Annotated in this window: 98 protein-coding genes and 1 pseudogene (1 of these 99 cut by a window edge); 60 read left to right on the forward strand and 39 right to left on the reverse strand. The window is 35.4% G+C overall.

Annotated features, from left to right (window positions below):
- Positions 1-42: 42 nt before the first annotated feature.
- The 10 genes from ACS604_RS01075 (at position 43) to ACS604_RS01120 (ending at position 12,544) form a co-directional block, all read left to right on the forward strand.
- On the forward strand, positions 43-762 hold the full coding sequence (locus ACS604_RS01075) for a response regulator transcription factor (protein ID WP_174759746.1): 720 nt from the start codon (positions 43-45) through the stop codon (positions 760-762).
- Between the two features lie 91 nt (positions 763-853).
- Positions 854-2,314 (forward strand): indoleacetamide hydrolase, encoded by a 1,461-nt coding sequence (gene iaaH, locus ACS604_RS01080; protein WP_474769539.1) that lies wholly within the window; start codon positions 854-856, stop codon positions 2,312-2,314.
- A 695-nt stretch (positions 2,315-3,009) separates the two neighbouring features.
- Positions 3,010-4,071, forward strand: a complete 1,062-nt coding sequence (locus ACS604_RS01085; protein WP_474769540.1) for an HlyD family secretion protein — start codon at positions 3,010-3,012, stop codon at positions 4,069-4,071.
- A 24-nt stretch (positions 4,072-4,095) separates the two neighbouring features.
- A complete protein-coding gene (locus tag ACS604_RS01090; protein WP_474769541.1) occupies positions 4,096-5,643 on the forward strand; it encodes a DHA2 family efflux MFS transporter permease subunit in 1,548 nt (515 codons plus the stop codon).
- Positions 5,644-5,831: 188 nt separating this feature from the next.
- The gene (locus ACS604_RS01095) at positions 5,832-6,620 is read left to right on the forward strand and encodes a hypothetical protein (protein ID WP_474770333.1); all 789 of its coding nucleotides are present in this window, start codon (positions 5,832-5,834) and stop codon (positions 6,618-6,620) included.
- Positions 6,617-8,203 (forward strand): GH3 family acyl-acid amido synthetase, encoded by a 1,587-nt coding sequence (locus ACS604_RS01100; RefSeq protein ID WP_474769542.1) that lies wholly within the window; start codon positions 6,617-6,619, stop codon positions 8,201-8,203. The genes ACS604_RS01095 and ACS604_RS01100 overlap by 4 nt, the downstream gene beginning before the upstream one ends.
- Entirely contained in the window at positions 8,200-9,528 is a 1,329-nt protein-coding gene (locus ACS604_RS01105) for a TolC family protein (RefSeq protein ID WP_474769543.1), read from the forward strand. The genes ACS604_RS01100 and ACS604_RS01105 overlap by 4 nt, the downstream gene beginning before the upstream one ends.
- Complete coding sequence (locus ACS604_RS01110; protein ID WP_474769544.1) at positions 9,521-10,684, forward strand: hypothetical protein; 1,164 nt, start codon at positions 9,521-9,523, stop codon at positions 10,682-10,684. The genes ACS604_RS01105 and ACS604_RS01110 overlap by 8 nt, the downstream gene beginning before the upstream one ends.
- A 232-nt stretch (positions 10,685-10,916) precedes the next feature.
- Complete coding sequence (locus ACS604_RS01115) at positions 10,917-11,888, forward strand: 5'/3'-nucleotidase SurE (protein ID WP_474769545.1); 972 nt, start codon at positions 10,917-10,919, stop codon at positions 11,886-11,888.
- Between the two features lie 11 nt (positions 11,889-11,899).
- Complete coding sequence (locus ACS604_RS01120) at positions 11,900-12,544, forward strand: hypothetical protein (RefSeq protein WP_474769546.1); 645 nt, start codon at positions 11,900-11,902, stop codon at positions 12,542-12,544.
- 34 nt (positions 12,545-12,578) lie between these two features.
- On the opposite strand, the gene ACS604_RS01125 is transcribed toward ACS604_RS01120, so the two are convergent.
- Positions 12,579-13,019 (reverse strand): HD domain-containing protein, encoded by a 441-nt coding sequence (locus ACS604_RS01125; RefSeq protein ID WP_474769547.1) that lies wholly within the window; start codon positions 13,017-13,019, stop codon positions 12,579-12,581.
- An 808-nt stretch (positions 13,020-13,827) separates the two neighbouring features.
- On the opposite strand from ACS604_RS01125, the gene ACS604_RS01130 reads away from it, so the two are divergent.
- Positions 13,828-14,382, forward strand: coding sequence for a TetR/AcrR family transcriptional regulator (locus ACS604_RS01130; RefSeq protein ID WP_474769548.1), 555 nt, complete (start codon positions 13,828-13,830; stop codon positions 14,380-14,382).
- Positions 14,383-14,503: 121 nt separating this feature from the next.
- Complete coding sequence (locus ACS604_RS01135) at positions 14,504-15,445, forward strand: Tle-like phospholipase domain-containing protein (protein WP_474769549.1); 942 nt, start codon at positions 14,504-14,506, stop codon at positions 15,443-15,445.
- 145 nt (positions 15,446-15,590) lie between these two features.
- On the opposite strand, the gene ACS604_RS01140 is transcribed toward ACS604_RS01135, so the two are convergent.
- Positions 15,591-16,406: a hypothetical protein gene (locus tag ACS604_RS01140; RefSeq protein WP_474769550.1), complete on the reverse strand. Its 816-nt coding sequence runs from the start codon at positions 16,404-16,406 to the stop codon at positions 15,591-15,593.
- 239 nt (positions 16,407-16,645) lie between these two features.
- A complete protein-coding gene (locus ACS604_RS01145) occupies positions 16,646-17,236 on the reverse strand; it encodes a hypothetical protein (protein ID WP_474769551.1) in 591 nt (196 codons plus the stop codon).
- Positions 17,237-17,380: 144 nt separating this feature from the next.
- Here ACS604_RS01145 and ACS604_RS01150 point away from each other — a divergent pair, with 144 nt between their 5' ends.
- Both ACS604_RS01150 and ACS604_RS01155 read left to right on the forward strand, forming a co-directional pair.
- Positions 17,381-18,277 (forward strand): DUF6387 family protein, encoded by an 897-nt coding sequence (locus ACS604_RS01150; protein WP_474769552.1) that lies wholly within the window; start codon positions 17,381-17,383, stop codon positions 18,275-18,277.
- Between the two features lie 122 nt (positions 18,278-18,399).
- Complete coding sequence (locus ACS604_RS01155) at positions 18,400-18,888, forward strand: phage antirepressor KilAC domain-containing protein (protein ID WP_474769553.1); 489 nt, start codon at positions 18,400-18,402, stop codon at positions 18,886-18,888.
- Positions 18,889-19,144: 256 nt separating this feature from the next.
- On the opposite strand, the gene ACS604_RS01160 is transcribed toward ACS604_RS01155, so the two are convergent.
- Both ACS604_RS01160 and ACS604_RS01165 read right to left on the reverse strand, forming a co-directional pair.
- Complete coding sequence (locus tag ACS604_RS01160; RefSeq protein ID WP_474769554.1) at positions 19,145-19,846, reverse strand: hypothetical protein; 702 nt, start codon at positions 19,844-19,846, stop codon at positions 19,145-19,147.
- A complete protein-coding gene (locus ACS604_RS01165; protein WP_474769555.1) occupies positions 19,843-20,682 on the reverse strand; it encodes a PAAR domain-containing protein in 840 nt (279 codons plus the stop codon). Before ACS604_RS01165 ends, ACS604_RS01160 begins: the two co-directional genes overlap by 4 nt.
- Before the next feature lie 207 nt (positions 20,683-20,889).
- Here ACS604_RS01165 and ACS604_RS01170 point away from each other — a divergent pair, with 207 nt between their 5' ends.
- On the forward strand, positions 20,890-21,477 hold the full coding sequence (locus ACS604_RS01170; protein ID WP_474769556.1) for a hypothetical protein: 588 nt from the start codon (positions 20,890-20,892) through the stop codon (positions 21,475-21,477).
- A gap of 108 nt (positions 21,478-21,585) precedes the next feature.
- Here ACS604_RS01170 and adeT1 read toward each other — a convergent pair whose 3' ends face one another.
- Complete coding sequence (adeT1, locus tag ACS604_RS01175) at positions 21,586-22,581, reverse strand: putative multidrug efflux protein AdeT1 (protein ID WP_474769557.1); 996 nt, start codon at positions 22,579-22,581, stop codon at positions 21,586-21,588.
- Positions 22,582-22,785: 204 nt separating this feature from the next.
- Between adeT1 and ACS604_RS01180 the strand changes: the two genes are divergently transcribed.
- The 5 genes from ACS604_RS01180 (at position 22,786) to ACS604_RS01200 (ending at position 27,182) form a co-directional block, all read left to right on the forward strand.
- The gene (locus ACS604_RS01180; protein ID WP_474769558.1) at positions 22,786-22,998 is read left to right on the forward strand and encodes a hypothetical protein; all 213 of its coding nucleotides are present in this window, start codon (positions 22,786-22,788) and stop codon (positions 22,996-22,998) included.
- Complete coding sequence (locus ACS604_RS01185) at positions 22,999-23,688, forward strand: AraC family transcriptional regulator (RefSeq protein WP_474770335.1); 690 nt, start codon at positions 22,999-23,001, stop codon at positions 23,686-23,688.
- 153 nt (positions 23,689-23,841) lie between these two features.
- Positions 23,842-24,756 (forward strand): alpha/beta hydrolase, encoded by a 915-nt coding sequence (locus tag ACS604_RS01190; RefSeq protein ID WP_474769559.1) that lies wholly within the window; start codon positions 23,842-23,844, stop codon positions 24,754-24,756.
- Between the two features lie 176 nt (positions 24,757-24,932).
- Positions 24,933-26,081 (forward strand): NADH-dependent flavin oxidoreductase, encoded by a 1,149-nt coding sequence (locus ACS604_RS01195; RefSeq protein ID WP_474769560.1) that lies wholly within the window; start codon positions 24,933-24,935, stop codon positions 26,079-26,081.
- Between the two features lie 186 nt (positions 26,082-26,267).
- Positions 26,268-27,182: an AraC family transcriptional regulator gene (locus tag ACS604_RS01200; RefSeq protein WP_474769561.1), complete on the forward strand. Its 915-nt coding sequence runs from the start codon at positions 26,268-26,270 to the stop codon at positions 27,180-27,182.
- Positions 27,183-27,473: 291 nt separating this feature from the next.
- On the opposite strand, the gene ACS604_RS01205 is transcribed toward ACS604_RS01200, so the two are convergent.
- Complete coding sequence (locus ACS604_RS01205) at positions 27,474-28,841, reverse strand: NAD(P)/FAD-dependent oxidoreductase (protein WP_474769562.1); 1,368 nt, start codon at positions 28,839-28,841, stop codon at positions 27,474-27,476.
- Positions 28,842-28,919: 78 nt separating this feature from the next.
- Positions 28,920-29,675, reverse strand: coding sequence for a hypothetical protein (locus ACS604_RS01210; protein ID WP_474769563.1), 756 nt, complete (start codon positions 29,673-29,675; stop codon positions 28,920-28,922).
- Positions 29,676-29,756: 81 nt separating this feature from the next.
- Here ACS604_RS01210 and ACS604_RS01215 point away from each other — a divergent pair, with 81 nt between their 5' ends.
- A complete protein-coding gene (locus tag ACS604_RS01215; RefSeq protein ID WP_474769564.1) occupies positions 29,757-30,353 on the forward strand; it encodes a TetR/AcrR family transcriptional regulator in 597 nt (198 codons plus the stop codon).
- 103 nt (positions 30,354-30,456) lie between these two features.
- Here the strand turns inward: ACS604_RS01215 and adeC are convergent, their stop codons facing one another.
- The 3 genes from adeC to ACS604_RS01230 form a co-directional block, all read right to left on the reverse strand.
- Entirely contained in the window at positions 30,457-31,851 is a 1,395-nt protein-coding gene (gene adeC, locus ACS604_RS01220; RefSeq protein ID WP_474769565.1) for an AdeC/AdeK/OprM family multidrug efflux complex outer membrane factor, read from the reverse strand.
- Positions 31,852-31,930: 79 nt separating this feature from the next.
- The gene (locus ACS604_RS01225) at positions 31,931-35,041 is read right to left on the reverse strand and encodes an AdeB/AdeJ family multidrug efflux RND transporter permease subunit (RefSeq protein WP_474769566.1); all 3,111 of its coding nucleotides are present in this window, start codon (positions 35,039-35,041) and stop codon (positions 31,931-31,933) included.
- On the reverse strand, positions 35,041-36,186 hold the full coding sequence (locus ACS604_RS01230; protein WP_474769567.1) for an efflux RND transporter periplasmic adaptor subunit: 1,146 nt from the start codon (positions 36,184-36,186) through the stop codon (positions 35,041-35,043). The genes ACS604_RS01225 and ACS604_RS01230 overlap by 1 nt, the downstream gene beginning before the upstream one ends.
- Positions 36,187-36,332: 146 nt before the next feature.
- On the opposite strand from ACS604_RS01230, the gene adeR reads away from it, so the two are divergent.
- Together adeR and adeS are read left to right on the forward strand one after the other, a co-directional pair.
- Positions 36,333-37,061, forward strand: a complete 729-nt coding sequence (adeR, locus tag ACS604_RS01235) for an efflux system response regulator transcription factor AdeR (protein ID WP_151962842.1) — start codon at positions 36,333-36,335, stop codon at positions 37,059-37,061.
- A gap of 48 nt (positions 37,062-37,109) precedes the next feature.
- Entirely contained in the window at positions 37,110-38,180 is a 1,071-nt protein-coding gene (gene adeS, locus ACS604_RS01240) for a two-component sensor histidine kinase AdeS (RefSeq protein WP_474769569.1), read from the forward strand.
- Positions 38,181-38,265: 85 nt separating this feature from the next.
- On the opposite strand, the gene ACS604_RS01245 is transcribed toward adeS, so the two are convergent.
- The 3 genes from ACS604_RS01245 to ACS604_RS01255 form a co-directional block, all read right to left on the reverse strand.
- Positions 38,266-39,141 (reverse strand): phytanoyl-CoA dioxygenase family protein, encoded by an 876-nt coding sequence (locus tag ACS604_RS01245; RefSeq protein WP_107879905.1) that lies wholly within the window; start codon positions 39,139-39,141, stop codon positions 38,266-38,268.
- A gap of 46 nt (positions 39,142-39,187) precedes the next feature.
- Positions 39,188-40,111, reverse strand: coding sequence for an alpha/beta hydrolase (locus ACS604_RS01250; RefSeq protein ID WP_474769571.1), 924 nt, complete (start codon positions 40,109-40,111; stop codon positions 39,188-39,190).
- A 72-nt stretch (positions 40,112-40,183) separates the two neighbouring features.
- The gene (locus tag ACS604_RS01255) at positions 40,184-41,719 is read right to left on the reverse strand and encodes a flavin-containing monooxygenase (protein ID WP_474769573.1); all 1,536 of its coding nucleotides are present in this window, start codon (positions 41,717-41,719) and stop codon (positions 40,184-40,186) included.
- A 418-nt stretch (positions 41,720-42,137) separates the two neighbouring features.
- On the opposite strand from ACS604_RS01255, the gene ACS604_RS01260 reads away from it, so the two are divergent.
- The 4 genes from ACS604_RS01260 to ACS604_RS01275 all read left to right on the forward strand — a co-directional run bounded on the left by ACS604_RS01260 (position 42,138) and on the right by ACS604_RS01275 (position 47,023).
- Positions 42,138-42,743: a TetR/AcrR family transcriptional regulator gene (locus ACS604_RS01260; RefSeq protein WP_151962838.1), complete on the forward strand. Its 606-nt coding sequence runs from the start codon at positions 42,138-42,140 to the stop codon at positions 42,741-42,743.
- Between the two features lie 351 nt (positions 42,744-43,094).
- On the forward strand, positions 43,095-44,333 hold the full coding sequence (locus ACS604_RS01265) for an outer membrane protein transport protein (RefSeq protein WP_474770336.1): 1,239 nt from the start codon (positions 43,095-43,097) through the stop codon (positions 44,331-44,333).
- Positions 44,334-44,973: 640 nt separating this feature from the next.
- Complete coding sequence (locus tag ACS604_RS01270; protein WP_474769574.1) at positions 44,974-45,528, forward strand: TetR/AcrR family transcriptional regulator; 555 nt, start codon at positions 44,974-44,976, stop codon at positions 45,526-45,528.
- A 190-nt stretch (positions 45,529-45,718) separates the two neighbouring features.
- Entirely contained in the window at positions 45,719-47,023 is a 1,305-nt protein-coding gene (locus ACS604_RS01275) for an MFS transporter (protein WP_443273981.1), read from the forward strand.
- A 119-nt stretch (positions 47,024-47,142) separates the two neighbouring features.
- On the opposite strand, the gene ACS604_RS01280 is transcribed toward ACS604_RS01275, so the two are convergent.
- The 3 genes from ACS604_RS01280 to ACS604_RS01290 all read right to left on the reverse strand — a co-directional run bounded on the left by ACS604_RS01280 (position 47,143) and on the right by ACS604_RS01290 (position 51,859).
- Positions 47,143-49,404, reverse strand: coding sequence for an ATP-binding cassette domain-containing protein (locus ACS604_RS01280; protein WP_474769575.1), 2,262 nt, complete (start codon positions 49,402-49,404; stop codon positions 47,143-47,145).
- A gap of 199 nt (positions 49,405-49,603) precedes the next feature.
- Positions 49,604-49,840 carry a VF530 family protein gene (locus ACS604_RS01285; RefSeq protein ID WP_003651786.1) on the reverse strand — a complete coding sequence of 79 codons (237 nt, stop codon included), beginning with the start codon at positions 49,838-49,840 and terminating at the stop codon, positions 49,604-49,606.
- A 918-nt stretch (positions 49,841-50,758) separates the two neighbouring features.
- Positions 50,759-51,859 carry an MFS transporter gene (locus tag ACS604_RS01290; RefSeq protein ID WP_464848812.1) on the reverse strand — a complete coding sequence of 367 codons (1,101 nt, stop codon included), beginning with the start codon at positions 51,857-51,859 and terminating at the stop codon, positions 50,759-50,761.
- 281 nt (positions 51,860-52,140) lie between these two features.
- Between ACS604_RS01290 and ACS604_RS01295 the strand changes: the two genes are divergently transcribed.
- The 6 genes from ACS604_RS01295 (at position 52,141) to ACS604_RS01320 (ending at position 59,781) form a co-directional block, all read left to right on the forward strand.
- A complete protein-coding gene (locus ACS604_RS01295; protein WP_474769579.1) occupies positions 52,141-53,070 on the forward strand; it encodes a VOC family protein in 930 nt (309 codons plus the stop codon).
- The gene (locus tag ACS604_RS01300) at positions 53,070-53,429 is read left to right on the forward strand and encodes a Rieske (2Fe-2S) protein (RefSeq protein ID WP_474769581.1); all 360 of its coding nucleotides are present in this window, start codon (positions 53,070-53,072) and stop codon (positions 53,427-53,429) included. The genes ACS604_RS01295 and ACS604_RS01300 overlap by 1 nt, the downstream gene beginning before the upstream one ends.
- Before the next feature lie 46 nt (positions 53,430-53,475).
- Complete coding sequence (locus ACS604_RS01305) at positions 53,476-54,600, forward strand: alpha/beta hydrolase family protein (protein ID WP_474769582.1); 1,125 nt, start codon at positions 53,476-53,478, stop codon at positions 54,598-54,600.
- A 14-nt stretch (positions 54,601-54,614) separates the two neighbouring features.
- On the forward strand, positions 54,615-55,757 hold the full coding sequence (locus ACS604_RS01310; RefSeq protein WP_474769584.1) for an FAD-dependent oxidoreductase: 1,143 nt from the start codon (positions 54,615-54,617) through the stop codon (positions 55,755-55,757).
- Positions 55,758-55,827: 70 nt separating this feature from the next.
- On the forward strand, positions 55,828-56,805 hold the full coding sequence (locus ACS604_RS01315; protein ID WP_474769585.1) for a fumarylacetoacetate hydrolase family protein: 978 nt from the start codon (positions 55,828-55,830) through the stop codon (positions 56,803-56,805).
- Positions 56,806-56,925: 120 nt separating this feature from the next.
- The gene (locus ACS604_RS01320) at positions 56,926-59,781 is read left to right on the forward strand and encodes a glycoside hydrolase family 2 TIM barrel-domain containing protein (protein ID WP_474769587.1); all 2,856 of its coding nucleotides are present in this window, start codon (positions 56,926-56,928) and stop codon (positions 59,779-59,781) included.
- Between the two features lie 47 nt (positions 59,782-59,828).
- Here ACS604_RS01320 and ACS604_RS01325 read toward each other — a convergent pair whose 3' ends face one another.
- From ACS604_RS01325 to ACS604_RS01335, 3 genes are all read right to left on the reverse strand, one after another.
- On the reverse strand, positions 59,829-60,266 hold the full coding sequence (locus ACS604_RS01325) for a MarR family winged helix-turn-helix transcriptional regulator (protein ID WP_208753226.1): 438 nt from the start codon (positions 60,264-60,266) through the stop codon (positions 59,829-59,831).
- Between the two features lie 112 nt (positions 60,267-60,378).
- Positions 60,379-61,164: a cyclase family protein gene (locus tag ACS604_RS01330; RefSeq protein ID WP_208753227.1), complete on the reverse strand. Its 786-nt coding sequence runs from the start codon at positions 61,162-61,164 to the stop codon at positions 60,379-60,381.
- Between the two features lie 32 nt (positions 61,165-61,196).
- Positions 61,197-62,126 carry a SphA family protein gene (locus ACS604_RS01335; RefSeq protein WP_474769590.1) on the reverse strand — a complete coding sequence of 310 codons (930 nt, stop codon included), beginning with the start codon at positions 62,124-62,126 and terminating at the stop codon, positions 61,197-61,199.
- Positions 62,127-62,581: 455 nt separating this feature from the next.
- Between ACS604_RS01335 and ACS604_RS01340 the strand changes: the two genes are divergently transcribed.
- Positions 62,582-66,793, forward strand: a complete 4,212-nt coding sequence (locus ACS604_RS01340) for an NACHT domain-containing protein (protein ID WP_474769592.1) — start codon at positions 62,582-62,584, stop codon at positions 66,791-66,793.
- A 152-nt stretch (positions 66,794-66,945) separates the two neighbouring features.
- Positions 66,946-68,196 (forward strand): DNA repair protein RecN, encoded by a 1,251-nt coding sequence (locus ACS604_RS01345; protein WP_208753230.1) that lies wholly within the window; start codon positions 66,946-66,948, stop codon positions 68,194-68,196.
- A gap of 146 nt (positions 68,197-68,342) precedes the next feature.
- On the opposite strand, the gene ACS604_RS01350 is transcribed toward ACS604_RS01345, so the two are convergent.
- From ACS604_RS01350 to ACS604_RS01360, 3 genes are all read right to left on the reverse strand, one after another.
- Entirely contained in the window at positions 68,343-68,942 is a 600-nt protein-coding gene (locus tag ACS604_RS01350; protein ID WP_474769593.1) for an alpha/beta hydrolase, read from the reverse strand.
- Between the two features lie 57 nt (positions 68,943-68,999).
- A complete protein-coding gene (locus ACS604_RS01355; RefSeq protein WP_464848821.1) occupies positions 69,000-69,413 on the reverse strand; it encodes a DoxX family protein in 414 nt (137 codons plus the stop codon).
- Between the two features lie 103 nt (positions 69,414-69,516).
- Positions 69,517-70,425, reverse strand: coding sequence for a LysR family transcriptional regulator (locus ACS604_RS01360; protein ID WP_228715380.1), 909 nt, complete (start codon positions 70,423-70,425; stop codon positions 69,517-69,519).
- 283 nt (positions 70,426-70,708) lie between these two features.
- Here ACS604_RS01360 and ACS604_RS01365 point away from each other — a divergent pair, with 283 nt between their 5' ends.
- The 14 genes from ACS604_RS01365 to ACS604_RS01430 all read left to right on the forward strand — a co-directional run bounded on the left by ACS604_RS01365 (position 70,709) and on the right by ACS604_RS01430 (position 84,427).
- Complete coding sequence (locus tag ACS604_RS01365; RefSeq protein WP_272329315.1) at positions 70,709-71,482, forward strand: acetoin reductase; 774 nt, start codon at positions 70,709-70,711, stop codon at positions 71,480-71,482.
- 51 nt (positions 71,483-71,533) lie between these two features.
- The gene (locus tag ACS604_RS01370) at positions 71,534-72,313 is read left to right on the forward strand and encodes a (S)-acetoin forming diacetyl reductase (protein WP_045432181.1); all 780 of its coding nucleotides are present in this window, start codon (positions 71,534-71,536) and stop codon (positions 72,311-72,313) included.
- Positions 72,314-72,349: 36 nt separating this feature from the next.
- The gene (locus tag ACS604_RS01375) at positions 72,350-73,462 is read left to right on the forward strand and encodes an NADH:flavin oxidoreductase/NADH oxidase (RefSeq protein WP_474769595.1); all 1,113 of its coding nucleotides are present in this window, start codon (positions 72,350-72,352) and stop codon (positions 73,460-73,462) included.
- A 172-nt stretch (positions 73,463-73,634) separates the two neighbouring features.
- Positions 73,635-74,756, forward strand: coding sequence for a glycerol dehydrogenase (locus ACS604_RS01380; protein ID WP_474769596.1), 1,122 nt, complete (start codon positions 73,635-73,637; stop codon positions 74,754-74,756).
- Between the two features lie 101 nt (positions 74,757-74,857).
- The gene (locus tag ACS604_RS01385) at positions 74,858-76,033 is read left to right on the forward strand and encodes a maltoporin (RefSeq protein ID WP_272329320.1); all 1,176 of its coding nucleotides are present in this window, start codon (positions 74,858-74,860) and stop codon (positions 76,031-76,033) included.
- A gap of 250 nt (positions 76,034-76,283) precedes the next feature.
- Complete coding sequence (locus tag ACS604_RS01390; protein ID WP_474769597.1) at positions 76,284-77,912, forward strand: flavin-containing monooxygenase; 1,629 nt, start codon at positions 76,284-76,286, stop codon at positions 77,910-77,912.
- A gap of 71 nt (positions 77,913-77,983) precedes the next feature.
- Positions 77,984-79,414 (forward strand): NAD-dependent succinate-semialdehyde dehydrogenase, encoded by a 1,431-nt coding sequence (locus ACS604_RS01395; RefSeq protein ID WP_208753238.1) that lies wholly within the window; start codon positions 77,984-77,986, stop codon positions 79,412-79,414.
- Positions 79,415-79,478: 64 nt separating this feature from the next.
- Complete coding sequence (locus ACS604_RS01400) at positions 79,479-80,381, forward strand: helix-turn-helix transcriptional regulator (RefSeq protein WP_208753239.1); 903 nt, start codon at positions 79,479-79,481, stop codon at positions 80,379-80,381.
- A 30-nt stretch (positions 80,382-80,411) separates the two neighbouring features.
- On the forward strand, positions 80,412-80,957 hold the full coding sequence (locus ACS604_RS01405) for an RBBP9/YdeN family alpha/beta hydrolase (RefSeq protein WP_208753240.1): 546 nt from the start codon (positions 80,412-80,414) through the stop codon (positions 80,955-80,957).
- Positions 80,958-81,090: 133 nt separating this feature from the next.
- Positions 81,091-81,288, forward strand: coding sequence for a tautomerase family protein (locus tag ACS604_RS01410; protein ID WP_208753241.1), 198 nt, complete (start codon positions 81,091-81,093; stop codon positions 81,286-81,288).
- Positions 81,289-81,349: 61 nt separating this feature from the next.
- Positions 81,350-81,703, forward strand: a complete 354-nt coding sequence (locus ACS604_RS01415; RefSeq protein ID WP_474769600.1) for a hypothetical protein — start codon at positions 81,350-81,352, stop codon at positions 81,701-81,703.
- 14 nt (positions 81,704-81,717) lie between these two features.
- A complete protein-coding gene (gene grxB / locus ACS604_RS01420) occupies positions 81,718-82,371 on the forward strand; it encodes a glutaredoxin 2 (protein WP_474769602.1) in 654 nt (217 codons plus the stop codon).
- Between the two features lie 22 nt (positions 82,372-82,393).
- Entirely contained in the window at positions 82,394-83,392 is a 999-nt protein-coding gene (locus ACS604_RS01425) for an alpha/beta fold hydrolase (RefSeq protein ID WP_474769604.1), read from the forward strand.
- 111 nt (positions 83,393-83,503) lie between these two features.
- Positions 83,504-84,427 carry a LysR family transcriptional regulator gene (locus ACS604_RS01430; protein WP_474769605.1) on the forward strand — a complete coding sequence of 308 codons (924 nt, stop codon included), beginning with the start codon at positions 83,504-83,506 and terminating at the stop codon, positions 84,425-84,427.
- Between the two features lie 113 nt (positions 84,428-84,540).
- Here the strand turns inward: ACS604_RS01430 and ACS604_RS01435 are convergent, their stop codons facing one another.
- From ACS604_RS01435 to ACS604_RS01445, 3 genes are all read right to left on the reverse strand, one after another.
- A complete protein-coding gene (locus tag ACS604_RS01435) occupies positions 84,541-85,332 on the reverse strand; it encodes a MipA/OmpV family protein (RefSeq protein WP_272329334.1) in 792 nt (263 codons plus the stop codon).
- Positions 85,333-85,354: 22 nt separating this feature from the next.
- Positions 85,355-86,038: a TetR/AcrR family transcriptional regulator gene (locus tag ACS604_RS01440; RefSeq protein WP_474769607.1), complete on the reverse strand. Its 684-nt coding sequence runs from the start codon at positions 86,036-86,038 to the stop codon at positions 85,355-85,357.
- Positions 86,039-86,191: 153 nt separating this feature from the next.
- Entirely contained in the window at positions 86,192-87,088 is an 897-nt protein-coding gene (locus ACS604_RS01445; protein WP_474769609.1) for a LysR family transcriptional regulator, read from the reverse strand.
- A gap of 139 nt (positions 87,089-87,227) precedes the next feature.
- Here ACS604_RS01445 and ACS604_RS01450 point away from each other — a divergent pair, with 139 nt between their 5' ends.
- Complete coding sequence (locus tag ACS604_RS01450; RefSeq protein ID WP_474769610.1) at positions 87,228-88,220, forward strand: TIGR03571 family LLM class oxidoreductase; 993 nt, start codon at positions 87,228-87,230, stop codon at positions 88,218-88,220.
- A gap of 338 nt (positions 88,221-88,558) precedes the next feature.
- On the opposite strand, the pseudogene fghA reads toward ACS604_RS01450, so the two are convergent.
- From fghA to ACS604_RS01485, 7 genes and pseudogenes are all read right to left on the reverse strand, one after another.
- Positions 88,559-89,382 (reverse strand): annotated as a pseudogene (fghA, locus tag ACS604_RS01455) (S-formylglutathione hydrolase).
- Positions 89,383-89,754: 372 nt separating this feature from the next.
- Positions 89,755-90,864: an S-(hydroxymethyl)glutathione dehydrogenase/class III alcohol dehydrogenase gene (locus ACS604_RS01460; protein ID WP_208753249.1), complete on the reverse strand. Its 1,110-nt coding sequence runs from the start codon at positions 90,862-90,864 to the stop codon at positions 89,755-89,757.
- A 21-nt stretch (positions 90,865-90,885) separates the two neighbouring features.
- Positions 90,886-91,161, reverse strand: coding sequence for a metal/formaldehyde-sensitive transcriptional repressor (locus ACS604_RS01465; protein WP_208753250.1), 276 nt, complete (start codon positions 91,159-91,161; stop codon positions 90,886-90,888).
- Positions 91,162-91,696: 535 nt separating this feature from the next.
- On the reverse strand, positions 91,697-92,659 hold the full coding sequence (locus ACS604_RS01470; protein ID WP_474769612.1) for a formylglycine-generating enzyme family protein: 963 nt from the start codon (positions 92,657-92,659) through the stop codon (positions 91,697-91,699).
- A gap of 3 nt (positions 92,660-92,662) precedes the next feature.
- A complete protein-coding gene (locus ACS604_RS01475) occupies positions 92,663-94,297 on the reverse strand; it encodes an arylsulfatase (RefSeq protein WP_208753252.1) in 1,635 nt (544 codons plus the stop codon).
- A gap of 76 nt (positions 94,298-94,373) precedes the next feature.
- Positions 94,374-95,465, reverse strand: coding sequence for an NAD(P)-dependent alcohol dehydrogenase (locus ACS604_RS01480; RefSeq protein WP_474769614.1), 1,092 nt, complete (start codon positions 95,463-95,465; stop codon positions 94,374-94,376).
- Positions 95,466-95,534: 69 nt separating this feature from the next.
- Positions 95,535-96,983 (reverse strand): aldehyde dehydrogenase family protein, encoded by a 1,449-nt coding sequence (locus ACS604_RS01485; RefSeq protein ID WP_474769615.1) that lies wholly within the window; start codon positions 96,981-96,983, stop codon positions 95,535-95,537.
- 167 nt (positions 96,984-97,150) lie between these two features.
- Here ACS604_RS01485 and ACS604_RS01490 point away from each other — a divergent pair, with 167 nt between their 5' ends.
- From ACS604_RS01490 to ACS604_RS01515, 6 genes are all read left to right on the forward strand, one after another.
- Positions 97,151-98,047, forward strand: a complete 897-nt coding sequence (locus ACS604_RS01490; RefSeq protein WP_474769617.1) for a LysR family transcriptional regulator — start codon at positions 97,151-97,153, stop codon at positions 98,045-98,047.
- Positions 98,048-98,245: 198 nt separating this feature from the next.
- Positions 98,246-99,535, forward strand: coding sequence for a salicylate 1-monooxygenase (salA, locus tag ACS604_RS01495; protein ID WP_474769618.1), 1,290 nt, complete (start codon positions 98,246-98,248; stop codon positions 99,533-99,535).
- A gap of 47 nt (positions 99,536-99,582) precedes the next feature.
- Positions 99,583-100,935 (forward strand): aromatic acid/H+ symport family MFS transporter, encoded by a 1,353-nt coding sequence (locus tag ACS604_RS01500; protein ID WP_474769620.1) that lies wholly within the window; start codon positions 99,583-99,585, stop codon positions 100,933-100,935.
- 53 nt (positions 100,936-100,988) lie between these two features.
- Positions 100,989-101,879: a LysR family transcriptional regulator gene (locus ACS604_RS01505; RefSeq protein WP_474770338.1), complete on the forward strand. Its 891-nt coding sequence runs from the start codon at positions 100,989-100,991 to the stop codon at positions 101,877-101,879.
- Positions 101,880-102,093: 214 nt separating this feature from the next.
- A complete protein-coding gene (locus ACS604_RS01510; RefSeq protein ID WP_474769621.1) occupies positions 102,094-103,863 on the forward strand; it encodes a tannase/feruloyl esterase family alpha/beta hydrolase in 1,770 nt (589 codons plus the stop codon).
- A gap of 696 nt (positions 103,864-104,559) precedes the next feature.
- Positions 104,560-104,739 (forward strand): hypothetical protein, encoded by a 180-nt coding sequence (locus ACS604_RS01515; protein ID WP_464848845.1) that lies wholly within the window; start codon positions 104,560-104,562, stop codon positions 104,737-104,739.
- Between the two features lie 146 nt (positions 104,740-104,885).
- Here ACS604_RS01515 and ACS604_RS01520 read toward each other — a convergent pair whose 3' ends face one another.
- From ACS604_RS01520 to ACS604_RS01545, 6 genes are all read right to left on the reverse strand, one after another.
- Entirely contained in the window at positions 104,886-105,080 is a 195-nt protein-coding gene (locus tag ACS604_RS01520) for a type II toxin-antitoxin system Phd/YefM family antitoxin (protein ID WP_474770340.1), read from the reverse strand.
- 270 nt (positions 105,081-105,350) lie between these two features.
- The gene (locus tag ACS604_RS01525; RefSeq protein ID WP_474769622.1) at positions 105,351-105,827 is read right to left on the reverse strand and encodes a GNAT family protein; all 477 of its coding nucleotides are present in this window, start codon (positions 105,825-105,827) and stop codon (positions 105,351-105,353) included.
- A gap of 23 nt (positions 105,828-105,850) precedes the next feature.
- Complete coding sequence (locus tag ACS604_RS01530) at positions 105,851-106,288, reverse strand: hypothetical protein (protein WP_130120680.1); 438 nt, start codon at positions 106,286-106,288, stop codon at positions 105,851-105,853.
- A gap of 1 nt (position 106,289) precedes the next feature.
- Positions 106,290-108,650: a hypothetical protein gene (locus tag ACS604_RS01535; RefSeq protein WP_474769624.1), complete on the reverse strand. Its 2,361-nt coding sequence runs from the start codon at positions 108,648-108,650 to the stop codon at positions 106,290-106,292.
- The gene (locus tag ACS604_RS01540) at positions 108,650-110,236 is read right to left on the reverse strand and encodes a site-specific integrase (protein WP_474769626.1); all 1,587 of its coding nucleotides are present in this window, start codon (positions 110,234-110,236) and stop codon (positions 108,650-108,652) included. The genes ACS604_RS01535 and ACS604_RS01540 overlap by 1 nt, the downstream gene beginning before the upstream one ends.
- A complete protein-coding gene (locus ACS604_RS01545; protein ID WP_474769628.1) occupies positions 110,233-111,579 on the reverse strand; it encodes a site-specific integrase in 1,347 nt (448 codons plus the stop codon). Before ACS604_RS01545 ends, ACS604_RS01540 begins: the two co-directional genes overlap by 4 nt.
- Positions 111,580-112,659: 1,080 nt before the next feature.
- Here ACS604_RS01545 and ACS604_RS01550 point away from each other — a divergent pair.
- The 4 genes from ACS604_RS01550 to ACS604_RS01565 form a co-directional block, all read left to right on the forward strand.
- Positions 112,660-112,950, forward strand: a complete 291-nt coding sequence (locus ACS604_RS01550) for a hypothetical protein (protein ID WP_049836651.1) — start codon at positions 112,660-112,662, stop codon at positions 112,948-112,950.
- 494 nt (positions 112,951-113,444) lie between these two features.
- Positions 113,445-113,978, forward strand: a complete 534-nt coding sequence (locus ACS604_RS01555; protein WP_000731817.1) for a fimbrial protein — start codon at positions 113,445-113,447, stop codon at positions 113,976-113,978.
- Between the two features lie 87 nt (positions 113,979-114,065).
- A complete protein-coding gene (locus ACS604_RS01560) occupies positions 114,066-114,800 on the forward strand; it encodes a fimbrial biogenesis chaperone (RefSeq protein WP_004792379.1) in 735 nt (244 codons plus the stop codon).
- 58 nt (positions 114,801-114,858) lie between these two features.
- Positions 114,859-115,343, forward strand: partial view of a fimbria/pilus outer membrane usher protein gene (locus ACS604_RS01565; protein WP_474769633.1) — the start only. Its footprint extends 2,071 nt past the window's final position; 485 of the gene's 2,556 nt are visible here — the first part of the coding sequence; it begins with the start codon at positions 114,859-114,861; its stop codon lies beyond the right edge, outside the window.

The raw sequence follows: 115,343 nt of genomic DNA on the forward strand, positions 1-115,343 counted from the left end.
GATCTTCTTAAAATTCAATGGATTTCGTTAAATAGGTAAACGATGACCGTATTTTTAGAAAAGGATTTCAGCCCGTCTGAGTTTACATTGTTTTCTGAAATATTATGGAAACTTGGTTCAGGAAAAGGGCAATATAATCTACGTGAAAATATCATTGCAGATGTTGCTACCTTATTACGGGCTGATTTTGCCGCGTCTTATATTTGGGATTCAACGCATAACTTATCGACAAAAGGGGTGATATGGAAAATCGACCCAAAAGCGATGGAGGATTATGAGTGTATTTGGCAATTTAATGACCCTATTACTGCACAGCTTCATAAACTCCAGAAACCGACATTTGTAAACGAGGTCATGCATCTCGCAAACCTGAAAAAAACAGACTATTACAATGAGTTTTTAAAAACCTATGGTTTGTATCACGGTATAAATATTTATTTTGTCCGAAATGGTATGGATATTGGTGATTTACGCATTTGGCGTGCACAAGACGCTGAAATGTTTGGTGAACGTGAAAAAAGAATCTTAAATCTGCTTGAACCTTATTTTACCCAAGCCTTACCACTAGATTTATCAACACAATATGGTCTGACTCCACGTGAACAAGAAGTGGTTCATTTGGTCTCTAAAGGTTTAAGTGATAAGGAGGTGGCAAGTTTACTTGGTATTGGTTTTACCACATTAAGAACCCACCTGAATAATTCTATGAGAAAAATAGGCTGCAATAATCGCACTGAAATGGCTTTACTCATTCAACATTAAAGCAAAGCAATCATCAATATTGAGGATACGAATTATCAAGCCATTTGTAGTAAGTTCTTAAGATCACAACTTAAATGGATTTTAAGTCACCATGTCAAATGCAGTTGAAAAAAATAATTGGATTGAATTACAGGATTTAGCAAATGCTTCAGTAGATGTCATCACTCAATTGATTTATGAGAGAAAAGTATCTTGTGAAGAACTCGTGCATCACTACTTTGCTGCTATTGAAAATCAAGAGTCTTTAAATGCTTTTATTAGCACAGATAAAGCTTCAGCAATTCAACAAGCTCAATATTGGGATGAATATCTACTGAGTGGAAAACCATGTCCAGCTTTAATGGGCATTTTAATTGCGGTTAAAGATAATATTCATGTTGCTGGTTTCTCAAATAGTGCAGGCACATCAGCTTTAGCTGATTTTAAGCCTAAAAGCTCCGCCCCGATTATTCAAAAGCTCATTGAGCACGGCGCGATCATTGTTGGTAAAACCAATATGCATGAATTGGCCTTTGGGGTAACAGGTTATAATACTGCCATGCACATTGAAGGCGTTGTCGGTACACGAAATGCCGTAAACTCATTACACATTGCTGGCGGGTCTTCTTCTGGTAGTGCTGTGGCTGTTGCCGCTGGAATGGTTCCAATTGCGATTGGTACAGATACGGGTGCTTCGATTCGTTTGCCAAGTGCCTTAAATGGTTGTATCGGCTTTCGTCCAACGGTAGGAAGATATTCACAAGACAGTATTACCCCAATTTCACATACTCGGGATACGGCTGGCCCGAGTGCACACACAGTATCTGACATTATTTTAATTGATCAGCTTATTACTCAAGAACCAAAGAAAGAACCATTACAGCCTTATCAAATTAGGCTCGGTATCAATCCATATTTTTGGAATAATTTAGACGAAGATGTTCGTAAGCAGGCGCATATTGCGCTTGAGCTTTTAAAAGAGGCAGGAGTTGAAATTATTAATGTCGATATGCCGAATTTAGAACAACTCAATCACGCTATTTCATTTCCCGTTGTCATCTATGAAGGCAAATATGACCTTATTGAATATTTAAAACATCATCATGAAAATTTGACTATTGAGACTGTAGTTGATCAGATCTCAAGCCCAGATGTTCAGGCAATTTTTAAACAGAATATCCTTCCTCAATTAATTCAAGATCAGACAGCACAACTTGTTCCTGTTTTACCTTTCTATGAAAAGGCCATCAGTGAAGCTCGGCCTCAATTGCTTGAACTCTACCAAAACACATTTAAAGCGCATAACTTACATGCTTTATTACTTCCGACATCACCTATTGTTGCGCCACTCGCAAACGAACAAGCCAATTCAATTGAAAATTTTCAGACACTCATTCGAAATACAGATCCCGGCAGTAATATCGGATTACCGGGGCTGAGTTTACCCATTGGAAAGGGAGCGAAATCGAAACTACCCGTTGGATTAGAAATTGATGGTTTACCTCATCAAGATAGTGAAATACTTGCGATTGGGATGACTTTAGAAGAAATATTTAAGGTTTTAAATAAGTAAAAAATAAACTGATAATTCTCTATTTTTTAAATAAAAAAGAGTTAAAAGTAACTCTTTTTTAGATTAATTTTGTTTTGAATAGTACTTGGTTTCTTCAAAATAAGTTGGATTTAGTCTGAAAATTTTTACTGTATTCCACTTAATGTGGTTAATTATAAATATATTAAAAATACATATTTAATAAGCTATGCTTTAATATTGTTGATAAATCAGCATATTTATATTTTATACTTCTATAAATATTATAAAAATTCTCGAAGAATTTCTTTAAATTACATATTGCTCTAATTAAATCAACACAAGTCATACAAAGAAAACGCTAGTTTTTAATATTAGTGCAATAAATTTTTCTATCAATTAATTACTTTTGTATAAACAATAATATATATAAGTTATTGATTTTATTTATTTAGATTAATTTTTGAAGAAGGTTTTTATAATTAGATTTTTTAGAAAATATAAAATTACATAATTTTTAAACATATTTTTTATAGCATGCCGTGTATTGGCGTAAATAGAAAAAATATATGTCAAAAGGGTCAATGATATTTAATGGATTTAAGAACCATAATTTGCACCAAATTTTACGCTGTCACGATTCATTGAATAAACCAAGTGAAAAGTTACGTAAAAAAGACGCTAATAGTTTATTGGTGTAAATAAAAAATCGAATATTACAAATAAACGGAATGAATATGGATAACGTAGCTCAGCTAGAAACTGATACTAATTTCCAAAGTCGAAAAAAGATAACTTGGGGTGTTTTTAGTGTCCTGCTGTTATTTTTAGTCGCAGGCATTATATATTATTTTTTTGTATACCGATTTTATCAATCTACTGATAATGCTTATGTACAAGCTGATGTTACTTGGGTGATGCCAAAGATTTCAGGCGAAGTGATTGAGTTATTAATTAACGATAATCAGGTGGTAAAAAAAGGGGAAACTTTAGCTGTATTAGATCATCGCGATTACCAAGCTCGCTATGATCAGGCCCGTTCTGTGGTCAGCTTAAAAGAAGCAGCGCTTGGCGTACAACAACAAAATGAAAAGTCTGCTCGGTCTTCAATTACGGAAGCAAATAGTGGTGTAGTGGCAGCGCAAGCAGATTTATCCCGCCTAAAAAAAGATTTTGAACGTTATCAAGATTTATTAAAAGATGGCGTGATTACTCGTCAAAATTTTGAAGGTATTCAGTCTCAATATTTAACAGCTCAAGCGCAACTCAGCAAGGCACAAGCCGCCGTCAATGCAGCAGAAGCTCAGTTGGGGAGCTTACAAGCCAGTCGAGCGCAGCTTTTAGCAGATATTCAAAGTGCTCATGCAAACTTAAACCTATATCAGCTTGATCTGGCTTCCTCAAAAGTAGTCAGTCCTGTAGACGGCAAAATCGGTAGTCTTGCAATCCAGAAAGGCTCACGTGTTTCTCCGCAAACTCGATTAATGGCGATCATTCCTGAAAATAGTTTGTATGTACAAGCAAATTTCAAAGAAACTCAAATTGAAAAAATGCATATTGGTCAGAAAGTTGAACTCAAACTTGATGCCTATCCAAGCCTAACCTATAGCGGAAAAATTGAGAGTTTTTCACCAGCATCAGGTGCAACTTTTTCACTCATGCCACCAGACAATGCCACTGGTAACTTTAACAAAGTTGTACAACGCATTCCTGTACGTATTGCCATAGATTCAAGCCCGCATATTGATTTGATAAAACCTGGAATGTCGGTCAGTGCCACCGTTGACCTAAGAACTTAATAATAAAATTTTAGGTAATAAGAAATGAATAAGCACGTTGAAGCCGAGTGGATGTTTCCCGCAAAGACGGCATGGGCAATTTTCGCGGCCATGATTTTTGGCAACTTTATGGCGATTCTTGATATTCAGATTGTGGCGAGTTCTTTAAACGAAGTTCAAGCTGGAATGAGTGCAAGTCGTTACGAAGTCACTTGGGTGCAAACGGTTTATTTAATTGCCGAGATTATTGCAATTCCAATGTCGAGTATTGTCTCGCGGGTGCTTTCAACACGGGTGTATTACACCATCTGTGCAATTGGTTTTACGGTCAGTTCTTTACTTTGTGCGTTGGCATGGAACTTAGAAAGTTTATTGGTTTTTCGTGGCATTCAAGGTTTTATGGGCGGTGGCATGATTCCGACCTCCATGACTGCATTGTATTTACTTTTCCCTGAAGCAAAACGTTCTTTGCCTTTGGTGATGTTTGGAATGATCAGTACTTTGGGTCCGGCCATTGGCCCAACCATTGGCGGCTGGTTAACCAATAACTTCTCATGGCACTGGATGTTCCTGATTAATATTATTCCGGGCATTATCATTGCTACGGTCATCTACTCGGGTCCAAATATCGACCGCGCGAACTATTCACTCATCAAAAGCATGGACTGGTTTAGCCTCGTTGGTATGGCGATGTTTTTGGGTGGGCTTGAATATTTCCTTGATGAAGGCGCACGTCATGATTGGCTTGCAGACACAGGTGTTCGTATTGCTTTCATGATCTGCGTTGTGGGCGGCATGATTTTCTTCTCTAGAAGTTTTACCCAGCCTAAACCTTTGCTCGATTTATCCGTATTTAAAAACAAAAACTTTACCTTAAGTGCTATCACAACTTTTGTGATTGGCATGGCGCTCTATGGCTTGGGTTACATGATTCCCGTGTTTCTTGGGCAAGTCCGTGAAATGAACAGTAGCCAAATTGGTCACGTCATGATGGTGACAGGCATTGTCATGTTCTGCTTTGCGCCGTTCCTCGCATGGCTGATTCCAAATTTTGATACCCGAAAAACCGTATTTGTTGGAATGATTTTGGCGGGATTTGGTGTTTGGCTCAATTCACACCTCAGCATTCATAGTGATTATGACTTTATGTTTTGGCCGCAAATTTACCGTGGTATTGGTCTCATGATCTGCCTGATTGTGGTTTCTCATTTAGCCATGAGCACTTTGCCACTCAGCAAAGTAGCCGATGCCAGCGGTATTTATAACCTGATGCGTAATATCGGCGGCGCGGTTGGGCTAGCACTGATTAACTCATCATTAGATTGGCTAACTGCACTACATGTCACCCAGATTAATCAGTCGATGACACCGCAAAACTGGATCTTTACAGAACGACTCGACCAACTCACGGCGCAATATCAGGAAGTTGGCTCAAATGCACAGCAAATCGCACTCAGCGTGATTTATCGTGACATTCATTTTCAGGCACTGACATCTAGTTTTAATGACTTATTACGCATGCTCGCAATCATCATGTTTGTGACTGCATTTTTAACCATCTTTATGGATCGGGGGAAGAAAATGAACATGTAGCGATTTAGAAATAAAGAGCAGCTTTCAAAGAATGAAAAACAATAGGGCATATCAAAACGTATCCCTTCATAGAAAAAGAACATTGAGATGAGTTTTCTAAAATCGGTTGATGAGATCGGGGAACTCGCAAATTAGAGGTGGAAGGTTAAAGGATTATGATTAATACAACGTATAAACTAATTTCAAAATTGAACCTGAAAAACACGACTTATGGTCAATATTTTGAAAAAGAGCAAATCGATACTGAGCGATTAAAAGTGATGTATTCCATTTACGAACAGTATTATGAAAATACGAGATTTTCTATTTTCGTAGATGATTTCCAAAATAAAAGTGGTGCAATCTTAATTTTTGATTCACAAACAAATGAGATTGTGGGCTTCTCTACCGTTGTGGTGCAGCATTTCTACTTAAACGGTAAGGACTACACCGTATTATTTAGTGGTGATACGGTCATTTTGAAGAAGTTTTGGGGTACGCGTAGTCTGCAAAGTACTATGCTCAAACTCATGATCAAGTTAAGAGTGAAATATCCATTTAACGAACTCTATTGGCTTCTGATTTCTAAAGGCTATAAAACTTACCTGCTACTTGCCAATAACTACTATGTGTATTACCCAAATATTAAAGATGAAAACCAGCATCTTTCGGAAGTCGTCGAACACTACTGTGAGAAATTTTTTGGCGAATATTATGACAAAGATGCAGGCCTGTTAAATTTTGGAGATGACTATCAACCATTAAAAGGTGAGGTCGCACCCATTACTGCCGAAATGAGAGAAAAGAACCCAAATATTCATTTCTTTGAGCAGATGAATCCAACATGGAAAGCAGGCACAGAACTACCGTGTATTGGTCGGTTAGGCTGGAAAGATATTGCCCGTTTTCCAGTGAAGCTCATTACTAAACCTACAAGTAAGGGAAAATTTGAGGCCTGTGTAACCTCTAAAACAAAACGTAGAGAGGCCATCCAATGAAATCTAATGAATGGCTGACACTTGGCTCACATTTAATTTTAAAAAAATGGTGTGATGCATCTGACCGTAATTTTCAAAAACAGTTTAATGCTTTAGAAGCGACACAACGTCAAATCTTGCATTCGATTTTACAGACCTCTACGTTTGCGAAAGATAAAAAAGTTCAAAACTATGAGCAGTTTGTAAAAGCATTTCCTGCGACACGTTATGGCGCATGGCGTGAAGACATTCAACGTTACCGTGAACAAAAACTTTCACTCTCTAGCAGTAAACTGGTTCGTTTCCAGCCGACCAGTGGTTCGAGTGAACAAATCAAGTTTATTCCATACACCAAGTTGTTTTTAGATGAGCTTGACCATGCGATTGCACCGTGGATGGCGAGTCTATACCGTAAATGCCCACAGTTGAGTTCGGGCACACATTATTGGTCGGTGTCATGGTTGCCTGAAAGTCAGCGTGAAGTTTTAAAAGATAAAAACTTAAATGATGATAGTGCGCTACTCGGTGTAGGTAAGCGAATTTTGTCTAAGTTTACTCAAGCGGTTCCAAGTAACGTGGCCTTTGCGGCCAACGCGGATGATGCACTGTTTGCCACCATTTGTTATTTGGTCGCAAACCGTAACTTAGCCATGATTTCGGTGTGGAGCCCAACGTTTGCGCTGCAATTGCTCGAACGTTTAGAGTTGCTACAACAAGACGTGATTGAAGTTTTACAAAGTGGTTTATGGGGCAACCGTCAGGCTTCCTTAAAAGAAGTCACTGCACCGCATAGCCCTGAAAGTGCTCAAGCCTTAATTGCGAGTTCAAACGGTGAACAAATCGACTTTAAAAAGCTCTGGCCAAAGTTAAGTTTAGTGTCGAGTTGGGATACCGCAGGTTCAAAAGCTTGGGCCGAAAAATTACAAGAGAAGTTACCCAGTGTGCAGTTTGAAGGAAAAGGTCTATGGGCGACTGAAGGTGTAGTGACTATTCCCTATAACGACCAATATCCACTCGCATACCAAAGTCATTTCTATGAATTTGAATATTTAGAAGGTGATAAACAAGGACAAATCATTCCTTCATGGCAGCTTAAAGAGGGTGATGTGGTCAGCCCACTGATTACTTCGGGTAATGGTTTGCTGCGTTACTGTCTGGATGATTGTTTACGGGTGACTGGCTTTATAGAACAAATCCCGTGTTTTGAGTTCCAAGGCCGCCGTTTTGGCGTAGATCTGGTCGGTGAAAAACTTGCGCCTGAAACCGCTCAGCAGTTGTTATCTCAGTTAAATGAAACCGAATCAAAAGCGATTTCTTTACTTGCGATTGATACCCAGCAAGAGGTCAAACCATTTTATTGTGTGCTTTTTGAAGGTGAAATTCACCATAGCATTAGCAACGAATATATCGACAGTATTTTGCGTCAAAACTTCCACTACGAGCTTGCGCGAAATTTGGGACAGCTTGACCAGCCTCAAATTCGCCAAACCAATAATGGCTGGAATGCCTACAAAAAACTGGTCATGTTTGATGGCATTATCGAAGGCAATATCAAACCTGAGCCACTCAAAAAAGTCACCCTCAATAGTTTGGAACAACTATGAAAGGGATGAAGCCATTTAACACTCGGTTTTTAACACTTCGACACGCCTTGTATCTAGGCGTGTTGGTTGTATCGAATGTACAAGCCATGACTTTAGATGAGGCTTTGTCAGCCAGTTTAAGACATGAAAGTCAGCTTGAAGTCAGTCGTTTAAGCGTAAACCAATCCTCCGCAATGCTTGAGCAAGCCAAGCAACGTGATGGACTCAAAGTCAATTTAGTCGGGCAACTGGACTATGAAAGAATAGATACGCCTTCACACGTTTTGTTTCCAACCGAAGGAAACCGTAAAGGTCGAAGTTTACAATTGCAGGCAGATTATCCGATTTATACCTCTGGACGACATCGTTTAGGAATTGATGTTGCCGAAAGTCAGCTCTCTGCACAAAACCAAGGTTTGTCAGATCAGAGATCGGAAACCATTTTAAACACCGTGATGGTTTATACCGACGTATTAAAAAAGAAAGCCATTTTAGAACTTAGACAGAAGACTATGGCAAATCTACAACGGTCTTTATATGAGTCAAAGCGCCGTTTTGACGTGGGCATGATTACCCGTGCGGACTTGGCTCAGGTTTTGGCGCAAGTCGCACAAGGACAAGCCGATATTACACAGGCCCAATCTAACTTGACCGTAAGCGAAGCACAGTTTTATCAAGTGACAGGTGTAACGCCTGACAACCTTGTTGCGATTAAACAACTGCCAGTTATTCCCGCTAACCTAGATGAAATTTTGGCGCAAACTAAGAACCATCCGGCTCTAATGCGTAGCAAATACGAAAAGCAGGCTGCCGAGAAACAATATGCTTTAACTAAACGCGAACTCTGGCCAACGGTCATGCTCACCAGCCGTGCCGGAAAACAAGATGAAGCAAGCTATATTGGTTCGGAAAGTAATAACTATATGGTTGGGGTGCAGCTCAATGTACCGCTCTATGACGATGGTTTAAATCGGGCCAATGTAAAAAAAGCACAGGCCGATATAGATTTGGCTAACCAAAAAACGCGAAGTCTTGAACTCGATTTAAATAAGCGTACACGTACGACCTATGCGCAGCTTCAAACCATTCGACAAAATAAAGAAGCATTGGCAAATGCCATAGAGGCTGCGTCTATTGCCTTTGTCTACACGCGTAAAGAGTTTGATGTTGGCACCAAAACCACGTTTGATTTGCTCAATACCGAACAAAAGTTACTCGATGCAGAAACTCAGAAAACTGTGAATGACCAAGACGAAGTGGTGTTTGTTTATCAGCTACTCGACCAAATGGGACGTTTAAATAACTTAGTTCCTGTACAGACCGCACAACAGGTGAATAATGAATAAAATAAATCCACCACTTGCTGACAATACGCTGATTACCAGAGAAGCAACTTTGGCAGATGATCAGGCTTTAAGAGATTTAATCGCCGTACCCATGACCACCAAAGGTATACAAATTAGCTTTCAGCGTGAACCCAGTTATTTTAAGGCGTCCGACATTGTCTATCGGCATAAACTGCATGTTGTGATTGAAGATACCGAAAGCCAAAAGAAAGTGGCTTGTTATAGCAATGGTTACCGTCCGTGCTATGTCGATCGAACCATTCAAAATTTAAGATATGCGGGAGATTTACGGGTAGATCACAGCTATCGGGGTAAATCATTGGTGAAGGTATTAGGTAAGCATGTAAAACAGACCATGCATGAACCGAACTATAGCCAAATGATTATTTTTGATGATAACCACGCCGCGCGCGCTGCCATTCAAACGGGTAAAACGGGAATGCCTGATTATTATGATGAAGGGCTCATTGAGACATTAAGCCTGACCGACACTGGCGCAAAACGAAAAGTCACGGCTTTTTTAAAGCAGACTTCTCAGCAGAGTGACATTCAACAGATCCGTACTTGTGTCGCTGAAACTGAATATGTGGAAGCCATGAATCAGTTTATTAGCGACATGGCAGAGTTTTATAATTTTATTCCCGCCTATAACTTTGAAGAACTGGCTCAAGGTCATCGGTACTTTTCAGGAATAAAACTCTCAGACTTTTCACTTTATTTTAAAGGTGAAAAACTGGTGGGCATGTTTGGCTTGTGGGATCAGCATAGTATTAAGCAAACTAAAATCTTGCATTACAGTACAGTCATTGGAATTTTTAGACCTGTTTATAACTTGTTGACACCAATTACTAAGGGCATGCGTTTGCCTAAACTCGGTGACTCTATTCAATACCATGTGTTACATACGCTTATGTGCCATCCAGAAGATTTAGCTTTACATCATAAAATGCTTGAAGATGCCTATAACAAGTCAAAACAGCAGGGTGTTGGTGTGGTGAGTTTTACGCTTTCCCATAAAGACCCGCGCTATCAGCTAAACCAGTTTTATAAAGGTGAACGCTTAACAGGTATGCATGGTTTTATTAGTTATGAGGGCGACCCACGACCACATTTTGATAAAAACTTGATTCCATACTTAGAAGTTGGGCGTATTTAATTTAAAGCTTGAAGTGATACTTTGAATGAAGCCCACGAAAGTGGGTTTTGTCATTTTGAATACGAGCGTTGAAGTTGAACATCACTTTATAAAAGAAAATATAGCAATAATTTATAATATAATTATTTAATTTTTAATGGAAAATTATTTTAATTTTTATTGATGCGTAGTCACTAAACGTACATATAGCGCAACTACTATACAAATCGAAATTTAAGAACATGGTAGTTAAGTGATGAAAAAAAGTTTATTGGGCAGTCTGATTCTATCTTTGTGTACAACTCCAGCTTTTGCGTTAAATATTTTATTGGTTAACGATGACGGTCTAACCAGCAATGTCAAAGCACTCTATGATGAATTAAAAGCAAATGGTCATAACGTGCTTGTGTCTGTACCTTGTTCACCACAAAGTGGTCGTGGTGGCGCAATTGTCATGTATAGCTCAACGACGATTACCGCAGATAACGATAAGCAAATTGCGGCTGAAAATGGTTGTCACAATGGTGCAGCACCAATCGGCGCACCTGCTGCTGGAACTTTTACCAAAGCGGGTTATACCAATGGTGACTGGAACTACACGCATGGCACACCAGTGATGGCAACAGTTTATGGACTGGATGTGGTTGCGCCAAAGCGTTGGGGTAAAGCGCCAGACTTAGTTTTATCTGGCCCGAATGAAGGACAAAATGTCGGAAAAGTCGTTGTGCACTCTGGCACCATTGGCAATGTACAGTTTTCGGCAGGACGTGGCATTCCGTCTATTGCCTTAAGTGCCGATACAAACACGGTAGATGATAAAACTCTAAACAACCCTAACTCTGCGATTGTGGCAAAACAAACTGTAGTGTTATTAAAAGAATTACAAGCTAAGGCAGGTAAAGGGCAATTGTTGCCAAAAGGCATCACGCTTAATGTTAATTTTCCTAAAAATTTAACAACCAGCACACCTTTTGCTTTTTCAAAAATTGGGACGTATGACTTATATAAATTGAAGTTCCAAGTGACTAAAGACAACAAAGACAACAATCAATTTGGCTTAGGAATTGATGCGGCACCATCTGCTCCAACCGCAGCTCAAATGTCGGATGAAAGCGCCGTAATGCAAAGCAAAATTGCTGTGACTGCAATGCAAGTTGCTTACGACCAGCGACCAGCAGCTCAAGAATGGCTCAAAATTCGTTTAAAAAGCCTATTTAACAAGTAAGGGGAAAGACCATGAAACGTTGTTTGTTGGTTTTACTTCTTGGGCTTGGATTGGCGGCTTGTAATGACAATGACCATGATGACCAAGTCTCGACTGAAAAACCTGCCTTAGCTCCGAGTTTAGATGTCGGTACTTATATTATTAGTACCGAAACTGATGAAGAATTACCAATGGCGGGTAAATATTATTCTGGTGCAGATGGTTCTAAATTATTGGTTTTAGATGATGACGAAAACCGTGCCAAAATTGTGATGAGTTATGACGTAAAAACCAAAGCTTGGCAGAGCAATCAGTCTAATCAAGCGATGACTGTTGAATTAGCACATTATGAAAAAATTGATGATCAGAAAATTACGCTGAATCAATTGGCTGGTACATACGATTTATCTTTTCCAGATGGAACAACGGTAAATGCGGAAGTTAATGCACAAGGACAGATTGTCTCGAAAGACCCAAATTGTGTGTTTACGGGTGTTATTACTGAAAGTGCATTAGCGGACACAGCAAACTATCAACTTACCGATAACAAGTGTGATGCGCTAAAAAATAACTCGAAAGGTTATGTTGTGGTAGATGAAGACTTAGAACCTATGAGCTTTAGACTCGTATCTGACACAGTTGCATCAAAAGACATTTGGGCATTTGCACAATCTTAAAAATAAAAGGCAACGGATTCATTTCGTTGTCTTTTTACTCCAATCTATCTTGCGCCGTTGAAACAATTAACATGGTTTGAAGGTAATAATCTACACGTGAGTGATTATTGTCCTTATGCGAGTTATGCGCATTAAAGGCTGCATCATGAAGTTTCACAACTCGAGCGATCGGATTCGAACTACAACGAATTAAATATTCTTCGCGTGTTTTAGTTTCCCGTTTAGTTAATGCATCAACAGCATCACGGACTTCTTTTCCGAACAAACTTTCGATTTTGTCTAGCGTAAGAGGTGTGTCTTCAACGCTATCGTGTAGAAGGGCTGTAACAATATAGACTTCTGAAAATTGATGCTCAATTAATGAATTGACCACACCTTTAATGTGGTAATCAAAGTAATCATGAGGACCATACTTTTGACCTTGATGCGATTCTTTTGATAATTTCTCTGCTAATTCAACTTTATTTTGAGTCATTTTTTGCTCTTATCACTTTAAGTATATGACACGATCTAATTGGTGAGATTGGGCGTTTAAATACAATTTTATACTGAATAGCCCCCCATACAAATACTTCTTAATAAGAGTAATCACCCATTTTTATTTATTCATTCTTAGTTGAGAGGAGCCAATTTAAAACTTAACTTTCTAAAATTTTAAACTTTAACTTAATGATATAAAACTAGATTGTAAATATTACTTAAGAATTTCCTTAATTATCTAATTAAATGAAAAATAATAACTATTTAAATAATTTCTAGCCAATTTCACATTGACACTTCAAATATTGGAGATTACCATTTGCGGGCTGGCCTACATTGCCAGTCGGTTGTCGCAGACCGTTTTAAGACCACATCAGGATTATTTCTTCTGAGGAATAGTTTTGTGTGAGCATCTCCTCGTTCCCTCCCGTTGCGGTAGGACGGGAGAGGGACACCCTCGGGTGTGCTGGAGTCTTAACCAGTCTGCGAACCCTCTTCCGTTCTGCCACCATAAATCTTATGCTCTGGCAGAACTCCCTATATAAGGAGTTGGCTTTGCACATTCATCATTTCTTGGCAGCCATTGCCAAAAGCTATAACAACACAGCTTAAAACACTTAACGAAGCTTGATCGCCATAAGGCTATTTCAGGCTTTAGCTCGTTATTACTTAAAACTTAGACAATTAAAACTTGAGATGTGCTGGGCACAGTCTTTACGGCTTTGCTATGCCTTTTTTTCTCCCAAAGGCAGCGGTTTTTATATCTCATTTATATACAACAATAATTTTATAACGGTAAAAATATGCCACATTCAGACCTTCCATTTCGTGCTTTAAGCGTACTTCATTCGGCAAGATATTTATTTAACAAATACGGCTTTCACAATGTCGGTGTAGATCGAATTATTGAGGCGGCAAAAATCCCTAAAGCTACATTTTATAACTACTTTCACTCAAAAGAACGCCTCATTGAAATGAGTCTAACCTTTCAAAAAGATGGCCTTAAACACGAGGTCATGTCGATTATCAATGTTCAAAAAGAATTAACCTTAGTTGAAAAACTCCGCAAAATTTATTACTTACATGCCGATTTAGATGGGCTTTACCATTTGCCGTTTAAAGCGATTTTTGAAATTGCTAAAACACATCCCAAGGCTTATCAGACCGTAGTTGATTATCGAAATTGGCTGATTAATGAAATCTATAATTTACTTTTAAAAAGCAATGAAAATGCTTCAAAACAAGATGCACACATGTTTTTGTTTGTGATTGATGGGGCAATGGTTCAGCTTTTAGATCCGAACAAACCAGATGAACGAAAGAGATTACTTGAGTATTTTTTGTTGGGGTTTGGGTGAGGTGCAAATAATAAATGATGTTTCTCACTATGAATTATTTTTCTTGATTAAACTTTAATTAATTAATACATAGGTCTAAGATTTATTTAATAAAGACATAAAACAAAAAGGAGAGAAAATAATGCTAAAAACTATACTTTTAATGGCTACTGTTACTATCTTGGGTGGTTGTTCGATTTTTGCCCACGAAGCTCCAGGTGCATATTGGTGCAATGAACCTTTTTTAAAAGAGGATTCTAGACAGTTTGGAGATGATGAGTTAGCGGCTGCAAGGCAAGGCTACATGTATGTAACAGCAGCAGCCTTAGCTTTACAAGGAAACGAGAATGAGGATAAAGATCATTGGATAGGCATCCCTAGTAGATTAAAACCTATTCAGCCTGATCCATTTTTGGGTACCGATGGCTTCCAAGCAAGAGCATTTTTGCTATATGACAAAAATCATCCCGCTCAAATTGAAGCTTTAGTGATTGCTTATACAGGTTCACAATCAAATGATATTTGGGAAGACTGGATTAAAGCAGATTTTCTGAAGGATCAATCTCAATATAATCAAGCACGAGAACTACTTAAAGACCTATCGGTTAAATATCCAGATGTTCATAAAATAATTGTTACTGGTTTTTCTTTAGGAGGAGCCCTTGCAGCACATGTTGCTTTACATAAAGATACCTCTAGTTTAGTTTCAGAGGTATGGACATTTAATCCAAGTGGCCGTATTTATGATTTACGTTCTAAAGCCGAAAAGAAAACTATGGCTAATTCAACTTTAAGAGATCCAAGATTCTGGTTAGTTGCAAACTATCTTGAGGCTGTAAGATATACAAGAAGTTTAACAGCTCATTATTTTTTTGGTTCTGACTGGATTCCTGCTCCAAAATCACAGTTTGTTAATCGAGTAGAATTATATAAAACTAATCCTGTTCAAGGACATTTTAGATACATTCTCTTTCGTGACTTATTGTGGGCAGGTGAGTTAGATGCGCGTATAAATAAACTTGATGAAAATGAGCCTTTGGAAATTTTAAGGAATACTCACTTTAGTTCGTGCAGAATAAAATAAAGGTTGCTAATCGAATTTCTCTATAAATTTATAGTTTTGCTATGCATTCTGTTTTCAGGATGCATAGCTCATACGTTCAATAATAATGTAAATATCTCAATCTGCGTAAAACACTTTAAAAAGTGCTGTATGATCAGATAAATATCTATTTTAAAAGACCGTTTGTAGCTTCAAATATATGGCGGTTTTGAATTGCTTTCATATTCTGATTTTGAAATGATTCATCATAAGTCACTGTAGTTAATAGTAAATCTTTATCCTTGCCTATAAACATATTTCCTACGTTTTTGGCACTCTCTTCATCTTTAGTTAAACGTATGTGGACAACTAAACCATCAAAATAATATCTTATAATAGGATATGACTTCTCAATGTCTTCGTCAAAAATAGGCTTAACAATTAATTCATCAATGAATGGAGTTTGATTGTGGATTTTTCCTTTTGTTGATAACTGTACCAGTGTGATTGGAAAATAAAAGTACTGTCCAGCCTCTCGATTTATCAACATTTCTTTTAATATTCTTAACTCGTCTTCAGGTAAACAAATTTCATTGAACCCAGCTCTTTTTGAAACACATGAGCGCCATAGTAGACTTAAAATAAATAATCTTAAAGTTTTATGGTCTACTTCCTCAAGTTTTCGTATTCCATGGATATCACTTATTTTATCCATTAGATTTTCAGGTAATTCACTATCATTCCAACTACTCCAAATTAATTTGTGTTTTCGTAATTCTTTTATTGCTGCAGTATCAAACTCGGTAAGTATATCTTCCCCATGTTTGGTTACTATTTCAGAATCATACCAACTTGAAGTGGCTTTTTTTGCCCTTAAACCTTCGCCTATTTCTTTCATAATCCCTCCTTTTATTTCTGGCTTTGTTAAGGCTTGAGGGATTAAGTGCGATTTAATAAACTGGCCATATTCACCAGTTAACTTGCAGATGCCAAATTTTTTCATATTTCTAAGCCCAATTATTAGTTTTAAGTAGGTTGTAAATAATTAAATACATCAAACTAGGGCGTTTTAAAATAAGTATTTTTGATAATACTACTATGAAAGATGCTTGGGCTGATTCAGGCGGTGCATGGGATCACCAAAAAGATAAGTGCCGGGTTGCTTCTAATGATCCGAGAAATAAGGAATAGATCGGACAAAGGTTGTTAGTTAAAAAACATAAAAATATTCGGAAGTATAAATTAAATTTTATTTATATCCATGTAATCACTTATTTTATTGTATATAGCTGAAGTGGAATTTACAGCCGCCCTAATAATTTCTTTACCAACAAGAAAATCAACTTCTCCACTCATAATCAATTCTCTGTAACTCAATACTGTCTTAAAAGATCCCTGTATTTCTTCTTGAAACACTAGAAACTCCTTACTTTTTGTAAGCTTATGAAGCATGTTCACTGAGAGGTAAGCAGCATAATATACTGATTGTAATTCTTCGAATTCATTGACTGTTATTTCTTCTTTATGAGATAGATGAAGGTTAATTGTTATATATCTTTGTAAAGTTTTAATAGACTCTATTGCTTGATCACGTATCAATTTTTTATGTTCTTGTTCACGCCAATCAGTAAACAACAAGTAGGCTACAATGGGAGTATAGATAGTTGCTGACCATGAGAGTAATCCTGTCAAAACTGATGACCAATCAGAAGGTTTATCAAATAAGTTTAAGCTAACTAATGATTGGAATATCAGATATATAAAGATACATACAATAAGAATAATTCCATAAAGAACTATCATTTCACATATTAGATCCACTTTTGTTTTCATTTTTTTTCTAGAGGTATTTAAAAATAGAGTGTAAGTAAGCCGTGATTTTTAAATAATACAGAACCTTACTTGTAATTTCCACCCCCACAAATGCTTCAAGTTGGGGTATATTTAAGTAATAACTTATAAGTTGGAGACTATTTTTTGAGAAAATTAATAAAAAGTACGGATGATTTGCCAAAAATATTTGACATAAATAAATACCCAGATATGGACAAGTTATCTGCTTTTGAATGGTTTTTTTTAATACAGACAAGATTTCTACTGCATAATATTTTAGACACTGGTCTCGCTAGTTGGATTGGAACAGATAAGCTAACAGATATTGAAGAGCAGGAAGCAATGTCTTTAATAATTTTATCTCATTTGGATAATCCTATGAGTTTAGATTTAAGTTTGAAATATAAAAAACATAATAATGATATTATAGATTTAGAAATTTCAAGTTCTGATCATTACTACTTTATGTATAAGCATTTACCTGTAAATGAGTTATATGAAGATGAGTTTGAAAGTATTCAAAGAATAGTTGAAAATAGTGGGATAAAATTAAAATGGCTGACGGACGATAAACCATTTTATCCAGTCATGGATATATTAAAATCCCATTTTAAATTTAATATAAAACAATATGATTATCCAATTACTATAAACCCTTATTATCCTGATCATGTTATATTCGATGAGTTTAAAAAAATATTGGCGCAAATCAGAGAAAAGCTTGGATTTAATGAAAAAAATAAATCTTTATCTAAAAAAGATTTGCTAAATTGGGCATCTTACAAACTACTGCCTTATATGGATTTAAAAATTCTTGAATTAGCCGAAAATATTAAAATAACAAATGCTGTAATTTGTTCTGTTTTATACCACAAAGGTGAATATGGAGAGGATACATTGAGAAAAAGTGTTGAACCGATAAGAAAAAGAATATTAGAACAAATGGTATTTGATGGTGCAGATGATGTTACTGAGCTTAGCTATATAGATGCTCTAAGTTATTTGGCCTATGAAGATATCAAAAATATGGAAAAATTTTGAATTAAAGCTTTCCGGAAAATTTTAAATATTTACTTTATCGGAATTTATGAAGTTATTTACTATCCTTTAAAGCTCTAAAAAACAATCGCATACTAGCCTCATCCACACGATGAGGCTTTTTTATGAGTATTAGTGCTGCATTCAATCTAAAAGTCATCCGTACTTTTGACGCGGTAGCAACAGAGCAAATTCAACCGACCGATCCAATGCAATTACTAGCAGATCCAAATATTTTACGTAATGCTTTACTGACCTATTCAGAAAAAGTGATTGAACTGGAGCATAAAGTTGAAGTTATGCAACCTACAGTTGAAGCCTTTGACCGTATTGCTACAGCAGAGGGAAGTTTGTGCCTAACTGATGCTGCTAAAGTTTTACAACAAGAACCACATAAATTTAATAAGTGGCTTCACATGAATGACTGGATTTACAAACGTCATGGCAGCAAACATTGGGTTGCCTATCAAGAGAAAATTAAAGCGGGATATTTAGAACATAAAGTAAAGGATATCCAGCTGCCTGATGGGACGCTCAAAATCACAGAGCAGGTGAGAGTAACACCAAAGGGTTTAACCAAGCTTTCAAAGCTTCTAGGAAACAATAATGCATAATTTAGGCAATAAAAAAGCCCTTCAGAGAATTCTTGGCGGAATCAAAGGGCTTTGGATTGCTAACAAGGAGTATTAACACTGAACAGTATCGTATAAGGGTTTGGGAAAAATCAAGTCTACGATGCCAGTTATGTTGCTGAAGGTCATGGTTTACTAACGAAATATATAGCCAGTTTAGAGTGCTTTAGTCAGATGTTTCTATTTAAGTTAAAGCAATTTAAAAAGCCCTGAATATTCGGGGCTTTTCACTTAAGTTTTACTTTAATGATTCTGGTACATAATTTGGTGAATCAGTACCATAAAATGACTCAATATCTTCATCATACAAAGACTTATATCTATCTTTTGATGCGACATCCTTAGTTTCATCAATAAATTTCTGTATTTTAGCTTTATAGTCAGTGTGACCAGCTTTATACATTTCAGTTAAATATACAAATTCGGCGTCTCTGTACTGGGGATCATTTTTGCTAGATGATTTACTCAATTCGGTTTGTATGAGTTGAGCAGAAGCTTCGTGACACTGTTGAATTTTTACTTTGGTCTCATTTAATTTTTCAAGCAATGTACATCTAAACATTATCCGTTGAGGCAAGGGGTTCTCTTTGATCTGTTGCTCATTTAACTCATAAGCTTCTTTGTACATACCAGACAGCATATAAATATTCATCAATGCCATTTCTCTTTGTTTTTTGGCAGTAACTTTTTTAATTTCAGGTATTAAAGGTGCTAAATTTTGTTTTATCTTTTCATCTTCACCAGAAATCACAACTTCATTTGTGATTGTTTCATATCTATCTAAAATTGCTTTATCACTTGCGGATAGTTCAGTTTTTACGTTTTGAGAACTGCTTTTCGCAGTAGTATCTACCTTTGTTTGTTCATTTGATGCCTTGCTACAAGCAGTAATTCCAAATACAGAAATGAGAACAATAGTACTGATTAATTTTCTATTCATGATTTACGTCTTGATGCTGAATTTAAAGTAAAAGAGAAGCGAGTGTGAGGTGGGTTTGGTCGAACAGTACCACCATCAAATTTTGCGGTGTAACCCATAGTTAAAGTTGCTTCTATAGTTGATAAATCAGGTTTAGGTAGAGTTACCTTACACTGACCTACAGGCTCCTTAGAGTTTTCTGTTGACCAAATGCCTTTTCCCTTTTCCAAACGTGTTTTTCCTAAACTCTGATTGTTATGCACAAGATCAAGTGTTGCGTATGGAAAAATTGTAGCATCACCGCTTAATGTTGGAGGAAGCATAGAAACTGTCACGAAAAATTCTTGCCCTTTTAGAATATAAGTAACTATGAAAGTACATACACCTGAAACAGCCTGACTAATTGCCCCAAAAATATTTTTCTTATCCTCATCGTACGGGAAAATACCATTTGTAAATTTTACATATTTTGTTGTGTTTTGCTCGATGTAGTAGTTCTCATATTCATCTTTAACAAAACTGTCTGTGGCTGGTTGTTTCTGTGAAATTGGAGTTGATGATGATTTTGAAGCTGATGATGCCGCACCACCACCATTGTCCTGAACAACCAAGTTTTGTTGAGGCAGTAATTTGCATCCACAAGAGAGTGAATCATTTACTCGAGCAGCAGCTTTCCCAAAGATTTGCATGCACGGATCGCCAGATACAATAGTTGCAACAACTTTATGAGTTGGGCAAGTTGCTTTGTCGCCAACACAGGCAACGGGAATTCCGTCAATAAGGAACATACTATTCCCTGAGATTACTTGACCACCGCCAGTAGTAGGACAGCCTATAGTTATATATGGTGTCGCCAAAACTATTCCTTCTTATTTTAGTGAAGTGCCAGAATGATAGCAAAGAGGGGTAGACAGTGCTGTATAGTTTTATTAAACCGCTATAAAATTCTGCTTGGTGATTTTATAATACATAGCAATAACGATAGTTTAAGCACTGTACTAATAAGTAAGATTCAATAAGTACAGTGGTTTTATTAAACAATAAACATAGAAATTGAGTATTGGATGCCAAATCAATTTGAAACACATACTTCAGATGTGGGAACTACGATTCATTTAAAAATGAATGGTGAGAATTTAGAAAATTTAATAATTTGGGACCGTGTAATAGTAACTACATATGACATTTTTTTTGTATTTATTGCTTTTGAAGCATATACAAAAAATGAAGGGATTCAAACATTTATTGTACTACTATTATTTTTATTATTTCTTTTCTACAAGCACTATGAATATAGAAAAAATAAACAATGGTCTAAGAATGCCGAGGAAACATTTTTTATTTCCAAAAATAATCTTCGTATTTCTAAAGAATGCCTTGGGAAAAATTTGTTAACAAAAGATATTAATACTCAAAAGATTATTGAAATTGTCTACAGACCTTGGAGTGGTGGAGCGTATCCACCTTTTTTGCCAGAGTTCCATCAAGGTGCTATTCACTTAATTGGTTATGATGATGGTTGTTCATTTGGTATTAATCTTAACAAAGAAGAAGCAGAGGCATTTATTACTGAACTACGTTCTTTAATTATGCAATACCAAGAACCTCGTCATTTTATTTTCGCACCACATATTCACTTGGCAAAAGATTGAATAGTAAATAAGTGAGTTTTCTTACTATTGAAAAGCAATAAATTCTATTGGTACATGTTTACTCAACCATACACTATATTCAAAAGTATAAATTGGGCAATTTTTTATTTACTCATCGTTTAACGCACATTCAAAATTACTTGGGTTTTCTTTACATCTTACTTTCTTCAAAAAATTCATCATTTTAGGGTCATAAATGCCTGCCTTGGTTAGCTGTATACGAGCCTCGCGCATCATTTTCATATAATTCAATTGTTCATTTTTAGGAATATCCATCCAATATTTTGAAGGAATATCACTTTCATATTTAGCAATAATGCCAAACGTTCTATTTAATTGGCTGGCTACCCAAGTCCGCGACTTTTGCCCAAAACCTGCTGGAAACTGGTCTTTACGAATAATGAAATTTGCCGAAATTTGAGTTAAAGGAAAACGAATGATTGCTCCTTTCTCACCTAAACCTTTGTGTAGTTCAAAAGGCTTAAATGCAACAATAGGAGCAGGGACAATATCAATTTCATGGTTATTAAATTTCGCACCAGCATTGGTGACATCTACCGATACAGCCTGACCACCAACATGTTGAACAAGCTTGGGTTGAGCTTCATCATATTTAAATACCCCAATCTTTTTACCCGCAGCCTTAGCGAGTGTATTTATGCTTCTATCATTAACAAATAAATATGCAGGGCCAATTGTACCTAAACCTGCAATTTCGTAAGGGCCTACCACCATGTTTTTTGCGGCCATTGGTGAAGACAACAGCTTATAGGCATTGATTGCCGTTTTCATATTTGTTAATGCGCCAACCGCATCTAAAGATCCTGTGTATTTATTAAATTGACGGCCACGTAAGCCACTAATAATAGCACCATCACATTTGCCGACTTTTAAGTCTTCAGCCGCAACACGTTCATCAACATATGCTTTTAAAGATATATCAGCTCCCCAATTTTTGGCTTCAAGTGCATAGTCTTTGGCTAAAGCGAAAGCGTCTCCCGATTTACCAATTGGGTCAAAAACACAGACTTCTTGTTGCTTGGCATAAATAGTTGTTGTTAAACATGTGCTTGCAATAAGTAAAATAGTTTTAAAACGATCCATATTTAATTATCCATTATTTAAATTATAAAAATTATTTTATAAATCTTGGTTCGATTAGATATGGCATTTCTATAGAAATTTTAAGGGAAAAAGTCAAAAGATAGTTTGGGGTACAGCGGTAGTCATAAACATTTTAACATTGACTAATCATTAGAGAGATCTATAGTTTTAAACAATAGTTGGGATAATTGGGTTTGAAATAAGATGGCTGTAATGAATGAGCTGAATCCAGTCATAGAGAAGACTAAATCCTTAGCTCGAAAAGTGGATGGTCTTGTTCAAGATGAAGATTTTCAAACAGAAATCTCTGGTTTATCTTTACATAGACGGACGAACAAACAGTCAATACATTGTATTTATGATTTAGGTCTTGGCGTCATTTTGCAAGGAGAAAAGCAAGTTCTGATTGGAAATTAGATTTTTACTTATAGCCGTGGGCAAACCATGTTAACGACCATTGATTTGCCAGCAGTAAGTCGATTAACTCAAGCCTCATACTCAGAGCCTTTTCTTGGAATGATGCTTAAATTAGATATCGGAATGATCACAGAAATAGCTGGCAGCATGGAAAACATTCATGTTACTGAAAATATTCCATCTTTTTCGATTGAAGAAATGGATATAGGACTGATTGAGGCCTTAGATCGTTTAGTCGATTTAGTGGAAGATCCTTCTATGATTTCTCAAATAGCGCCACTCATAAAGCATGAAATTATTGTGAGATTATTATTAGGCAAACATGGTGACTACCTAAGAAACTTAATCAAAGTAAGTGTAGCTGAAAAGAATATTTTTAAAGTCATTTCATGGTTAAGAAATAATTTTCTAAATGATGTTCGTGTTGACGAGATAGCTGAACAAGCAAACATGACATCGGCAACGTTTAGAAACCATTTTCGAGAAATCACGAGAATGACTCCGTTACAATATCAAAAGCAGTTAAGATTGCAGGAGGCTCGAAAGTTGATGTTAATGCAATCTATTGAAGTAAGAAGAGTTGCTGAATCAGTCGGTTACGAAAGTCAGTCTCAATTTACAAGGGAATATGTGCGTCTCTTCGGTATTACTCCTCAAAAAGATCTAAAAGAAAATACTATAAGCAAGTAAAGAGTAAGCTTTAAAAACATATGTTTTGATAATGAAAGCTCGAAATAGGCAAACAATATTTAAAATTAGGCAAATTGAATAAGCGACTTAACCCTAGACTGAATTCATCAAGCAAGTGTGCTTATTTATTACCGATATTAATGAGGTGAAAAGATGGAATCAGTAAAAATAAAAAATACCTATTGGGATATTGCTGCCGATTTGTATTTTCCACCAGATTTTGATTCAACAAAAAAATATCCAGCAATTATTAGTGCACACCCAATCGGAAGCTGTAAAGAGCAAACTTCTGGTAATGTTTATGGTCAAGCTTTGGCAAAAGCGGGCTTTGTAGTCATTGCTTTTGATGCGAGTTTCCAAGGTGAGAGCGGCGGCGAACCTCGCTATATTGAAGATCCAACATTACGTGTTGCAGACTTTAGCCTGGTGGTCGATTATCTTGTGACTTTGACTTATGTTGATGAAAATCGCATTGGAGTACTTGGTATTTGTGGCGGTGGCGGCTATTCAATTAATGCCGCAATGACTGAAAGACGTATTAAAGCTGTAGGTACAATTACTGGTGCAAACTACGGTCGTGTTATGCGTGAAGCCAGCGCAGGCAATCCAATTGCATTTTTAGAAGCAATTGCGGCTCAAAGAACAGCAGAAGCTCGTGGTACAGAACTTCGAGTAGATCAAGGTTTATATCCTACTGTCGAAGCTGCAAAAGCAGACAATGCTGATATTGATCCACTAGAAGCGACTGAATACTACCGTACAGCGCGTGGTGAAAAACCCAATGGTGTAAATAAAACTTTATTTTCTCGAAATGCTGTTGCTGTGGGTTGGGATGCGTTCCATTTAGCTGAACTATTATTAACTCAACCTTTAATGATTATTGTCGGTAGTAAACCGGGTGGTTTCGGTGCTTACCGTGATGGTTTTGAAATTATTAACCGTGCAGCTTCTAAAAATAAAGAATTAGTTGTTGTCGATGGTTGGTCACATTACGACTTATATGACAAACCTGAACCAGTAAAAGTTGCTTTAGATAAGCTCATTCCTTTTTATCAAAACAATCTTTAATTGAATTAAAAAATCGAGGCAATAGTCCCGATTTTTTTACGCCGTTAATCAATTAAAGGTCTCTTAATCAAGATGTATCTCAGCAGAATAGGCAAACAACTTTTTAGTTTAGGCAATTTGCATTAATCCTCTCAATTTATACTTTTTCTTAGAAAATATTTTTATGAGATGAATTCATGACAATTGAATATTCTAAATTATTTGAGTCTTTTGCTTTAACGCCAGACATTGAATTGCGTAACCGAATCATTATGGCGCCCATGACAACATGGTCAGCCAATCCTGATGGAACTGTATCAGAGCAAGAGTTACGCTACATTCGACATCGAGTAAGTGGTGTTGGTTTAGTCATTACAGGCTGTACCCATGTACAAGAAAATGGGATTGGCTTTACCAATGAGTTTGCTGCATTTGATGATCGCTTTATACCGAGTCTAAAACAATTAGCTCAAGCTGCAAAAAGTGGCGGAGCGCCAGCAATATTGCAAATTTTCCATGCAGGCAATAAAGCGATACCTGATTTAATTCCAAATGCAGATGTGGTTAGCGCGAGTGTTTTAAAGACACCTACAGGTTCTTTTGTTGATAGCCAGATGATGAGCCGTGCTTTATCACACGATGAAGTTTTAGAAGTTATTCATGCTTTTGGCGAAACAACGCGTAGAGCGATAGAAGCTGGGTTTGATGGCATTGAATTACATGGAGCACATGGATTCTTAATTCAAAATTTCTTCTCGCCGTTGTTTAATCAACGTGAAGATGAATGGGGTGGTTCTTTAGAGAAGCGTATGCGTTTTCCTTTAGAAATTGTAAAAGAAGTAAAACGTGTAATTAAACAATATGCCAAAAGGCCATTTGCTTTGGGTTATCGCATCTCTGTTGAAGAATACGATGAAAATGGATTGCGAATTAGCGACAGTTTGCAGCTTATTAATCGTTTAATTGACTCTAATATCGATTATTTGCATGTTTCATTAACTGATATTTTAAATAGCAAACCTGTCGATAATGTTGATGAAAAACTTACCGTTCAAACTGTCATAGATCATGTGAATTATAGAATTCCTTTAATCTCGGCTGGAAAAATTCGAACACCGCATCAAGCACTCCAGGCATTAGGACTTGGATTGCCTTTAGTCGCAATTGGTAAAGCACTGGTTATAAATCCAGACTGGGTTACATTGGTAGCAAATCATCAGGCCGATCAGATTTCCACAGAATTAGAGCTTGAAAAAGATGCTGAATTACACATTCCAGATCATTTATGGGATGAAATCAAGATAAGAAAGGGATGGTTCCCTATACGTCAACGAGAGCAGGTTTAATCCTGCTCTAAGTTTAGAAACTATGGGTTGGCCATAAACATACACAAGATATCATTCCATCAATAGAGTGTTACCTAATAATTATAATAGTTTGATTTTTTAATTATTTTAACTAAACAATTATTTACTGCATTGATTACAGATGATAAAAATTATTGCAGTTATTGATTGGATTTAAATGTCTTTATGTCTGCCTCTGTTGCCCAAAGAAGCAAAAATATAGATCAGCTTATTCAAAAGGTTTCACATTTTGCCGAAGTTGAAGGTGAGCATGAGTCTATTATTTCGGGGCTTTCTTTTCATAGTCGAATAAGTCCAACTGAGAGTACACATTGTATTTATAGCCTAGGACTAGGGCTTGTTTTACAAGGACAAAAAGAAGTTATTATCGGCGATAAGATTTATCAATGTCGGCAAGGTCAAAGTATGTTGACCACTATTGATTTGCCCGTCACATCTCATGTTGTAGAAGCATCTTTCAAAAAACCATTTTTAGCTCTTTTACTACTATTAGATCTCAAAATGGTAAATGAGGTTGTTGCAGATTTACCTGTAAAAGATTTACCAACTTTTTCTGATGATACACATGAATCTTTTACAGTTGAGTTAGCAGATATACCGCTTATGGATGCTGTGTTCAGATTGGTAAAGTTGATAGATGAACCAGTTATGATTCCACATCTAGCTGATTTAATTAAAAAAGAAATTGTTATAAGACTTTTAAATAGTTCTCAAGGCGTTTATTTACGTCAACTGGTGAAATCTGGCTCGGTCAATCAAAAAATTCATCAAATCGTGAGCTGGCTAAAAAACAATTTTGCTCAACCCATTCGCATGGATGATTTAGCTGAAAAAGCTTTTATGAGTCCATCAACTTTCAGGCAGCATTTTCGTGAAGTAACAGGAATGAGCCCGTTGCAATATCAAAAGCAACTTCGCTTACAAGAAGCTCGTCATTTAATGCTTAATCAAAATCTAGATGTAGGAAGGGCGGCGAGTTTGGTAGGCTACGAAAGTGCATCGCAATTTAGCCGTGAATACTCTCGGTTGTTTGGAGAATCTCCGCAACGTGATATTCAACGTATGAAGCAGAATACATAAATTATTTCTATCTATCATTCTAAATATGAAAGGCATTTCATCTTCGTGCTTGTTAGAAGTAAAAATTATAAAAAGATCATGATTGAACTAGCCAATTTCTTAGCGAGTTCAATTACTATACTGAAAATCAGTTTTCAATCATTTGATTTTAAAAGGATCTTCAATTGCTAGGGTGCCTACATTATCCCAGAAGTTTTGTAGTACAATCTTTAGAGGTCTTAAGATAAAACTAAAAATGGACTACACACATATAGTCCACTGATTATTTACAGCACTAAAAAATGCTTAGCTCTATGAATCCTTTTTAGCTGCAAGCGCTTTGCGGTCAGTTAGACGATCATAGAATGCTGCTGCTTTGAAACCTGTTTTAAATACACACCACTGGAGTGGTTCGGGTAGCGTAGAAGGGGTCTTGTGGTATAAGTTGTTCAGAATAGGGTTTACTACTCCTTTGATTTTCTCGGCAAGAAGTTGTCCCATGAGCGACTGAGTCGCAAGCCCATGTCCCGTACAGCCAGCTGCATAGATAATATTTTGATGTGGCCCAGTTGATCCAACCACAGGCAAAAAGTCATAAGCCACACTAACGTAACCACTCCAGCAGTGCTTAATACCAAGACCTTTCAAGGTTGGGTGACGTTCACGTAATGTCTGTGCTAGTAAAGCATAGGCATCATGATCTGGTATGTTCGGAGTTTTTGAACCGTAAACATAATTCAACTTCTTAACGGTCAACACCATTGTGTTGTGTGCAGTCAGACGATGACTTTCCATCATGAGGTGCGGTGTAATAATACCTTCTCGGCCAGGCCAGCCCAGAGACTCCAATTGCTTTGGAGTTAATTGTTGAGTTTCAATTGCCGACACCCGTATCGGAGCAACTTTATCACGTAGCATTCCCAACTGAGGTGTGAAAGCATTTGTGGTTAACACCATGATGGGTGCGCTGGCACTACCGCGAGCGGTTTTGCAGTTAATGATTGGTCCTTCGCTATAAGAGAGCAATGGTGTTTTTTCATAAATCTTAACACCTGCCTGAATGGCTGCACGGCGTAAACCACTCACGTATTTACCGGGGTTTAGCGTGCCGCCGCGTTGTTCGCTACCAAACAGAAAAGCTGGTGGAATCCCGCGAGCACGCATTTCGGCTTGATCTACAAAGCGAGTACGGGATCCTAGCTCCTCACCAACTCTCATACTGCGGCGTAACCATTTTTCCTGCGAAGGATCTATAACAGCCCGTATAATTCCAGAAGGATTGTAATCACAATCGATGCCTAACTCGACCAGACGCTTTTCAACATAGGTCACGCCCTCATCGTAGAAATTGACAAACTGTTTTGCACGTTCAACGCCGAGGCGCTTGGCGAACACTTCGAATTCAATTCCCATACTACCAAGCAGATAGCCAGCATTACGACCGCTGGCACCGAAACCACCGAACTCTTGCTCAAGTACGATGACTTTTGCACCACGAGCCGTGAGTTCAAGAGCTGTCGACAATCCAGCAAAACCAGCACCAACCACAATGACATCTGCGCTGACCGAACCAACTAACTCAGGTTGAAGGTCGCTAGGCTGTTCTATCCAGCCACCTAAAAGACGAAATGGCATAGATTCAGTGTGGCCACTCATCACTTGTTCATTTGAATAATTCATTCGCTATCCTTCTGTATAACTTCTCAGTGCTAGAGCACCGGCTTTAATCTTTTTTAAAAGCAATGCTCTTAGTACGTTTTACTGGCGGGCTGGAATAAAAGATTGAATGGAAACTTTCTGTGAGCGCTCAAGGGCATCATAGGCGTAATACAACTGAATGATGGCATAGCCCCATGTTACGAAAGCCCAAGTCATGAAAATCATATGGGTATCGTCGCCAGGGATCGGAAAAAAGTCATATACAACTGCTACTGCTAAACTCACCACAGCGGTTATTGTGGTGGCCAATGCATGAAAAATCTCTCCGGCACGTGCTAAGCAAATAATGAAATAGAACAGATAAATCACAAGGATGATCCACATGGTGACGTAAAAATATGGACGTATTTCTTGAAAAAAATCTGCTAGAAAAACCACAAAAGTGCCAGCAAATGAAAATGCGAAGAGCAGAATTTCTTTAAGGGTAGATGGTTTGTAATTATGGGTCAGCGCCATTAGACCAAGTACAGCAATAATCGGCATACCGAAACTACGCGAGAATGAATCGAGAAACATGGTAATTGAAAAATTAATATTTGAACTTGTCAGCATATAAGAGACAAAGTTTGTCGCAGAGAAAGCAACGATCCAACACTCTAAACCAAGCAGGATATTCTTTTTCTTTAGGAATTTAGCGCCGTATATCCAGCCAATAAGTGCTAATACAATACAGGCAACCAGTCCAAAGATATTTACAATTTCCAAAATGGCGGCATGTGTCATTTCACTATTCGTTAAGATTTTTGATGTAGTAGCTTCCGTTTGGCTACCTGCATCAAGGCCAAGAATTTTCATAATATGACTTCCTTATAATTAATTGACTGTCATGTCAGTAAAATAATATGCTATGATGAATTAGTAAACAATTTTTTATTTATGATGATGATGGAAAATAAAATAGGAAGGCCGAGTAAAGCCCAAGAAAGGTCTTATGAAATTCTTCAAGCTGCTGTTTCAGTTGTGGCGAGAGAAGGGCTAGAAGGAATTACTTTTGCCAAAGTAGCGGAAGCTTCAGGCATGCAACGTACTCTCGTACATCATTATTTTTCGTCACGTTCAGATTTAATGAATGCTTTCATTGAACATTACATTTCGAAAATGGGCACTGAGATTATTCATCGTTTTAGTGGGAAACCATTGAGCGAGCGAATCATCATGATGTTCACACCCGAAGTGTATCGGACTCAAGATGATTTAATAGTTTGGTTTGAGTTAGTGGCTCAAAGCGCGAGAAATCCGTTTATCCAGCAGATGCTCCATACACTTTGGACAAAGCATTGGCTTCCAGATTTTGAAAATCAATTGGCACAAGAATATCCAAAAGTGACCCCAGAGGCGATTAGCTCAGCGACCTATGTCATTGTTTGTTTATTTGAAGCTTATTGGGCGTTTAGTATTCAAGGTGTCACTGATCAACAGAGACAAAAGCAAATGGAGCAAACGGTATTAATGATTTTAAATGGGTTAAGCTAATTATCCAATTCACAGTACCTATTTCTTATCTTTTAGAAAAAACATAAAATTTAAAGGCTAATGTCGATGCAGATTAGCCTTTAAAATATTTCTGAAAGATGGGTTATTTATTTAACCCGCCACCCAAGGCTTTATAGAGTTCAATTTGATTATTTAATTTGGTTTGTTCGAGAACCAATAGACCTTGTTGAGCTGCATATGCAGAACGCTGAGCATCTAACACAGTCAAATAACTATCAATTCCAGCTCTAAAACGGGCTGTAGAAAGTTTATAAGTGGTATCGGTTGCAGATACTAAACGGCGCTGGGCGTTTAAACGCTCTTCAATATGAGCATGGGCAGCCAAGGCATCGTTAACTTCACGGAAAGAAGACTGAATCGCTTTTTCGTATTCAGAAAGCGCAATTTTTTGGTCGATCTCTGAAACCTTAATATTGGCTTTACGTGTTCCCCAATCAAAAATAGGCAGGTCTATGCTAGGACCAACTGACCATGCGAAGCCGCCAGATTTAAATAAATCTTTCAGTTCAGTCGATGCATATCCAGCTGAACCCGTAAGTGTGATGGTCGGAAACATGCGGGCTTTTGCCGCACCAATGTTGGCACCAGCTGCACGAAGTTGATATTCAGCGACTTTCAGGTCTGGACGGTTTTGTAGTAAATCGCTACTTAAGCCTGTTGAAAAATTCTTCTCTTGAGTAATTGTTTTAACTGACTGAGTTGGAAGCAGGTTTGATGGAACCGCTTGTCCAGCCAAAAGATTTAACAAGTTTTGCGCTTGTGAAACTTGAGTTTTGTAGTTTGCGACATCATTACGTGCTGTTTCGACAGAAATCTGGGCTTGGCGTAAAGGTATTTCGCTATCAATCCCGACATTAAAGCGCTTTTGATTCAGATTGTACGAATCAAGTTGAGCTTTTAAGGTTTGCTGCGCAAGATTTAAATTTGCTGTAGCAAAAGAATAATTTAACCACGCTTGTGCAACTTGGCTCACCAAACTAATTTGAGTTGAGTCTTTAGCACTCTGTGTTGCAAGGTAATTATTTAATGCTGCATCTTTAAGACTTTGAACACGTCCCCAAAAATCCAGTTCATACGCCGTTACACCCAAACCAACCTGAAACGTAGAGTAAGGATTGTTAGGGTTTACCGAAGGGTTAACTTGCCTAATGGCATTTGCTGTCGCACCAATGGTCGGAAGTTGGTCGTATTTAGTAATTTGGTATTGCTGCTGGGCACGCTCAATATTTAACGCTGCTGTACGTAAATCGCGATTATTATTCAAGCTTATTTCAATGACTTCCAATAATCGTGGATCGGAAAAAAAGGCTTTATATCCTTGTTCAGCAATTGAAGGGCCAGCATAGGTTTCAGCGAAATTTTGAGGAATATTAGATTTAACCGCAGGTTGTGGCGGCTGCATGCTTATACATGCAGTTAAAGTAAATGAGAGTGTGGAAATCATAAATCCACGAGATAAGACAGCCGATTTAGACATGCTTTTCTCCAAATAATAGAATAAATTTAGGCATAAGAGGAGCAAGGGAAATTGATTAATTTCCCTTGCTTTATTTCATTTAAGATTTAATTTTCTGTTTGGAAGAAAACAGTTTTTCGGCTGCACCTAGTACAAAGATGAAGAATACCGGTACAAAGAAAATTGCTAGGATGGTTGCTGAAATCATGCCGCCAAACACACCAGTCCCGAGTGCATGTTGTGTTTCAGAACTTGCACCAGATGCAATCACTAAAGGCACCACACCACAAGTAAAGGCAAGGGAAGTCATCAGAATAGGGCGTAAGCGGAGTTTGGCTGCGGCAACAGTAGCTTCAACTAAACTCATTCCTTCTTCTTTGAGCATCTTGGCGAATTCAACAATCAAAATCGCATTCTTGGCGGAAAGACCGATAATCGTAATCAGGCCAATTTTGAAAAAGACATCATTCATCAGCCCTTTGGTCATAATAGCAATGATCGCTCCAAAAATACCTAATGGCACAACCAACATAACCGATAGCGGAATTGACCAACTTTCATAAAGGGCTGCGAGTACGAGGAATACCACTAACATCGACAAACCAAGCAAGAATGCCATTTGTGATTCTGATTGTTTCTCTTGAAGAGAAATACCAGTCCATTCATAGCCAATCCCTTTTGGTAATTTTGCGATGAGTTGTTCCATTTCACGCATTGCATCACCAGATGAAGTATCGAAGTTAGGAATACCCGCAATACTCAAAGATGGTCGTCCGTTATAGCGATTGTATTGTTGCGGTGCTTTGTTCCATTGAGGTGTCACAACTTCCGATAAAGAAACCAGCTGGCCACTTGCACCCATCACTTTAAGATTCAAAATATCTTGCAATTTCATACGTGATTTTGCTTCAACTTGCACAATCACTTGCTGCATACGACCTTGGTTTGGAAAGTCATTGATATACATTGAACCCATTGACGTTGAGATGATGTCTGACACGTCGGCAAATTTAACGCCAAGTGCATTCAATTTATCTCGGTCAATTTTTAAAGAAATATTGTCTCCTTGAGGTAGGCCTTCATTCCAAACCATATAAAACTTTTTGTTTTTGGCTGCCATTGCCATTAATTGATCTTGGGCAGCAAGTAATGCAGGCATACCTAAGTTGGCCCGATCTTGTAGTCGAAGGCTAAAGCCAGAGAATGTACCTAACTCATCAATGGCTGGAGGTAGAACGGCCATAGATGAACCTTCTTTACTATGAGCCATTGTTTCATTAATTGAGTTAGTCATCTCAGATGCTGACGATTTTCTTTCTTTGAAATCTTTTAGTGTTGTAAAGGCAACGGCAACATTCTGACCTGAACCACCGAAACCCCAACCTAAAATTGACGTATTACTTTTAACATCCGGATTGTCTTGTATGCTTGCTTCAAACTCTTTCACTACATTTTTAGTTCGCTCAGTAGAAGCATCAGATGGAAGTTGGAACGTTGTTAAGAACCAACCTTGATCTTCTTCAGGCATAAATGCTGTTGGCCAAAACTTCATTCCAGCAAAAGTCGCAACTGTAATAATGACAAACAGCACCATCATTGGAATGGTATGTTTGATGACCTTAAAGAGAATGATTTCATACTTTTTAGTAAGGTTATCAAAGGTACGGTCAAACCAAGCAAAGAATCCTTTTTTCTGATGATGTTCATCAATTGGCTTAAGAATTGTCGCGCAGAGTGCAGGGGTTAAAATTAATGCTAACAGCGCCGAGAACAAGATTGACACCGACATGGTCAGCGTAAATTGCTTGTAAATAATCCCAACTGAGCCACTTGCAAACGCCATTGGTAAAAATACGGCTGCAAGTACCAAGGTAATACCAATAATTGGACTGGTGATTTCCTTCATTGCTTTAGAAGTCGCTTCTTTAGGTGGTAAGCCTTCAGTCACCATAATCCTTTCGACATTCTCTACGACTACAATGGCATCATCGACGATAATACCGATCGCGAGCACCATACCAAACATGGTGAGCACGTTAATCGAGAACCCTGCAAGCAACATCACCGAGAATGTTCCTAGCAATGCAATAGGGGCAACAATTGCCGGAATGAGCGTATAACGAACATTATGAAGAAACAGATACATCACAATGAAAACCAAAACCATGGCTTCAATTAGCGTGTGAATTACCTTTTCAATAGAAATTTTGACAAATGGAGCAGTATCGTAAGGAATACTAAATTGCATACCTTCCGGTAAATTGACTTTTAACTCCTCAATTTTGGCTCTGACACCTTCAGCCGTTTTTACAGCATTTGCGCCAGGGCTAAGCTGGATTGCTGCCGCCGTTGCCGGTTTACCATTTTCTAAAATAGCGAAGTTATATGCTTGTGAACCAATTTCAACATTAGCTACATCAGAAAGTCTAATGACACTACCGTTGATCTTACTTTTTAAGCTGATATTTCTGAATTGTTCAACGTCATTTAATTGTCCTTGCGCAGACAAAGGAACCGTGATGAGCTGTCCTTTCTCAGCAGGTAAGTCACCTAAACGGCCTGGAGCGATTTCGACATTATTTTCACGAATTGCCGCATTTACGTCACTAATTGAAAGACCATATGAAACTAACTTGTTTGGATCTACCCAAATACGCATGGCCTTTTCGGCGCCAAATGATTGGACTTTACCAACGCCTTCAACACGTTTTAATTCTTCAACTACATTTCGGACAAGGTAATCGCTCAGATCAACTTCCGAATATTGTCCATTCGGTGAGTTGATTCCGACCAACATTAAGAAACCTGAAGACGAAGCCTCCACTTGTAAACCTTGTTGACGAACAATTTGTGGAAGACGGGCTTCAACAGCTTTAATTTTATTCTGCACATCAACTTGAGCCATATCGACATCTGTACCCGGTTTAAAGGTAGCCGATATTTGAGCCATGCCCGAGGTGTCTGTTGTTGCGCTGTAATAAAGTAAATTTTTAACGCCGGATAGCTCTCTTTCAATCAGAGTCACAACACTATCGTTAATTGTTTTGGGTGTTGCACCTGGGTAGACAGCACTAATGGTGACTTGTGGAGGTGCAACACTAGGGAAGCGTGCTATAGGGAGTTTGGGAATACTGAGTAATCCAAACAAAATAATGAAAATTGCAATTACCCATGCAAATACGGGGCGACGAATGAAAAATTGTGACATCATCATTGAGCTCCTTGAGTAATGGGTGCTTTCCACTTACTTATTTCAAGCTTTTGATTCGGTTGAATTCTATCAATTCCTTCAACGATGACTTTGTCACCTACTTTGAGTCCTTTATTCACTAAGTAGAACTGTTCATATTGTTGTCCAAGTTCGATCGGACGGATGTCTGCCAAACCTTTAGCATTAATGACATAAACCTGTGGGTCACCATTGTTATTACGCTGGATTGCTTGAGAAGGCACAAGAAGGGCTTGAGGGACGGATGCTCGGTCAATATTGACACGCACGTACATTCCAGGAAGTAGTTTTCGTTCCGGGTTGTTCACTACAATACGAATCGTGACATCGCCTGTTTCCGGATCTACATTAATATCTTCAAACAGCATTTTTGCGCTGACGTTGTAGAATTGACCATGGCTATTAGCAATACGAACGGTTTTATCGCTATTGGCAGATAATTCGCCGTTTTGTAATGCAGTTTGTAAGCGCTCGTATTCACCAATAGATTGCTTTACATCAACATAAACTTTGTCAATCTGTTGTATGGTCGCCAAATTCTTCGTATCACCTTGGCTGACTAAAGCACCTTCAGTCACAAATGATTGCCCAATACGACCAGAGATTGGCGCACGTACTGTTGCGTATTGCAGATTCAGGTTTTGACGGGTGAGTAGAGCTTTCATTTGTGCGACATCAGCTAAAGCTTGGCGATATTCAGCCTGAGCATTACTGACTTCTTGTTTACTAATTGCATTACTTGGTAACAGTTGTTCATAGCGTTCCAACTGGACCTTTAAACGTGTAACCTCAGCTTCGGCTTTATTGAGAGAAGCCTTGTTGCTATTTACATCAGCCTGAAAAGTCTCAGCATTAATTTTGTATAAGGCTTGCCCAGCTTTTACTTCACTACCTTGAGTAAATAATACTTTTTCGATAATACCGCCGACTTGCGGACGAATTTCAGCAGTACGGAAGGCTTGAACACGAGCTGGGAGGTTCTCGCTAAAATTAACGGATTGTGGCTGGAGACTTAATACACTGACTTTCGCCGGTGGAACTTCTGGTTGTTTAGCCTCTTCGGAACTACAACCTTGGATGACTAGCCCAATAGATAAAAATAATGGAAGTAAAAGATGCTTTTGCATACTGTCCAAACCTAGGGAGTTTTTGATGTTGTTATTATTTTGGGTAAGTGTGTAATCAAGATCTTTGAAATGTGGAAAAAGTGTGGAGATCAGCACATAAATAAGCGTATTATGACGTTTGTCTGAAATTTTTCGATGATTTACCTATGTTCGAAGCTTCATTTTCTTTTGATTGCCGTGATAAACAAATTCTTGTTGTAGAAGATGAATATGATATAGGAGACATTATTGAACAATATTTAAAACGTGAAGGCATGCGAGTTATTCGGGCAATGAACGGTAAGCAGGCAATCGAAATTCATGCATCACAACCCATTGATTTGATTTTACTTGATATTAAATTACCTGAACTCAATGGTTGGGAAGTGCTCAGTAAAATTCGTCAAAAAGCACAAACACCTGTCATTATGCTGACTGCATTAGATCAGGATATTGATAAGGTGATGGCCTTACGAATCGGTGCAGATGATTTTGTGGTTAAGCCTTTCAATCCGAATGAAGTGGTTGCACGTGTGCAGGCTGTTTTAAGAAGAACCCATCAGAACAAACAAGCTGCTGTCAAAAATCTGTTTTATAAAAATATTGAAATCAATACCGAGATTCATAGTGTCTATATCAATCAGCTAGATAAGAAAATCTTACTCAACCTGACGTTAACTGAATATAAAATACTACTCTTAATGATTAATCAGCCCCATAGGGTATTTACTCGAGGTGAGTTAATGACTCAATGCTTGCCCGATAGTGATGCTTTAGAAAGAACGGTTGATAGCCATGTCAGTAAGTTAAGAAAAAAACTAGAAGAGCACGGGCTTGAACACATGCTTATTAATGTCCGCGGTGTCGGATATAGATTAGATCATCCCCAACAATAATAGGATTAGATAGAAAAAATCCAACATGCTAAAAGTTGAGAAAAGACAATGAAAAATAAATTAGGGATTAATAAGCAATTTTTTATTGCTTTTAGTATGGTAAATTTAAGTATCACTTTATTGTCTGTATTTCTAGGCTATGTTGTTTATAACTATGCAATTGATCATGGCTGGATTTCATTAAGTTCCCTGCAAGGAGACTTTACAGATTTCCATCTGGTTGACTGGATTTGGCTAGGTACAGTCATTTTATGTGGTTCAATTATTTCTTTAATTATTGGGATGCAGTTAGCAAAAAGATTTATTGTGCCCATTAATTCATTGGCAGATGCCGCGAATAAAATTAGTGAGGGTGATTTGTCTGCCCGAGCAAATGATCAAAAAGTCCACTCCACAGAGATTTATACATTAATTTTAAATTTTAATGATATGGCTCAAAAGCTTGAAAGTTCTGTACACAATGCACAAGTATGGAATGCTGCTATTGCCCATGAATTAAGAACACCAATCACAATTCTGCAAGGTAGATTACAAGGGATTGTAGATGGAGTTTTTAAAGCTGAGCCTGAACTCATCCGAAGTTTGTTGAATCAAGTAGAGGGACTATCGCATCTTGTAGAAGACTTGAGAACATTGAGCTTATTTGAAAATAAACAGCTTAAGTTAAATATTGAGTCAGTTGATTTTTTGAGATGCGTTGAAAAAGTAATACGGATGTTTGATGAAAAACTTAGACAATCAAATTTTACTATAACTTATGATATTGCTAATGAGTTGGTATCTTGCGATGCAAGACGTATGGAGCAAGTCTTAATCGCATTGATTGATAATGCAATTAGATACTCTAATCCTGGAGTTTTAAAAATTAAGTCTTCAGTTGAACAAGGACAATGGATTTTAGAAATAGTCGATGAAGGTCCGGGTATTCCAGTTGAATATCAAAAAGAATTATTCAATCCTTTTTATAGAGTGGAGCAGTCCAGAAATAAAGCTTTAGGAGGAACAGGGTTAGGTTTGGCAGTTGTGCAAGCCATTGTTTTAGCTCACTCAGGCACCATTCGATATGAAAATCGCAGTCCAAATAGTGCTTTTATTATTCAAGTAAAAACAATTGCTTAATATAAGATATTTATAGTTTTCAATAAAAGAAAGAAACCTCTATGAATAGAAATTTCTTTCTTTTGGCTATCTTAGATATTAAGTGTTATATGATTCCAGTCGTTTTAAAATCCTGAACATTTAACATATCGATTGGGCTCATCATCTTACCTTCATGTTCGACAAATCCAACAAATGTTGTACTCATATTCCAGCCGAGCAATCCTCTTAGCTCATCTGGAAAGCTTTTAATTATTTCGGTTGATAGAGATAAATAATGGTTTTCTTCCTGTCGTAGAAAGCCAAGATCATAAGACATGGTCAATCCTATACGAGGCGCATGGCTTACATTAGCTCCGCCACCATGATAGGTAGAGCCAATCCATATTAAAGCATCTCCAGCTTTCATTTCAGCCGCGATCGTTTCGTCTTCTTTAGGTACTCTTTGATCATCCCACAAATGGCTGGCAGGGATGACGCGTGTAGCACCATTTTCTTCAGTAAAATCAGTGACGGCAAACATAATTTGTACCCTAGCTTCACGACCATAACCCGGATGTTGCCACATCCATACAGTATCGTCACGATGTAAAGGTTGTGCTTTTTGACCTGGCCAAATTTGAATCGCTTGAGTCACACCAACCTGAATGTCTGGATATAATTCAATTCTATTTTCACCACTCCAAGCCTGTAGTGGGGTTTGGAGAATCGCTTTTGCTGTATCTAAAAATACTGGATTCATTGCCACCAATGGCATTTGTGGTAAGCGCGCAAATAAGCGGCTCATTCGGCGGGTCTTTGTACCTGCAAAATATTCATCTTCGCCGTCTGGAATCAACTCTAATTGCTGAGATAATGTTTGATAAATATCTTGGGTATTTTCATCATTTAAAAAATTTTCAATGATGACACCACCATCTCTTTTAATAATCGAAACGATTTCATCGATTTGTGTATCTTTGCTTAATTTAACGAGTGACATAAGATTTCCTTATCCTTTCTGATTAAGAATATTTCAAATAAATTTATTAGCTTTTAGGCATATTTGTTTTAGGGGCAAATAACTGCTTTAAAAATTCAATTTGGTCATTTAGTATCTTGCCGTGCCAAGATTCCGTATAGAAATCAAAATGATCAATTGGATATTCCAGTAGTTTAGAAGGCCCTTGAATTAGGCTTGCCGTTTTTCGAGCTGGGTCAGGTGGGGCAATTTGGTCATTCGAACCGACTTGAATCAAAGTAGGGCACTTAACATTTTTGGCAAAAGTAACTGGACGGTTGTATGAGACTTCTAGAGCTGCACGAGCACAGACTTCATTACGCCAAGTTGGACCCGCCATTGCGGTATAGCTTTCTTCAGCACCTGGGGTACTAATCATGGCAGCAGTACCAGGTTGCCCAACAATTGGAATAAGATGCGGAGGGCGTTGCGCTATGGCATGAATTAAATCCTTTATGCCATGACCTATAGCCGTTGTTATTTGCTTTATCCCTCCATATTGGAAAACTTGTTTTAAAGCTGCTAAACCATCTGTAGCAGGGTTCATGGAGATAACCGCTGATATTTTAGGGTCTTGTGCAGCAACTACAACGACATGACCACCCGAATACGAAGTACCCCATAGTACAATCCGATCTTGATCAACGAATGGTAAACTTCGTGCAGCTGCGATCGCTGCATGATAATCCTCACGTTGGTTAATATAGGATACATGTTGTCTAGGTAAGCCTGCTGACTCGCCAAATCCACGATAATCAAATACGAATGTATCAAAACCTGCTTGGCTGAACGGCTCGGCAAAATCTAACAATCCTGTATCTTTTGTACCACCAAAGCCTGTTGCCATAATAATGCAAGGTCGACCTTCAGAGGTCATGAACTCTTCTGAAGTTGAAGGGATATACCATGCAGAACAGGTAACTCCTTTGCTTATAAATTTAATATTTTCCATCATATTTTCCCTAATTGATCTTTCTCTCTTACTCGTACTTTAGATAAGAGATGAAAATGTAAATCGCCGTTGTTAAGCTTGGATTTTTATTTGTGCTGTCAGAGGTTCTTCTGTGATGACGTGGAGTTTTTTCTTGATTTGAGGATTTGAAAACAGCAACTCTTTATCAAAAACAGAACCTTTATGGAGTCGTTCAAGATCGAATTTATAATCTTGTTTTACAATCCATGGGCCTTGTGTACCTGCCATTGGAAATTGTGCAATGCTTCGTTGGATGTAGCCTGAGTTCAAATCTACAAATGGAATACGTTTCATGTTTTTATCACTAATTACAGGCGTGAATGTTCCGTACTTATTTTCATCCATGTAATCCAGTAATCTACAAAAGTGTTTCCAGACCAAATCAACTTTTAAAGTCCATGCAAGATTGGTATAGCCAAATGCAAAGGCGAAGTTAGGAACATCAGAGAGCATCATTGACTTGAAAATAGTGGTCTCTGGGTAATTAATTTTTTTCCCATCCACAATTAATTGAGTCTTACTAAATGCGACTGCGTTTAGACCTGTTGCGGTCACAATAATATCGGCTTCTAATGTTTTACCCGATTTAAGCAAAATACCATCTTTGGTAAAACGCTCAATATGATCGGTTACTACAGAAGCTTTTCCAGCAGAAATTGCTTTAAACATATCTCCGTCTGGTACAACACATAAGCGTTCATCCCATGGATTGTATTTGGGAGAAAAATGAGTGGCGACATCAAAGTCTTTTGGGAGGTTTCGTTGTACATCTGAGATTAAAAAGCGACGCATGAGTTTCGGAAAACGACGACTTAAATTGTAGACACCTCGAGTCAAGGCAATATTTTTACGGCGGATAAGATCGAAAGCACGTTGTGGTGAGAAAACACGATTGAGCGCGTTCGCGATTGAATCTGTACTTGGGGCAGCCATGACATAACTTGGCGATCTTTGAAGCATCGTGATGTGCTCAACATCCTGAGCCATCGCTGGAATTAAGGTAACCGCTGTAGCACCACTACCAATGACCACGACTTTTTTGCCAGAATAATTTAGGTTCTCTGGCCATTGTTGAGGGTGGATGATTTGCCCTTGAAATTCCTCGGTTCCTTTAAACTCAGGTGTATAACCTGCGTTATAGTCATAATAACCATTACCCATGAGTAAGAAACGCGAACGGAAAGTGGTTAAACTTTTTTGATCTTTACGTTTTACTTTAACTGTCCAAACGCCTTCTTGCGATGAGAATTCGGCACTTGTCATATAGTGACCAAATCGAATATGAGATTCAATCTCGTTTTCAGTGATCGTTTCTTTTAAATAATCACAGATCATTTGAGCACTGCCAAAAACCCTTTTATTGGTCCAAGGCTTAAAGCCAAATGCAAAAGATTGCATGTCTGAATCTGAGCGAATACCTGGATAACGGAACAGGCTCCATGTACCTCCAATTTCATCACGGCCTTCTAGCATAGTGAATGTTGTATTCGGTCTATATTTTTTTAAATGGTAGGCTGCACTAATACCTGAGATTCCTGCACCGATAATTAAAACATCAGTAATAGTATTTTGATCTGATGTACTCATATCTTTTTCCTCTTCACACAATTTTAATAAATTGAGCATCAGTTAGATTATCTAAGATGATGATTTTTATAATCTTCATCTTCCCTGATGAACAAAGTCCTTGATCCAATCCACTTTCACTTCGATTTAAATCTAAGTGAGGTTTAGGTATGTGTGAATATTATTAAGCTAATAATTACACACTGTCAATGACTGCGTGTAATTATTGCTTGCAACATAGATAGACTAATTAATATAATCTTGTGGAGGAAAAATTTTTTAATTTAAGGTTTTGATTTTTATAAATTATATTTTGTTTTTAATTAAGTGATTTCTTCTTGTATTACGTCATTAGCATATGTGATAAGAGGGGGTAAAGACTTGTCGAAAGAATTTTTAATACCTACAATGACGCCATGCTAAAAGGAAATAGGACAATATGACAACCTCTCGCCGTAGACCTAAACATGATCCAAAAGAATCTGAGCGAGAAATATTAGAAGCTGCTGAACAGTTTTTAAATGAGCATCATTTTCGTGACCTCAATATTGATGAGGTCATGCGACGTACAGGTTTAAAACGTCCGGCTTTTTATGTCCATTTCCGTGATAAACACGATCTTACGCTCCGTCTTGTTGAGAATATCGCTAGAGAATTGTTCAATATCACAGAACGGTGGTTGGCAGGAAATAATCTTCAAGACGATCTGGAGCGTGCCTTAGTCGACTCTATAAATGTCTATATAGAACATGGTCGTTTATTAAGGGCCTTTGTCGAAGCGGCAAGTGGAGATGAACGTGTTGATAGCGTCTATCGAACTATAATTCAAGACTTTATCAAGGCCGCTGCTCAACATATAAGAGCAGAACAGCAAGCAGGAAATATTAAACAAGATTTAGATGTCGACGAAACAGCGAAAGCGCTGATCTGGTTGGAAGAGCGTTATCTTTCAGAAGCATTCGGGCGCTCATCTCCTGTAGAACCTGAAGTCGTTATCCGTGTACTTCGAAATATTTGGACTTCAACACTTTACGTGAACAAATAAAAATTCCACCTATAAGTTTAATCGATTTTAGATTTAAAAATATTTTACTTATCAGCTGATTATATTGAAAATTATAAACAAAGATAACAGACCCTTATTAATTACACAGAGTCATTGACATAGTGTAATTAATTTTGTAGCTTGTATTTTGTTCATCAAAATTACTCGCAGTAATTGAAGTGAATGAATAAATTGCTAGGTAATTAGTGATTTAAAAAAATTATAATTTAAGGATAAATAATGGAAAAATCTCTAAACAAGGATTGTGCTGAGTTAAGATTGCACTTGGAAATCGTAAAAAATACTTTCGGAAACGACCCGAATAAATATTTCTTTAGCCGAAAATTTCAGATGAAATCTGGGTTAATGATATTTAGCGTAATTGGTATTTGTTTTAGTAGTTATAGTCACGCTTCAGCACTTGACCAGTCAGGGCAGTCAATACTGCCATTTTTAGAGGCTGGTAATTATGCAGAAGCAAATGCTTTCGCTGTTGATCCTTCTGTTTCTGGCGTAGTTCATGATCGTCCGGATCTTGTTCGACCTAACCAGAGTCGTGATACAGGAAATATTGGGCAAGACAATCAATTTTATACTGCTGCATTAAAGCTACAACTTACAGACCAATTCAGTTTTGGTTTACTTTACGATCAGCCTTTTGCTGCAAAAACAGCTTATCCACTTCTTCCTAATAATAGTTATTCAGATGATGCCAGCCGTGAAGGTACTTCTGTAAATGTAAAAAGCCAAAATTTAAGTTTTATTTTGGGTTATTCACCTATTAAAAACTTTCAAGTTTATGGCGGACCTGTCTATCAAACTGTAGAAGGTGATGTCTCTTTCAGAGGAATGGCATATACCGAAGCTTTTAATGGATACAATGCTAAATTTAAAGAAAAGGGAGAATTGGGTTGGCTCGTAGGAGGAAGTTATCAAATTCCGGAAGTTGCGCTTAAAGCGGCTGTAACTTACCGTTCAAAAATTAAATATGATTTTCAAGTAGATGAAAACATCTTTGGTGAGCCATTACAATATACTGCGCCAGCAAAGACAAAAGTCGAAACGCCTCAATCAGTAAATATAGATTTTCAAACAGGTATTGCTGAAAAGACGCTTGCTTATATGAGTCTGAGATGGGTGAATTGGAAAAAATTTAATATTCGTCCAGTGCAATACGATGCTCTTACAGCAAACTATATGGATACATTAACTAGTGGAGCATACAAACAAGGCATTGATTTGGATTCTTACCAGAAAGATCAATATACAGTGACTCTGGGACTGGGACGTCAGTTAACTGAACGGTGGAGCATTGCATCTGATATGGGGTGGGACTCAGGTACGGGTAATCCTGCTTCAACGCTTGGACCAATGAAAGGCTATTGGTCTTTTGGTCTTGGTGCTCAATTTAACCCAATGCCTAACTATTTTATTGCTGCTGGCGTAAAATATTTCTGGTTAGGAAATACTAAAGCTGAAGGTGGTGGCTATTATTTACCAATCGAAGGTATAAAAGAGTTTTCAGAGCAGGCTGAGTTTAAAAATAATCACGCAATTGCATATGCGTTAAAATTTGGATATCGGTTTTAAATTGGGAAGAGTAGTTAAATTCAACTACTCTTATTCTCAAGCTTTAATTAATCTTTACTTAAGAATATCCTTAATTATGTAATTAAATGAAAAACAATAATTAATTAAATAATTTCTAGCCAATTTCACATTGACACCTTAATTTTTGAAGATTACCATTTGCCTGCTGGCCACATTGCCAGTCGGTCGTCGCAGACCGCATAATAACTCCCGCATCAGAGCCATTCCTTCTGAGGAACAGCCTTGTGTGGTGAACTACTCGTTCCCTCCCGTAGCGGTAGGACGGGAGAGGGACACCTACGGGTGTGCTAGTTTGAGTTATTACTAGTCTGCGAACCCTCTTCCGTTCTGCCACCATAATTTAAAATGTCTGGCAGAACTCCCTATAGAAGGAGTTGGCTTTGCACATTCATTATTTCTTGGCAGTTCTTGCCAAAAGCTATAACGACACAACTTAAAAATTTAAAGCAGCTTGATCACCCAAAGATTTTCAGGCTTTAAGTCATTACGGCTCAAAAAAACTTGCATCAACAATAAAACTTGAGATGTGCCAGGCACAGTCTTACGGCTTTGCTATGCCTTTTTTTCTCCCCAAAAAATATCTCATTTAGAAACAACAAGAATTTATAACGGTAAAACTATGTCAAATTTAGAAATCTCTTCCAAAAAATTACAGGTTATTCGTACCGCGATACACTTATTTACCACCCATGGTTTTCACACAGCGGGAATAGACCTGATTGTGAAAGAGTCCGAAATAACCAAAAGCACTTTTTATCATTATTTTCAGTCCAAAGAGCACCTGATTGAAATGTGTATCGCCTTTCAAAAGAGACTCCTTAAAGAACAAGTGCTGTCAATTATTTATTCAAACCGATACTACACTTCAAGCGATAAACTCAAAGAAATTGTGCGTTTACATGTCTGCTTTAATAGCCTGTACCACTTATTACTCAAAGCCATATTTGAAATTAAACTCGTTTATTCGCAAGGTTACCGTATGGCGATTGAATATCGAAAATGGCTACTTCATGAGATTTTTGATCTGATTTTTAGTCTAGAAACTTGTGCAATAAAACCCGATGTCAACATGGTGTTAAACCTAATCGATGGCTTGATGATGCAATTTCTAAGTTCCAATAGTTTGGAAGAAAGAGATGTCATGCTAGAGCTATTTTTTAAAACAAGCCCTTGAATATAAAAAATAATTTAAAAAGATGCTGTGACGAGTAAACCAGAAGTGCCGTGCGATAAATCAAAAAATAATCTTTTGACTTTGTGGGGAGAATATTGTTATTTTATTTTTTACGTTATTCATAAATTAATTACGAATAACGTAATTAAAATGAAAATAATTGAAAGCGCAACATGGAGAAGGGATGACCATGAAAGAAGTTGCATTAAGTGATTTGATCAATCAGCAGAAAGTTGGACGCTATCAGAAATTTATTTTGTTTACCTGTTTATTGCTGATGATTATGGATGGATATGACATTCAGTCTATGGCTTACGCAGCTCCAATGATTATAGAAGAATGGGGCGTTCATAAAACCATGTTAGGCGTTGTGTTTAGCGCCAGCTTATTTGGTTTGTTTGTCGGATCATTTTTATTAAGTTCACTTTCCGATCGATTTGGCCGTCGCCCCATATTACTGATCTCAACCTTTATGTTCTCCATATTGATGCTGGTCACACCACATGTCGGCAATATTGAGCAATTGACTGCAATCCGCTTTGTTACAGGAATTTTTTTAGGAGGCATCATGCCAAATGTTATGGCTTATAGCTCCGAAATTGTTCCATATAAATCTCGTATTTTCACCATGATGGTCATTTCTTGTGGCTATACGGTCGGGGCAATGTTGGGAGGAGGCATATCCGCCTTATTGGTTCCTTGGGGAGGATGGCAGGCGATTTTCTATTTTGGTGGTATTGTTCCTTTAATTATTTTCTTTATCACGTTGTTTAAGCTGCCAGAGTCTTTATATTTTTTAAGTGAAAATAGTAAAAACACGCCCAAAATTTTGTTTTGGTTAAAGAAATTTTATCCTGCATTAACATTTAATTCAGAGATGAAAATCATTAATAGGACTGAAGTTCAGGTTAAGAAGTCACCGCTTGAGTTATTTAAAAATAAGCGTGCGTTTTTTACCTATTCCATCTGGATCATCAGTATTTTAAACATGATCAGTCTCTATTTTCTGGCGAACTGGCTACCGACTTTGTCTAAAGAGTCAGGGCTTTCATTAAATCAGGCATTGATGATCGGCTCCACTCTACAATTAGGCGGTACGATTGGTAGCATTGTAATGGGCCTTAAAATCGATAAGACCGGATTTTATAAAGTATTAATTCCTGTTTTTTTGGTTGCAGTGATTAGTGTTGCTTTAATTGGCTATGCTGTTAGCCATATCGTTTTATTATTTTTCATCATTTTTATTGCTGGCTTTGCGATTGTTGGTGGGCAACCTGCCATTAATGCGCTGTCTGCAAGTTATTACCCGGTTTCACTTCGTACCACTGGGGTGGGCTGGAGTATTGGGATTGCCCGTTTGGGTTCGGTCATTGGGCCGTTATTTGGTGGCTATCTTTCTCAATTTCTGGTCATTACCCATTTATTTGTAATTGCTGCAATACCTTCGTTGTTCGTTATTATCATGCTGATGATTCAGGCTAAATATCGGTCATAGCGTTACAAGAGAATGAGTGGGAGAGGTTGCTTGAGTATTCCTTACTACAATTAGAGATGTGAGAGTCGAGAGGGCTCTCACATTTAAACTTGATTGTGCCAAGCTAGTTAATCAAATCTTTACAGCTCTAGATATTTTTTCAAATAGTGACCTGTGAATGATTTTTCTGCGGAGAGCAAACAGGTAACAGTTCCAGAGAACACCAATTCACCACCTTTGTCACCAGCTAATGGACCAATATCAATAATCCAATCTGCTTGGCTAATAATGTCTAGATTATGTTCAATAACGATGATCGTATTGCCTTTTTCAACTAAGCTATTTAATAAACTAATCAATTTTTCAGTATCAGAAGGGTGTAAGCCTGTACTCGGCTCATCTAATACAAAAATATTATCTGTTTCATTGAGTTCTTTTGAGAGTTTTAATCTTTGGCGCTCGCCACCTGAGAAAGTATTTAAGCGTTGGCCAATTGCAATATAGTCTAAGCCCAAGCTTACCAATGAATTAAATTGCTGCTGTAAATTACGATCTTCAAAAAAGTGGCTGGCTTCTGTAACAGTCATTTTCAAGATTTCAGCAATGTTTTTATCTTTATAGTGATACTTTAATACCTCTGGGGCATATCCTGAGCCGTGACAAAGGTCACATGTCATTTCAACATCATCTAAAAATGCGAGTTCAATTTTCTCGATACCTGATCCTTTACATTGAGGACAGGCACCTTCGCTGTTAAAACTAAAAAGCTTAGCACTCACTTTATTTGCTTTTGCAAATAGTTGGCGAATCGGATCAAGAAGGTCTAGATAGGTCAGTAAATTTGACCGAATGCTTGCAGTAATTGTAGATTGATCAATCACTTTTGTTTCAGGATATTGTTGCGGTAAGACTTTACTGATTAACGTACTTTTTCCAGAGCCCGCAACACCTGTAATAACGCTTAGACAATTTTTGGGAATGTCGACATCAATATTTTTTAGATTGAATAAATGAGCATTTTTAATCGAAATCCATTCATTACTCATACGTGGCATTTTCTTATAGGTATTTTGTCTTTTAAAAAACTGGCCTGTTAAACCTGATGAGTTCTTTAATTCTTCGAAAGTTCCTTGGTAAATGATTTGACCACCATTGGCACCAGAAAGAGGCCCCATATCAATGACATGGTCAGCTGTTCTAATTAGATCTGGGTCATGTTCAACCAGTAAAACACTATTTCCTTTATCTCTAATCTTTTGAATGATTTTAATAATATTATCTAAATCTTTTGGATGCAGCCCAATACTTGGCTCGTCAAAAATGTAGAGTAGATCAACTAGACTATTACCCAAATGTTTAACCATCTTAATTCGTTGTGATTCACCGCCCGATAATGTATTGCTCACACGATTAAGGTTTAAATAACTGAGACCAACTAAATTTAAGTTACTCAGCTTATTAATGAGCTCATGTAAAACAGTTTCAAATTTCTCACTTTTTATAGACTCTATAAACTCTAAAAGCATTGATACAGATAGAGCTGTACATTCAGCAATATTTTTACCGTTAATTTTACAAGATAAAGATTTTTGATTAAGTCGTTGGCCTTTACACAAAGAACATTCTTTGGTTGTAATAATTTGCTCAAGCTTATTCCCATAACGATTTCTTTCCCGTGTTTCTCCCTTTAAAAAGTTACGTTCAAATCTGGTCACCAATCCTTCGTAAAGTGCAGTTTTTCTCCATTTACTTGTTGGATTCAAAGGTTTGTGTTGAGGAGCATACAACAACAAGTCCCATTCTTTTTCACTATAATCTTTTAACTTTTTATTTAAGTCGAAATAACCTGAATCTGCATATCGCGTCCAACGCCATGCAGTAGGTTGATAGGTAGGAAAATTGATAGCGCCTTCTTCATTTAAGGATTTATCTAAATCTAATATTTTATAAATATCAATTGTTTGCTCTAAACCAATACCTTCGCATTGTGGACACATCCCATTGGGATGATTAAAAGAAAAAACATTCGAATATCCTACAAATGGTTCACCCATACGTGAAAATAATAAGCGAAGATTGGCGTAAATATCTGTAATTGTTGCAACGGTTGAGCGGATGTTACCCGTTAAACGTTTTTGATTAATAATGACAGGTACATTTAAATTCTCAATTTTATCAACGTCAGCTACGCCAAAATGCTGTAAACGATTGCGGACAAAACTATCTTGAGTTTCATTAATTTGTCTTTGTGCTTCTGCGCCAATGGTTTCAAAAACTAAAGAAGATTTACCTGAGCCAGAGACACCAGTAAAGACAACAATTTCATGTTTTGGGATTTTTAATGAAATATTTTTAAGGTTATTTTGTCGGGCTCCATAAATATTTATTGTTCTTTTAGTCATGTGTGATCACTTGAACTTAGGGGTTTATAGTAAAAGTAAAATAAAATTTCTGAAAAGCGTGTAGATGTTTCTTAAATGAATTGTTTAAATATTCAACTTATAGGGCTTAATTGTTAGGAAGCTATTACATATTTTCCTACTAAAGAAGAGTGGTGGCAATCCACCACTAATTAAAATGCTGAGGCTAGAGTTTTGATCGCTACGATTTCTGTTTGGCTTTTTGGCGTAAAACATACAAATATAAGCTTTCTACTTTTTCACGTGCCCATGGTGTGGTACGTAAGAATCGTAATGATGATTTAACACTTGGATCTATGCAAAAACATCTAATTTCAATTTTACGACTTAAGCCTTCAAATCCACCGTAGTAATCCAATAATTCATCCAAAATGTCAGCAAGTTTTTTGCCGTGTAAAGGGTCATTGGAGGCGTTCATAATAGATCAACAATATTTTGGGAGTCTATTATTATAACCTGAGCTAGTTGGAAAATGAGAGAGTTTGCGAAAACACATCCCGAAGCGTATTCGGCTGTAATTAATTATCAAAACTGGCTAATGTGATGGAAATCTAAAGAATAGCTGTACGCACGTACTATATCAGTTTTTCTAAGCCTGTAAAGGGTTTTTTAAAAATATATTTATAAATTTCAATAAGATATAAAATATTCTGTGTATTGAAATTTAGCCTAAGCAAATTAATAACTTTAACGCTCAAAAGGCGATTTAGAAAAAGAAATCTATATAGTAGCCAGTAATAGCCAGTAGTAGCCAGTAGTAGCCAGTAGTAGCCAGTAGTAGCCAGTAGTAGCCAGTAGTAGCCACAGAATAAAGCTCGTAAAGGTGATGTATAGTTCACTAGGGTAAATATAAAGGTGTAATTACAAATTATAGGGAGCTGTCTAGAGAATTACTCTGGCTAAGATTAGAAATAGGGTTAGTCAGTTTAAATCGTTAAGCGCGCTAAGGGCTAGTAAGTTGCTTGAGCAACAGATACTAAGCTGCGAATTTACTGTAGTAAAGGATAAACGGCGTAGCAGCAACGTAGAGTAGCCAGAGTCTTATATATGGTAGGTTTCCAAATCCTCCATTTAACTTATGTTCACCTAAAATTTTGTTCATAAAAATAATAAAAAATATAACTATTAAATTTAATAACTTAAGTTAATAATTTTAATATTTATAGAAAATTAAGTTCATGAAGTAAAGCATTTTATTAGTTTTGAAGCAGTTTTATATGAGTATTTCCACATCAAAGAAGATAAGTTAAGGAGAATTATTAGTAATTTATAAATAAAGCCCTCAAAGAGAGAGCTTTTTAAAAAGTCGTGAAGAATTACTTGAATATTTTAAAAATTAAGCATTTTGAGCCAAACCATTATTCGTGTAGTAGGTTCTAACCATATTAAATAAAATCAATTGACCAAGAACCAAAATACAACCCATGATCCCAATAGCTTCAAAGCTAATATATTGAACTAAAGTACCCGCTAAGATTGGTCCTAGGGCGGCCCCAAACATTAACATTGCAGGGGTCCCAGCAACAGCTCGACCTGTTGGCTCAAGCCTAGCAAGTAAACCAAAAGCATAAGTATGAGTAAATAAAATAGTAAAAACCATACATGATCCAGCCACCGTATAAAGAAAATAATTATGACTATGGGTAAGCACCAATGAAAATATGGCTTGGAAAATGGGACCAATACAAATAACAGCCAATGGATTTAAATACTTTTGGGTGAAAGCCGCGATCGGCGCTGGAAAAATAGAAACGATACCGTAAATAATCAATGTCAGTGCGACAGAACTTTCTCCAAAACCACGTGCAATTCCAATACGTTCATAAAAGCTGACATTCATAGAATTTGTCATGGCTAATAAAGATATTCCAAAAATACAGCACCAAATATATTTTGAAAATTTAGGGCGATGGTACGATTCAAATTGAATATTGTCCTGTTTTTTATTGACTTGGGGGTAGAATAAAAAAGCAATAAACGCAGCAATCGCCATAATTGAAGCAAGAATCAAAAAAAGTGTAGAACCGCCAAAATTTCTAATTAAATTTAAAGAACCTGCTAAAAACAAAATAGCAAAAATACCAAGTGCTAGACCGGCAAATCCAAATATTCTATGAGGATTTATACTTCTTCCCATAGTGCCATGAGTAAAGCTCAAGGCAAGGCCTGCAGAAAAACCACCTACCAGATGTAATATTGCTAATACTGAAAAATGAGTATTTTTTGAGGCTAGGTAAAAAGCACAACAAGCGGAAAAGAATCCAATAAAAACTGGCCATTTAGGATTGAAACGGTTAAAAATAGGCGCAAATATTAAACTTGCCAGCATTGCTCCTAATAAGAACAGGGTGACTAGGCCACCTGCTTGTTGAAAACCAAAATGATAATTCGCAATGAGTGTGCCTATCCAGATAGGTAAGGCAACCAAGTCAACCATACCTGCACAGTGAGACGTCATGAGCGCAAGCATTCCTCGCTTACTTTCGATTTTATGCATCATCCTTATTCCTTTAAATAATCCCTTTAAAGATTAGATTTTTTCTTAATTCAACATTGTATGAGTGGACAAAAAACATCCTGAATAAAAGATAAGATGAAATATGTTGATGTGTCAACAATAATTGTTGACACATCAACAAAATTTGTATTTTAATAATTCCAGATGAATTAGAAGCCTTCGAGTTTTTAGTTTTAAATTTCTCAAATGGAGTTGAATGGATGAACATTCTTGGCTTAGAAAGTCTGGTTTTTGGAGTATTAGACTTAGATGCGTGTCACCAGTACTTACTTGATTATGGTTTAAATCTTGTTGAAAAAAATGAACGTGGTGGAACTTACGAAGCTTTAGATGGCGGTACTGTTGTTTTTAAATTATTTACAGATCCATCGTTGCCAAAAGCGAATGCTCCAGCACCTAATATCCGTGAAACAGTGTATGGCGTTACTGATCAAAATGAATTAGACCTTATCGCAGCAGAACTTTCTAAAGATAGAGAAGTGAGTGTTGATGATGAAGGAACAATCCATTCTTTTGATGATAGTGGATTTGCAATCGCATTCCGTATTACACGTAAACGTAAAATTGTTGCCCCACATGTAGGAATAAATGTACCGGGTCAAGAACCTGGGCGTGCCATTAATGAATGTGGCGTATTGCTCGAAGGTCATAGTAAAACACCAAGATCTCTTTCCCATGTTGTTTATTTCGTCCCAGATCATAAAAAGGCAGAAGCTTTTTATGCTGATCGACTTGGTTTTATCACGACTGATCGTTTTATCAATATTGGACCTTTTATGCGTCCAGCCGGCTTAAATGAACACCATTCTTTATTTTTAATTCAAAGCTTTAATCCACATATGGTGGGAGTAAATCATTTTACTTTCCATTTCGGATCAGGTTATGAGGTTTTAAGAAATGGTTGGGAATTTGCTCAGAAAGGATATAAGAGCTTTTGGGGACCGGGGCGCCATATCATGGGAAGTAATTTCTTTTGGTATTTCAATAGCCCATTTGGTGGAACGATGGAGTTTGATGCAGATATGGACTTGCATGATGATAATTGGACACCACGTGCAATGCCAATGGGAAGTGATGCTTCACAAGTATTCTTATTTGATCAGCGTAAAAAATGGTCACCAGGAGAATAATGTTAAATCAAAGGATTTTTATTGCGAAAACTTCCGAACTTAGTCAAAGCACTGCGAAAGGAATTTCATTAGACGGAGTAAATGATCAGCTTTTTTTGGTCATGACAGATACAGAAGTAGCAGTATGGGTAAATGACTGTCCACATAACCATCGTCCATTGGAATATCAGAAAGATAAGTTTTTATCGGCTGATGGGAAACATATCGTTTGTTATGCACATTCTGCACATTTTGACAAAGTTTCTGGAGAGTGTTTTGCAGGCCCATGTAAAGGGAAAAAATTAAGGAAGATTCAACATCATGAAATAAATGGTGAGATTTATGTTGAATCGAAAAGTTTAATCAATCTTAAGGAATAAGAGGTTTTTTATGTTTGTTTATTTTCCAAAAAACTATGTTTGGAGTATGTCCACTGTTATTGCTGCAACACATGGTGGAAGTATCGGTGAAATTGATGAGTTTTGCCGTCCATTATTAGAAAAATCTTCTGATGATGCAGATGTCGGAACTGTCGAGTTTCTTCATGCGTGGATTGGCGGTGCAGATAAGCTGATTAAGATGGCTGAACAAGATCTTGAGAAAAACAGAGAGTTGTCTGCTGCGAAAAAATATTATCGTGCTGCCTTATATTATTTAATTGCAGAGCGCATGCAAGAACAAGGTCATCCTGAGCGTTTAAAAGTATATAAACGCTATTTAGAGTTAGCTGAGCTATATCGAAAATATAAGAAAGATGATGTTAAGCGTGTAGAAATTCCTTATCAAAATAGCCATCTAAGCGCGATTTATGCAAAAGGAAAAACTACAGATGAAAAGCAGGCAATTGTTGTCATGATGAATGGGCTTGATTCTACTAAAGAATTAATGTCTTACAGCCCCTTAGCTGATGAACTCGTAGAGCGTGGAATATCAGTACTTATGGTTGACCAACCGGGTACAGGAGAGGCGATTCGCTTACAAGATTTATGTGCTGTCTATAACTCTGAAATATGGGCTACTCCAATTGTTGACTGGTTATGTGAACAACCAGAAATTGATCAAAATCGAATTGCTGCTTTTGGTATTTCTTTAGGTGGATATTATTGCCCGCGAGCTGTTGCTTTTGAACCTCGCTTTTGTTGTGCGGCAATTTGGGGTGCAAATCATGATTGGCGATCAGTTCAACAAGCTCGTCTAAAACGAGAAGGTGAGAACCCAGTTCCACACTATTGGAAACATGTGGAATGGGTATTTGGAGCAAAAGACCAGAAAGAGTTTTTTGAAATTGCAGAAAATATGCACCTCAATGGAGTTCTTGACCGAATTAAAGTGCCTTTTTTAGTAACTCATGGTGAAAAGGATCGCCAGATTCCATTGAAATATGCTTATGAAACTTATGATCAATTAATTAATTCGCCAGATAAAGAGCTATTGGTTATTGATGATGAGATGGGAGGAGTTGAACACAGTTCAATTGACAATCCATTAAATGCCGGTGCGTATATTGCGGATTGGTTGGCAGAACATTTAGGCGGTAGAACCTCAAAGTAAATCGGAGAAACAATATGACAGGGATCCTAGATATTGCCATTATCGGTGGTGGCATAGGTGGCATGTGCGCAGCCATCCAACTTAAGAAGCTTGGAAAAAACGTATCTTTAATTGAAATTAAAGATACGCTCAAGCCCATAGGTGCTGGTATTACCTTAAGTGCGGCAACGCTTCGCGCGCTTAAAGAAGTTGGTGTTGTACAAGAGTTATTTAAAGTATCTGGCCAATTTTCCCAATTTGATATGTATACCTCAGATGGACATAAGATTGCCGAAGCACCCATTAAGCCAGCTATTGGTGCAGAAGAATTAGCTGCAAATAGTATTGGGGTGATGCGGACCAAATTTGCTGAAGTGTTGGAAAATAAATTACGTGAGTTAGGCGTTAACGTTATTTTGGGTACAACTGTCGACAAGTTGGAAAATAACAAAGATTCTGTCAAGGTCCTATTTACTAATGGGCAGGAGCAACAATTTAATTTAGTGATCGGAGCTGATGGCATACATTCAAAAATACGCCATCTGGTCTTTCCTGAATTACCTGAAAGTACCTTTACCCATCAAGGGGCATGGCGAATTGTTGTACCAAAATATTTTAATAACTTTTCAATGCTGATTGGTAAAACACTTAAAGCTTCTTTTAGTCCTATTAGTGATTCACAAAGTTATATGTGCGTATTAGATCGTCATGAAAGTGATGATTTTATTGAACAGCATTTATGGCCTGAAAAACTATCTGGGTTATTAGCTGAATTTGGCAGTGTCGTCCAAGAAGTAAAAGCTAATATCGATCAAGGGAAAATCAAAGCAGAAGATATTCTTTACCGTCCATTACACACATTACTTATTGAAGAATCTTGGCATAAAGGTCGTGTTGTTTTATTAGGTGATGCGGTGCATTCAACTACTCCACATCTTGCCTCTGGAGCTGGCCTCGCGATTGAAGGTGCCATTCTTTTAAGTGAAGAGTTAGCCAAAGATCAACCTTTAGAAGATGCTTTAAATATATATCAGCAGCGTCATTTTGATCGAGCAAAAATGGTTATTAATGTCTCGACTCGTCTAGGTGAAATTGAGATGAGTAATGGCTCACCAATTGAGCATCGAGAGCTGGCAACTAAAGCATTTGAAGCATTAACACAGCCGCTTAAGGCATAACATTTAAAATGAGCCCGAAGAAGAGAAACAAGATCTTTGGGCTTACTTTTTGAAAGAATAGAGGTGAAACATGAAGTTTGCCACATTAAAAAATGGAACTCGTGACGGTCAATTAGTTTTTGTAAGCCGTGATTTAAAATTGGCTAAACCTATTCCTGAATTTGCACAAACTATGTTGCAACTATTAGAGCAATGGGATGAGTTGGAAAATAAGTTATATGAAGCTTATGAATTATTTAATGATAATCCTGATAAAAATGGATTTGTATTTGATATTCAAAATACTTTAGCACCGTTACCGCGCTGTTTTCAGTTTGTCGATGGCTCAGCTTTTTTAAATCATGGCCGAATTATGAAAGAAGCCTACAAAATTAAAAATGAAGAACCAGAAGGAATTCCGATTTTAATACAGCGCCAAAGTGATGATTTTCGCTCAGGTGTGGAAGATTATGCTTTTCCATCTACAAAAGACTTATGTGATTTTGAAGCAGAATTTGCTGTGGCGGTTTCGGATATTCCAATGGGGAGTTCAAAAAATAAAATTAAGTCTAGCATTAAGTTAGTCATGATTTTAAATGATGTGAGCATGCGAGGCATTTTAAATCGTGAAATAAAAATGGGATTTGGCTTTATTCAAGCAAAAACCGCCACGATTTTTGCTCCGGTTGCCGTCACACCTGATGAGCTTGGTAAAGCATGGGAAGAAGAAAAAATTGGCCTAAATATCGAAGTTAAACGAAACGATCAATGGTTTGGAGCACCAAATGGAAAGGAGATGAATTATTCCTTTAGTGATCTTATTTCTCACCTAATTTATAACCGTAATATTAAGGCGGGCACCATTATTGGGTCAGGCACTGTATCAAATAAAGATGCAAAACATACTGGTTCTGCTTGTCTTGCTGAAAAAATTGCTTTGGAAGTGATTGAAGATGGCGCAGCAAAAACTGAATTCATTCAATATGGTGAAACCGTCGAAATTAATGTCTTCGATAAAAGTAATAAATCAATATTTGGGGCCATTAAAACAAAGTTTATTCCTTGTTAACACTGGTTCACTTTTTATAGTGATGAGTTAAGAAAATTCAATAAATAATAAAAAAAACTATGAATTTTTACATAAACAGTTAGTTAAAAACGCAAATTAATATGCCCAAGGAGGGCGGCAATGTACCCAATACCTAAGATACAAACCGGGTTAGGAAAGTTATTTCTTATTTCAACACTTACTGCTTGTATATATGCCTGTGGTAATGACGATGCTTCGAGCCAACAAAATTTGCCATCACCTACTGTAGAGTTAGTTAGGACAACTAAAGTACTTAATGATCAAAATTGGAAATTCATTTTAGATAATGATCATCTCGATGTTAATTCAGCAAGTCAGAAACTCTCTGCAAGTGGAAGTTTAGTTAAATTACCTCATACATGGAATGCAAATGATGCAGCAACAACAAATGCAACGACAGATTACCACCGTGGAATTGGTTGGTATCAACTAGAGTTTGATCATTCTGAGAAGAGTAATGAGAATACATGGATACAGTTCGATGGAGCCAGTATTGTCACAGAAGTCTGGTTAAATGGTGAAAAACTTGGCAATCATGGAGGTGCATTTACAGCATTTAGATTTAATATCTCTAAACATCTTAAAAATGGGAAAAATATATTAATTATTAAATGTGATAACAGTAAGCCTTTAACAGGTAGTGATCCAACTGCTATAGCTCCTTTAGGTGGAGATTTTAATATGGCAGGTGGTTTATATCGAGGCGTATCCTTAATTTCTACACCTAATTTAGTTTCGATTGCATTAAATGATTTTGGTAGTACAGGTGTTTTTGTTAATACTAAGAATATTAATAATATCCGTTCTTCAAGTGGGAGTTTAATTGGCGATACTGAAATAGGTATAAAAACTAAATTAACAAATAATTCCAATCAAAGTGGTAGCTATACCGTTAGAACCACTTTAATTGGTAAGGATAAAAAAGTTGCAGCGAGTAGTAATAAAAACTTAAAAATCGATGCATTGGCTAATGCTGAAGTAGATCAAAATATTAGTATTAGTGATGCTCATTTATGGAATGGTATAACTGACCCGTATTTATATGATCTTGTGGTAGAAGTTATAGATGCTTCAGGAAAGGTTATTGATAAATCAGTTCAGCAGTATGGTATACGAAAAATCAAGTTTGATGCTGACAATGGGTTCTATCTAAATGGGAAATCATATCGATTAAATGGAGTAAATGTTCATCAAGATGCATTAGGCAAAGCATGGGCAATTTCTAATAGTGATGTAGATGAAAGAATGTCTGCGGTTATGGATATTGGTGCGAATGCTGTCCGTTTCGCACATTATCCTTATTCGGACTATGCATACACTAAAGCAGATCAGTTAGGATTAATCGTATGGGCGGAGGCACCTTTTGTTAATCAGGCATTGACTGGTTCTCAAGGACGAGGTGGGGTTGTAAATGGTGATTGTGCCAATACTTCTAAAGTACCTGAATCTTTTGTAGAAAATCTAATCCAACAAACCAAAGAAATGATCCGACAAAGCTACAACCATCCTTCAATTGGTATGTGGTCGATTGCAAATGAAGTGAATACAATTGCATTGTGTCAAGGTAAAGATACTGTCACACCAATTTTACATACATTAAATGACCTTGTTCACAAAGAAGATTCTTCACGTGTGACTACATTGGCAGATATGGTACAAGGACGTGAAAATAACTTTCCTGATTATTCTCGAGTAGGCACAGGAGGAATTACAGATGTAATTGGCTACAACCGATATTTTGGTTGGTATTACAATGTTGTTGAGCTCATAAATGACTTATCTGTTCATTTAGATGAGCTGCATACTCAATTTCCAAAACAGCCTTTGGCTATTAGCGAATATGGTGCAGGAGCAGCAATTTCTCATCATAGTGATAACCCATTAGGTGGCCAGACTAATAATTTTGATTCAAGTAATGGAACAGAAGTTAATTATCAGACTGAAGAATATGCAAGTTACGTTCATGAACAAAACTATTCTACAATGCTCACGAAGCCTTATATATGGGGCACTTTTATTTGGAACCTATTTGATTTTGGTTCGGGCGTACGCAATGAAGGAGATGTCCGAGGAGTCAATACCAAAGGATTGATTACCTTTGATCATCAAATAAAAAAAGATCCGTATTATTTTTATAAGGCAAATTGGCGCACAGATATTCCAGTTATTCATATTACAGGTCGACGTTATATAAATCGTGCTTATCCATTAGTAGATGTGAAAGTTTATAGTAATGCTGATAATACAACTCTAAGTTTGAATGGAAAATTATTTAAAACAATGAGTAAGGATGAATGCCATTATATGATGACAGAAATTCCTAATGCTTCGAAAGTAACAAATACCTGTATTTTTAAAAATATTCCTTTAGAGTCTGGAAAAAATGAAATTCTAGTGTCAGGTTCGTTAGCTGGAAAAGTAATTTCCGATACTGTGACATGGAATCTGAATGAAAATAATATTTCAAATGTTAATATTGCAGCTGGCCAGATCACCACAGGCTTTCAACAGAAATCTACAGGTTTAACATTTGGTTCAGATAATTTCTTTAAAGGTGGTTTTGGACGTAACTTAACCCCTTTAGGTGCTACTGATACAAATCAAGACCGTACATTGGCAAGTGGTTTTCCTGATGGCGATGCAGCAATATGGAAGTGTTATCGTACTGGAAAAGATTTTGAATATTCAATTCCAGTTCCAAATGGTTCTTATCAAATCAAACTTGGTTTTCTAGAACCATTAAACACAACTACTAAAGGTGGAAGAACATTTAATGTACTGGAAAATAATAATAAAATTTATAGTAATTTAGATATATTGACGGTTACTGGGTCGTATCGTAAAGTACTGATTAAATCATTTAACGTGGACGTAAAAAATGGGGTCTTAAAATTACAGTTCCAAGGAGTAAATGGAGAGGCCGTCGTTTCTAATATATCCTTAAAGAAGATATAAATTTTAGCACGGAAAAGCCTTATAGAATAAAGTCTATAAGGCTTTTTTTACATTTGATCAACTTTGTTACGCAGTTTTTTTAATAAATTGAATAATTGGTCTTTCTCAGACTCTTCCAGTTCTTCAAGAAGTTGCTTTTCTCTCTCAAGTGCAAAATCTGAAGCTACGTCATAAAGCTCTTGTCCAGTTGAAGTTAAGTTAATGACATATATGCGTTTATCTTCAGAATGCCCATTAACTTCAATATATTTTTTTTCTTCTAGTTTTTTGACTGTGCGACTCACCGCTGCTTTATCTAAACCTAAGATATCACTAATTTTTTGTACTGAACAATCAGAAGCGCTGGATAAAACAGAAATGATTCGCCACTCTGTCATTCCGATACCAAATTTTTGTGTATAAGCAGTACTTGATTTCAACATAAGCTTGTTTGCCAACATGTTGATTTGTGCAGTTGCATGACGGTCAATATTAATTTTTTGCATTCGATGATCGTTGTAATAGAAGAGAGAATGAAATTATACAGAATCAATAAATTAAGGATATATTTAACTTTGTAGAAAAATATATCCTTAATATTTATCTTATTTTTAATCTTTATAAGATAGCAACAGCACGTACAAAACCTGCAGATGCATGTTTAATTTTATAAGGAAAACATGAAACTAAGAACCCATAGTTAGGCAGACTTTCAAGATTTGCTAATTTTTCCATCTGACCGTAGCCGATATCTCGACCAGCTTTATGTCCTTCCCAAATAATAGAAGCATCTTTTGTTTCGGCAAATCTCTCTTTTGTATATTTAAAGGGAGCATCCCAACTCCAAGCATCTGTACCAACTACTCGAACGCCTTGTTCTAGCATCCATAAGGTCGCTTCACGACCAATACCACAGCCTTTACCTAAATATTCCGGCTGTCCAAAATAAGCCCCAGCAGAAGTGTTAATGAGCACAATATCAAAAGGATTAAGGGTATACCCAATTCTGCTTAATTCTTCCTGAATCTCTAATGCTGAAACTACATGTCCGTCTGGTTTATTACGAAAATCAAGTTTCACACCAGGTCTAAAACACCAGTCTAAAGGTAACTCATCTATTCCATAAGCTGGTTTTCCACCATCTGTTGTAGAGCTGTAATGCCAAGGCGCATCCATATGTGTCCCACTATGTGTGGTAATAACTAATCGCTCTGCTGCCCAAGCCTCTTCTCCGGGTAAATCTTTTAACTCTAATCCGGGAAACATAGCCTCCATTTCGGGCCAACCTTCTTGATGATCCATATATTCAATTTTCGGGAGCAAAGGAGGAGGGTCCGTATATGGGTTATTCTCTAAAGTAACGGAGAGATCAATATATTTTCGATCTTTAAGAAAATTTTCCATAATTAATTACCTTTGAAAAAATACTAATTTTTTTAAAATTTGATTGCTGCACTTAGCCAAAAAGTTTGACCTTCAGCTTTATTTTCAGAATCTACATCTGTAATCCAGCTCGCACTGACTAGAGGACCTTTTCCATTCATAAATTGATATTGGATAGCAGGGCCAATAGAAAATGATTTCGTTTTTGAGTCTTTAATTTCTTGCCCATCTAATTCGTCATTTTCAAGTTGAGTGTAATAATATCCAGTAGCTCCGAAACGCCAGTTATTGCTATGGTATGCAAGTAAGTAATCAACCGTGAGCTCATTACCTGTTTTGTAATTGGAATCTGAATTTTTCCAGTTAAAATTAACCATGGGACTTATGGCTGCTTCAATCCCATTATCAAATTTGTATTTAAGAGCTACACGAGGTGCGATCGAGAAATAGTGGCCTGCAACATTAACATCATGGCTTTTACTGTATGTGCCGATGGGTAAAACAAAGCCTAAACCAGCAACCATTTGCCATTGTTTCTTTTGACCTTTATTCCATTGAAGAATTAATGGCTCAAATAAAACATCTGAAAGCCCATCATCATTAAGTTTAATGTCACCATATGGCGTATGTATTTGATTATTTAAGTCTACATACGTTCCAATAATTTCAGAGACTGTAATATCTGAACCTAGAATTTTTTTATCCCATGTCGTTGTAAATCTTAAAGTTTGTGCCGCCACTTTAAGATCTTGATCGTATTTTTTATTACCATCACTATTATTGAATTGATCTGCAGTAGAATAACTAGAAATAACTTGTAGATAATTACCTACAACTGGAGGAAATTCAGCAATAAAAAACTGTGTGGTACCACCTGGTAGCGTAGGATTTCCATTGGGTGCTGCTAAAACTTTTCCTGATACCATAAGTAATGAAAGGCTAGCTATACCAATTAATGAAGAGTGTTTAATACGAATATGCATTGTTAATTCCTTGTGCAATCCAAACGGTCCGATGTTTGGAAATAGTCCTGTCATCTATCTTTTTTAGAGCAATAAAGAGCCTTATCCATCTTTTAGAAAGATGAAAATAAAAGTTAAATAATTTAGTAGCTTAAATTTATTATCTTAAGTGTTCACCGATCATCAGCATCTCCTATGCGTTTAAAATTCATCCGATAGTTCATTAAATAACAACATTGTTGATATGTCAACAATAGCATCAAATAATAGATTTCCTCAACTTAGATAGCGCTTGATCAATTTGTTATCAATGAACTTTTCCGAACTGAAAAGATGAAGGCAGGCATCTTAATGTCTTTGTTCCTAAATATAAGACTTTAATAAAATTAGTGGGTATTCAAATAAAAATTAACATACTAAAATATATGATTAAATTGATAACTAAACATACTTTACTATTGTAAATAAGGTGCTTAATGACCATCCAATGGAATAAAATAAGAACTTTTAATGGTTCACAAAATAATGCTTTTGAAGAGTTGGTTTGTCAGTTAGCTAATTCGGAATCAATTGAAAGAAAAATAAATTTTATTAGAGTAGCAGCACCAGATGGCGGGATAGAATCTTTTGCCCAATTAGAAAATGGCGAATACTACGGATGGCAAGCAAAATTTTTTATAAACTCCTTTAGTACTTCACAATGGCAACAGATAGAGGAATCTTTTAAAGAAGCATTAAAAAATTATCCTACTTTATGTAAATATTATATTTGTTGTCCAATAGATCGTAATAATGCTGGAGTGGAGGGAAGGAGTTCATTCCTAAAAAAATGGGAGTCATATACAAAAAAATGGAGTGAACAAGCTAATATACTCGGTCGTAATATTACTTTTGAATATTGGGGAAGTTATGAATTAGTAGAACGATTATCACAAGAAAAAAATTTCGGGAAATTAAAATTTTGGTTTTCTGAGCATGAATTTACGGATGATTGGTTTAAAAATCATAATCAAACTGCTTTAGCAAATCTTGGACATCGCTATACCCCTGAAATAAATGTCGATCTCCCTATATCTATAAACCTTGAGGCACTTACAAGAACTAAAGCATTTAAAGAAAGATTTACAAATACATGTCATAAGTTGTTAGTCCAGCTAGACGAAACTTCTCTTAAAATTAAAAATGAAATTTCAATTTATGAAAGTCTTAACTCACTTATACCTCAGTTGAGAAGAGAGTTAGATCTTAATCAATACGATCTACTAAGAACACTCCCTAGCAGTTATTTGAAACAAAATATTGAATATTCTATAAAAATTATAGCCGATAAAAGGGAATTGCTCTGGGACAAAAAAGAACGTGAGGATTCTGAATCTTATCTATTAAACAATTTAAATAAAGCATTTGAAGTACTTCTGAACTTAAAATCAGAAATTTCTTCTTCAGCCATTGAGCTTTTTAATGGGAAAAAATTACTTTTATCTGGCGAGGCCGGACAAGGCAAGTCGCATCTTTTAGGTGATTTTATTCACTCTAAAGAAAAACAAAATGGTCATTTATTTTTGTTAGGACAAGATTTTAATGAAAAATCAAATATTTGGTATCAGATTTTAAATAAAAATTTAAGAATAAATTTACTTGAAAAAGAGTTTTTATCAACTCTTGATTCTATCGCTGAATTAAATAATGAACGTTTTGTAATTGTTATAGATGCGTTGAATGAAGGAGAAGGTCGAATATTATGGGCTGACTCACTTAATGGATTCCTTAAGTTAATTTCTCAATACCAAAGAATCGGTTTAGTAATATCAATTAGAGACAGCTATAAGGATCAGATTTGCTCTAAACTTACAGATGAATCTTCGGAATTAATTTATGAAATCCAGCATCAAGGATTTCATGAAATAGAGTTCGATGCATGTAGAATTTTCTTTGAATATTATAATATTCAAACTCCAAGTATACCTCTGCTTAATCCAGAGTTTTCTAATCCCTTATATCTTAAATTATTCTGTCAGAGTCTAAAAATTCAAAATCTGAATACTATTCCAAAAGGCTACAATGGCATTTTTAATATAATAGATTGCTATGTTAACGGAATTAATCAGATTATAGCCGATAAACTTGATGTAGATGCTTCACTAAGACTAGTCAATACTGCCCTTACTATCATAGTAGAAAACCAGCTTGATCAGGGATCCAATTCACTTTCATTTATATCGATGAGAAGAAAAATTGCAAAAATTTTAAGTGAAGATATTTCTGATCATCAAGCAAAAAAATTTATAGATCTTATGATTAAAGAAGGAATATTGTCTAAAAATCTTTATTATGGTCATAATGATGAAATTGTGTATTTCACTTATGAGCGTATGGGTGACTATATCAGTGTTGAATATCTATTAAATAAATTTGAGAAATTTTCTGAATTTCTCAATTGGATGCAATCTAGCAATAATGATTTATTTGATTTAGATAATTTTCATTATAACAAAGGCTTATGGCAAGCTTTGAGTGTACTCTTTCCATTAAAATATAATGTTGAGTTATTTAATTATATAAAAGTCACAGACTACCTATTAGATGATTTTAAAAACTTAATTATTGAGAGTTTAGTCTGGCGGGATCCATTTCAAATTAAAACCTACGATTTTTTTAATTTTCTGGAAAATGAACCTCTAAGTAATAAAAATTGGTATTGTTTTTTTAATATGTTATATCAAGTTATTGTAGAAGAAGAACATCCTTTGAATGGAATGTATCTCCATAAATTTCTTAAAGTATACTCACTGGCTGACCGGGATTCTTTTTGGACTGTTTTGATTAATAAAAGTCTCTATTTTATTCCTGCAATAGAAAGGTTAGTAAAATGGTGCCTTACTAATCGAAATAATAGGCTAATTAGTCAAAATTCGTTGTTAAATGTTGCGATAGGAATCTCATGGTTGCTCACAACTACTAACATACATTTAAGAAATGAAGCGACCAATGCGTTATCTACTATTCTTATTAATAGAATTGATGTATCCATAAAGTTAATTAATCTTTTTTATGATACAAATGATCCATACATTTTAGAACGGGTTCTACTATCAATTTATAGTTCTATACTAAGTTCAAATGAGTTAGATGGACTATCCGAACTTGCGCGAGAAATAGATAAGCTAATATTTCAAATAAAAGAAGAGAAAGAAATTTATCCAAATGTACTAATTAGGGATTATGCAAAAAATATTATTCAATATCAGATGTATAAAAATAAAGTTAACTATACCCAATGTGAAATAGATGCAATAAACGAGAGAATCACACCGCCTTACAATAGTAAACTTCCTAAAAAACTTCCTACTATTCAAGAAATTGATGAAAAATATAAACGTAATGAAGAAGCTTCAGATTTTAAGGATTATTATTACTCAGCTAATCGTATTCTAAGATCAATGACTACGGAATACGGTAGAGGTATATGTGGTTATGGTGACTTCGGAAGATATACTTTCGAATCTGAACTTTATCGCTGGAAAAAAATCATTAATTTAGATTTATTAAGTAATTATGCATGTCAATTAATTTTCGATAAATATGGTTATGATGTTGAAAAACATGGGGAATTTGATAGAAATATAAGATATATCTCGAGATATGACAATGATATAGAACGAATTGGTAAAAAATATCAATGGCTAGCTTTATTTGAAATTTTGGCACAAGTTATTGATTCTCATCAATGTTCTAGTAGTTATTGGAATGATGATGGTAATAGAATATGGCTTAAACATATCAATGATTTGCATGTTAGAGAGATTGACCCAACATTCTATATAAATAGAGGAAATAATAGTTACCCTGAATACACTAATGGAATCCCCGAAATTGAATTTCAAAATTGGGAGGGTGATTTATCAACTTGGGCGATGAGCCAAGATATTCCTTCTATAAATCCTATGATTGAATTTGAATTAAATGGAGAAGAATGGCTGGTTTTAGAGCGTAATTTAGACTTTACAGAACCTGATAAGTTTGGAGCTTACAAAGATAAAAATAAGAAAAATTTGTGGATACAAATTAAAAGTTATTTTATTCCAAAAACAAGTTATCCAAAAGCAATTGAGTGGCTAAAAAAACAGCATTTTATGGGGCAGTGGATGCCAGAAGCGAATACATTCAATAATCTATTCTGTAAAGAATATTATTGGAACGAAGCATATTTTGAACAGTTAAGTGGGAATGAATGGGAATATTTAGAGAAATGGGGAGAAAAATTACCTCATAATGTAAAGGTTATGTCTACAGCCGAAAGACATTCATGGGAATCACGTATAGAAAAAAATGGATATAGTTTTTTAGCGCCTTGCAATTTGTTAGTTAAAAAACTATCAATCAACTATTCAGACACTTTAGGATATTGGCAAGATAGTGTAGGTAGAATCATAGCGTTTGATCCTTCAGCAACTATTTCTACTTACAGTAAAAATTTTTTGGCTATAAGGAAAGCTGATTTAATAAACTTTCTAAATGAAAATGATTTAAAAATCTTTTGGACAGTTTTAGGTTCGAAATGGTATACGGGATCATTATATGGCAATGATGATGCACCAAATCAAAGGATAGAGTTTTCGAGTGTAATTGAACTTTACCGTGGAAAATTAAAAGGTGAACCAATGATTATTGTTCAAAGTTTTAAGTAAATTTTACAGTTTTTTTTAAGCTTTATATATTGTTTTTATATTATCCATTACTGGAGATCTGAAAAATAAGTACAATATTAATATGATCAATTGATTAATTAAATTATACAGCTATATTGTTATGAAGAAATTTAAAATAATATAGGGATATAATGAAACTTTTAAGTTTAAAAGAATCAGACGAAAAAAAATTAAGAGAAGGATTAGTCGAGCTTAGAAAACTATATGAAAGGCTTTCTAGCCAATATTCTCTTAAATCTGATTTAGTCGAATTTAATGATCGAAGATTTGCTTTAAGAACATTACTAGAAGATGAGCTAAATAAATTTCGTCTTCAACAACAAGGTTTTGAAAGTAAAAGTATAGAGTTAACTAAACTTAAGAATAAGTTAGAGGAATCACTTACTTCAATTAGAGAAATTGAAAGCATTCTTGAAGAAGATGAAGAGGGTGTTTCTCATTACTCTAAAGTTTTGGAATTACTAAATGAAGATAACATACATGATCTAAAAGTTAATGCGGATAGAATTAATGATGCTTATAGCTTATTATTTGATAAACAGGAGGGAAAGCTTTCTAAAATTGAGAATATTAAAGAAGAAATTAGAAAAATTTCTTTAGATTATGAAAAGCTTTTTGTAGAAGAGGTGGGTGAAAGTGGTAGTACTAGAGTCAATCAACTCTATGAGATTCTGAATGAATTTGAGATTTATTATACAGATTTGTTTACGACAGATGATCCAGATATAAAGAGTAAGAAAGATCAGATTAATGACCAATTGAACAGAATTCAAAATTTTTATGACAAAATTTATGGTAATACTGAAAAGAAAATACCTTCTCTAGTTAAAGAATTTGATGAGCGCCTTAGGAACTTGAAAAATATTGAAGAGCGAGCCAAATCAGTTATTGGATTATCGAGCGAAGCAGGACTTGCAGGAGGATTTGTTATAAAGGGTAAAGAGGCAAAGGCAGGTCAAAAATATAGCATTATAGTATTTATTATTGTGGTATTAGCTATCTTTGGGTTCAATTTTTATCTTTTTGATAAAAGTGATTTCTTAAATATGAAGTGGGATACTTTTCTCTTTAAGTTATTAATAAATGCCCCCTTAATTTGGATAGCTACAATAGCTAATATTAATTTGAATAAATTTTCAAGATTAGAACAAGAATATTCACATAAAGAAGCGTTGGCAAAATCGTATGAGCGATATAAAAGTGAAATTCAAGAGCTTGAAAATCTAGGCGTTACTGGAGCTGAAGAGCTAAAATTGAAACTTTTAGAAATCAACCTTGAAGCTTTTAAGGTAAATCCTGCGGAGCATTCCGAAAAGTCTAAACCTGATTTTTCAATTTGGGATTTAATTCGAAATAAATCAACATCAAACTCTTCTGAATAGTAAATTTATTACCCAGCACTAAACTAAAAATATATTTAATTAAAGGTTTGGTTGCAAATAAATTTTTATCACTATATTAAAAGCGAGCAAAATGATTTTTGCTCGCTTTTACCAGTCTTTAACATATGAATATGTATTAAATATTTTTAAATTTTATTGATAAAATCAACACTTAAATCCAGTATAGACTGTGTAATTTGATGAGCTGTAAAAGGGAAAATATTTAATTCAACTTTCATATCAGCAGCATGAAGTTCCTGATATGCTAGTTGGCTTTCTGTTACGGGAATGACAGTATCAGCTTCTCCATGGATTAATAAAACTTTTGTATTTTTATTAATTTCAGATTTAATTGGGCTTGTTAATCTTCCAGCTATACTTATAACGCCACCAATAGGCCAACGACCTGAAACTACCGCATCTAAAGCCATAATAGCCCCTTGTGAAAAACCACAAAAAACAACTCTTTCTAATTGATTTTCCATTTGGTTTTCTTTAAGAATTTCACGAATCTTTTCATCAAAAGATGATCTTGCTTCGACTACTCGTGCATAGCGATTACCTTCAGTCACACCTGTTATGCTAAACCATTGATAAGCATTAGGACTATTCATAAAGTTGAAGGGTGCATTGGGGGAAACATACTCAAGAGCAGGAAAATTAGATTTAAAAAATTCTCCTACTACTTCTAAGTCATGTCCATTACTACCTACTCCGTGGAGTAAGATCACAAAGGGGTTATTCATGTCTAATTACCTTAATTAAAAGATTTGATGCCATTAAATTAATGGCATCATCAATATTTAATAATCTGTACTTTTAAAAGATTTACTTAAAGCTAGAGGTCCGTCACCAATCAGAGCTAAGCTAATTAAAGAAATAATCCACATCATAGGAAATTCCCATCCCCCATTTGGGTTTGTAAAGAAAAATCCAGCTGCGCCATGTACAGTAGCAATAGAACCTATTAATACTGGAATGAGAGCAAGTGCGATAATTCTAGCTTTAAATCCGAGTAGTAACGCAGTAGCTCCGACAACTTCCCATATAATTGTTACATAAGCCATCCAACCAGGTACTCCAATAGATTGGAAAAATTGGGCAGTACCTGATGGTGTATAGACAAATAATTTAAGACCAGCATGTGCAAAAAAATAACCTGCTAGTGTTAAGCGGAGTAATAAAGCTGCATAAGGGGTTGCAGATGATGTATTCATTGAATCTCTCGACTAAGTATAAGTTGATGAATACATCTTAATAGTGATTAAAAAGTTGATTAAGTAGTTTAAAGTTGAATAATTATTTCTATTTTGGAAATAATTATTCAAACTTTTCCCATTCTGGTGGATCTGTATATTGCTCTTTTAGATAGTCAATTAATGCTCTGACTTTATTGGCTAAATGTTTTGCAGGAGGATAGACAGCATATAACCCTCTTTTAGGTAATTCATAATTTTCTAAGATAGGTATAACTTTTTTATCAATAATTGCATCTTTCAAAATAAAAGTTGGAAGCCTTGCAATGCCGAGCCCCGCAATGGTTGCGTCAAGGCATGCTTCAGTGTTATTAAAATGTATTCGACCATTTACTGAAATTGTATGGGGTTGCTTATTTTCATAAAAAGACCATTCATAAGGATCTTTAAAATTTGTATCAATTATACACTGATGTAATTGTAAATCTTGAAGTTTTCTCGGTGTCCCAAAGTTTTTTAAATAAAATGGGGACGCAACTAATAAGAATTTAATCTGTGATATCTGGGTAGCGATGAGGTTATTATCTTTCAACTGACCAATGCGTATTGCTACATCAAAACCTTCTTCAATTAAATTTACTGTGCGATCGTTAAAACTCACATCTAACTCAATTTCGTTATACCTTTGAGCAAATTTAATAAGTGTAGGACTTAACTGTACAGTTCCGAAAGAGTTGGGAGCACTAATCTTTAATCTTCCAACAGGGAAACTAGATTGGTTTTTAATGCTGATATCAAGCTCATCAAACTCAGCCATGAGCTGTTTTATTCTATGATAATAAGCTTGACCTAATTCAGTAGGAGTCAATGAACGAGTTGATCTTTTTAAAAGTTGCACGCCTAATTCATTCTCTAATTTTGAAATTAATTTAGATGCTTGTGCGACACTTGTATTTAAATTTTCGGCTGCCTTAACGAAACTTCCCAATTCCATTATTGCTATAAACATACGATTACATTCAAGTCTATTCATAAATATTTATTTATGCCTAATTTTAGTAATGTCAAAAATCTAACATTAAATTTAAGCAGATAAAAATTAATAAAGTTTTTTTGAGCAATATTTAGAACGAGAATCAACTTAAGATTCTAACTCCTACCTAACAACAAGTAATGATCAAAAAATCCAAAATCTTAAGAAAATAATCCAAGAATTTAGCCATTGGAACTCCTATTTTAGGATTGAAGATACAAAGCAGAAACTGGCAATTCGTATCGTAACTCAAGTCTAAAATGGAATAGAAAGGCAAATAATTATGGAACAAAAAGTTGCTGTAGTGACAGGTGGAGCATCAGGTCTGGGCAAGGGCATTGCTGATCGTTTGGCTAAAGATGGATTTAGTTTAGTTATTTCCGATGTAAATGAAAATTTTTTAGAAACTGCCGAAAATGAATTTAAATCTAAAGGGCAAAAAGTAGCAGTTTTTAAAGGTGATGTTTCTTTAAAAAAAGATCAAGAAGCATTAGCTAACTTAGCAGTAGAAAAATTTGGTCGTATTGATGTTTGGGTAAATAATGCAGGAATTGAAAGTGTTGTACCTTTTGCTGACATTACGACAGAACAATTAGAGAAAGTTTTTGCTATTGATGTTTTTAGTGTGGTTTATGGAATTCAGGCCGCGGCAAATGTAATGAAAAATCAAGATGGTATTGGAAAGATAATTAATGCATGTTCAATTGCTGGTCATGAATCTTATGAAATGCTTGCCACATATTGTGCAGCTAAACATGCGGTTCGATCTTTGACAGTTGCGGCAGCTAAAGAGTATGCCAAGTTTGGAATCAGAGTGAATTCTTATTGCCCAGGTGTTGCTGCTACAGCAATGTGGGATCGTGTTGATGCAGCTATGGCAAAAGAATATGGCTGGGCTAGTGGAGAGGCATTTGAAAAGTTCTCAGCGGGTATTTTATGTGGCAGAACAGAGCTTCCAGAAGATGTTGGTAATATTGTTTCATTTTTAGCATCTGATCAATCAGATTACATCACAGGACAGTCAATTCTCGTAGATGGTGGAATGGTCTTCCGATAGGAGTCGTATTTACTTTATATATCTAACTACAATCAAGAATAGGGAAATTTTATGTCTAATACTAATAAAGTAGCCTTTGTAACAGGTGCAGGACAAGGAATTGGTGAGGCAATAGCTATTCGTCTTTCTAAAGATGGTTTTGCAATAGCTTGTGCTGATATGAATTTTGAAACAGCAAATCAAACTGTAGAAAAAATTAAGAAGATGGGAGGTCAGGCAGTAGCCGTCACGGTAGATGTCGCTGAAAGAGAAAGTGTTTTCAAAGCTGTTGCCGAAGCATGTAATTTATTAGGTGGCCTAGATGTTGTAATTAATAATGCGGGCATTGCTCCTATTATGCCAATTGAAAAAGTAACGCCTGAGGTGTTTAGGAAGACATTTGATATTAATGTTGGTGGTGTTTTATGGGGTATACAAGCTGCTGTCGAAACATTTAAAAAATTAGGTCACGGAGGAAAAATTATAAGTGCTTCATCTCAGGCCGGTCATGTAGGTAATCCAGATTTATCTGTTTATGGTGGAACCAAGTTTGCGGTTCGTGGAATTACACAAACAGCTGCAAAAGAATTGGCACCTCTTGGAATTACCGTTAATGCTTATTGCCCAGGCATTGTAGATACCCCGATGATGAGAAAGGTAGCTCAAGATTTGGCAGATAGTGCTGGACAAACTTTTGAATGGGGGATGGAGCAATTTGCTCAGCACATCACTTTGAAACGTTTATCCACTGCAGATGAAGTTGCTGCATGTGTTTCTTTTCTAGCTGGTGCTGATTCTAATTATATGACTGGTCAATCAATCAGTATTGATGGTGGAATGGTCTTCAACTAAGAAATTTATCCATTAATTAGACAGGATGTTCACATAATGGTTGCTATTTTCTCTGAATTTAAATTAAAAGATATAACTTTAAAAAATCGTATAGCAGTGCCTCCTATGTGCCAATATAGCGCAATAGAAGGTATTGCTAATGATTGGCATTTGGCACATTACTCTGAGCTTGCGCGTGGTGGTTCGGGTTTAGTAATAGTTGAAGCGACTGGTGTTGCACCAGAAGGGCGTATAACTCCTGGTTGCTTAGGCCTTTGGAATGATCAGCAAATTGAACCTCTAAGTAAAATCGCATATCAAATTAAGAAAGCTGGAGCCGTGCCCGGAATACAAATAGCTCATGCAGGTCGTAAAGCCAGTGCTAATAGACCGTGGGAAGGTGATGACCATATTCCTGAAAGCAACGAGAATGCGTGGCAAACTATTGCACCTTCGTCCGTAGCATTTGGCAAAGGATTGCCTAGAATTCCTAAAAAGATGACTTTAGAGGATATTCAGCGTGTTCAACAAAACTTTGTCGATGCTGCTCAACGAGCTTTAGATGCTGGTTTTGAGTGGTTAGAACTTCATTTTGCTCATGGATACTTAGCTCAAAGTTTCTTTTCGAAACATTCAAATTTTCGTCAAGATAATTATGGAGGAGATCTTGAAGGTCGCAGTCGCTTTTTAATTGAGACACTAGCAAAGGTTCGTAAAGTTTGGCCTGAACACTTACCATTAACTGCACGTTTTGGAGTGATTGAATATGATGGTAATGATGAGGAGACTCTTCAAGAATCAATCCAATTAGTGAAAAAGTTTAAAGATGAGGGATTGGATTTATTAAATGTAAGTATGGGATTTAGTACTCCAGTAACGACAACACCTTGGGCAAATCAAGGCTTTATGGCACCAATATCAAAAAGAGTGCAGGAAGAAACAGGTATTAAAGTAGCATCTTCTTGGTGTATTGATCATCCAGAAGTCGCAAATAGTGTCATCGAGAAAGGCCAATTGGATATAGTAATGATTGGTAGGGCGATGCTTGCAAATCCACATTATCCTTATGCACTTGCCAAACAATTAAAGCTAGAAAATCCTTCTTGGGTTTTACCAGCCCCATATGCGCATTGGCTGGCACGATATCAACTAGGAAGATTCACAGATTAAAAATATGATCTCTCGTGACTAAAGTATAGAAGTACTCTCATACTCCTATATTCAAACAATAATTATCAATTTTAAATATAGGAATTTACTTCCTAGGGTGTTGTATCCGCGTATATTTTTAATATTGCTAATTTATAAGTTTGGAGTCCAATTTAATAAAAGGAATTTCAAAATGACAATTACTAAATCTATTATATCACCGACTAAGTTTTTGATGCGAAAGGATCTACTTAAGGAGTTGGGATCCTTTACATTAAGTTATGGAAATGCAGCGTTTCTACTTTGTGATCCTTTTATTTTTAATAAAGTTAGAGATGAATCTTTATCAAGCTTTTCAGAGAAGGCTGTATCTATCGCGGAATTTGGTGGACAATGTTCTGATAGTGAAATAGAAAGACATAAATATCTAGCATCAGACTGTGATTATATTGTAGCTATTGGAGGTGGGAAAACAATAGATACTGCAAAAGCTTTAGCCGACATTTTAAGTAAACCAGTTATTATTGTACCAACAATTGCTTCTACCGATGCACCCTGTACTGCTATTTCAGTAATTTATAATGAAGATGGAAGTTTTAATCGCTATCTATTTTTAAGACGAAGTCCAGATGCCGTTTTTGCAGATACAACGATATTATCCAAACAGCCCCTACGGTTTTTTGCTGCAGGAGTTGGCGATGGATTGGCAACTTATTTTGAAGCACGTGCTTGTTGGAAATCACAAAGCGATAATTTAGTTAAGTCTGGCACTGCAATGCTAAAACCTTCATTAATAGGTTTTAGCATTGCAAAATTATGTTATGAAACAATTAGAGACAATGCCGCATTGGGCGCAATAGCTGTAAAAAATAAAGCTATAACGTTAGCATTAGAAAATACAATTGAAGCAACTATATACATGTCTGCTGTTGGAGCTGAATCAGGAGGTTGTGCAGCAGCTCATGCAATTCATAATGGTATGACAATTATAGATGATTTGCATGGAGCACAGCATGGGGAGAAAGTTATATTTGGTTTATTTACTCAGCTAATAATGGAAGGAGCACCTTTAAGTGAAATTGAAGAAGTTCTATCTATTGTTGAAGCTGTAGGTTTACCTTTAACTTTAGCCGATCTCGGTTTAAAAATCTTTATCGAAGAGGAATGGCGAAAAGTTGCCGAGGTCGCATGTCATGAAAATGATACAATGCATAATATGCCTTTTAAAGTAACCCCATCTATGGTATTTGATGCAATCATTGCAACAAATGCAATGCTTGAAAAATATAAAACTGAAAAAAGATTAGTAGCCTAATAGTTTTCTATATTTAACTTTTAATCCCCCAACTTTATTTAACACTACTCTTATTTATATAAATAAGAGTGGACCCTATTTGCCATAAAAAAGGAAATTTTATGTACAAATACTTATTATTACTTATGGTAATAAGCACATCATCTGTTGGATATTCTTTTGAAACAACGGGTTACTTTAGAACGGGCATTGGTGTGTCTGAAGAAGGCAATAATCAGGAATGTTTTCAACTGACAGGAGCACTTTCAAAATATAGATTAGGAAATGAATGTGAACAATATGGGGAGTTTTATGGTAAGCAAGACTTTTTGGAATTTTCTGATCATTCAAAATTAAGCATTAATGGGATGATTCAATTCTATAATAGTTATGGTAAAACCTTAACTTTTAATAATGAAAGTGGTTTTACTCGCCTTAATCAATTTTACTTAAATTGGTCGAATATTTCAGCTTTAAATGGAGCTAACTTATGGGTAGGTAGACGATATTACAATCGTAATGATAGCAATATGAGTGACTTTTTTTATTGGAGTGAAACTGGTACAGGTTTTGGTATAGATAACTATAAAATAGCGGGAGTTGGTCTAAATTACTCTTTTTCAAAGAAAGATACTCAATGGCAGAAAAGTAATGTTGATAGACATAATTTAACGATTAAAGATATTCATCTTATTCCTAATAACGAATTGCAAATTGGATTATCTTATCTTAATGATGATAAAGCAAAAGATGGATGGGCTTTAACAGTTCAAGATATTCATTCAGAAGTACTCAATGGAAAGAATAGATTGATTTTTCAGTATGGTGAGGGTGGAGGGATTGGTTTAGGCTATACAGGCGATACTTCTCTTAGCCGTGAAAATTATGCCTATCGTATAATGAATATTTTAGACTGGCAAAATGAGTCTAAAAAACTGAATGGTCAATCGCAAATTTTATACCAAAAAAATAATTATATTGATCAACCTGATTTGGAATGGGTTTCACTAGGTCTTAGAGCATCATATTCATTTGTAGATAATTTTAAAGTATCTGCAGAGATCGGATACGATCAAATCAAGGATATAAATAAAAGAAATTTAACAAAATTAACGATAGCACCAACTTGGTCGCCCAAGGGTAATGGTTTTTATGATAGACCTGAGTTGCGATTGTATTATACATATGCATTTTGGAATAAGAATGAAGAAAATTTAAGAAGTGAAAATCCAGCTCTGGCTTTCCAAAATGAAAATCATGGTTCCAATTTTGGAATTCAATATGAATATTGGTGGTAGTTAAAGCATTGTTTTTGCTATTTTAAATTTTTAAAAAAAGGAGTGCCTAAATCTAGTATTTAAAGGCACTCTTTATTTTTAATAATAAAAAATATTCCCATATTAAAAATGATTATTTTATCCAAAAAGTTTGTAAAAAAAATCCAAGATCCTTTTTTCTTTGCATGTAATTCTAGGTTCATAGGGAAAGGTAAATAAATTCTTATATTCAATTTACAGTGAGTTTCAAGCAAGCTTCTAGGAGGGTCAAATGGCTCAAAAAATGGATTTCGATGCAATTATTATTGGTGCAGGTTTTGGTGGCTTATATTCGTTAAAAAAATTAAGAGATGATTTTAATCTCAAAGTTCGTGCTTTTGATCGAGCAACTGAAGTTGGTGGTACATGGTTCTGGAATCAATATCCTGGAGCTTTATCTGACTCGGAAACACATTTATATTGTTATTCTTGGGATAAAGAATTACTACAGGAAATGGAGATAAAAAGAAAATATATAAGTCAACCTGATGTATTAGCATATTTAAAACGAGTAGCTGATAAGCATGATTTACGAAAGGATATTCAGTTTGAAACAGGAATTCGTTCTGCATATTTTGATGAAGAGAATTCTCTTTGGAATGTAACCACAGAAAATGATGAAAAGTTTACTTCTCGATTTCTAATTACAGCTTTAGGCTTACTGGCCGCACCAAATTTACCAAAAATCAAAGGTATTGAGAAATTTAAAGGTGAATTACATCATACGAGCCGTTGGCCAAAAGATGTTACATTCTCAGGTAAGCGGGTAGGTGTAATAGGAACGGGTTCTACAGGTGTTCAAGTCATCACAGCAATTGCATCTCAAGTTAAACATTTAACTGTTTTTCAACGTTCTGCTCAATACAGTGTGCCTATTGGTAATGTTGTGATGTCTGAAACTGATGTTACTAAAATTAAAGAAAACTATGATCAAATTTGGGAAAAAGTTTGGAATTCTGCTCTAGGTTTTGGATTGAATGAAAGTACCTTGCCAACAATGAGCGTTTCAGCAGAAGAAAGAGATAAGATTTTTGAAAAAGCATGGCAACAGGGAGGCGGGTTTCGATTTATGTTTGAAACCTTTGGAGATATTGCGGTAGATGAAACTGCAAATATCGAAGCTCAGAACTTTATTAAGAAAAAAATCTCTGAAATTGTTAAGGATCCTATTGTCGCAAAGAAACTCACTCCGACGGATTTATACGCAAAACGACCTTTATGTGATAGTGGCTACTACGAGATTTTTAATCGCGAAAATGTTTCGTTAGAAGATATTAAAGCCAATCCAATTGTAGAAATTAAAGAGGATTGTGTAGTAACTGCAGATGGAGTTGAGCATAAATTAGATATGCTAATTTGTGCCACTGGTTTTGATGCTGTTGATGGAAACTATATCCGTATGGATATTCGAGGAAAGGACGGTATTTCCATTAAGGATCATTGGAAGGAAGGCCCTAATAGTTATTTGGGTATGATGGTTTCAAATTTTCCTAATATGTTTATGGTACTGGGGCCAAATGGACCATTTACAAACTTGCCACCTTCAATTGAAACTCAGGTGCGTTGGATTGCTGATCTAATTGGTTATGCAGAAGACCATCAAATTAATCAAATTGAAGCTACTAAAGAGGCGGTTGATAATTGGACTAATACTTGTAGTGATATTGCTAATCAAACCCTTTTTGCAAAAGCGGAGTCTTGGATTTTTGGAGCAAATGTTCCTGGTAAGAAAAATACCGTATATTTTTATATGGGAGGCCTTAAGGAATATAGAAACCAAATTTCTGAAGTTTCTAATAATAATTACAAAGGCTGTTTACTTAAACAGTCAGTCAAAAAAAACAACCTTATAGAATCTTAATCTATTTTGGACACCTTGATTAGGTGTCCAAATAAATATCACTTTTATAGAAAGCTACAAGGAATTGTTCAATGTATCCAAATGCCTCACTATATATTAATGGCGAATTTATTAGTGCTAATGGTAGACAAGAAAAGAAAATTCTGAATCCTGCAACTCAAGAGATTTTGGGCACTTTTCCATGTGCGACTGCCGATGATTTAAATTTTGCCCTTGAAACCTCTAAAAGCGCTTTTCATTCTTGGAAAAATTCTTCTCCTTTAGTTCGGAGTGAAATTTTAAGAAAAGTTGGTAAGTTGGCTAGGGAAAGGGCTGAAATTATTGGTAAGAATATTACTCTGGATCAAGGTAAGCCTCTTCATGAAGCAATTGGGGAGGTTACAGTGTGTGCTGAGCATGCTGAATGGCATGCTGAGGAATGTAGAAGAATTTATGGAAGAATCATTCCCTCAAGAAACAATAATGTTCAACAATCTGTAGTTCGTGAACCAGTAGGCGTCTGTTTGGCATTTACGCCATGGAACTTTCCATTTAATCAAACTATCCGTAAAGTTTCTGCTGCTATTGGTGCCGGTTGCAGTATTATTGTGAAAGGTTCTAGTGATACTCCTAGTGCTGTGATGGCAATAGCACAACTTTTTCATGATGCCGGATTGCCAGCAGGAGTTCTAAATGTTGTTTGGGGAGATTCTGATTTTATTTCAAACTACTTAATTAGTTCACCTATTATAAGTAAAGTTTCTTTTACGGGTTCTACTCCAGTTGGAAAAAAACTAGCTGCTTTAGCTGCATCCTTTATGAAACCTACTACCATGGAATTGGGAGGACATGCTCCAGTAATTGTTTGTGAAGATGCTGATATTGATGCAGCCGTAATGCATTTAGCTGCTTATAAATTCCGAAATGCTGGACAAGCATGTATTTGTCCCACTAGATTTTATGTACATGAAAATGTCTATAAAAACTTTACAGAACAATTTGTTGAACGTACAAAGTTAATAAAAGTTGGAAATGGATTAGACAGTAATAATCAGATGGGACCTCTAGCTCAAACAAGGCGCGTAAATTCAATGCTAGATTTTGTAGAGGATGCTACTTCACATGGAGCCACTATTTTAGCTGGTGGCCATAGCTTAGATGGTAAAGGGAACTTTTTTGCACCAACAATCTTGGCAGACTTAAGCAATGATACTAAATTTATGAATGATGAGCCATTTGGCCCAATCGTAGGTATGATTCCTTTTAAATCAATAGATTCAGTATTGGAAGAAGCCAATCGGTTACCATTTGGTTTGGCATCATATGCATTTACAACAAGTACGAAAAATGCACATGCATTATCTAGAGGTTTAGAAGCCGGTATGGTATCTATTAACCATATAGGCTTGGCATTAGCAGAAACGCCATTTGGTGGAATTAAAGATAGTGGACATGGTAGTGAAGGGGGTGTGGAAAGCTTTGATGGTTATTTAAATACTAAGTTTATTAGTCAGTTAAATTAAGGGAATTTTTAACCTTATCTAAAGTTTTCTGCATTTCTTATTTGGCTTAAAGGATGAAAGTTAAATGAGTATACTAAAAGATGCTGAACACCTAATTACACCCGAGGAAGTAGTTTTGTGGGTACCAGGTGAAGTTACAGTTGATAGCTCTCAGACCGATTGGCAAGATATTGCTGTAAGAGGATATATTTATAATGACTTAAATGTTCTCATTCCGGCGATGAGAGATTATATGATTGTAAATTATCGTGAAAAAGCTACTACAATGAGAAGAAAAACAGCTGAAGGTTGGGAGTCTAAAGACATCCAGCCTGGCGATATCTCATTATTGACATGTGGAGAAGAGGCACGATGGGCTTGGAATACGGATATTGAAGTCCGCCATGTCTATATTTCCCATAGCTCTATTTCTCAGGTAGCGAATCAAGTATTTGACTATGATATCGATTCAATAAGAATTCGCGATCAAGTAGGTGTTAAAGATAACGTATTACCAAACTTAACATCGCTTCTTGAATCTGAATTACATTCAGGCGGTATAGGTGGAAACTTATATATTGAAGGTATTAAAAACCAGATATGCCTACATCTATTACGGCAATATGCGAAACTTGAATTTAAAGAAGGACGCTCTAGATCAGGTTTTACTTCTGCAGAAAGAAAAATTCTGCGTGAATATATTCACGAAAACCTAGGTCAGAAAATTACTTTAGAGGACTTAGCTCATTTAGTGCATTTGAGTGTGGCACATTTGATGCGGAAATTTAAAGTTGATTTTGGTCTATCCCCAGCTGCATACATTATGGAACTTCGAATTGAATATGCAAAAAGTTTGATCATTTCAAAACGGGATATTCCTTTAAAAGCTGTCGCTTTAGAGTCAGGATTTTGTGATCAAAGTCATCTTTCTAGGGTTTTCCAGAAATTTTTGAATATGACCCCAGCTGAATTTAAATGTAATCATTAATAAATGTAATTATCTGAAAGAGATTAAAAAATGGAAAATAAAACATATTTAGTCCATGGATATTTAGCATCTATAAATTCACATTGGTTTCCTTGGCTTAAACAAGAGCTAAGTAATAAAAATGAATTTTTAGAAATTATAAAACTTCCTGAACCTAGCCATCCTAAATTTGATCAATGGAATATAGCTGTTGCAGAAGGGTTAATTCATCTCCATAAAAATAATACTCTTATCGCTCATAGTTTAGGATGTATATCGCTACTTCACTATCTTTCAAATTATCATGGTCCTGCTTTTTCTAAGTTAATATTAATTGGCGGCTTTACTGAAAGTTTACCTTTATTTCCAGAACTAGATGATTTTATTGAAAAATGTAATCTTAATTTTGAACATATTAAGTCTAAAGCAAATGATATAGTAGTATTTTATTCTACTAATGATCCAATTGTTAATCCTGTTTTTACTAAGAAATTGGCTGAATTATTAAATGCTAATTTGGTGGCAGAAGAAAACGCAGGTCACTTTTTAGATTCAGATGGCTACATTGAATTTAAAAGAATAATAGATTTTTTATAAAAGAATCAGGGAATTAATTTATTAAAGATTCAATTGTAGCCTTTTTTTCTACAATATGTTGAAGCTGAGCCTGTTTATCAAAGATTCATAGTTAATTAAATTGGCTATGAATCTTTTTTATAGGTGAACAAATATGCCAGTTGTAAATATCCAATTATTTGAAGGTCGTGATGAAGCAAAGCCAGCTATTGCAAAAGAAGTTACGGAAGCAATATCTAAACATGCAAATATCGATCCGAAATATATCTATGTAATTTTCAATGATGTATCCGTTGAAAATTGGGCCATATCTGGTGAATTATTTTCAGAAACACTGAAAAAACAAGGGTAATTTTCCTATAAGTAGGTGTATGTGTACACCTACTTACCCTAACAGAAATGAAGGTATTAAGATGAATAATGAAATTATATCTGTATTTAAATTAAATATAGAACACGAAAATTTACCGGCTTTTAAGAAACTAGTTGAAAAGATTGTCAATAAAACTAAAGAAGAAGCTGGAACATTAACTTATGTGTACAGTATAGATGAGAAGCAAAATAGTGTTCATATTGTAGAACGCTATATGGAAAATTCTCTTTTATCGCATATAGATGTAACTTTTGCTCCTTTTGCGGAAGAATTTCTACAATTGGCGACAGTTACAGAACTGACTGTTTATGGAAATCCAAATGCGATTGAACAGGAAAGATTAAATAAGTTTGGTGCTATTTATCTTTCACCTTTTGATGGATTTTCAAAGTAAAGGTAATAGATAAAATGAACCTGTATATCTATGATCATTGTCCATTTTGTACAAGAGCACGAATGATCTTTGGTCTTAAAAAAATCGTGTACACAGAAGTCATTCTGAATAACGATGATGAAGAAACTCCTATTAACATGATAGGGAAAAAAAGTTTGCCTATTTTAGAAGTTGAAAAAGGTCAATATCTAGGTGAAAGTTTAGAAATTATAGAGCTGATAGATAAGAGATTTGGTAAACCCAATTTAGTTTTAGAACCAAATAATGATATAGAAAATTGGATCAATCAATCAACCTCTTTAATATACGAATTGGCAATTCCTCGTTGGGCTTTTTCGAATTTTAAAGAATTTTCTACACTTTCTTCTAAGATTTACTTTATCAATAAAAAACAATCGCTCTTAGGTGATTTCTCAATTTTATTGAAGCAAAGTAAAGAAAAAATTACAAAGATTAATGACCAACTAGAAGTATTAAATAGTCTGATTAATACTGAAAATGAGACTGTACTATCAGGTTGTTGGTCATATACCCATATAAAGCTTTTCCCCCTTTTACGTTCGTTATCAATTGTTAAAGATATTCAATGGCCAGATCAAGTCTCCTTATGGATGAATGAAATGTCAAAACAATCTGGAATATCTTTGCATAATGATATAGCCCTTTAGGTCAATTAATATAGGCAGAATTATGAATAAGTTACTGAGAGTTTCATTAGGTATTGTATTGACAAGTCTTAGCCCAATCATTTTTGCTGGTAACGCTGTTAATGAAATCGGGCAAGATTATGTGTTCCCGAATAAGATAAAAGGATTTCCTGAAAAACTATCTGATTTTAAAGAGTTAGAAATTAAGAAGTTTAAAACGAGCGATAATGTAAATATTGCTTATTGGGAGGCTGGTGAAGGTACTCCGATTGTTTTTGTACCGGGTTGGTCTGCTAATGGAGCTGAATTTATTAATGTCATATATCTATTAAGCAAACATTATCATGTATATGTTATAGATCCGAGAAATCAAGGTTTATCGGATAAAGTTAATTATGGTTCACGAATTTCTAGATTTAGTATGGATCTAAAAGAGTTTTTAGATCATGAAAAACTTGAAAAAGCTAATCTAGTGGGCTGGTCAATGGGGGCCTCTGTTATCTGGGGTTACATTGACCTCTTTGGTACAGATAAAATTAGTAAGTTAGCCTTTGTAGACGAACCTGTTTCTATCTATTCGCATGATGATTGGACAGAAGAAAAACGTTTAAATTTGGGAGCAATGACTACCTCTCCAGAACGTATGATAAGTGCTTTCACAAAAAATGAACCTACTAACCAATTGGTAGTAGATATGAATGTATTTTCTAGATATCAAGTTCAGGATTCAGCGTACTTCCAAAATTCTGAAAAATTCTCACAAAGTGTGATTAAAAACTCACCTGAAAAAATGGCTCAAGTATTATTTGATCATGCTACAAATAACTGGGAAGATGTTATTCAGTACAAGATAAATGTACCAACTGCAATCTTTACTGGTAAATATAGTAATAATGTTCCAAGTCAAAAATGGATGAATTCAAAAATTAAGAATTCTAAATTATTCATTTATAATGATAATGATGGAGATCATTTCTTGGCCTTCAAAAATCCTATTAGATTCTCTAAGGATATAAGTGAATTCGTTCAAGGAAAAAATTAATAGAGTTGAGACAAAAAGAGCTAACTGATCATAAAGGTAAGTACTTTGATGAGATCAGTTAGCTTTATATTGACTTGTTTTTCATAAGTTTTATTTAGGATTATATGAAATATGATTTCTAGCGCTCTTTCTTTAGATTCTTTAAAAAACTTAATTTATTTTATTACCGCTGCTGAATTAAAAAGTTTTACAAAAGCTGCTGATGAATTGGGAATATCGAGATCTGCTGTTGGAAAAAGTATAAGTCGATTGGAACAAAAACTAGGAGTCCAACTATTTCATAGAAGTACTAGAAAAATGTCATTAACGACCGAAGGTGAACAATATTTACAAAGTTGTTTAGAAGCATTGCAAACTCTAGAAACTGCCCAAAATACATTACGCTCCAATTTAAAAGTTCCCTCAGGGACCGTAAGAATTGATATGCCATCAGCTTTTGGAAGAAAGTTTATGGTGCCAATTTTAATGGAAATGTCGACAGTTTATCCTGAATTAAATTTTATTATAAATTTTAATGAAAAAGTAATTGACCCTCAGGACTTAGGATTTGATTTAGCAATTCGATTTGGTGAGGTAAAAGAAAGCTTAGACCTAGTAGCTAAAGATTTGAATGATCAACAACTAGTTTTATGTGCTTCACCTCAATATCTTTCAAAAAGGGGAACTCCTAAAAGTATAGTAGATTTGCACAATCATGATTGTATTGTGGCATGGAGGGGAGCAGTTCCATTAGGCTGGCTGTTAAAAAACGAAAAAAAGCAAGATTTTAGGTTTTATCCTAAACCACGCCATCAAATTAGTGATGGTGATGCGATGATTGAAACTTGTTTGCTCGGGGCAGGCATCATGCAATTTCAGCTATCATTAATAAGAGAATACATTGAAAATAAAGAGTTAAGTCTTATTTTGCCAGATTTAAACCCTTCACCTACAAAGCTTAGCCTTATTTGGCCACGTAATCCTAATTTATTACCAGGAATACGTTACGTTATTAATGAGTTAATAACATTGTCAAAACAGAATAAATTCTGTTAGAACTATTTAAGTAGTGCTTAAAATAGTTAATTTGATTTTTAGCTTTAGATTTTAAATGAGATGTATTAAAAATATATCTCACTTAAATTATTTATTTCTTAAAGATATGTTTATCAAAACCTATAAACATATCCTAAACTATAGATGGTCTGGGCTGACTTATCGACTAAAGGACTCTCTTTAATTGAGGAACCTAAAATTGTAGTACCAGCATCCATAAAGAATATATGGTGTTGAGATGGACGGTAATCTAATCGGACCCCAACATCTATATTAGTCGTGGCTTTTCCATCGTATAGATTTCTTCCAACTCTGACCTCCGATGCATCGACACCATAATAATAGTCTATAAATTTATCATCCAACCATTCTGCACCTATTCGAGGTGTAAAACCTAATGAGTTATACTGAAAACGCTTTTCAATTATTAATTTAGCACGAGAACCCTTACTATATTCAGAGACATCGGTCAAAGCTTCTACAGAAACTTGTGCAATATTTGAATTGTAAACCACTGCACCACCAGCCCAAATACTACTTTTTCTCTCAGCCATACCTTGCAGATAAGGTGAGTCATCCGAGTCATATCCATCACCAGCATAACGAGCTCGCAGTCTCATTGAGAATTTATCATTTGAATTAATTTTAAAATCAGCACGAGGTGGAGAAATATCAATCCATCTATTTTCATAAGATATAATAGGGATTGGTAATACTTCTGTATCTATATCTTGATAAGGCTTTTGAACCAGAGCTGCACCGAGTCCTAATCCAAATTTTGATTCTTTTTCAGTGATGGATGATGTTTCAGCAATAGCACTACTAGAAATTAATAAAATGGAAATACAATATAAAGAGGATCTTGTAATACGCATTTCTATTAAAGGGGAGATATCTATACTCATAATTATTTCCTAATAAAGAGTTTCATTTAAAATTTGGTGAGCGATATGCACGCATAAATGTTTCTACTGATCGATGGACCATCGATGTAATTTCTTTATCATTAAGATCTAAAGAGACGTTATAGAGACTTGCTTCATTAATTTCTGATCCTAAAAGACCAAAATAGTGGCAGGCTACAACATGTGGATTGGATTCATAAAAGTAACCGGTATTAATTAATGGTTTGAAAATATTTTCTAATTTTTCAATAACTTTAGCAGAACCTTGTAAATAAAACTGTTGACCAATTTCAGAATTAGTTGATGCAGTAATCATCATTCGTCTTACAGCCAATGCTTTGGGAGTGTAGAAATTAGTAATGATATATTGGCCAAACTTAATCAGCCCCTCTTGAATATCACCCTCCTGAGTTGAAAATTCTAAAGAATTGATAAAATCTTCAAAAGAAATATTACTTTGCGATGAATTTCCACTTTGATATAAAAAATTCATCATTTCATTGTCATTAAGACTAGATGCTTCGTTTATTAACGCTGAAAATAAAGCTTCTTTTGATTCAAAATATCTATATAGGGTTGATTTAGCACTACCTGATTTGGCAGCAATAGCATCCATTGTTGCTTGCTCAAGCCCCACTTCAAGAAAGATATCTTTAGCAGCAATTAGAAAAGCATTACGAACAGTTGAGGATTTACTTCTTGACATAATTTTGCTCTAAAACAATATAACGAAACGATACTGTATCGTTTCGTTATAGTCAATAAGCTAATTATTTTTATTTATTTAAATAGGGGATTGATCTATTAGCTAAATTTAGCCCAATATTTATTTTGGCATTTACTTGTGTGGTTATGCTTTTTAATTGAAGGATTCACCAAAAGTGTTGATCATATAATCTATAAAGACCTTTATCTTTGGTAGAGTTTGCTTACTAGAGGGCCACAAGATGTATACACTACGAATATCTTTAATATAATTTTCAAGTATTATTGTTAAGTTCCCATTTTCTATAGAATTTTTAATCATAAAATCAGGTAGTAATGCTATTCCCAATCCAGCTTCAGCCATTGTTTGTAAAGGCTCTATTGTGTCAGAAATTATTGAAATTGGTAGATTGTTTGCTACTCCATTAATATCAATTAATGGCCAATCAACAAGTTTTTTACTTGTGGGATACTGATAGTACAAACATTTATGATGAATTAAGTCTGCTGGCTGTGCGGGAAAACCATACTCAGTCAAATATAAAGGTGAGGCAACTAGTAAATGTTGATATGAAGTTAGGTGGCGCATTTTAAGCCTTGAATCTATGACTTCTCCAACTCGAACTACAATATCAAAGCCATCCTCAATAATATTAACAAGTTGATCACTAAAACTTAATTCCAATTCTATTTCTGGATATAGTTTTTGGAATTTAGTGAATTTGTGCATCAGATGTATGCCAAATTGAGGAAATCCAACTCTTAATTTTCCTTTGGGGGCTGATTTGGTTTGAGCTAATTCAATTTTTGCTACATCAAATTCAGATAAAATTCGCTGGGATCTTTCTAGGAATAGTTGGCCCTCCGCTGTAAGCGTAATGGCCCTTGTTGACCGATGAAATAAGCTTACACCTAATTCATTTTCTAATTTTGCTATTGATTTTCCTATTGCCGATGAGGTTGTTCCTAATTTTCTTCCAGCATCAGTAAAACTACGTAGTTCAGCTGAATATACAAACGCTCTTAATGCACCAAAATAATCTATTGACATAGCTTATTACATCTAAACTGTCCTATATGTTTGGAATATTAGCCTATTTTTCTCATTAAGAGAAAGCTTTACAGTTATGCCTTCTTTCCAAATTATTCAAGTTATTTGAATAATTACAATTTTTTTTGATGAGTTAGGAATGACAATATTAACTTCTGCTAGTTTTCCTGAAGAATTGAAGCATCACACTGGATATTCACAAGTTTTTCAGCCCAATCATTTAACTTTTGGTTTTATTGCTCCTTTAGAGAGTTATCCCTATACACCCGGACCGGCTCTAGTTGATCATATTGAAATGGCAAAAAAAGTTGATAGTGCCGGGTTTTCTGCAATTTGGTTAAGAGATGTTCCTTTTTATGATCCAAATTTTGGTGATGTAGGTCAGGGATTAGATCCACTAACTTATGCTGCTTTTTTAGCAGCAATCACTAGTCGGATTACAATAGGTACAGCTGGAATTGTATTACCTTTAAGAGACCCTTTAATTGTAGCTAAACAAGCAACAACTGTAGATCAATTATTAGGTGGACGTCTAATATTGGGATTAGCGACTGGGGATAGACCTATTGAGTATCCTGCATTTGGAGTAGATTTTGATAATCGTGCCGAACGCTTTAGAGATGCATTATCTATTATAAGAGCAGTAACAGAAGAAGATTGGCCTGTTCATGAATCTAAATTTTATGGGAAACTTAGTGGAAAAATAGATTTAATACCAAAACCTGTCAAATCTCGAATTCCAACTATTGTGATTGGACATGCTGGTCAAACAACTGAGTGGACAACACATAATACTGATGGAATTATGTCTTATATATCAAACCCTATACATATTCCAGATATCATTAAAAATTGGCGTGCAGCAAGCCCAGAGAATGTGTTTAAGCCCTATGCTTATGGGACATTATTTGATTTAGATCGTGATCCAAATGCTCCAATTCAATCAGGGAGAGTACTCCGAGGTGGACGGAATTCTTTACGTGAATTATGGTTGCGACAACAAGATCAAGGAGTGTCACATGTAGCTTTACACTTTAAACCACAACGTCGGCATGCTTCAGAAGTAATTGATGAATTAGGTGAGCATCTGCTACCAATTTTCCCTAGTTTATCTTCAAAGGACGTAAATTAATAATGCTTGATTTACGATTTTATTTTCCAGACTAAATTAGGAACATATTCTTTTGAAGCGTAATATGAAATGTTGGTAGAAACAGATTTTTAGGGATTAAACATCCGTACCGCTATATTTGGCGTGTCATTTATAAAAAAAGTTGTATTACTCATATCGTGTTCACAACAGAGGGCGATTACAGGTTTCCCAAACTCCGCCCGTTTTAAAATGGATATGATCTTGATATCAGTATTTTGATGTTGTCATCTAGAATCTCTTACTTCCATCTTAGCAAAAAAATTCTTCTTTTAGGACCTTTTTTAGGAGGAATTACTATCATCAGTGTCTCCTAATGTTCAGCGATTCAATGCAGCCGCATGATGGGCCATGTGTTCGCTCAAATAGGTCGAAATGAAGTAGTAGCTATGGTCATGACCAGGCCGAAAATTGAGCGTCAGCGGATGATTCATCTGTTCACACACCGTACGCAACAGTTGAGGTCGAAGCTGGTGCTCTAGAAATTCATCGCTAAGCCCTTGATCGATAAGCAGCGGTAAGCGTTCTTGCGCCATGCGGATCAGCTCGACCGTATCATATTGCTTCCAAGCATCCAGATTCTTGTCACCCAAGTAAACTGCCAGAGCTTTCTGCCCCCATGGAACTTGCGTAGGCGCCACGATCGGTGAAAACGCCGAGACACTAGCGTAGCGACCGGGGTTGCGAAGGGCAATAACCAGAGCGCCATGACCGCCCACTGATGCTGCGTCTTGAAGATGCAGGGAAATTCGCTTCTATCAGGGCTGGCAGTTCGTCGACTACATAGGAATACATCTGATAATGATCACTCCAGGTTAGCTCTGTGGCATCTACATAAAACCCCGCACCTTGACCAAGATCATACGCTGTATCGTCGGCAACCATCTCTCCACGCGGGCTAGTATCTGGGGCTACAACAATGGATTCCGTGTTGCGCGGCATACTGCTGTACCGCAGCCTTGGTGATGAAGTTCTGTTCGGTACAGGTCAGACCTGAGAGCCAGTATAGAACTGGGAGCTTTTCATGCTCAGCCTGAGGTGGAAGGTAGATTCCAAACTTCATCATGCAGTCAAGCACTTTTGACTCATGCTGAAAAACGTCCTGCCAACCCTAGAAGCTGGCATAATGTTCAATACGCTTCATAGATTTTCTCCTTATTTCAATGAGTTGGTGCTCAGGTGCAAATCAATAAGATCTGTCATCCTGTTTTGGATTAGTTAAAAATATTTCACCGCGGTTTAAATAAATGTATAGGCACAGACCTTGTGATCAGCTAGATCACGCAGGTAGGCCACGTGCGCCAGACTGACCTTCATCGGTGCCACCACAGCGAGGCCAGCTGCATGAAATGCATTCACCTCTGCAGAGGCAGCATCGTAGAATGCAACCAACTTATTAAGGTCGACTGCGCCGAGGAATACATGGGAGAAAATGTCATTACCAGAAATTACTGGAGTAGCTATTAAAGTGTTTCCTTGATGGTTGATTCTGAAAAATCAGGTAGCGATCCATGGATCAATAGTGAATGACAGTACGAATCGACTTACCTTCATGCATCAAATCGAACGCTTCGTTGATTTCATCGAGCCCCATGGTATGGGTGACGAATGGGGCGAGGTCGATCTCACCTTTCATTGCGTCTTCTACCATGCCTGGAAGTTGGGTACGTCCTTTGACGCCCCCGAAGGCAGAGCCCTTCCAACTTCGGCCAGTAACTAATTGGAACGGGCGGGTCGAAATTTCCTTACCAGCACCAGCAACACCAATGATGATTGATTGACCCCAGCCTCGGTGAGCTGCTTCTAGCGCAGAACGCATCACATTGACATTACCAATGCACTCGAAGGTATGGTCCACGCCCCAGCCAGTCATCTCGATAAGAACCTCGTGAATCGGCTTCTCGTAATCTTTGGGGTTTATGCATTCAGTGGCACCGAAACTACGGGCTAGTTCAAATTTGGTTGGGTTGGTATCTATGGCGATGATGCGACCTGCCTTAGCTTGACGTGCACCCTGAATGACCGCAAGACCGATTCCACCGAGGCCAAACACCGCCACTGAGTCACCAGGCTGCACCTTAGCCGTGTTGTGTACGGCACCGATACCAGTGGTCACGCCACAACCGAGTAGACATACATGTTCCGGATTGGCTTCTGGATTGATTTTGGCCAATGAAACCTCGGCGACAACGGTGTATTCGCTGAAGGTCGAGCAACCCATGTAATGGAATAGAGGCTGACCGTTGTATGAGAAACGTGTTGTGCCATCAGGCATCAAACCCTTGCCCTGAGTAGCACGAACTGCTACACATAGGTTGGTTTTTCCTGATTTGCAAAATAGACACTCGCCACATTCGGCGGTATATAGTGGAATGACATGATCGCCAGGTTTTACACTAGTTACACCTTCACCGACCTCGACGACAATACCTGCACCTTCATGGCCTAACACGACAGGGAAAAGGCCTTCAGGATCATCACCAGAGAGGGTGAATGCATCGGTATGGCAAACGCCAGTATGCGTGATTTTGATGAGCACCTCACCCTTACGTGGTGGCTCGACATCAATTTCAACTATTTCCAAGGGTTTTCCTGGCCCGAAAGCCACAGCTGCACGTGATTTCATGGAATTTCTCCTAACACAAATTTATTTCAAATATGACTTGAGAATCTTTGCTATTTCCGCAAGTTCTTCGCTTCGTTGTTGTTCTGTAGTTTCGCCAGATACTAGAGTGTCTTTTAAGTGAACCTCTAGCATCTCATTCATTAGGCCATTAATGGCACCACGTACAGAACATATTTGTTGCAGAATGGCATTACATTCCACGTTGCTTTCTAACGCTTTTTCAATCGCTTCAGTCTGACCTTTAATTCGTCTGACACGCGTAAGAATCTTTTTTTTATCTTCGACTTGATTTGGCATAAAGTTAATTCCTTAAATTTTATTATAGTATAGTGCCCTATAGTATATTGAGTAACAAGAAACTTTTATAAATGTAATAAATGATAAATGCTTATAATCTCAGCACCAAACTTGAAAAATATGTATAACCATATAATATTAAAGGGATATATCTTAAGTGAGGGGAGGTGTTGGATAGTAAAATAGAGTAATTCCGATGAACTATTTGGACCATCAGTCTATTGATCAAATGGACCACAAAATAGTTCGTTGGATCAGAACTGAGTCAAACCTACAAACAATAAAAAAACATAAATCAAATATTCATGAGATTTAATGATAGTGCTGATACATAGATTCGAACTGGGGTCCTATTGATTAACAGTCAAATATTCACTACTCGCAGGGAGTGCAATTTTTCCAATAGGTTGGAGAGGTGTGTCAAAAATGGAGCCACAAGATCGTGTTGAATTGGACTTATATTTAAAATAAGTACTGATGATGCTAATACCTCAACTTACAACAGTACTTATCTAGAACTAAGCAATATGTTTTATTATTGCCTAATGATTGTTCTAAACCCAACATGAGAGGTTGCTAAATTGAGCTCTTGAGGATGTCGAGAGGCTGCTCTGTAACGAGCACAGTAATTTGCTGAGCACAGAAATGATCCCCCTTTGATTGTCATATTTGGAGCATTCTGTTGCTTATGATTAACAGAACTAGGATCTCCCATGTGCAAATCTGAGTGGGGTCCTGTGTATGGAGTTTGAGTCCATTCCCAAACATTACCTATTATATCGTAAATATGAAATGGATTACTCTTAAAACACCCAACAGGTGCAACTCCTATATAGCCATCTTCTTTTGTGTTATCAGCAGGAAAATTTCCTTGCCAATAATTAGCATTAATTTCACCATGTGCGATAGGGCCAATATCTTCACTTTTACTGTATCCTTTAGCTAGATATTCATATTCAAGTTCTGTGGGAAGATCACGCCCTAACCAAGAAGCATATGCAATAGCATCATTGTAAGTTACATATCTTACAGGCTCATTTAAATTTGGGAATTTTCCGTCAATATTCTTCCAAGACACATCTTTTTTAAATTTCCACCAAGACATCATATTGAAATTATCATTATTAGGTTGAATAAAAACAGCACTTCCACCTTGCTTTTCTGCATCAGTAACATAACTTGTTGCATCAACAAAACTTTTAAATTGAGCCACGGTGACTTCAGTTTGATCAGCCCACATTTTTTTTACAGATAGCTTTTCTGTATAAAATGGTTTTTCCTCAATATAACCATTTTTATTACCTAAAATTATTTCACCTGCTGGAATAGGTACCATTCCAGCATAATTATCTTTCAACCAATTGTCTGGTAAACCAGAATAGGATTTACAACGAATGTCATTTCCTAAATTAAGCGTTGAGGGTAGGGATTGCGGCTGCTTAGAGCAGCCAACAATCATTGATATAATAATTACGCTAAAAAAATGATATATTTTCATAGCTTAGTCCGTCAAAAAATCCTGCACACCATATTTTTTCGTATACTCTATATACTTTTTCTCCAAATCTTTAGCGATATTTGGATAACGTTGAATCAAGTTTCGTGTTTCAGAGCGATCATAAGACATGTTATATAAGCGCCAGTCTGGCCCATCTAGATTCTTAGTAATAGTTCTAGTAAGTTTCCAGTCTTTATTTCTTATATAAGCATCTCCGTGCAATTCATCTGCATAATAGAAGTCATTGCCATATACAGAATTATTTTTACCGTTCAAGTATTTAAACCATGATTTGCCTGTTACTTGATTATACTTTTTGGAATCAGAAAAGGGCATTGAAATGCTTGTTTTAGTGATATCTAAGATAGTAGGTAATATATCTCGTACACTTACAAACTCTTTACTTATTCTGTTTTCATTTGAATTGGGAAGTTTAATGATAGCTGGAGCAGAAACACCACCTTCAGCAGCTGTTCCTTTCCATAAATATAATGGTGTTGAACTTACTTCTGCCCATCTCGGACCAATAGTTTCATAAGATGTGGGTTTGCCTAAATTAGCATATGAATTATCATAACCTGGTGCTGTTCTATAGAAACCTTCGGAACCATTATCTGAAACAAATACGAATAAAGTATTATCATACTCATTAGTTTCTTTTAAGTGCTTAATAATTTTACCAATATTATTATCCATATTATCAATCATAGCAGCATATAATTCCATTTTACGTGCTTCTATCATTTTTTCTTGAGCAGATAATTTTGTCCAATGATTTAGTTTATTTGGTGCTTGTTCAGTTGGAACTAGTCGAGCAGTGTTTTCATTTTGGATCAAATTTAAAGCCCGCATTTTCTTTAAACGATTCAAACGAATATAGTCATAACCCTTATCATACTTCCCTTTATATTTATTCAAATATTCTTCTGGTGCCTGAAGGGGCCAGTGAGGGGCTGTGTAAGCAACATATGCAAAAAATGGTTTATCCGTTTTTGCATTTTTTAAATATTCTATAAGTTTTTTTGTGTAGAAATCAGTTGAATAAAAATCATCTGGTATTTCTACTTTTTTCCCATTCTCAGTGTATATAGTCTTACGCTGCATTCCTGAAGGCAGTTGTTTGAAGTGTGAATCTACTCCATTTAATAAAACATATGACTGGGAAAATCCTTTGTTAATTGGATTAGTCTTATTCTCAAATCCTAAATGCCATTTACCAACCATAATAGTCTCATAACCATTATTTTTTAAAATTTGGGAAATAGTTAAAGATCTATCATTTAAATAACCTTCATAGCCGGGTTTACCTAAAAATTGTGGCTTTGGTATTAAATCAAATTTTGCTGCATCTGCTTGCATAGTTTCAACCATTGCACCGATACCAGCAATATGGTGATCCGTTCCTGAAAGTAATTCAGCACGCGTTGGGGAACAAGTTCCTGGTGTATGGTAATTAGTGAATTTGGTACCATTTTTTGCCAACATATCTAAGTTAGGTGTACTAATTTCACTTCCAAAAGCACCTATATCTGAATAACCTAAATCATCGGCTACTATTAATACAATATTTGGCTGTTTAGCATAGGTTGATAAAGTAAAAGCTAAAGAGGCTGAAAGTAGCATGATATTTTTTAGCATTATTAAATTCCTTTATATTTGATTTACTTTGAGATGAACATTTCCTTAATGTTCATCTCTCCTTGTTATCAAAAAGCTAATTATTAATAACTACTATTGGCTTGATTGTTATACCAGTTTTTGAATCCTCGAAAGCTTGATTAATATCTTTAAACTCATAGAATTTAACAAGTTTATCAAAAGGAAACTTGCCTTCTTTATAAAATTGAATGATTTTAGGTATATGAATTTGAGGAGTAGAATCACCTTGAATGGTTCCAACAATAGTTTTTCCTTCCATCAAAATATCGTTAGTGAAATTTAAAGTAACATCCCCCCCCATACCTACGATAGAAATTTTTCCTGCTACTCTTAAGGCATCAATTGCATTTTTAATAACAATAGGGACGCCAGTCGTTTCAATTGCATAATGAACACCACCATCTGTGATCTTTTTGATTTCTTCCACTACATTTGAATTTTTACTATTAATCGCATGAGTAGCACCAAGCTCTTTGGCTATCTCTAGACGATTTTCATGGATATCTACAACAATAATATGCTTAAGCCCCAAAATGTTTGCAGCCATTACAGCACTGAGTCCGACAGCACCAGAACCATAAATTGCTATAGATGTTCCTGGTTCAGGATGCAGACTATTCATCACTGTGCCACTGCCAGTTTGAATCCCACAACCTAAAGGTCCTAATAATTTTAAATCAACATCTTTATCAACTTTCACTACATTATGCTTATTCGCTACCGCATAGGTGGCAAAAGATGACTGACCAAAAAATGTCGAGTAATCTTGACCATCTTTATGTAATCGATAGGTGCGATCTTGCAACTTACCACCAAAATTAAGTTCGACAGTTCTTACACATAAATTGTGATGTCCAGTCAGACATTGAGAGCAAGAATTACAATATGAATAAGATAATACAACATGGTCTCCAACATTTACATTAGCGACACTAGAACCAATTTTTTCGACAATACCTGCACCCTCATGCCCTAAAACCGCTGGAAAGGGAGCTCCATTGCCTTTGATTGATTCTGCATCGGTATGACAAATGCCAGATGCAACTATTCTTATCAGAACTTCATCTTCTTTAGGTTCATCAATTTCAATTTCTTCAATAACTAATGGGTGATTTTTTTCTTTTGCTAGAGCTGCTTGAATTTTCATACATTTTTCCTTAAATGTAGCTGTTATCTAGCTGGAGGCTAGATAACATATGAGTTAAAAAATAAGTTTTTACTTAATGAGGCGAATTGAGTGTGGTTCTAGATAAGATTTTAATGTTTCATTAATATCTAGTTCACGCCCGATACCACTTTGTTTAATTCCACCGAATGGCATACCAAGTTGCAAAGAATCGAAACTATGACTATTAATAAATGTGCTGCCAGCCTCAATCTTCTGCGCAATTTCATAAGCACGTTCAATGTTCTCTGACCAAACCGACGAACATAAACCTTGCTCATTATCATTGGCATATGCAATCGCTTGTTCCACATTGTCATAACCAATCAATGGGATAATGGGTCCGAATTGCTCCTGTTGTACGATCTCTAAAGAGTTATCCAAAGTTTTCACAACATGCGGCAATACATAATATCCTTTATCCCATTGTTCTGGTTTGAGTTTTTGCCCTAACTGGCGTACTTCACATTGATCAGATGATTGTGCATTTTCAATAAATTTCTGCACGATTGACCACTGTTTTTTATTGTTGAGTGGGCCAAAATTTGCTTCGACATCTAAGCCATGCCCAACTTTGTATTTATCTACTTCTTCACATAAAAGATCGAAATAATGATCCAGCTTATCTTTCGGTACATATATACGTTTCACTGCAAAACAAATTTGACCGCTACGTGTAAATACACCTTTTAATAATTTAGGAAGAATCGCTTTAAAATTGGAATCATCTAAAATAATTGCTGCGTCATTTCCACCTAATTCAAGTGTGACATCTTTAATTGATTGTGCTGCGCTAGCCATTACGGCTGCACCTGTCGTAGTTCCCCCTGTAAAAGCAACTTTACGAACAAGTGGATGACTTGTCATAAGGTTTCCTACATCGGCATCACCATGTACAACATTAATAACACCTTTGGGAAAAATTCCAGCAATTTTTGCTAATAGCTGAGTCAATGCTAGTGCAGCAAAAGGAGAGGGTTTGAGCACTACTGTATTACCCGCCAACAATAGTGGGCCCAGTTTCATCATGGTTAATACAATTGGCATGTTCCAAGGAACAATTGCAGATATAACACCTTTAGGCCTTTTGTGAATACGGATCCAACCTGTTTCTTCTGCTATTTCCTTTGGAGCTAAAATATCATTTGGAGCTTGAGCGTACATACTCATCACACCAGAACCTAAGTAAAAATCAGTTTCTGCCTCCCAAAGCATTCCACCATGTTCAGCGACCAATAATTCTTTTAATAAATCTTTTTGTTGGAAAATGAGTTCAGCAGATTTTTTTAAAAGTTCTTGTCTCTCTTGAATCGAAGTTTCTTTCCATTTTTGGAATGCTTGATGTGCAACTTTAATAGCATTTTCTACGTCATTTAAGCTAGTATTGCTAATAGTACCGATCTGATTAGTGGTATTCCCTGGATCATATACAGGTTGAATCTGATCGGAAACGGGTAAAAACTCCCCATTTATAAAACCAGTAATTTGAACTTGTGACATATGTGTTTCTCCTTGAAAGCACTCAGATCCATTCTGTAGTGTATCGATAAACTAATAGCTAAAAATTCAAAATTAACTATCCGATATTTTGAATTTAGATAATAATAATCACAATATCGGAGATAAAGTAAGCTAATTTGAGAGCTTATGTTTCATAGGATGAAAGTATGAGTGCATACGATAAAATTAGTGATTTAGATTTTTTTTTAAAAATTGTAGAAGCGGGGTCTTTAACTCGTGCAGCAATCTTATTAGAAAGCTCACTACCATCGATGAGTCGGCGCTTATCACAACTTGAGCAAAGACTCGGGGTGAAATTAATAGACCGTAATGCTCGGCGCTTTAAATTAACAGAGAAAGGTATTTTCTTTTTAGAACAGTCTCAGCAAATTGTTTCGTTAATTGAGAATATGGAAAGCAACTTGCAAGGACAGCAAGATTTTCTTACAGGTAGACTACGGATAGGCTCACTTAATCAATTTGGAAAACAACGGTTAGCTGGTTGGATAACCGAATTCGCAGAACAATATCCATATTTAAAAATTGAATTATTGTTGTCAGACTCCAAAGTCGATTTAATGGAACAAGAACTTGATTTTTCTTTCCAGATCGAAATTCCTTTGGAAGCAGATTATATGTCAGTACCTGTCATTCAAGGCAAAAAAATTTATTGTGCTTCTCCAAGTTATTTCCAAAAATATGGAAAACCCGCTAATCCTCAAAGTTTGTCTGATCATCAATCTCTTTGTCTAATTAGGAACAGGCATACATTTAATGAATGGCCATTTATTGATTCTGGCAAAAATAACATAATAAAAGTGACTCCATATTTGGCTAGCAATAGTAGTGAAATAATTCATAAATGGGCCTTAGATGGAAAGGGTATAGCTTATAAATTAAATTGGGATATCAAAGATGATTTAGATTCTGGAAAATTAGTTGAATGCTTAGAAGACTTTAACCCATTACATAAAAGTCTATATATGGTGTATTTAGAAAATAATTATACCCAACCTAAAATAAAGTACTTCGCTGACTTTATAGTTAAAAAAATGAAATCTTAATATCTGAATCGCATGAAAAACTTATAGTTTTTAAACCCTTATATGCAGATTGCTTCATAAAAATTAAAAAAAGAGATTTTGTTACTTTTCTTGTAATATCAAAAAAATGGATAGTATAAGTAAAAAAATATAAATTGGATTTATGCTCAAAAGTATTGAATTATTAAAAAACAAAGTTAATTAGTAAGGAATACTAAGATGGATAAAAAAATTAGAGTTGCTGTCATCGGTGGCGGTATTGCAGGATTAGCTCTTACAACTCAATTAGTAAAATGTCAGCATTTAGATGTGCAGCTTTATGAAGCTGCTCCTCAATTTTCAGAGATTGGGGCTGGAATCTCTTTTGGAGCAAATGCAGTAAAAGCAATTCAATTATTAGGTTTAAGTCAAGAATATGAGGCTATTGCTGATAAAGTAAAAGCTCCTTACACAGATATTTGGTTCCAATGGCGTAATGGCTATACCGATGAATTTTTATCAGCATCTATTGCACCAGCAGTAGGCCAATCTTCGGTACATCGTGCGGACTTTCTTGATACCCTAATTCCATTAGTACCACTAGAAAATGTACATTTTAATAAACGTGTTCAACAGATTGATGCTACTGATGATCAAACAACTATTACTTTTATAGATGGAGATCAAGTTGAATGTGATTATGTAATTGGGTGTGATGGAATTCGTTCGGTGGTACGAGATCATGTTCTTGATTCGCATCAGTTGCCTAGAGTAAATCCTCAATTTTCTGGGACTTGGGCATATCGAGGAATCATTAAGTTTAAAGATTTTAAAGATGCAATTGAAAAATTAGGTAATGATCTAGAAGTAGCAGATGTTCCACAAATGTTCTTAGGCAAGGATAAACATATTTTGACTTTCCCGATACGTCAGGGAGAAGAGATTAATATTGTGGCATTTAAATCTGATCGTACGCAAACTACTTTACCAGAAAACACACCATGGACATCACCAACCTCAAAACAAGAGATGCTCGCTGATTTTGCAGATTGGAGTAGTAGTTGTCAGGCTTTACTCGATTTAATAGATGCACCAACAATTTGGGCTTTACATGAGATTCAACCATTAAAGACTTATCAAAATAAGACAAGTAACGTCATCCTAATTGGCGATGCTGCTCATGCTATGTTGCCGCATCAAGGTGCGGGTGCAGGTCAAGGGTTAGAAGATGCTTTAATCTTGGCTAAGCTATTAGAAAATACAGATTTAACATGTGAAACAATCAAAGTAGTTTCCAAAATATATGAGGAAGTTCGGCTTGAACGTGCTGTAAAAGTTCAGTATACATCTCATGAATCTGGTGAAATATATGAGTTATATTCAAAAGAATACAAAGATTTTGAAGCTATTGGTAAACACTTAACTCACAGATTTGACTGGTTATGGCAACATTCATTAGAGACTGATATTGAAGATGCAAAAAAAGCACTTCATAGCCAATTACATCAACAAATTGGTATGTCTGTTTAATAAAAATAGATTAAAAAGACAAAATAATGTGACCAGGGAGGTCTGTTATGAACACAATTAATGCCAATGAAATTATAGATCACGCCAAACTGAGACCGATTCATTGGCGTGTAATCTTTCTGAGTGCTCTCATCATCATTTTTGATGGATATGATTTGGTAATTTACGGAGTAGCCTTACCCAAATTGATGCATGAGTGGCAAATTGATCCAATTACTGCTGGTTTTTTAGGAAGTGTAGCATTATTCGGAATGATGTTTGGGGCTATTATTTTTGGTAGCCTTAGCGATAAATTGGAAAACTTTGGATTTAGTCGTAAAAGATTAATTGCTCTATGCATTATACTTTTTAGCGGTTTTACCTTGTTATGTGGTTACGCGACTAACCCACAAAGTTTTGGTATTTTCCGATTTCTTGCTGGGCTCGGTTTAGGGGGGGTTATGCCAAATGTCATTGCACTAATGACGGAGTATGCACCCAAAAAGCTACGGGCTACACTAGTTTCATTAATGTTTAGTGGATATGCCGTCGGCGGGATGTGCTCAGCATTATTAGGAATGTGGTTAGTACCACAATTTGGTTGGAAAATCATGTTTATCATTGGTGGAGTACCACTATTGTTATTACCAATCATTTGGTATGCCTTACCTGAATCAATTGACTATTTAGTAAGAAGTCAAAGAACAGAAAAAGCTTTTCAAATTCTAAAAAAAATTGATGATAGTCTTTGTTTTAGTAATCAACCCCATATAGTTTTAAATCAAGAAAATCAAAGTATTTCAAAGTCTCCCGTAAAAGATATCTTTGCAGAGAATAGAGGACCTGTGACTCTACTATTCTGGATAAGTGTTTTTATGGCATTAATTTTGGTTTATGCGTTAGGAAACTGGTTGCCTAAATTAATGGTTGAAGCTGGATATGATTTATCTACTAGTCTTGCTTTTCTATTTGCCTTAAACATAGGTGGTATGTTTGGTGCAATCTTTGGTGGATATTTAGCAGATCGCTTTAATCTAGCAAAGGTACTTTGTACTTTGTTCACTAGTGGTGCTGTCGCTTTAATTTTATTGAGTCTAAATTTACCAACTTCTATCCTATATATCTGTATCGCGGTTGCTGGTGCAGCTTCTATTGGCGGTCAAATTTTGTTACTTGCCTATATGTCTCAATTTTATTCATCTAATATACGTACAACAGGTTTAGGTATGGCTCTAGGTGTAGGACGCTTAGGTGCAATTCTGGGTCCAATTTTATGTGGTTGGTTACTCAGTTTGAATTTGCCAATCATGTACAATTTTTTTGCTTTAGCAATTCCATGTATGATCGCTGTAATAAGTGTATCTATGATTTACTATCGTCTAAAAGATAAAAATAAAGTGCTTACAGTTGTAAAAAATTAAGTTCTAATGAGGGAGGTAACCAACCTCCCTATCTAATATGGATGTTAAGATTGATTGATCTAAGCCTTATAAAAGTTTTTTTAGTCATATATGAAACTAAAAATATTAGCCATGCTGCTGAGAGACTTAACTTAAGTCAACCTTCAGTGACTTATAATTTAAATAGATTACGGAAATTTCTAAATGATCCGTTATTTGAGCGTGATAGATTTGGTGTTAAACCCACTAAAATGGCTCAAAACTTATATCCAAGTTTCAAAAATTCTGTTGCAGAGATTGAATTTACAATTGCTTCGGTTCAGCAGTTTGATCCTAAGACCTCAAGAAGAATTTTTCGTCTAGGCTTATCTGATTTAGGTGAAATTTGCTTACTACCTTCATTGATCCAATATTTATCTAAAGAAGCACCATTTATAAAAATTGAAATTGAAGAAATTAATTCTGACCAAGTTGAGGAATGGTTAGTCGAGGGTTTCTTAGATGTTGCAGTTTTTAATAGTACCAATACTTTAATGCCAAGAATAAAATCTCGAAATCTATTTGAAGAGAGATACATGTGTATTGCTCACAAAAAACATCCTCGAATTCAAGATCAACTGACCTTAGAACAATACTTAATAGAAAAGCATGCTGCTATTAAATCTTCTACTGGACATATTGAAATTGATCAGAGACTCAAAGAGCTAGGTTTAAAAAGAAATATCATGCTAGAAGTTCCACATTTCAGTGTTCTGCAAGATGTGGTAACTAATTCTGAACTATTAGTAACAATTCCATCTCGTGCAGCACGTGTATACGAGCGCAATAGTGATATAAATATTTTTGAACTACCTTTCGCGGTTAAACCGTTTAATGTAAGTGTAAACTGGTACAACAATTATGAAGATTTAGAAGCACGGAGATGGTTCATTAAAACCTTAAAAAATGTTTTTGAGTTTTTTTAGAAATTTAAAAACATGATTTTTATAATTATATTTAGTTTAATTATTTATATTATTTTAATTGTTGTTATTAAAATAATAATTGAATCCTATTATAAAATTAATATAGTTACAGCCCAGCACCTTCTTTAGGGTATAACTTTATATCTTTAAAGTTTTTTAATTTTTTTTCTCCCTATGCTTAAATAATTTTTTATTTTCAAAGGAATTGAGGAAAATGAAATCTCATAAAGGAAAAATACAAACAGTTTTATATTTAAGTTTAATTTCATTAGTACTGTATGGATGTAATAATTCTGATAGTAATGAAGAGGATCAAGCAAAACAATCGGGAGTTTGTGATAGTTCAGTGTTAAGTAAGAGTTTTAAAGATAATAATTATAAAATTATTAGTACTCATTATTTTAAAAAAGGTGAGGAATTAAAGCTCAAAGATAATACTGAGAATAATTTTAGTACAGCAGCTAATAACGTTTGTGTCGTTAAGGTTCTAGTAGGACCTGAGACTAATCTTCAAGATAAAGGTGAACCGTCATATTCTGATGGAATTGGTATTGAAATTTGGTTACCTGATCATGCGAATTGGAATAAAAGAATTCATGTCAAAGGAGGCGGTGGTTGGGTAGGAGGTCAACATCGAAATCCTAATATTCTTGTAGGTATCAGATACGATTCAGCTGGTTCACCAGCTGAAACTGCTACTATTGAAGGTGCTGTTTCTGCACAAACTGATACGGGTCATGTAATTAATAACGGTTCTTTTGCTATGAATAGTGATGGGACCATCAATACTCAATTATGGCATGATTTCGCTGAAAGAGGAATTCATGAAATGGCTGTAGTTAGTAAGCTATTAACTAAGCAATATTACGGTGAAAAGCAGAAATATGCTTATTGGAATGGCTTTTCTACAGGTGGTAGACAGGGATTAAAAGAAGTACAAGTGAATCCAGATGATTTTGATGGCGTTCTTGCTGGTGCACCAGCAATCAACTGGACACGCTTTATTACCTCTGAACTTTATCCCCAAATTGTTATGCAAAGAGATTTAAATGGTAATCTTTTAACGGCTGAACAGCTCAATTTAGTGTCAAATAGAGCAAATGAAATATGTGGGCAGATTAACGGTCAAAGCTATGGCTATATGCTCGATCCTTCTTCTTGTAAATATGATCCTACCAAAGATGCAAGTTTAATTTGTGGAAATAATCAGACACAAAATTGTTTAACTCCAACTCAAGCTTTAGCAGTAAATAAAATATGGTATGGACAAACAGAAGATGGTTCTGTACCAGATCCTACACAAGATAATAGTTTTAATTTGAATCTTAGCGCTAAGCAAAATTGGTTTGGGCTTACACGTGGCACGAATTTAACTTATTTAGCGGGAGCTAATCCTTTTATAATTTCTACGGATTTAATTGCTTTAATTCAGCAAGATAGCCGAATAGCTCAAGCTAATTTTATTAACAAGCAAAGCAACGGATTAGATCAGTGGCGCATATTTGATTATATGCAACTAGCAGATACTCAGAAAAAAGGTATAGAACTCCAAGATAAATTTTCAAATATTAATACTGACTCCACTAATTTGAGTAAGTTTCAAAGTTTAGGTGGGAAGTTGATTATATATCATGGAATGGCAGATGAGCTCATCATGCCACAAGGAACAATGAGATATATAAATCAATTGAAGTCGACTATGGGAGATAGTGTGGTTAATAGCTTTATGCAAGCCTATTTTATACCGGGTATGGGACATTCTTTTGGCAATGGTACTTCAAATAGCAATGCAAATGTTGCATTAGTAACTAATGAAGAACTATATCAACAGTTAACTAACTGGGTTGAAAAAGGTATTACTCCTACTGATATGGTAGCAACTTCGGCAACTAAAGATCGCAGTTTACCTATTTGTTTATATCCAAAGAAAATTTCTTATATTTCAGGAAATATTAACCAAGCAAATAGTTATAAGTGTGAGTGATTTTGTTATTTTATTATATTTATGATGTTGTTTAAGGTTAATTAGATAAATTTAATTACTTAGATTTATTAAATACGGCACGCATAACAATTAGCTTATGACGTGCCATTTATTAGAATCTTTCGATGTGCTAGATCGCTAACAATTTTTAGATACCCATTAATGAGATAAAATTTCAATTAAATAAAATACTTATTGATGAATAGATCAAAATGAGTTTAATAATAATTTATATGAGATTTGGCTATACTCAACAGCTACCTTTTCTAAATTGGATTGAGTTATGATATTCGTCATTGAAGCGATGACTATGGACGATGCGATTAAAGCTGATCAGGGCTGTGTGGTTCAGGAAGTTTTTAATGATTGCAGGTAAGCAAGTTCGAAATATGGATTTGGTTTTAGTCATAAATTAAACTAAATTAGATAGTACTGAATAAGATAGACGTACAGACTTGCGCAAGCTTAACAAATACACAAGTCGAGCAGCGGTCTGATTTTTTTATAACTTAGCTCAGCAACGTAAATCTACGATTACAATTTACGTTGCTGAGCTGTAGCTACAAAAATTGTTGTTTAGGCTATAGTCTTTGATATCGTATGTTTGCCTGAAGTCTAGTTCATATTGATAAACATCAAAAAAACAAATAAAATTTTAATAATTTATACTAAAATTATATGTGAGAGATTTGAAATATGTTAAAAAATATTGACTTAGAAAATGAAAAAAGAGAAGAACTGGGTAAGAAAATGGTAGAGGACCTTTTAGAGATTGCAAAATTGGAGCAAAGACCAATTAAGCACTTTAAAGCTGATAAAAATGGAGTTTTTTGTGTGGTGGGAATAGATTCTATAAATCATAATCCTAGTAACTGATGTTTCAAGGTGGCAGCCTTAGCAATATCATCAAATGGTGAGCGTTTTAAAGCCATTAATCAGAATATTAAATGTTTTCAGTGTTTGTTTATCTCTAGCTTGCCAATATAGATAATCATACAAAGCTTGGGCAGTCCAATTTAAAATCATTCTTCAATCAGCTCATTTTTAATTGTTTTACCAGTTTCGATCTGAGCAATTGAGTCAAGCAATCTTTTTGCATTCATAGGACTTTTAAGTAAATGTGAAGTTTCTTCATAAGCATTGAAATCATCTAGGCTAATCAGTACAGCTGTTTGCTTATTTTGCCTAGTGACAAGTACTGGGGAATGGTCATCAATAACACTATCTAGTACATGTTCTAGATTCTTTCAAATCAGAATAGCTAACAACCTTCATTTATACACCTAAATTAATTAAGAATATTTGTACTTAATTTATTACAGAAAAGAGTTTTTATCAAAGTCTTTAGATGCTATTTAGTATATAGATTTAGTAAGAATGACTAGTACATTACTGAAATATGTAGTCAGCCCAAATGAAATATCCCTTTTAGGGTGAAACATACATCTTTGTTTTGCTGACTAGTTTTTTAAACCATTACACATAGACTAGTGTTCGAGAAGTATAGGAGTCTTATGTCTACTCTCTATTAAGCGTAATAGCTCTTGCACCTCAATTTTGTATTGCTTACTTTTAAAACCTAATTTCAACATGAATTTTTGACAGCCTTTATTAGGACATTCAATGCTTAGAAAAGAATACCCAAACTTCTTGCCAAAGATGCACAACTCTTTGATTAGTTTCGTACCAAAACCTTTTTTAGGAGTTTTAAATCCTAATCTTGCAACTATAATTTCTTTGTTTTGACTAGTTTCATCGAAATATCCTAACCTAAAATAAAAATCATTATTAGGGTTGTGTACGGTAACTTTAATATTTAAGCATTTACTTTCAGATGCAATACCATTTACTCTTATAGAGTTAGGTGCTAATCGTAATACATTAACCATAAATTCTTTCAATAAATCTTCAAATGCAAGCAATTCATCCTTTTTTATAACAAGAGTCTCAGCACAATTTAGCATTAAAGTTTCCTTGTGTAGTAAATCTATTTAAATGATAGATATTTTTTGAGAAGGTGAGGAGCTAATAGATGATCCACTTTTAAGTTCGTTCTTAGTTTTACTTCTTCAATGATATCAATAAGTGTTTCAGTATTCTGATGAAGTTGTGATTCCAAATCGTCAAGCTGTGTACGTAAATTTTTATTGGTATCAGTAAGAGCCTGCCTTGTCTTTTTATTCACATAAAGTTGTTGTTCCTTATTCTTTAGATTTAGTGGTGAAATCTGCTCAGATACATACAAAGATATAAGCTTCCTCCGTTCAGCAGAACTCAAAGTACTTAGCCCACCTGATATATACCCCTTAGCTGTTAGACGACTATGAAGAGCCTTGTGCGAAATGGGAGATTTCTCAAAACCTTCAACCAACATAATTTGTAATTCTTGTTCGATGACTTCATCCAGTTGTTTACCACGTAACATATCAGGCTTCCTTAGACTCAATTTTTTGTTGTTCAATAGCGAAAAGTTCACTTAATGTGCTTGGTAATTTAGAGATTGCATCTCCATAAGGAAAAATGGGAATAGGAGTTAAACTATTTTGCCTATTAAATGCTTTAGTTTTTAAGTCAGATAAATAGAGTATTTTTTGACGTAAATCTTCATGCATTTCTTTATAGGATAAATCTTGGACAACAGTTTGTTCTATATGTGCAAACTCATCGTGTAATTTATTCAGAGTGTATTCTAGAGCTTCTAATTCACCTTTCCGTCCAGTTAAAGCAAAGTTTCCACATTGTTCACCTGATTGACATGCAAGACGCTTAGTGCAATCGTGTACAGCGACTTCACGCATACAACCACCAAAAGGTAAAGGATGCAAACAAGCATGGCGTTGAACTAATGCGTTGGCTAATGATTGATCTTCTTTAACTAATTCATTAAATGATTCTGCGATATCTTGAAAATATTCATCAAAGAAAGATTCCTTTACATAACTCGCTACTTCATTTTTCGAGTCAAAGGTTTGTAAGTTCATCTTTAAATTATTTTCTAGATTCAATTTTTCTGAAAAGTACATTAATCCATCATGTTTAATAGAATCAATTGGATAGTCTAGCTTGAGTTCTTCTTTATCATTCTCATAAAGTGCCAATTCATGTTTTTCCAGCAAACTCGCTGTGACTTTACGTTGTTTTAACGCCAAATGTTGATAATACTGATTTTGCTTGATGTCTACACGCCCCATGAGCATTGCTTGTAAATGTTCAGATAATCCGCTCAATGCAAGGAAAGTATTGATATTATGCCGTGGTAGGTGGCTTGATAATGCTGTATGTTCCACATCATTTTCCATTAAACTATATTTAACAAATACAGAAATATTCTTGTTCTTACCCTTTCTTGAACCTAAAAAATTATTTAGAATATTGACATTTAATGGAATAATATTTGTAATATGAGATAAATTTCTTTTTAGTGTAGTCGATTTATATTCGTGAATAAATAATAAATCCTCATATTTTAAGCACTCTGTTTTACCTTCATAGTTAAACATATGAGTTAGTGGATAATCTGAAGAATAATTAGATGTTAGTGAGACAATGAAATTATTAATATCTTTTTTTAAATAAAATGTTTTTATTCGTTCTTCCTTAACTCTTTTAAAAATAGGTACTTTATTTAATGAGGTTAGAACTACAAAACGCTGTGCTGCTATACCACTTTTCTCAGTATGCCCACTATATTCACTTTTAGCTCTTAACCTAAAAAGTGTTCCTATTAAATCATCTAATTCAATATAATCGGCTTCAATCTCATCTATTGCCTTTGGTAAAAAATTAATACATTTCTTTGATTTTATATATCTAATATGCTCTCTGTATTCTTTTGTTAGTTCTAAAACAGATTGAAATATTTTTTCTACCAAATTTACAGCCAAAGGCTCAACCCAATGAATTCTGTAACCCGAGCCTTTTGCACCGTGATATTGAATACCGAGAGTATATTGTTTAATACCATCTAGAATTATATGTTCTTTGGTTACTGGATCAAGTATAGGTTGTTTGATTAAAGCATCATTTTTTAGAAGTAGTGCTTCTGTTGAGCGTAATCCTGTGACAATAAGCAACAATAAAAGATTCAGAACAATTTTCTCACCATTTGTTTCACATAAACTTATTAGCGAGATAATATTTAAAAATGTCCGAATAGAAATCAACTTTTCTTTATTTAATTCATCTTCATCAAGTTCTAATTGTTCTATTAGGGCCTTTGTTTTTCTAGCATTGGGGGTTCTATTTTGTGGGTTTAAGTATAAAAATTTTTTAGAGAATTCTAATGGTTTTTCAGTAAAACAATAATGATTTAGCATTTGCTGTAATCTAAGATATGTACCCGCATGGTCGGGAAGATTCGTTTTACTTGAATTTTCAGCTAATATTTTAAATGATTTTTCTAACGTGAGCGTTGATAAATAGCAGGGATGAGGGTTTTCTATATTATTTTCATATAATATATTATACCAGCGTTTTAGAATAAGAACCTCTGCATATAATTTCTGTGGTGATGTTTGTGAGTTAGCTTTTCTATAACTAAGAACCATCACTGCTTTCATAAATTCTTGATATTTTATATCTATTGAAAAGTCATCTATTCCTTTCAATCTTTTCCCTGTCGGAAAGGAAAATCTTGTTTTTCCACTTCGTGAAAGCAACCATCCAGAACCAATTTCTCCTCCTGCCCATTCAGGGTCATCCCATGACCATTTAAAGTTTTTTTGAATATTTTCATCAAAAAATTTTTTCTGTTCGTTTATAAAAGCCTTATACTTTTCAAGATTCATCAAATGCCATCCTTCTGTATTTTACAACGAACAATTACTGATTCAATTTCAAATTTTGTTGATTCATGGACTCTAATTAATGGATTTCTTGAAACGCCTATACCATCAGATAATCTAATCAGATCATTAATTTCACATTGAATACTTTCTAAAACATTAGTGTGGTTAGCATCAATAAAAGGATGAAAATATATACATCCATAGCAGTTGCGGACAGGTTGAAATAAGCATTTATCATTATAAGAACAGCCACCGATATCATAATGAATCTTATGGCCAATATTACCCATTACTTTCTTGTGTTTCCATTCCTGCTTATAAACTAAACGCCCTGTAAGTAACATCGCAATCATCTGCTTATATAGAGAATTTCTACCCAAGGCTTGAGCTCTAATTTGTGCTAATTGAGGTGTAGAGAAAATATAATGCCTTGCGGTCACAACTGATGAATGACCTAAGATATATGCTATTTCTTCAGCTGAAGAGCCAGCCATAGCTAGACTATAACCAACATGATGTCTAAAGTCAGAAAATGAGTATTTTTGTCTAATCATTTCTCCAGCTAAAACAGCATCACGATATGATTTTGGCGAAAAAGCAAATAATTGAGTGTTAATAGCCTTCGAGCAGAAACGAGCTGCATTTTCGCCCATATCAAATAATTTTTCATCTGGATATAAGTTAAACCTTTTTATATATGAAAGAATAATTTCAGCAATTTCTTCTGGTAGCTTTACAGCTATTTTCTCATGTACATATCTTGCTTGTTTTGCATAGGGAATTAGTACACTATAGCGATGGAATTGATCTATCGTACGTGTAGTGTCTACTTTTATATCCTGTACCGATAATTTAGCTAATTGAACAGGTCTAAGTCCTGATACATAGATGAGTCCTAATAGTGAAGAGTTTATTAAAGTTTCATTAGTGATTTGTAAAGAATCTTGCTTTAACTGATGATTCAATTGGCTAAAACCTTGTTGAATCATGGTAATAGTTGGGTAATCAATAAGATCTTCATATTGTTGATAATACAATCTTGAATTGAAAGCTGTAGGACGTTCAAGGAATTCTAATTCGTATTCTTGATCAATATCAAAATGTGAAAAATCTTCTAAAAATAATAATTTAATCAAAAATTTTAAGTGGTAATAGTAAGATGATCTATCTTCTTTTGCCAAATTAGCTAATATCGATTTTAGATTAGAATAATCAAGTTTTTGCTTATTGGTTTTTAATGTTTCGATGGCATAACTAAAGGCCTGAAATTTAGCGTCAAGTGATGAGGGGGTATTAACCTGAATGTAATTAGCAAGAAAAAATTTAGCTAATTTTTTCTCAAATTTACTGAAATGAGAAAAGTCTAATTTAATATTTCTTCCTGAATAATTAAAGCTCCAGAGATCAGAAGAACTCTGAACAAATTTACTATCAAATTTATCAGCTCTTTGAAATTTAATGATTGATGGCGTATGCAAAGACTCTATGAGCCTAAGGTCAGCATCATGGAAAATCATAAATTTATTAGGACTATTATCATTTTTTTCAAAATCTAGACTAAGTTGAGGCATATTTTTATCAATCATAATTTAATACTGGAATCTATTATTCGAGCTAAATTCATAAAATTAGCACGTTCTACAATAAAGCGTTTACCATAATATATGGGCATTGTACTTGTAGTTGACCACCCGCCTAAGGCTCTTAGATCATCCTGCGCTTTTAGCAGAGCATCATTTACACTTTGTTTAATATCAGAGTGACTAACATTTTCTTTTTTATACTTCTCAAAAGAGAAACTTAACATCATATAGGCCCAAGAATGTCTACATACATGTGGCGTTAGCCGTTCTATTGAATCATAGCTCGAAGTATCAAAACAATTTGGTAACAGGGCTTTTAGTGATGAGTCTACCTTATCAAATATTTTTTTAATACTGGCATAACTTAAAGCAGAGTAGGGTGGCTTTAAAGAAGTAAATAAGATCTGTGAAGGAATTTCTTTTCGGATTTCATTTATATAGATTTGAAGAATTTTATAGTCTCTTTCTTGGAGCTTAATTACTCGATAAGAATACTCATTTTTGATTTTAGGCTTTTTCGAACGATCATCAAACTCATCATCTGTGTTTGTAATAATTAAACTAAAGTTCTGATTCTGAATTGATTTTTTGATAGAATTGGTTGTTAGTAGCATAAGCTCACCAATTCTAAGACCATAATTAAGCATGAGATGTATGATTAGAAAGTTTCTGAGTTGTACGTTTTTTGACTTAAATGGATTTAAAATATTGTATTTATTAGAATTGCTCGGTGAGATAATTAAATACAATCCTTTAATCATCTCATCATTCATACTTTTGAACGAATAATTGATTTCACTTTTAATTGTTTTATTTGACTTTGAAAAGTTATTTATAATTTTTTTCTTTATATTCATATATTTATTTAAGTTTTCTTTAATTTTTTGGATTTCCTTCAATGAAAGTTGTGGCTGAGATTGGATAGTTAGATATTCATCAATTAAAAAGCTGTAAAACTTTAAAAAGGATCTAATTCTATGGCCAATAGTAGTGTAGTTATTATGTGCTGCATTTCTTAATCTTATGAGATTACTTTCAATTTTTTTGTTGTTTTCTAAATAGATAATGAAGTTATCAATTTCACTTTGAATGATTTCAAAGTTGTAGGACGTCGAATAGAAAGATTCACAAAAGGATGTGGCAAACTTCTCATACCAAAATTCGTACCAAAATTTTAATGCTATCAAATCTGTATGCTGCGTAGAGATACTTTGAAATCTGAGAAATTTCATGGTGTACAGCAAAGGGTATAAACATGGACAAGATGAATCCATATCAAACAACAGAATAATTTGATTTTCGTTTGAGACTTTTTTTTCTAAATGAATTGTTTTTAGAGCAAACATAGTAAAGTTTATGAAGTATTCTTAAGGTCAACATATCATATTTTTTAAGTAAAATATAAATCACTTAAGTTATTGAATAGACGTCACAGAATGGAAAATATGAAGTTATTGTTAGGTGTATCGGATTTAACATAATATACATTATGCGAACAATTATATAATTTACTATTAAGTCTCTGATGCTATTGAATTTTTAGCCCTAGCACTTTCTTCTAAGTGTAACGCCTTACCATCACACCATTACGATAAATATATTGCCGTGCTTAATGATAACCTCAAGGGATTTCTTTACTCAGATAATATTTATAAAACTTAATTAATTGATGATGCTTTTCATCAATTTTAGCTGCCCACGCATATGGCACCATTTGCTTAAGTCCACGACCATACTTCTTTAACTCTAAAAAGCTAAATGAATATTCATTATGGTTTTATCTCAAATACATGTGCTTCTTTTAAATAATTTTTAAAGATGTTGCAGTCTGAATACTGCTATGCTTTTCTCTAGTTCATATTTCTAATTGATATTGTTCATTCTTAAAAAATCGTACATATTTAAATTATAGTTAGAAAACTATATTTTACGCCTCAATATATTGAAAAAGTGTGATGGGTTTCAATGTATTTGTGATGCGTAATAATTTTTAATAAATAAAGTGCAATTAGTTTTTAATTAATTTCTAATAAAGTTAAATTAGTCACATTTTAAATAAAATTGGTATCTTATTACTCTGTAGTAATTTTGCAATATAAATATTAGAGGTAAAATAATAAATTACATATTTATTAAATATTTAATCATATATCATGTGATGTTTTTATATTACTCTGTTTTTTTATTAATCTTTAATTTTTAAAATTTTATAAATATCAATAAGTTAAATTAATTATTTTATTTTTAAATAATTACATGGCTTAATATAGTTTAAGAATTCTAACTATTACATTATTTAAAATGATTAATGTGATTTATATCACATGAAAATTAATAATTTTTCTTGATTTAAACTTAATGATTGTTTTTGAATTAAAAATATTGTATCAAATATATATAAACTATTTTATAAATAGGTATATAAAATGAAAAATAATATTTTTAAACTTCTTATTCTGATGGTGCTTTCCACTTCCCCATTATTTTGTTATGCAAATAACACAATAATGATAAGAGGAAATATTGTTGAAGATACATGCTCAACACAACATAGCGAGATAGAATGTGTTGAGGTAAACAATTTAAATATTAAACTTGATAGTGAATATTTAAATAAAAATAGCCTTTCTAACTTAGCTCAACATACTGAGAAAATGGACACTAGCATTGAAAGTATAGGCTCTAATCGCAAAGTGGTGGTTATCAATTATCACTAACTTACTAAGGCGTAGCTTTTGAGGCTATTCCTATAATAAGTATGAATTAAGAGTGATTTGTCGAATTCATCGCACATTTTGATGAATTAAATGATGAGTCGCTCTTTTTTATAAAAAATGGCTATTTGTATATTTTTTCTATATACATATGCATAAATTATTCTATATAATTGTATTGTAAGAATTTAAGCTTCTTTTTCACATGATTTGTTCAACTCTTTTTTATTTACATAGTGTTCTTATGTAACTTGCTTTTTTCGGCAGTCTCTCTTTTTCATAAAACAAAAAAACTTTTATAAACAGCTATATAAGCTGTAGTAACCAGCTCTGCATTTCAAATTATAAAATGTGATTTAATTAAAATTATGAAAAAATAATGTGATCTAGTTTGCATTTTGTTTAAGAAGTGTTAATATCGCCGCATTACTTTTCAAGATGTCAAACACTGGAAAAGTAAGGAAATAAACTTTTATCCAGACTTTTGAGAAAACACTATGAAAAAACTTGCTTTGATCGCTGCTCTTTCGGTTGTAGGGATTGCGAATGCTCAAGCTGCTGATGGTACAATTACAATTAATGGTTTAGTTACAGACAAAACTTGTGACATCGTTACTCCAGCTGGTAAAGACTTCACAGTTACTCTTCCAACTGTTTCTAAGCAAACTTTAGCTGTTGCTGGGGATGTTGCTGGTCGTACTCCTTTCCAAATTAAATTAGCTAACTGTTCTGAAGGTAAAGTAGCTACTTACTTCGAACCAGGTGCTAACGTTGACTTTAATACTGGTCGTTTACTTAACAAAGACGCTACTGGTGCTAAAAACGTTAACGTTCAACTTTTAGGTAGCAACAACAACTTCATCCCAGTTCTTGCTGCTGGTGCAAACGGTGCTCAAGCTAACTCTCAATGGGTTGACGTAGCTGCAGCTGGTAGCGCAGACCTTAACTACTATGCTGAATACTATGCAACTGGCGCTTCTACTGCTGGTAAAGTAAACACTTCTGTTCAATACACAATTATCTATCAATAATTGATGGATGAGAGGGTTTCTGTGTTCGCATAGAAGCCCTCTTTTTGTGATGCTTTCCCGAATCTTTGTTGGTTGAGAACTCGAAAAATGAAATTGAACAGTTATAATTTTTTGTTAGGTTTGGCATTTGCTTCAGCAGTTGTTGCACCTGCTACTCAAGCAGAAATTGTAATTCATGGCACTCGTGTGATTTATCCTTCGGATGCTCGTGAAGTTACACTACAAGTTAGTAATAACGGTTCAAAACCAGCACTTGTCCAAGCATGGCTTGATGAAGGCGACTCAAAAAGCACTCCGGACCAATCAAAAGTACCTTTTATGATTGCTCCTCCTATTTCTCGTGTTGAGGCTACAAAAAGTCAGACTCTTCGTATTACTGCTCTGCCAACAGCTTCTCAGCTAAATCAGAAGCAAGAAACAGTTTTGTGGTTAAACGTTTTGGATATTCCTCCAAGACCAACTTCAAAAACTGAAAATACGACGCCTGATAATTTCCTGCAATTAGCAATTCGCTCACGTATTAAATTCTTTTATCGACCAGCTTCGATTAAAGACGATGCGAATTTAGCAGCTGATAAGCTTCAATGGGTTAAATCTGGTCAAAACTTAACGGTAAAAAACCCAACTCCTTTTCATATCACGATGACTTCTGTTTACCAAAAGGCAGGTGATAAAAAAGTTGATTTATTACCTCAAGGTTTAATGATTAAACCTTTTTCTGAAGAGTCTGTTCAGCTTAAGAATGGCAATCTTCAAGATATGAGTTTTATGAATGTCAATGACTATGGTGGTCGAGTCGAACACCAAATAAAACTTCAGTAATCAGATTTATCTTTTTAATAAATTTAAGCACCTATTATGTGAGTAGGCGGACTTAGTTATGCCAAAAAAAAGGCAAGAATCTTATAAATTATTAAAACGCCATATTTGTTACTACTTGGCTTCTGGTGTTGTCACAATGACAATGCCTGTATTCGTGCACGCTGAAGAAACAGTCGCGAGTGCTCCTGTAGAAGCTGAATTTGATTCTGCTTTTTTAATTGGCGATGCTCAAAAAGTTGATATTTCTCGTTTTAAATACGGTAACCCTGTTTTACCAGGCGAATATAATGTTGACGTTTATGTAAATGGCCAATGGTTTGGCAAACGTCGTATGTTCTTTAAAGCATTAGAATCAAATAAAAATGCTGTAACCTGTTTTACAGGAAATACTCTTGCTGAATATGGTGTAAAACAAGAGATTTTAGCGCAGCACGCTTCTCTTCAAAAAGAAAATAGTTGTTATAAAATTGAAGAGTGGGTTGAAAATGCATTTTATGAGTTTGATAACTCTCGCTTACGTGTAGATATCTCGATTCCACAAGT

Source organism: Acinetobacter sp. Li1LvA2, assembly GCF_056156705.1.

What these genes read in the sequence shown, in the direction of transcription:
- ACS604_RS01075 (WP_174759746.1), top strand. Translation starts at nt 43, where the DNA reads ATGACCGTATTTTTAGAAAAGGATTTCAGCCCGTCTGAGTTTACATTG.
- iaaH (WP_474769539.1), top strand. Translation starts at nt 854, where the DNA reads ATGTCAAATGCAGTTGAAAAAAATAATTGGATTGAATTACAGGATTTA.
- ACS604_RS01085 (WP_474769540.1), top strand. Translation starts at nt 3,010, where the DNA reads ATGGATAACGTAGCTCAGCTAGAAACTGATACTAATTTCCAAAGTCGA.
- ACS604_RS01090 (WP_474769541.1), top strand. Translation starts at nt 4,096, where the DNA reads ATGAATAAGCACGTTGAAGCCGAGTGGATGTTTCCCGCAAAGACGGCA.
- ACS604_RS01100 (WP_474769542.1), top strand. Translation starts at nt 6,617, where the DNA reads ATGAAATCTAATGAATGGCTGACACTTGGCTCACATTTAATTTTAAAA.
- ACS604_RS01105 (WP_474769543.1), top strand. Translation starts at nt 8,200, where the DNA reads ATGAAAGGGATGAAGCCATTTAACACTCGGTTTTTAACACTTCGACAC.
- ACS604_RS01110 (WP_474769544.1), top strand. Translation starts at nt 9,521, where the DNA reads ATGAATAAAATAAATCCACCACTTGCTGACAATACGCTGATTACCAGA.
- ACS604_RS01120 (WP_474769546.1), top strand. Translation starts at nt 11,900, where the DNA reads ATGAAACGTTGTTTGTTGGTTTTACTTCTTGGGCTTGGATTGGCGGCT.
- ACS604_RS01125 (WP_474769547.1), bottom strand. Translation starts at nt 13,019, where the DNA reads ATGACTCAAAATAAAGTTGAATTAGCAGAGAAATTATCAAAAGAATCG.
- ACS604_RS01130 (WP_474769548.1), top strand. Translation starts at nt 13,828, where the DNA reads ATGCCACATTCAGACCTTCCATTTCGTGCTTTAAGCGTACTTCATTCG.
- ACS604_RS01135 (WP_474769549.1), top strand. Translation starts at nt 14,504, where the DNA reads ATGCTAAAAACTATACTTTTAATGGCTACTGTTACTATCTTGGGTGGT.
- ACS604_RS01140 (WP_474769550.1), bottom strand. Translation starts at nt 16,406, where the DNA reads ATGAAAAAATTTGGCATCTGCAAGTTAACTGGTGAATATGGCCAGTTT.
- ACS604_RS01145 (WP_474769551.1), bottom strand. Translation starts at nt 17,236, where the DNA reads ATGAAAACAAAAGTGGATCTAATATGTGAAATGATAGTTCTTTATGGA.
- ACS604_RS01155 (WP_474769553.1), top strand. Translation starts at nt 18,400, where the DNA reads ATGAGTATTAGTGCTGCATTCAATCTAAAAGTCATCCGTACTTTTGAC.
- ACS604_RS01160 (WP_474769554.1), bottom strand. Translation starts at nt 19,846, where the DNA reads ATGAATAGAAAATTAATCAGTACTATTGTTCTCATTTCTGTATTTGGA.
- ACS604_RS01170 (WP_474769556.1), top strand. Translation starts at nt 20,890, where the DNA reads ATGCCAAATCAATTTGAAACACATACTTCAGATGTGGGAACTACGATT.
- adeT1 (WP_474769557.1), bottom strand. Translation starts at nt 22,581, where the DNA reads ATGGATCGTTTTAAAACTATTTTACTTATTGCAAGCACATGTTTAACA.
- ACS604_RS01180 (WP_474769558.1), top strand. Translation starts at nt 22,786, where the DNA reads ATGGCTGTAATGAATGAGCTGAATCCAGTCATAGAGAAGACTAAATCC.
- ACS604_RS01190 (WP_474769559.1), top strand. Translation starts at nt 23,842, where the DNA reads ATGGAATCAGTAAAAATAAAAAATACCTATTGGGATATTGCTGCCGAT.
- ACS604_RS01195 (WP_474769560.1), top strand. Translation starts at nt 24,933, where the DNA reads ATGACAATTGAATATTCTAAATTATTTGAGTCTTTTGCTTTAACGCCA.
- ACS604_RS01200 (WP_474769561.1), top strand. Translation starts at nt 26,268, where the DNA reads ATGTCTGCCTCTGTTGCCCAAAGAAGCAAAAATATAGATCAGCTTATT.
- ACS604_RS01205 (WP_474769562.1), bottom strand. Translation starts at nt 28,841, where the DNA reads ATGAATTATTCAAATGAACAAGTGATGAGTGGCCACACTGAATCTATG.
- ACS604_RS01210 (WP_474769563.1), bottom strand. Translation starts at nt 29,675, where the DNA reads ATGAAAATTCTTGGCCTTGATGCAGGTAGCCAAACGGAAGCTACTACA.
- ACS604_RS01215 (WP_474769564.1), top strand. Translation starts at nt 29,757, where the DNA reads ATGATGATGATGGAAAATAAAATAGGAAGGCCGAGTAAAGCCCAAGAA.
- adeC (WP_474769565.1), bottom strand. Translation starts at nt 31,851, where the DNA reads ATGTCTAAATCGGCTGTCTTATCTCGTGGATTTATGATTTCCACACTC.
- ACS604_RS01225 (WP_474769566.1), bottom strand. Translation starts at nt 35,041, where the DNA reads ATGATGTCACAATTTTTCATTCGTCGCCCCGTATTTGCATGGGTAATT.
- ACS604_RS01230 (WP_474769567.1), bottom strand. Translation starts at nt 36,186, where the DNA reads ATGCAAAAGCATCTTTTACTTCCATTATTTTTATCTATTGGGCTAGTC.
- adeR (WP_151962842.1), top strand. Translation starts at nt 36,333, where the DNA reads ATGTTCGAAGCTTCATTTTCTTTTGATTGCCGTGATAAACAAATTCTT.
- adeS (WP_474769569.1), top strand. Translation starts at nt 37,110, where the DNA reads ATGAAAAATAAATTAGGGATTAATAAGCAATTTTTTATTGCTTTTAGT.
- ACS604_RS01245 (WP_107879905.1), bottom strand. Translation starts at nt 39,141, where the DNA reads ATGTCACTCGTTAAATTAAGCAAAGATACACAAATCGATGAAATCGTT.
- ACS604_RS01250 (WP_474769571.1), bottom strand. Translation starts at nt 40,111, where the DNA reads ATGGAAAATATTAAATTTATAAGCAAAGGAGTTACCTGTTCTGCATGG.
- ACS604_RS01255 (WP_474769573.1), bottom strand. Translation starts at nt 41,719, where the DNA reads ATGAGTACATCAGATCAAAATACTATTACTGATGTTTTAATTATCGGT.
- ACS604_RS01260 (WP_151962838.1), top strand. Translation starts at nt 42,138, where the DNA reads ATGACAACCTCTCGCCGTAGACCTAAACATGATCCAAAAGAATCTGAG.
- ACS604_RS01265 (WP_474770336.1), top strand. Translation starts at nt 43,095, where the DNA reads ATGAAATCTGGGTTAATGATATTTAGCGTAATTGGTATTTGTTTTAGT.
- ACS604_RS01270 (WP_474769574.1), top strand. Translation starts at nt 44,974, where the DNA reads ATGTCAAATTTAGAAATCTCTTCCAAAAAATTACAGGTTATTCGTACC.
- ACS604_RS01275 (WP_443273981.1), top strand. Translation starts at nt 45,719, where the DNA reads ATGAAAGAAGTTGCATTAAGTGATTTGATCAATCAGCAGAAAGTTGGA.
- ACS604_RS01280 (WP_474769575.1), bottom strand. Translation starts at nt 49,404, where the DNA reads ATGACTAAAAGAACAATAAATATTTATGGAGCCCGACAAAATAACCTT.
- ACS604_RS01285 (WP_003651786.1), bottom strand. Translation starts at nt 49,840, where the DNA reads ATGAACGCCTCCAATGACCCTTTACACGGCAAAAAACTTGCTGACATT.
- ACS604_RS01290 (WP_464848812.1), bottom strand. Translation starts at nt 51,859, where the DNA reads ATGGTTGACTTGGTTGCCTTACCTATCTGGATAGGCACACTCATTGCG.
- ACS604_RS01295 (WP_474769579.1), top strand. Translation starts at nt 52,141, where the DNA reads ATGAACATTCTTGGCTTAGAAAGTCTGGTTTTTGGAGTATTAGACTTA.
- ACS604_RS01300 (WP_474769581.1), top strand. Translation starts at nt 53,070, where the DNA reads ATGTTAAATCAAAGGATTTTTATTGCGAAAACTTCCGAACTTAGTCAA.
- ACS604_RS01305 (WP_474769582.1), top strand. Translation starts at nt 53,476, where the DNA reads ATGTCCACTGTTATTGCTGCAACACATGGTGGAAGTATCGGTGAAATT.
- ACS604_RS01310 (WP_474769584.1), top strand. Translation starts at nt 54,615, where the DNA reads ATGACAGGGATCCTAGATATTGCCATTATCGGTGGTGGCATAGGTGGC.
- ACS604_RS01315 (WP_474769585.1), top strand. Translation starts at nt 55,828, where the DNA reads ATGAAGTTTGCCACATTAAAAAATGGAACTCGTGACGGTCAATTAGTT.
- ACS604_RS01320 (WP_474769587.1), top strand. Translation starts at nt 56,926, where the DNA reads ATGTACCCAATACCTAAGATACAAACCGGGTTAGGAAAGTTATTTCTT.
- ACS604_RS01325 (WP_208753226.1), bottom strand. Translation starts at nt 60,266, where the DNA reads ATGCAAAAAATTAATATTGACCGTCATGCAACTGCACAAATCAACATG.
- ACS604_RS01330 (WP_208753227.1), bottom strand. Translation starts at nt 61,164, where the DNA reads ATGGAAAATTTTCTTAAAGATCGAAAATATATTGATCTCTCCGTTACT.
- ACS604_RS01335 (WP_474769590.1), bottom strand. Translation starts at nt 62,126, where the DNA reads ATGCATATTCGTATTAAACACTCTTCATTAATTGGTATAGCTAGCCTT.
- ACS604_RS01340 (WP_474769592.1), top strand. Translation starts at nt 62,582, where the DNA reads ATGACCATCCAATGGAATAAAATAAGAACTTTTAATGGTTCACAAAAT.
- ACS604_RS01345 (WP_208753230.1), top strand. Translation starts at nt 66,946, where the DNA reads ATGAAACTTTTAAGTTTAAAAGAATCAGACGAAAAAAAATTAAGAGAA.
- ACS604_RS01350 (WP_474769593.1), bottom strand. Translation starts at nt 68,942, where the DNA reads ATGAATAACCCCTTTGTGATCTTACTCCACGGAGTAGGTAGTAATGGA.
- ACS604_RS01355 (WP_464848821.1), bottom strand. Translation starts at nt 69,413, where the DNA reads ATGAATACATCATCTGCAACCCCTTATGCAGCTTTATTACTCCGCTTA.
- ACS604_RS01360 (WP_228715380.1), bottom strand. Translation starts at nt 70,425, where the DNA reads ATGAATAGACTTGAATGTAATCGTATGTTTATAGCAATAATGGAATTG.
- ACS604_RS01365 (WP_272329315.1), top strand. Translation starts at nt 70,709, where the DNA reads ATGGAACAAAAAGTTGCTGTAGTGACAGGTGGAGCATCAGGTCTGGGC.
- ACS604_RS01370 (WP_045432181.1), top strand. Translation starts at nt 71,534, where the DNA reads ATGTCTAATACTAATAAAGTAGCCTTTGTAACAGGTGCAGGACAAGGA.
- ACS604_RS01375 (WP_474769595.1), top strand. Translation starts at nt 72,350, where the DNA reads ATGGTTGCTATTTTCTCTGAATTTAAATTAAAAGATATAACTTTAAAA.
- ACS604_RS01380 (WP_474769596.1), top strand. Translation starts at nt 73,635, where the DNA reads ATGACAATTACTAAATCTATTATATCACCGACTAAGTTTTTGATGCGA.
- ACS604_RS01385 (WP_272329320.1), top strand. Translation starts at nt 74,858, where the DNA reads ATGTACAAATACTTATTATTACTTATGGTAATAAGCACATCATCTGTT.
- ACS604_RS01390 (WP_474769597.1), top strand. Translation starts at nt 76,284, where the DNA reads ATGGCTCAAAAAATGGATTTCGATGCAATTATTATTGGTGCAGGTTTT.
- ACS604_RS01395 (WP_208753238.1), top strand. Translation starts at nt 77,984, where the DNA reads ATGTATCCAAATGCCTCACTATATATTAATGGCGAATTTATTAGTGCT.
- ACS604_RS01400 (WP_208753239.1), top strand. Translation starts at nt 79,479, where the DNA reads ATGAGTATACTAAAAGATGCTGAACACCTAATTACACCCGAGGAAGTA.
- ACS604_RS01405 (WP_208753240.1), top strand. Translation starts at nt 80,412, where the DNA reads ATGGAAAATAAAACATATTTAGTCCATGGATATTTAGCATCTATAAAT.
- ACS604_RS01410 (WP_208753241.1), top strand. Translation starts at nt 81,091, where the DNA reads ATGCCAGTTGTAAATATCCAATTATTTGAAGGTCGTGATGAAGCAAAG.
- ACS604_RS01415 (WP_474769600.1), top strand. Translation starts at nt 81,350, where the DNA reads ATGAATAATGAAATTATATCTGTATTTAAATTAAATATAGAACACGAA.
- grxB (WP_474769602.1), top strand. Translation starts at nt 81,718, where the DNA reads ATGAACCTGTATATCTATGATCATTGTCCATTTTGTACAAGAGCACGA.
- ACS604_RS01425 (WP_474769604.1), top strand. Translation starts at nt 82,394, where the DNA reads ATGAATAAGTTACTGAGAGTTTCATTAGGTATTGTATTGACAAGTCTT.
- ACS604_RS01430 (WP_474769605.1), top strand. Translation starts at nt 83,504, where the DNA reads ATGATTTCTAGCGCTCTTTCTTTAGATTCTTTAAAAAACTTAATTTAT.
- ACS604_RS01435 (WP_272329334.1), bottom strand. Translation starts at nt 85,332, where the DNA reads ATGAGTATAGATATCTCCCCTTTAATAGAAATGCGTATTACAAGATCC.
- ACS604_RS01440 (WP_474769607.1), bottom strand. Translation starts at nt 86,038, where the DNA reads ATGTCAAGAAGTAAATCCTCAACTGTTCGTAATGCTTTTCTAATTGCT.
- ACS604_RS01445 (WP_474769609.1), bottom strand. Translation starts at nt 87,088, where the DNA reads ATGTCAATAGATTATTTTGGTGCATTAAGAGCGTTTGTATATTCAGCT.
- ACS604_RS01450 (WP_474769610.1), top strand. Translation starts at nt 87,228, where the DNA reads ATGACAATATTAACTTCTGCTAGTTTTCCTGAAGAATTGAAGCATCAC.
- ACS604_RS01460 (WP_208753249.1), bottom strand. Translation starts at nt 90,864, where the DNA reads ATGAAATCACGTGCAGCTGTGGCTTTCGGGCCAGGAAAACCCTTGGAA.
- ACS604_RS01465 (WP_208753250.1), bottom strand. Translation starts at nt 91,161, where the DNA reads ATGCCAAATCAAGTCGAAGATAAAAAAAAGATTCTTACGCGTGTCAGA.
- ACS604_RS01470 (WP_474769612.1), bottom strand. Translation starts at nt 92,659, where the DNA reads ATGAAAATATATCATTTTTTTAGCGTAATTATTATATCAATGATTGTT.
- ACS604_RS01475 (WP_208753252.1), bottom strand. Translation starts at nt 94,297, where the DNA reads ATGCTAAAAAATATCATGCTACTTTCAGCCTCTTTAGCTTTTACTTTA.
- ACS604_RS01480 (WP_474769614.1), bottom strand. Translation starts at nt 95,465, where the DNA reads ATGAAAATTCAAGCAGCTCTAGCAAAAGAAAAAAATCACCCATTAGTT.
- ACS604_RS01485 (WP_474769615.1), bottom strand. Translation starts at nt 96,983, where the DNA reads ATGTCACAAGTTCAAATTACTGGTTTTATAAATGGGGAGTTTTTACCC.
- ACS604_RS01490 (WP_474769617.1), top strand. Translation starts at nt 97,151, where the DNA reads ATGAGTGCATACGATAAAATTAGTGATTTAGATTTTTTTTTAAAAATT.
- salA (WP_474769618.1), top strand. Translation starts at nt 98,246, where the DNA reads ATGGATAAAAAAATTAGAGTTGCTGTCATCGGTGGCGGTATTGCAGGA.
- ACS604_RS01500 (WP_474769620.1), top strand. Translation starts at nt 99,583, where the DNA reads ATGAACACAATTAATGCCAATGAAATTATAGATCACGCCAAACTGAGA.
- ACS604_RS01510 (WP_474769621.1), top strand. Translation starts at nt 102,094, where the DNA reads ATGAAATCTCATAAAGGAAAAATACAAACAGTTTTATATTTAAGTTTA.
- ACS604_RS01515 (WP_464848845.1), top strand. Translation starts at nt 104,560, where the DNA reads ATGTTAAAAAATATTGACTTAGAAAATGAAAAAAGAGAAGAACTGGGT.
- ACS604_RS01525 (WP_474769622.1), bottom strand. Translation starts at nt 105,827, where the DNA reads ATGCTAAATTGTGCTGAGACTCTTGTTATAAAAAAGGATGAATTGCTT.
- ACS604_RS01530 (WP_130120680.1), bottom strand. Translation starts at nt 106,288, where the DNA reads ATGTTACGTGGTAAACAACTGGATGAAGTCATCGAACAAGAATTACAA.
- ACS604_RS01535 (WP_474769624.1), bottom strand. Translation starts at nt 108,650, where the DNA reads ATGAATCTTGAAAAGTATAAGGCTTTTATAAACGAACAGAAAAAATTT.
- ACS604_RS01540 (WP_474769626.1), bottom strand. Translation starts at nt 110,236, where the DNA reads ATGATTGATAAAAATATGCCTCAACTTAGTCTAGATTTTGAAAAAAAT.
- ACS604_RS01545 (WP_474769628.1), bottom strand. Translation starts at nt 111,579, where the DNA reads ATGTTTGCTCTAAAAACAATTCATTTAGAAAAAAAAGTCTCAAACGAA.
- ACS604_RS01550 (WP_049836651.1), top strand. Translation starts at nt 112,660, where the DNA reads ATGAAAAATAATATTTTTAAACTTCTTATTCTGATGGTGCTTTCCACT.
- ACS604_RS01555 (WP_000731817.1), top strand. Translation starts at nt 113,445, where the DNA reads ATGAAAAAACTTGCTTTGATCGCTGCTCTTTCGGTTGTAGGGATTGCG.
- ACS604_RS01560 (WP_004792379.1), top strand. Translation starts at nt 114,066, where the DNA reads ATGAAATTGAACAGTTATAATTTTTTGTTAGGTTTGGCATTTGCTTCA.